The organism is Parcubacteria group bacterium, assembly GCA_016181765.1.
Taxonomy (GTDB): domain Bacteria; phylum Patescibacteriota; class Patescibacteriia; order UBA2169; family UBA2169; genus CG10-46-32.
This window is the reverse complement of record JACOYR010000004.1, coordinates 170,059-281,315: the sequence shown is the minus strand read 5'-3', so window position 1 is coordinate 281,315 and position 111,257 is coordinate 170,059. Positions and strand designations below refer to the sequence as shown.

Annotated in this window: 116 protein-coding genes, 3 tRNA genes, 1 other RNA gene and 2 pseudogenes (1 of these 122 running past the window's edge); 81 read left to right on the top strand and 41 right to left on the bottom strand. The window is 55.0% G+C overall.

Features of this window, described 5'->3' with window-relative positions; genetic code table 11:
- From HYT31_03955 to HYT31_03935, 5 genes are all read right to left on the bottom strand, one after another.
- On the bottom strand, positions 1-406 hold a 406-nt coding region (locus tag HYT31_03955), incomplete at its 3' end, for a PIN domain-containing protein (protein MBI2050934.1).
- Positions 394-642, bottom strand: coding sequence for an AbrB/MazE/SpoVT family DNA-binding domain-containing protein (locus HYT31_03950; GenBank protein MBI2050933.1), 249 nt, complete (start codon positions 640-642; stop codon positions 394-396). The genes HYT31_03955 and HYT31_03950, both read right to left, overlap by 13 nt.
- Positions 643-711: 69 nt before the next feature.
- Positions 712-1,176, bottom strand: coding sequence for a DUF5069 domain-containing protein (locus HYT31_03945; GenBank protein MBI2050932.1), 465 nt, complete (start codon positions 1,174-1,176; stop codon positions 712-714).
- A 121-nt stretch (positions 1,177-1,297) separates the two neighbouring features.
- The gene (locus HYT31_03940) at positions 1,298-1,549 is read right to left on the bottom strand and encodes a YdeI/OmpD-associated family protein (GenBank protein ID MBI2050931.1); all 252 of its coding nucleotides are present in this window, start codon (positions 1,547-1,549) and stop codon (positions 1,298-1,300) included.
- A 14-nt stretch (positions 1,550-1,563) separates the two neighbouring features.
- Positions 1,564-1,653, bottom strand: a tRNA-Ser gene (locus HYT31_03935).
- Positions 1,654-1,851: 198 nt separating this feature from the next.
- Here HYT31_03935 and HYT31_03930 point away from each other — a divergent pair.
- From HYT31_03930 to HYT31_03915, 4 genes are all read left to right on the top strand, one after another.
- Positions 1,852-1,928 (top strand) — tRNA-Asp (locus HYT31_03930).
- A gap of 18 nt (positions 1,929-1,946) precedes the next feature.
- Complete coding sequence (locus tag HYT31_03925) at positions 1,947-2,951, top strand: hypothetical protein (GenBank protein ID MBI2050930.1); 1,005 nt, start codon at positions 1,947-1,949, stop codon at positions 2,949-2,951.
- A gap of 136 nt (positions 2,952-3,087) precedes the next feature.
- Positions 3,088-3,354 carry a hypothetical protein gene (locus HYT31_03920; GenBank protein MBI2050929.1) on the top strand — a complete coding sequence of 89 codons (267 nt, stop codon included), beginning with the start codon at positions 3,088-3,090 and terminating at the stop codon, positions 3,352-3,354.
- Positions 3,355-3,359: 5 nt separating this feature from the next.
- Entirely contained in the window at positions 3,360-5,003 is a 1,644-nt protein-coding gene (locus tag HYT31_03915; GenBank protein MBI2050928.1) for a hypothetical protein, read from the top strand.
- A gap of 53 nt (positions 5,004-5,056) precedes the next feature.
- On the opposite strand, the gene rplT is transcribed toward HYT31_03915, so the two are convergent.
- The 5 genes from rplT to smpB form a co-directional block, all read right to left on the bottom strand.
- Positions 5,057-5,404: a 50S ribosomal protein L20 gene (gene rplT / locus HYT31_03910; protein ID MBI2050927.1), complete on the bottom strand. Its 348-nt coding sequence runs from the start codon at positions 5,402-5,404 to the stop codon at positions 5,057-5,059.
- Complete coding sequence (locus tag HYT31_03905; GenBank protein ID MBI2050926.1) at positions 5,397-5,594, bottom strand: 50S ribosomal protein L35; 198 nt, start codon at positions 5,592-5,594, stop codon at positions 5,397-5,399. Before HYT31_03905 ends, rplT begins: the two co-directional genes overlap by 8 nt.
- Before the next feature lie 183 nt (positions 5,595-5,777).
- Complete coding sequence (locus HYT31_03900) at positions 5,778-6,335, bottom strand: translation initiation factor IF-3 (protein ID MBI2050925.1); 558 nt, start codon at positions 6,333-6,335, stop codon at positions 5,778-5,780.
- 10 nt (positions 6,336-6,345) lie between these two features.
- Positions 6,346-6,742, bottom strand: a transfer-messenger RNA (tmRNA) gene (gene ssrA, locus HYT31_03895).
- 44 nt (positions 6,743-6,786) lie between these two features.
- Positions 6,787-7,245 carry an SsrA-binding protein SmpB gene (gene smpB / locus HYT31_03890; protein MBI2050924.1) on the bottom strand — a complete coding sequence of 153 codons (459 nt, stop codon included), beginning with the start codon at positions 7,243-7,245 and terminating at the stop codon, positions 6,787-6,789.
- A gap of 94 nt (positions 7,246-7,339) precedes the next feature.
- Here smpB and HYT31_03885 point away from each other — a divergent pair, with 94 nt between their 5' ends.
- The 29 genes and pseudogenes from HYT31_03885 to HYT31_03745 all read left to right on the top strand — a co-directional run bounded on the left by HYT31_03885 (position 7,340) and on the right by HYT31_03745 (position 34,817).
- Positions 7,340-7,831 (top strand): hypothetical protein, encoded by a 492-nt coding sequence (locus tag HYT31_03885; GenBank protein ID MBI2050923.1) that lies wholly within the window; start codon positions 7,340-7,342, stop codon positions 7,829-7,831.
- A 35-nt stretch (positions 7,832-7,866) separates the two neighbouring features.
- On the top strand, positions 7,867-10,188 hold the full coding sequence (locus HYT31_03880; GenBank protein ID MBI2050922.1) for a tetratricopeptide repeat protein: 2,322 nt from the start codon (positions 7,867-7,869) through the stop codon (positions 10,186-10,188).
- A 58-nt stretch (positions 10,189-10,246) separates the two neighbouring features.
- Entirely contained in the window at positions 10,247-13,675 is a 3,429-nt protein-coding gene (locus HYT31_03875) for a class I tRNA ligase family protein (GenBank protein MBI2050921.1), read from the top strand.
- A gap of 1 nt (position 13,676) precedes the next feature.
- Positions 13,677-14,384 (top strand): DNA repair protein RecO, encoded by a 708-nt coding sequence (recO, locus tag HYT31_03870; GenBank protein ID MBI2050920.1) that lies wholly within the window; start codon positions 13,677-13,679, stop codon positions 14,382-14,384.
- 1 nt (position 14,385) lies between these two features.
- Positions 14,386-16,179, top strand: a complete 1,794-nt coding sequence (locus HYT31_03865; GenBank protein MBI2050919.1) for a hypothetical protein — start codon at positions 14,386-14,388, stop codon at positions 16,177-16,179.
- Positions 16,179-17,270, top strand: coding sequence for a tRNA guanosine(34) transglycosylase Tgt (tgt, locus tag HYT31_03860; protein ID MBI2050918.1), 1,092 nt, complete (start codon positions 16,179-16,181; stop codon positions 17,268-17,270). Before HYT31_03865 ends, tgt begins: the two co-directional genes overlap by 1 nt.
- Before the next feature lie 637 nt (positions 17,271-17,907).
- Positions 17,908-19,209, top strand: a complete 1,302-nt coding sequence (locus HYT31_03855; protein ID MBI2050917.1) for a glycine--tRNA ligase — start codon at positions 17,908-17,910, stop codon at positions 19,207-19,209.
- Between the two features lie 130 nt (positions 19,210-19,339).
- Complete coding sequence (locus HYT31_03850; GenBank protein ID MBI2050916.1) at positions 19,340-19,846, top strand: SocA family protein; 507 nt, start codon at positions 19,340-19,342, stop codon at positions 19,844-19,846.
- 2 nt (positions 19,847-19,848) lie between these two features.
- Positions 19,849-20,187, top strand: a complete 339-nt coding sequence (locus tag HYT31_03845; GenBank protein ID MBI2050915.1) for a hypothetical protein — start codon at positions 19,849-19,851, stop codon at positions 20,185-20,187.
- 20 nt (positions 20,188-20,207) lie between these two features.
- Positions 20,208-20,726: a DNA-3-methyladenine glycosylase gene (locus HYT31_03840; GenBank protein MBI2050914.1), complete on the top strand. Its 519-nt coding sequence runs from the start codon at positions 20,208-20,210 to the stop codon at positions 20,724-20,726.
- A 40-nt stretch (positions 20,727-20,766) separates the two neighbouring features.
- On the top strand, positions 20,767-21,138 hold the full coding sequence (locus tag HYT31_03835; protein ID MBI2050913.1) for an insulinase family protein: 372 nt from the start codon (positions 20,767-20,769) through the stop codon (positions 21,136-21,138).
- Complete coding sequence (locus HYT31_03830; protein ID MBI2050912.1) at positions 21,069-21,932, top strand: insulinase family protein; 864 nt, start codon at positions 21,069-21,071, stop codon at positions 21,930-21,932. Before HYT31_03835 ends, HYT31_03830 begins: the two co-directional genes overlap by 70 nt.
- A gap of 12 nt (positions 21,933-21,944) precedes the next feature.
- A complete protein-coding gene (locus tag HYT31_03825; protein ID MBI2050911.1) occupies positions 21,945-23,006 on the top strand; it encodes an AI-2E family transporter in 1,062 nt (353 codons plus the stop codon).
- A pseudogene (locus HYT31_03820) lies at positions 23,006-24,344 on the top strand (methionine--tRNA ligase). The gene HYT31_03825 and the pseudogene HYT31_03820 overlap by 1 nt, the downstream one beginning before the upstream one ends.
- Before the next feature lie 20 nt (positions 24,345-24,364).
- Positions 24,365-24,883 (top strand): CvpA family protein, encoded by a 519-nt coding sequence (locus HYT31_03815; GenBank protein ID MBI2050910.1) that lies wholly within the window; start codon positions 24,365-24,367, stop codon positions 24,881-24,883.
- Between the two features lie 60 nt (positions 24,884-24,943).
- Positions 24,944-25,120: a hypothetical protein gene (locus HYT31_03810; protein MBI2050909.1), complete on the top strand. Its 177-nt coding sequence runs from the start codon at positions 24,944-24,946 to the stop codon at positions 25,118-25,120.
- Positions 25,121-25,217: 97 nt separating this feature from the next.
- Positions 25,218-26,402 (top strand): TatD family hydrolase, encoded by a 1,185-nt coding sequence (locus HYT31_03805; protein MBI2050908.1) that lies wholly within the window; start codon positions 25,218-25,220, stop codon positions 26,400-26,402.
- Between the two features lie 82 nt (positions 26,403-26,484).
- Positions 26,485-27,448, top strand: a pseudogene (locus HYT31_03800) (DNA recombination protein RmuC).
- A gap of 79 nt (positions 27,449-27,527) precedes the next feature.
- The gene (locus HYT31_03795; GenBank protein ID MBI2050907.1) at positions 27,528-27,707 is read left to right on the top strand and encodes a hypothetical protein; all 180 of its coding nucleotides are present in this window, start codon (positions 27,528-27,530) and stop codon (positions 27,705-27,707) included.
- An 86-nt stretch (positions 27,708-27,793) separates the two neighbouring features.
- Positions 27,794-28,252, top strand: a complete 459-nt coding sequence (locus HYT31_03790; protein MBI2050906.1) for a small multi-drug export protein — start codon at positions 27,794-27,796, stop codon at positions 28,250-28,252.
- 100 nt (positions 28,253-28,352) lie between these two features.
- On the top strand, positions 28,353-28,616 hold the full coding sequence (locus HYT31_03785; GenBank protein ID MBI2050905.1) for an AtpZ/AtpI family protein: 264 nt from the start codon (positions 28,353-28,355) through the stop codon (positions 28,614-28,616).
- Between the two features lie 6 nt (positions 28,617-28,622).
- On the top strand, positions 28,623-29,405 hold the full coding sequence (locus HYT31_03780) for a F0F1 ATP synthase subunit A (protein ID MBI2050904.1): 783 nt from the start codon (positions 28,623-28,625) through the stop codon (positions 29,403-29,405).
- Positions 29,406-29,486: 81 nt separating this feature from the next.
- On the top strand, positions 29,487-29,708 hold the full coding sequence (gene atpE, locus HYT31_03775) for an ATP synthase F0 subunit C (protein ID MBI2050903.1): 222 nt from the start codon (positions 29,487-29,489) through the stop codon (positions 29,706-29,708).
- A gap of 50 nt (positions 29,709-29,758) precedes the next feature.
- Complete coding sequence (locus HYT31_03770; protein MBI2050902.1) at positions 29,759-30,256, top strand: ATP synthase F0 subunit B; 498 nt, start codon at positions 29,759-29,761, stop codon at positions 30,254-30,256.
- A 1-nt stretch (position 30,257) separates the two neighbouring features.
- On the top strand, positions 30,258-30,647 hold the full coding sequence (locus HYT31_03765; GenBank protein ID MBI2050901.1) for a F0F1 ATP synthase subunit delta: 390 nt from the start codon (positions 30,258-30,260) through the stop codon (positions 30,645-30,647).
- A gap of 4 nt (positions 30,648-30,651) precedes the next feature.
- Positions 30,652-32,139 (top strand): F0F1 ATP synthase subunit alpha, encoded by a 1,488-nt coding sequence (locus HYT31_03760; protein MBI2050900.1) that lies wholly within the window; start codon positions 30,652-30,654, stop codon positions 32,137-32,139.
- Positions 32,129-33,013 carry an ATP synthase F1 subunit gamma gene (gene atpG, locus HYT31_03755; protein ID MBI2050899.1) on the top strand — a complete coding sequence of 295 codons (885 nt, stop codon included), beginning with the start codon at positions 32,129-32,131 and terminating at the stop codon, positions 33,011-33,013. Before HYT31_03760 ends, atpG begins: the two co-directional genes overlap by 11 nt.
- A gap of 5 nt (positions 33,014-33,018) precedes the next feature.
- On the top strand, positions 33,019-34,386 hold the full coding sequence (gene atpD / locus HYT31_03750; protein MBI2050898.1) for a F0F1 ATP synthase subunit beta: 1,368 nt from the start codon (positions 33,019-33,021) through the stop codon (positions 34,384-34,386).
- Positions 34,387-34,388: 2 nt separating this feature from the next.
- Positions 34,389-34,817 carry a F0F1 ATP synthase subunit epsilon gene (locus HYT31_03745; GenBank protein ID MBI2050897.1) on the top strand — a complete coding sequence of 143 codons (429 nt, stop codon included), beginning with the start codon at positions 34,389-34,391 and terminating at the stop codon, positions 34,815-34,817.
- Between the two features lie 102 nt (positions 34,818-34,919).
- On the opposite strand, the gene HYT31_03740 is transcribed toward HYT31_03745, so the two are convergent.
- The 3 genes from HYT31_03740 to HYT31_03730 form a co-directional block, all read right to left on the bottom strand.
- Positions 34,920-35,288, bottom strand: coding sequence for a hypothetical protein (locus tag HYT31_03740; GenBank protein ID MBI2050896.1), 369 nt, complete (start codon positions 35,286-35,288; stop codon positions 34,920-34,922).
- A gap of 8 nt (positions 35,289-35,296) precedes the next feature.
- Complete coding sequence (locus HYT31_03735; GenBank protein ID MBI2050895.1) at positions 35,297-35,578, bottom strand: hypothetical protein; 282 nt, start codon at positions 35,576-35,578, stop codon at positions 35,297-35,299.
- 247 nt (positions 35,579-35,825) lie between these two features.
- Positions 35,826-36,161 carry a hypothetical protein gene (locus tag HYT31_03730; protein ID MBI2050894.1) on the bottom strand — a complete coding sequence of 112 codons (336 nt, stop codon included), beginning with the start codon at positions 36,159-36,161 and terminating at the stop codon, positions 35,826-35,828.
- 211 nt (positions 36,162-36,372) lie between these two features.
- Between HYT31_03730 and HYT31_03725 the strand changes: the two genes are divergently transcribed.
- From HYT31_03725 to HYT31_03700, 6 genes are read left to right on the top strand one after another with little or no spacing between them, the layout of a single operon-like run.
- On the top strand, positions 36,373-39,435 hold the full coding sequence (locus tag HYT31_03725; GenBank protein ID MBI2050893.1) for an ATP-dependent helicase: 3,063 nt from the start codon (positions 36,373-36,375) through the stop codon (positions 39,433-39,435).
- Positions 39,436-39,484: 49 nt separating this feature from the next.
- Entirely contained in the window at positions 39,485-39,859 is a 375-nt protein-coding gene (locus tag HYT31_03720) for a hypothetical protein (GenBank protein MBI2050892.1), read from the top strand.
- On the top strand, positions 39,856-40,881 hold the full coding sequence (pheS, locus tag HYT31_03715) for a phenylalanine--tRNA ligase subunit alpha (protein MBI2050891.1): 1,026 nt from the start codon (positions 39,856-39,858) through the stop codon (positions 40,879-40,881). Before HYT31_03720 ends, pheS begins: the two co-directional genes overlap by 4 nt.
- 1 nt (position 40,882) lies before the next feature.
- Positions 40,883-43,252 (top strand): phenylalanine--tRNA ligase subunit beta, encoded by a 2,370-nt coding sequence (locus HYT31_03710; protein MBI2050890.1) that lies wholly within the window; start codon positions 40,883-40,885, stop codon positions 43,250-43,252.
- A 9-nt stretch (positions 43,253-43,261) separates the two neighbouring features.
- The gene (locus tag HYT31_03705; protein ID MBI2050889.1) at positions 43,262-43,573 is read left to right on the top strand and encodes a hypothetical protein; all 312 of its coding nucleotides are present in this window, start codon (positions 43,262-43,264) and stop codon (positions 43,571-43,573) included.
- Positions 43,574-43,617: 44 nt separating this feature from the next.
- Entirely contained in the window at positions 43,618-44,577 is a 960-nt protein-coding gene (locus HYT31_03700) for a calcium/sodium antiporter (protein MBI2050888.1), read from the top strand.
- 77 nt (positions 44,578-44,654) lie between these two features.
- On the opposite strand, the gene HYT31_03695 is transcribed toward HYT31_03700, so the two are convergent.
- Together HYT31_03695 and HYT31_03690 are read right to left on the bottom strand one after the other, a co-directional pair.
- Positions 44,655-45,653, bottom strand: a complete 999-nt coding sequence (locus tag HYT31_03695) for a hypothetical protein (GenBank protein MBI2050887.1) — start codon at positions 45,651-45,653, stop codon at positions 44,655-44,657.
- Between the two features lie 33 nt (positions 45,654-45,686).
- Positions 45,687-46,046 (bottom strand): STAS domain-containing protein, encoded by a 360-nt coding sequence (locus tag HYT31_03690; GenBank protein MBI2050886.1) that lies wholly within the window; start codon positions 46,044-46,046, stop codon positions 45,687-45,689.
- Positions 46,047-46,072: 26 nt separating this feature from the next.
- On the opposite strand from HYT31_03690, the gene HYT31_03685 reads away from it, so the two are divergent.
- Positions 46,073-46,459 (top strand): hypothetical protein, encoded by a 387-nt coding sequence (locus HYT31_03685; GenBank protein ID MBI2050885.1) that lies wholly within the window; start codon positions 46,073-46,075, stop codon positions 46,457-46,459.
- Between the two features lie 48 nt (positions 46,460-46,507).
- On the opposite strand, the gene HYT31_03680 is transcribed toward HYT31_03685, so the two are convergent.
- A complete protein-coding gene (locus HYT31_03680) occupies positions 46,508-46,777 on the bottom strand; it encodes a type II toxin-antitoxin system RelE/ParE family toxin (protein MBI2050884.1) in 270 nt (89 codons plus the stop codon).
- A gap of 6 nt (positions 46,778-46,783) precedes the next feature.
- On the bottom strand, positions 46,784-46,990 hold the full coding sequence (locus HYT31_03675; protein ID MBI2050883.1) for a hypothetical protein: 207 nt from the start codon (positions 46,988-46,990) through the stop codon (positions 46,784-46,786).
- Positions 46,991-47,161: 171 nt separating this feature from the next.
- Between HYT31_03675 and HYT31_03670 the strand changes: the two genes are divergently transcribed.
- A complete protein-coding gene (locus HYT31_03670; protein MBI2050882.1) occupies positions 47,162-48,217 on the top strand; it encodes a Fic family protein in 1,056 nt (351 codons plus the stop codon).
- 88 nt (positions 48,218-48,305) lie between these two features.
- Here the strand turns inward: HYT31_03670 and HYT31_03665 are convergent, their stop codons facing one another.
- Positions 48,306-48,860, bottom strand: coding sequence for a hypothetical protein (locus tag HYT31_03665; protein MBI2050881.1), 555 nt, complete (start codon positions 48,858-48,860; stop codon positions 48,306-48,308).
- Positions 48,861-49,148: 288 nt separating this feature from the next.
- Entirely contained in the window at positions 49,149-50,102 is a 954-nt protein-coding gene (locus HYT31_03660; GenBank protein ID MBI2050880.1) for a hypothetical protein, read from the bottom strand.
- 834 nt (positions 50,103-50,936) lie between these two features.
- On the opposite strand from HYT31_03660, the gene HYT31_03655 reads away from it, so the two are divergent.
- The 12 genes from HYT31_03655 (at position 50,937) to gatB (ending at position 61,233) form a co-directional block, all read left to right on the top strand.
- Positions 50,937-51,395 carry a nucleotidyltransferase domain-containing protein gene (locus HYT31_03655; protein MBI2050879.1) on the top strand — a complete coding sequence of 153 codons (459 nt, stop codon included), beginning with the start codon at positions 50,937-50,939 and terminating at the stop codon, positions 51,393-51,395.
- Entirely contained in the window at positions 51,379-51,816 is a 438-nt protein-coding gene (locus HYT31_03650) for a DUF86 domain-containing protein (protein MBI2050878.1), read from the top strand. The genes HYT31_03655 and HYT31_03650 overlap by 17 nt, the downstream gene beginning before the upstream one ends.
- A 3-nt stretch (positions 51,817-51,819) precedes the next feature.
- On the top strand, positions 51,820-53,826 hold the full coding sequence (gene gyrB, locus HYT31_03645) for a DNA topoisomerase (ATP-hydrolyzing) subunit B (GenBank protein ID MBI2050877.1): 2,007 nt from the start codon (positions 51,820-51,822) through the stop codon (positions 53,824-53,826).
- Positions 53,827-53,908: 82 nt separating this feature from the next.
- Positions 53,909-54,097, top strand: coding sequence for a preprotein translocase subunit SecE (secE, locus tag HYT31_03640; GenBank protein MBI2050876.1), 189 nt, complete (start codon positions 53,909-53,911; stop codon positions 54,095-54,097).
- Positions 54,098-54,099: 2 nt separating this feature from the next.
- Positions 54,100-54,645, top strand: a complete 546-nt coding sequence (gene nusG, locus HYT31_03635; protein MBI2050875.1) for a transcription termination/antitermination protein NusG — start codon at positions 54,100-54,102, stop codon at positions 54,643-54,645.
- 13 nt (positions 54,646-54,658) lie between these two features.
- Complete coding sequence (gene rplK / locus HYT31_03630; GenBank protein ID MBI2050874.1) at positions 54,659-55,087, top strand: 50S ribosomal protein L11; 429 nt, start codon at positions 54,659-54,661, stop codon at positions 55,085-55,087.
- 87 nt (positions 55,088-55,174) lie between these two features.
- Entirely contained in the window at positions 55,175-55,849 is a 675-nt protein-coding gene (locus tag HYT31_03625; GenBank protein MBI2050873.1) for a 50S ribosomal protein L1, read from the top strand.
- Between the two features lie 141 nt (positions 55,850-55,990).
- Positions 55,991-57,109, top strand: a complete 1,119-nt coding sequence (locus HYT31_03620; protein MBI2050872.1) for a 2'-deoxycytidine 5'-triphosphate deaminase — start codon at positions 55,991-55,993, stop codon at positions 57,107-57,109.
- 2 nt (positions 57,110-57,111) lie between these two features.
- Complete coding sequence (locus tag HYT31_03615; GenBank protein ID MBI2050871.1) at positions 57,112-58,257, top strand: hypothetical protein; 1,146 nt, start codon at positions 57,112-57,114, stop codon at positions 58,255-58,257.
- A gap of 6 nt (positions 58,258-58,263) precedes the next feature.
- Complete coding sequence (gene thyA, locus HYT31_03610) at positions 58,264-59,193, top strand: thymidylate synthase (GenBank protein MBI2050870.1); 930 nt, start codon at positions 58,264-58,266, stop codon at positions 59,191-59,193.
- Between the two features lie 7 nt (positions 59,194-59,200).
- Positions 59,201-59,692 (top strand): dihydrofolate reductase, encoded by a 492-nt coding sequence (locus tag HYT31_03605; protein MBI2050869.1) that lies wholly within the window; start codon positions 59,201-59,203, stop codon positions 59,690-59,692.
- Positions 59,689-61,233, top strand: coding sequence for an Asp-tRNA(Asn)/Glu-tRNA(Gln) amidotransferase subunit GatB (gene gatB, locus HYT31_03600; GenBank protein MBI2050868.1), 1,545 nt, complete (start codon positions 59,689-59,691; stop codon positions 61,231-61,233). Before HYT31_03605 ends, gatB begins: the two co-directional genes overlap by 4 nt.
- A gap of 635 nt (positions 61,234-61,868) precedes the next feature.
- Here the strand turns inward: gatB and miaA are convergent.
- Together miaA and HYT31_03590 are read right to left on the bottom strand one after the other, a co-directional pair.
- Positions 61,869-62,744: a tRNA (adenosine(37)-N6)-dimethylallyltransferase MiaA gene (gene miaA / locus HYT31_03595; protein ID MBI2050867.1), complete on the bottom strand. Its 876-nt coding sequence runs from the start codon at positions 62,742-62,744 to the stop codon at positions 61,869-61,871.
- A 7-nt stretch (positions 62,745-62,751) separates the two neighbouring features.
- Positions 62,752-65,481 carry a hypothetical protein gene (locus tag HYT31_03590; protein ID MBI2050866.1) on the bottom strand — a complete coding sequence of 910 codons (2,730 nt, stop codon included), beginning with the start codon at positions 65,479-65,481 and terminating at the stop codon, positions 62,752-62,754.
- Positions 65,482-65,671: 190 nt separating this feature from the next.
- Here HYT31_03590 and HYT31_03585 point away from each other — a divergent pair, with 190 nt between their 5' ends.
- Complete coding sequence (locus tag HYT31_03585; protein ID MBI2050865.1) at positions 65,672-66,250, top strand: MFS transporter; 579 nt, start codon at positions 65,672-65,674, stop codon at positions 66,248-66,250.
- A gap of 30 nt (positions 66,251-66,280) precedes the next feature.
- Here HYT31_03585 and HYT31_03580 read toward each other — a convergent pair whose 3' ends face one another.
- The 8 genes from HYT31_03580 to HYT31_03545 form a co-directional block, all read right to left on the bottom strand.
- The gene (locus HYT31_03580) at positions 66,281-66,436 is read right to left on the bottom strand and encodes a hypothetical protein (protein ID MBI2050864.1); all 156 of its coding nucleotides are present in this window, start codon (positions 66,434-66,436) and stop codon (positions 66,281-66,283) included.
- 464 nt (positions 66,437-66,900) lie between these two features.
- On the bottom strand, positions 66,901-67,431 hold the full coding sequence (locus tag HYT31_03575) for an NYN domain-containing protein (GenBank protein MBI2050863.1): 531 nt from the start codon (positions 67,429-67,431) through the stop codon (positions 66,901-66,903).
- An 89-nt stretch (positions 67,432-67,520) separates the two neighbouring features.
- A complete protein-coding gene (locus tag HYT31_03570; protein MBI2050862.1) occupies positions 67,521-67,787 on the bottom strand; it encodes a PD40 domain-containing protein in 267 nt (88 codons plus the stop codon).
- A gap of 316 nt (positions 67,788-68,103) precedes the next feature.
- On the bottom strand, positions 68,104-69,204 hold the full coding sequence (locus HYT31_03565) for a Fic family protein (GenBank protein ID MBI2050861.1): 1,101 nt from the start codon (positions 69,202-69,204) through the stop codon (positions 68,104-68,106).
- A 123-nt stretch (positions 69,205-69,327) separates the two neighbouring features.
- Complete coding sequence (locus HYT31_03560; protein MBI2050860.1) at positions 69,328-71,808, bottom strand: trypsin-like peptidase domain-containing protein; 2,481 nt, start codon at positions 71,806-71,808, stop codon at positions 69,328-69,330.
- A 4-nt stretch (positions 71,809-71,812) separates the two neighbouring features.
- Positions 71,813-72,019, bottom strand: a complete 207-nt coding sequence (locus HYT31_03555; GenBank protein ID MBI2050859.1) for a hypothetical protein — start codon at positions 72,017-72,019, stop codon at positions 71,813-71,815.
- Between the two features lie 5 nt (positions 72,020-72,024).
- Positions 72,025-72,483, bottom strand: coding sequence for a hypothetical protein (locus tag HYT31_03550; protein ID MBI2050858.1), 459 nt, complete (start codon positions 72,481-72,483; stop codon positions 72,025-72,027).
- Positions 72,484-72,833: 350 nt separating this feature from the next.
- Positions 72,834-73,226, bottom strand: coding sequence for a hypothetical protein (locus HYT31_03545; protein ID MBI2050857.1), 393 nt, complete (start codon positions 73,224-73,226; stop codon positions 72,834-72,836).
- A gap of 105 nt (positions 73,227-73,331) precedes the next feature.
- Here HYT31_03545 and HYT31_03540 point away from each other — a divergent pair, with 105 nt between their 5' ends.
- Positions 73,332-74,120: a tyrosine-type recombinase/integrase gene (locus tag HYT31_03540; protein MBI2050856.1), complete on the top strand. Its 789-nt coding sequence runs from the start codon at positions 73,332-73,334 to the stop codon at positions 74,118-74,120.
- A 48-nt stretch (positions 74,121-74,168) separates the two neighbouring features.
- Here HYT31_03540 and HYT31_03535 read toward each other — a convergent pair whose 3' ends face one another.
- Positions 74,169-74,531: a cupin domain-containing protein gene (locus HYT31_03535; GenBank protein MBI2050855.1), complete on the bottom strand. Its 363-nt coding sequence runs from the start codon at positions 74,529-74,531 to the stop codon at positions 74,169-74,171.
- Between the two features lie 176 nt (positions 74,532-74,707).
- On the opposite strand from HYT31_03535, the gene HYT31_03530 reads away from it, so the two are divergent.
- On the top strand, positions 74,708-75,022 hold the full coding sequence (locus HYT31_03530; GenBank protein MBI2050854.1) for a hypothetical protein: 315 nt from the start codon (positions 74,708-74,710) through the stop codon (positions 75,020-75,022).
- 84 nt (positions 75,023-75,106) lie between these two features.
- Here HYT31_03530 and thrS read toward each other — a convergent pair whose 3' ends face one another.
- Positions 75,107-76,342: a threonine--tRNA ligase gene (gene thrS / locus HYT31_03525; GenBank protein MBI2050853.1), complete on the bottom strand. Its 1,236-nt coding sequence runs from the start codon at positions 76,340-76,342 to the stop codon at positions 75,107-75,109.
- A 207-nt stretch (positions 76,343-76,549) separates the two neighbouring features.
- On the opposite strand from thrS, the gene HYT31_03520 reads away from it, so the two are divergent.
- Positions 76,550-76,951, top strand: a complete 402-nt coding sequence (locus tag HYT31_03520; GenBank protein MBI2050852.1) for a hypothetical protein — start codon at positions 76,550-76,552, stop codon at positions 76,949-76,951.
- Positions 76,952-77,033: 82 nt separating this feature from the next.
- Here HYT31_03520 and HYT31_03515 read toward each other — a convergent pair whose 3' ends face one another.
- Both HYT31_03515 and dnaE read right to left on the bottom strand, forming a co-directional pair.
- Positions 77,034-78,206: a hypothetical protein gene (locus HYT31_03515; protein ID MBI2050851.1), complete on the bottom strand. Its 1,173-nt coding sequence runs from the start codon at positions 78,204-78,206 to the stop codon at positions 77,034-77,036.
- An 11-nt stretch (positions 78,207-78,217) separates the two neighbouring features.
- On the bottom strand, positions 78,218-81,523 hold the full coding sequence (gene dnaE, locus HYT31_03510) for a DNA polymerase III subunit alpha (protein MBI2050850.1): 3,306 nt from the start codon (positions 81,521-81,523) through the stop codon (positions 78,218-78,220).
- A gap of 66 nt (positions 81,524-81,589) precedes the next feature.
- Here dnaE and HYT31_03505 point away from each other — a divergent pair, with 66 nt between their 5' ends.
- Complete coding sequence (locus HYT31_03505; protein ID MBI2050849.1) at positions 81,590-81,937, top strand: nucleotide pyrophosphohydrolase; 348 nt, start codon at positions 81,590-81,592, stop codon at positions 81,935-81,937.
- 357 nt (positions 81,938-82,294) lie between these two features.
- Positions 82,295-82,777, top strand: coding sequence for a hypothetical protein (locus HYT31_03500; protein MBI2050848.1), 483 nt, complete (start codon positions 82,295-82,297; stop codon positions 82,775-82,777).
- Between the two features lie 152 nt (positions 82,778-82,929).
- On the opposite strand, the gene HYT31_03495 is transcribed toward HYT31_03500, so the two are convergent.
- Together HYT31_03495 and HYT31_03490 are read right to left on the bottom strand one after the other, a co-directional pair.
- On the bottom strand, positions 82,930-84,279 hold the full coding sequence (locus HYT31_03495) for a sodium:solute symporter family protein (GenBank protein ID MBI2050847.1): 1,350 nt from the start codon (positions 84,277-84,279) through the stop codon (positions 82,930-82,932).
- A gap of 3 nt (positions 84,280-84,282) precedes the next feature.
- On the bottom strand, positions 84,283-84,609 hold the full coding sequence (locus tag HYT31_03490; GenBank protein ID MBI2050846.1) for a hypothetical protein: 327 nt from the start codon (positions 84,607-84,609) through the stop codon (positions 84,283-84,285).
- A 126-nt stretch (positions 84,610-84,735) separates the two neighbouring features.
- Between HYT31_03490 and HYT31_03485 the strand changes: the two genes are divergently transcribed.
- The 5 genes from HYT31_03485 to HYT31_03465 are packed head-to-tail and all read left to right on the top strand — an operon-like array spanning position 84,736 to position 88,964.
- Positions 84,736-85,623 (top strand): hypothetical protein, encoded by an 888-nt coding sequence (locus tag HYT31_03485; GenBank protein MBI2050845.1) that lies wholly within the window; start codon positions 84,736-84,738, stop codon positions 85,621-85,623.
- Between the two features lie 11 nt (positions 85,624-85,634).
- Positions 85,635-86,723 carry a rod shape-determining protein RodA gene (gene rodA, locus HYT31_03480; protein ID MBI2050844.1) on the top strand — a complete coding sequence of 363 codons (1,089 nt, stop codon included), beginning with the start codon at positions 85,635-85,637 and terminating at the stop codon, positions 86,721-86,723.
- Between the two features lie 52 nt (positions 86,724-86,775).
- Positions 86,776-87,126, top strand: coding sequence for a hypothetical protein (locus tag HYT31_03475; GenBank protein ID MBI2050843.1), 351 nt, complete (start codon positions 86,776-86,778; stop codon positions 87,124-87,126).
- A gap of 14 nt (positions 87,127-87,140) precedes the next feature.
- Positions 87,141-87,854: a 50S ribosomal protein L25 gene (locus HYT31_03470; GenBank protein MBI2050842.1), complete on the top strand. Its 714-nt coding sequence runs from the start codon at positions 87,141-87,143 to the stop codon at positions 87,852-87,854.
- Between the two features lie 21 nt (positions 87,855-87,875).
- A complete protein-coding gene (locus HYT31_03465; GenBank protein MBI2050841.1) occupies positions 87,876-88,964 on the top strand; it encodes a DUF3048 domain-containing protein in 1,089 nt (362 codons plus the stop codon).
- A gap of 86 nt (positions 88,965-89,050) precedes the next feature.
- Here the strand turns inward: HYT31_03465 and HYT31_03460 are convergent, their stop codons facing one another.
- From HYT31_03460 to rpmE, 4 genes are all read right to left on the bottom strand, one after another.
- A complete protein-coding gene (locus HYT31_03460) occupies positions 89,051-89,413 on the bottom strand; it encodes a hypothetical protein (GenBank protein ID MBI2050840.1) in 363 nt (120 codons plus the stop codon).
- Positions 89,414-89,476: 63 nt separating this feature from the next.
- Complete coding sequence (prmC, locus tag HYT31_03455; protein ID MBI2050839.1) at positions 89,477-90,343, bottom strand: peptide chain release factor N(5)-glutamine methyltransferase; 867 nt, start codon at positions 90,341-90,343, stop codon at positions 89,477-89,479.
- On the bottom strand, positions 90,340-91,401 hold the full coding sequence (prfA, locus tag HYT31_03450; protein ID MBI2050838.1) for a peptide chain release factor 1: 1,062 nt from the start codon (positions 91,399-91,401) through the stop codon (positions 90,340-90,342). The genes prmC and prfA overlap by 4 nt, the downstream gene beginning before the upstream one ends.
- A 50-nt stretch (positions 91,402-91,451) precedes the next feature.
- The gene (gene rpmE, locus HYT31_03445) at positions 91,452-91,766 is read right to left on the bottom strand and encodes a 50S ribosomal protein L31 (GenBank protein ID MBI2050837.1); all 315 of its coding nucleotides are present in this window, start codon (positions 91,764-91,766) and stop codon (positions 91,452-91,454) included.
- Between the two features lie 152 nt (positions 91,767-91,918).
- On the opposite strand from rpmE, the gene HYT31_03440 reads away from it, so the two are divergent.
- From HYT31_03440 to HYT31_03430, 3 genes are all read left to right on the top strand, one after another.
- Entirely contained in the window at positions 91,919-92,854 is a 936-nt protein-coding gene (locus HYT31_03440; protein MBI2050836.1) for a hypothetical protein, read from the top strand.
- A gap of 180 nt (positions 92,855-93,034) precedes the next feature.
- Positions 93,035-93,433, top strand: a complete 399-nt coding sequence (locus HYT31_03435; GenBank protein ID MBI2050835.1) for a type II toxin-antitoxin system PemK/MazF family toxin — start codon at positions 93,035-93,037, stop codon at positions 93,431-93,433.
- Between the two features lie 358 nt (positions 93,434-93,791).
- Positions 93,792-94,286: a hypothetical protein gene (locus HYT31_03430; protein MBI2050834.1), complete on the top strand. Its 495-nt coding sequence runs from the start codon at positions 93,792-93,794 to the stop codon at positions 94,284-94,286.
- A 266-nt stretch (positions 94,287-94,552) separates the two neighbouring features.
- Here the strand turns inward: HYT31_03430 and HYT31_03425 are convergent, their stop codons facing one another.
- Positions 94,553-94,753: a hypothetical protein gene (locus HYT31_03425; GenBank protein ID MBI2050833.1), complete on the bottom strand. Its 201-nt coding sequence runs from the start codon at positions 94,751-94,753 to the stop codon at positions 94,553-94,555.
- A 173-nt stretch (positions 94,754-94,926) separates the two neighbouring features.
- On the opposite strand from HYT31_03425, the gene purL reads away from it, so the two are divergent.
- The 12 genes from purL (at position 94,927) to HYT31_03365 (ending at position 109,391) form a co-directional block, all read left to right on the top strand.
- A complete protein-coding gene (gene purL / locus HYT31_03420; protein ID MBI2050832.1) occupies positions 94,927-98,763 on the top strand; it encodes a phosphoribosylformylglycinamidine synthase in 3,837 nt (1,278 codons plus the stop codon).
- 253 nt (positions 98,764-99,016) lie between these two features.
- The gene (rpsB, locus tag HYT31_03415) at positions 99,017-99,727 is read left to right on the top strand and encodes a 30S ribosomal protein S2 (protein MBI2050831.1); all 711 of its coding nucleotides are present in this window, start codon (positions 99,017-99,019) and stop codon (positions 99,725-99,727) included.
- A gap of 4 nt (positions 99,728-99,731) precedes the next feature.
- Complete coding sequence (locus HYT31_03410) at positions 99,732-100,217, top strand: elongation factor Ts (GenBank protein MBI2050830.1); 486 nt, start codon at positions 99,732-99,734, stop codon at positions 100,215-100,217.
- A gap of 67 nt (positions 100,218-100,284) precedes the next feature.
- A complete protein-coding gene (locus HYT31_03405; GenBank protein MBI2050829.1) occupies positions 100,285-101,001 on the top strand; it encodes a UMP kinase in 717 nt (238 codons plus the stop codon).
- 24 nt (positions 101,002-101,025) lie between these two features.
- Positions 101,026-102,075 carry a type I glyceraldehyde-3-phosphate dehydrogenase gene (gene gap / locus HYT31_03400; GenBank protein MBI2050828.1) on the top strand — a complete coding sequence of 350 codons (1,050 nt, stop codon included), beginning with the start codon at positions 101,026-101,028 and terminating at the stop codon, positions 102,073-102,075.
- 38 nt (positions 102,076-102,113) lie between these two features.
- Positions 102,114-102,935: a hypothetical protein gene (locus HYT31_03395; GenBank protein MBI2050827.1), complete on the top strand. Its 822-nt coding sequence runs from the start codon at positions 102,114-102,116 to the stop codon at positions 102,933-102,935.
- Between the two features lie 36 nt (positions 102,936-102,971).
- Entirely contained in the window at positions 102,972-104,219 is a 1,248-nt protein-coding gene (locus HYT31_03390; GenBank protein MBI2050826.1) for a hypothetical protein, read from the top strand.
- A gap of 1 nt (position 104,220) precedes the next feature.
- Positions 104,221-105,435, top strand: coding sequence for a serine--tRNA ligase (gene serS / locus HYT31_03385; GenBank protein MBI2050825.1), 1,215 nt, complete (start codon positions 104,221-104,223; stop codon positions 105,433-105,435).
- A gap of 36 nt (positions 105,436-105,471) precedes the next feature.
- Positions 105,472-106,047 carry a peptide-methionine (S)-S-oxide reductase MsrA gene (gene msrA, locus HYT31_03380; GenBank protein MBI2050824.1) on the top strand — a complete coding sequence of 192 codons (576 nt, stop codon included), beginning with the start codon at positions 105,472-105,474 and terminating at the stop codon, positions 106,045-106,047.
- A 585-nt stretch (positions 106,048-106,632) separates the two neighbouring features.
- Positions 106,633-106,710 (top strand) — tRNA-Trp (locus HYT31_03375).
- Positions 106,711-106,975: 265 nt separating this feature from the next.
- On the top strand, positions 106,976-107,920 hold the full coding sequence (locus tag HYT31_03370; GenBank protein ID MBI2050823.1) for a succinylglutamate desuccinylase/aspartoacylase family protein: 945 nt from the start codon (positions 106,976-106,978) through the stop codon (positions 107,918-107,920).
- A gap of 136 nt (positions 107,921-108,056) precedes the next feature.
- Entirely contained in the window at positions 108,057-109,391 is a 1,335-nt protein-coding gene (locus HYT31_03365) for a hypothetical protein (GenBank protein ID MBI2050822.1), read from the top strand.
- A 188-nt stretch (positions 109,392-109,579) separates the two neighbouring features.
- On the opposite strand, the gene HYT31_03360 is transcribed toward HYT31_03365, so the two are convergent.
- The gene (locus HYT31_03360) at positions 109,580-110,041 is read right to left on the bottom strand and encodes an HIT domain-containing protein (protein MBI2050821.1); all 462 of its coding nucleotides are present in this window, start codon (positions 110,039-110,041) and stop codon (positions 109,580-109,582) included.
- A 240-nt stretch (positions 110,042-110,281) separates the two neighbouring features.
- Between HYT31_03360 and HYT31_03355 the strand changes: the two genes are divergently transcribed.
- Both HYT31_03355 and HYT31_03350 read left to right on the top strand, forming a co-directional pair.
- Positions 110,282-111,121, top strand: coding sequence for a hypothetical protein (locus HYT31_03355; protein MBI2050820.1), 840 nt, complete (start codon positions 110,282-110,284; stop codon positions 111,119-111,121).
- Positions 111,122-111,209: 88 nt separating this feature from the next.
- Positions 111,210-111,257: the start of a nucleotidyltransferase domain-containing protein gene (locus HYT31_03350; protein MBI2050819.1), read on the top strand. 363 nt of this gene lie beyond the right edge of the window; 48 of the gene's 411 nt are visible here — the first part of the coding sequence; its start codon is at positions 111,210-111,212; its stop codon lies beyond the right edge, outside the window.

Genomic DNA, 111,257 nt, shown 5'->3' with positions numbered 1-111,257 from the left:
ATAAGAGCGACACGTTGATTTCTTTTATTTTTTTCAATCCCTTATCATTGGTGATAAATTTCTCGGCCCCGAAATCAATAGCCGTGGCCACGTGAATGGCATCCACAGTCCTTATGTTGTGCCGTGCGCACAAATCCGACGCCAATTCAACCACTGATTCATTCATATTCTTGATGACCAAGTTGGGAAAACTCCCCAGATACTCACGATATTGGCGGGCCAAATCAAAACGCCCTTGTTTTTTTGGGCCGGTCAACAGTTCAACCATGCCAATACTCGCGATGACGGCTGGCACGCTTCCTTGTTCCACGGCTTCCAGAGCGCGTTTTGCTCTTGACCAATACTCTCGATTGCCTTCCAAAAGGTAAATAAAAACAACCGAATCAATGCCGATTATTTCTTCCATAGCGTGCGGTCGGCCCGCATGTCTTTGATATATTTGTCCGCGCCGCCGAGCGATTCCCACACCTCCTTGCCAAGTCCGGATAAGGCTTCCACATAGCTCTTTGGCTGTTTAACCAACACAGCCCGATTGTCATCAAGCGGGTAGAGCGCCACAGACGCGCCTGCCTTGAGTTTCATGCGTTCGCGTATTGCCTTGGGTATCACAATTTGGTGCTTGCTGGAGAGTGTGGTTGCCATAGAGTTGTTGTTAGTTATTTTTCTTTACTTTATAGCAAAAGTAAAGGGGCGTCAAGCGTTTATTTTTTCTCATATTTGGCAGGCTTCTTCAGTATTAAAGCTGGCCTTATCATCTATCTCAAGATATTCAAACAGCGTGGTCTTGGCTGGATCCAGGCCGTGCTTCGCGCAGACGCCGTTGAACCAGTCCTTTTTTTCAGGGTTAGTGGAATAGGAATAGTCAGTATTGAAGGCCTCGGACCAGGCTTGAATCTCTTCATCAGTTTTGGGAAGGCCATGGCTTTTTACCCAGTCCACAATCTCATCATCAGTATGGCCTTGGGCGATGTAGTCTTTTAATTCCGCGCCAATAATGCCCTTGAATTTAAACAAGACGTTATCGTTAGAGCAATCAAATTTATATTCGCCGTTTGTGCCAGCTAACAGGGCGCGGCACTTATCAATGGCGCGGGGGAGAATGGCAAATCCGCCGAGCCGCTCTTTGGGACTGCGCGGCGGACATTTGGTCAGGTCTTTGGCAATAATACTAGTCATAGATTATTTTAATTACGTGTCCACGATAACTTTAAACCCGCCGCAGGCCACACGCTTCATATCAAACGGCATGTTCTTAATGTGTATGTGTTTTTAGGCATACACTTTACAAAACTTGGCCTTAACGATGGGGGCAACCTGCCCAGCAGCACGGACGGCGCATGCCGCTTGCAAGCTTTGAGAGCGCCTTGTTGATTCTGATGTTTCTTGTTTCCGCTTTTTTTCCTGAAGTAACCCAGCAGATCCATTTGTTGCGGGCGAGCGGCGTAATATCCTCCCATGCCGTTTTTGCCGCAGGGGAAGAAGTAATGGCTTTTCGCACATCCGCGGGCACGGTGTGCACCATCCCGGCTGAAATTACTTTTTTAGGCATACGTATTTCCTAACTGGCGGAGAGGGTGGGATTCGAACCCACGGAGACCTTGCGGCCTCTCTGGTTTTCAAGACCAGCTCCTTAAACCACTCAGACACCTCTCCTGATTATATTATTTTTAGTTTTTCGGCCAGAGGCCGACCAGCCTTTGGCTGGCAAGGCTGCCGCATTAGACTACTCTGCCATCTCTCCGCGTATATAGTAAAATATCACTTTAGAGCGCTTTTGTCCATTTTGGTATTGATTTTTTCAGTGATTCTGGTATGCTTTTTCTGTTAGTCGTTTTACGCGGTTTTCGCCGCGGGGACGTAGCTCAGTTGGTTAGAGCGCTGCCCTGTCACGGCAGAAGTCGCCGGTTCGAGTCCGGTCGTCCCCGCCATCAATAACAAAAAACAATATGGATTTTCTCAAACAGTTTGACGTTAAAACATCCACCATCTTCAAGGTGGCGGGTTTGGCGCTGGTGCTTTTGATTCTACTAGCACTCATGTTCCGCGTGGTTGGTTCCTCGTTTACCGCGCTGAACCGCGGCGGAGTCCCGCAGGAAGCGTACTATGGAACCGGGGGCGTTGATTTTGACAGGGCCATATCCAAAGAGAGCCTCTCGGCGCGCAACGGCATTGTGCCTCCTCCGCTACCCGAGTCTCCGGCAGGGGATGATGCCGAAGCGTTTGAGGTGACGGACTACTATGCCACGGTCCAGACCCGCAAGCTGGATGAAACGTGCTCCGCGGTTTCCGATCTCAAAGAGTTTGACTACGTCATTTTTGAGAACTCAAATGAGTATGACCAGGGGTGCTCCTACTCGTTCAAGGTCAAAAACGACCATGTGGAAGAAATCCTTGGGCTCATCAACAACCTGAATCCGGAAAACCTGACCCAGAACACGTACACCATCAAGCGCCAGATAGACGATTACACGAGCGAGGTGGAGGTGCTGGAAAAGAAGCGCGATTCCATTGACGAGACGCTCGCGAACGCGGTGTCCGCGTACGATGAAATTTCCGCGCTTGCAACGGCAGCGCGCGACGTTGAGAGTTTGGCAAAAATTATTGATTCAAAAATCAATCTCATTGAGCGTTTGACCCAGGAGCGCATTAACATCAACGAGCAGCTGGACCGCTTGGAGCGCTCCAAGGAAGAGCAGTTGGACAGGCTTGCGTACACGTTTTTCAATATAAGCATCTACGAGAGCAAGTACGTGGACGGAAAAGAGATCAAGGATTCCTGGAAACAGGCTGTCCAGCAGTTTGTGCGCGACCTCAACGACATCCTACAGGACGTTACCATCAATCTGGTGAACATTGGATTGCGGGTTGCCCAGTTCGTGATTTACTTCTTCATCCTTTTGCTTGCGGCCAAGTACGGCTTTAGAGCGGCCAAGTACCTCTGGATGAGGTAGGAGCATCGTCTGCCAGTCCGGAAAAAATACCGCCCCAAAGGGCGGTATTTTTGCACAGGCGTGTCTACGCCAACATAGACCGGACTTAATCTTTGTGGTATAATAGCCGTGATTATATCAAAATAGAGTAACAGATATGAGTAAAAAAACGCTTACCACACTGGGCGCTCTGGCCGTTCTTCTTGTTGTGGCCGGATTTGGCTACTGGTATTACCTAAAACCAGAAGCAGCAAGCCCGGTAGAACAGGCCGGCAGTGCAGTGGAAAATTTAAGTGAACAGGCAAGCCAGGGGGTGCTGCCGACCATTGATCCCGGGTCCAACCCCATGGAAGACGCACCCGACGTCAATCCCGTTTCTAAAACCAACCCGTTTTCCAACATAAAAACTAATCCATTCAACTAGCTCGTATGAAAAGGTACCTTTTTACCCTTGCCTTTGTTGGCGCGCTCGGCGCGTTGAGTGTCGGGGCTGCGGTCGTCTTTGCCGCAGACGTCAGCTATCCCGTGCGCGAACTCGGCAACTGCGCGAGCCAGGCAGGGTGCAAGACGTACTGCGACAGCCCGTCGCACGCCGAGGCCTGCCTGGATTTTGCCGAGGCGAACAGCATGATGTCAATCGCGGAGATCCAGACGGCGCGCAAATTTTTGAAGGCCGACTCCGGGCCCGGCGGGTGCACCGGCAAAGATTCCTGCGAATCCTACTGCGATTCGGTTGACCATATTGACGAGTGCGTGTCGTTCGCCGAAGAGAACGACTTGATGCCTCCAAAAGAGCTCGCTGAAGCCAAAAAAATCCAGGCCGCGCGTGCGCGCGGGGTAAAGATGCCCGCGTGCGGCAGCAAGAAGCAGTGCGATTCGTACTGCTCGCAAGCTGACCACATGGAGGAGTGCATCTCCTTTGCCCAAGAGGCCGGTTTTTTGCCGGAGGATGAGCTGGAAGAAGCAAAAAAGGTGCTCGCCGCCATAAAAGCGGGAGCCAAACCCCCGCCCTGCAACGGCAGAGAGGCGTGCGATGCTTACTGTTCAGAGGAAGAGCACTTTGATTCGTGCCTTGACTTTGCGCTGGCTGCCGGGTTCATGGATCCCAAAGACGCGGAGATGGCCAAGAAAACGCGCGGCAAGGGGCCGGGCGGGTGCCGCGGCAAGGAGCAGTGCGAAGCATTCTGCCAGCAAGACGGAAACATGGCCGCGTGCGCAGAGTTCGCATACGAGAACGGCATGATGACTAAAGAGGAGTTTGAAATGATGAAGAAGACCGGGGGCAAGGGCCCGGGCGATTGCCGCGGCAAGGATGAGTGCGAAAATTTCTGCAAGAATCCGGCTAACCAGGAAACCTGCATGCAATTCGCCAGAGAGAACGGCATGATGTCGGAAGAGGATGCGCAGCGCATGGAAGAGGGGAAGCAGCAGTTCAGGAGCGCCATGCAGAGCATGCCGCCGGAAGTATACTCTTGTTTGGAGTCTTTAATCGGCGCAGACACCGTGGCCAAGTTCAAGAGCGGGGAAGCGATGCCGCCTCAAGAAATAGGTGATGTGATGCGCGAGTGCTTTGGAAAGAATATGCAAGCCAACATGCCGCCAGATAGCGGAGAGCAGGGAATGCCGCAAGGAGCAGGGGGCCCGGGCGGGTGCAGAAGCCCGGAAGAGTGCCAGGCGTATTGCCAGTCAAATCCCGAAGCGTGCGCAGGTTTTGGGCCTCCCCAGGATTCACCCATGGGCGAACCAATGAGTACGCCTCCCGAGGGCATGCCGCGCGGTCCCGGGCCAGAGGCGTACGGGATGCCGCCTGAAGGGATGCGTGATGCGCTGCCCCCCGAAGGAATGATGCCTCCCGGCAGCGAGTCATTCGGGCCGCCGAGCGGAGCGTGGGGGCCGCCAGAAGGCCAATCATTCGGACCGCCGCCTGGAACATCAGGACCGCCGGAAGGCGAGTCTTTTGGTCCGCCAAGCGGAGAGTCAGGGCCGCCTCCGGAAGCATTGGCTCCGCCGCAGTCAGCCGAGCCTTCTGAACCAGCGCCCTCTGAACCGGCAGCGCCGCCTTCAGGGGAGTGATCGTTGAATACCAAAACACCCTGCAGATTCCTGCGGGGTGTTGTTAATCTCGTTTACTTTGATGCAGCTTTCACGATTTCAGCGAACAGCGCTGGCTCGTGCTCTGCGATGCCAGCCAGTATCTTGCGGTCAACCTCAATCTTATTCTTCTTGAGGGAGCCTGCGAGCGTGCTGTAGATGGTGTTGTTCGCGCGCGCTGCGGCATTGATCTTGATGTGCCACAGGGCGCGGGCAGTGCGCTTTTTGACCCGGCGGTCGCGGTGGCTGTGGGCGCCTGCCTTAGTGACTGCGGTCTTGGCAATCTTAATCAGTTTTTTGCGGCCCCACTTAAAACCCTTGGTCTTCTCAAGGATGTTCCGGCGGCGCTTGGAATGCATCATGCCGCGTTTGACTCTAGGCATATGGCATCAGAGTTTTAATCATCTTGGAGCTTGCCGTAGTAAGGACTATGTCCCTGCGCTTGTTCATTTTGGTGTTGCCGCGTTCGCGCGCGTTAAAGTGGTCCTGGCCCGCGGCCCGCTTGAGCTGCTTGCCGGTCTTGGTGGTGAGGATGCGCTTGGACGCTGATTTTCGGGTTTTGAGCTTTGGCATGCGTCAGCCGCGCGCTTCAGCTTTCGTATTCGGCCTGTGCCCGAATACTCCAGCTTACGCCCGCGTCTTCCTTATCAGTTTTGCTCTTAACCCTCGCTTCGCTCGGGCCCAAGCGCAAAACTGCAAATACATCAAATATAAATACCACCCCATGCTACCAGAAAGAGAGGGGAGTGTCAATGGTTATGATTTTTTAGCGACCACCATGTTCAGCCGGCCGCCCTGCTTGGTGAACGGCTGCTCAATCACCACGCCTTCTCCAAGGCTCCGGGCGAAGGTTTCCATGGTGGTTTTTGCCTCTTCCACGTACGCTTTTTCGCGGCCGCGCAAGACCACGTCAATTTTTACCTTGTTGCCCTGGTTCAGGAATTTTTCGGCCTGGCGGTACTTGGTTTCCAGGTCATGGTCGCTGATGCGGAACGAGATGCGGACCGCCTTGATCCCCACCTTTTTTTGGCGAGCCTTTTGCTTGGAGCGGGTTTTTTCCTGCTCGTACTGGAACTGGCCGAAGTTGAGGATTTTGCAGATGGGCGGCTCTGCCTTGGGTTGGACCTCCACCAGGTCAAATCCGCGCTCCCGCGCGGTTTCAAGCGCGGCGCGCGTATCCATTTCGCCAAGATTCTTTCCATTCTCGTCAATAACTAGTATCCTTAGCGCGCGGATGCGTTCGTTCGCGCGAAAACGCGCAGGCGCCTGGCGGGCCATTCGTTTCCGGTAGAATGATGGTGATCGTCTTTGCATGGTACAATGATGGTGGAGGTGGCGGGCTATTCTCCCGCGTGAAAATGCGCTTCTTGCATTCGTCTACAATCGTAGCCTGTTTAGCGTATTCGCCGCGCGCACTCTAAACGGGCAAAACATGCGCGCGACTATCCTCTAAGGCTTTACCGGAGCTTGAGGCGCGCTCCGGCTGCGTCCTGAAGTATGGCGCCGTGATCACTCCATTCAGGCCTAGAGCGGCGGCGGTTGCAAGCGTTAGGCTACAACTGGCGCAAAGCTCGGAACTGCGAACGCTCGCGCGAGCGCAGTCGTTACTCTGCTGACAATGCTGTTTGCATTTGTGTGGTTGCTTGAGGTATTTGCGTCACATCAAGCAGTGACGGATTGCGAAATGGCAATGGGCGCATCTTGCGACTTTTAACACCCCCTTGGTGCGAGGCAAGGTTAAAAATACCGCATTTGGAACAAAATGTCAAGATTTGAGCTTTCTGCCAATGTCCCGTTCTATGTCCCGTTTTTTTATCTGCTCCCGCTTTTCGTACTGCTTTTTGCCGCGCGCCAGGCCAAGCTCAAGCTTAATGAGCCCTGATTTTGAGTATATTGACAGAGGCACCAAGGATAGGCGCTTTTCTTTGAGCTTGCCGATAAGGGTTGCGATCTCTTTTTTATTCAGCAAAAGCGGCCGGGAGCGCGCCGGGTCATAGCCAGCCTGGACGCTTGCCGCCGGCTTATAGGCTTGAATGTGCGCCCCAACCAAGGAAAGCCGCCCGCTTGCGGGATTCAGGGACGCGTATGAGCCCTGGAGCTTGATGTGCCCCGCTTTTATTGACTTGACTTCCGGACCCGTAAGTTTCATACCAGCCTCATAGGTGTCCAAAATTTCGTATTCCGCGTATGTTTGCCTGTTTTTTGCGAGTAGTTTTCCAACCATGTACCACCAGTATAACCCAGATTGTTGACATTTCAAAAGGCGGGGCTGTACAATGAATCAATCAACAAGCATTAATTCTTAAGGAGAGCATCACATGGCAGAACCAACAGCACCATCCACAGAGGAAACAAAATCGCGCTCAACGCCCAAGGCGGCATTCCCGCGAGAGCCGCGGCCGGGCGGGGGATCTCAGTCGTTCGGCATTTTTCTATTAGCCATCGTTGTAGTCGCGGCCGGGTTCTTTTGGATGAAGCAGACCAACCAGAGCTCGTACGGCGAAGAGTGGCAGGCCGTGTTCCTTACGAACGGCCAGGTGTACTTCGGCCAGGTCAAAAAGCAGAACAGAGTTGAGCTGGTGCTCAAAGAGATTTACTACCTTCAAGTAACGCGCCCCTTGCAGCAGACCGCGGAAGGGGAGGAGCAGGCAAACCCCCAGGGCGAACTCTCGCTCGTGAAACTCGGCAACGAGCTGCACGGGCCGACTGACGCCATGGTCATCAACCGCGACCACGTGCTGTTCGTAGAAGACCTCAAAGAAGATTCCAACGTGGCGCAGGCTATTGCCAACTACAAGGCGGGGCAGTAGGCGTTTTTTGGGAGGATGTGCCAATAGGTACTCATATGGCGCTTGATATTGCGAAATTCGGCAGAAAACCGTACCAGAAACTTGAGCAACCGGAGGCACGAGATGCCTCCGGTGTTCATATCCGCCGCTATTTCAGCGGTTTGTTTGGGCGCCTTTTGGCGGTGTTCTCTTCGGGCGGCGCGTTTTTGACGCTTGCGTGGGTATGGGATGCGGGTGCGGCTCCGGGATTTGGGAGGAGCGCCGCGTGGCTCATCTTCTCGGGCGCGATTTTTGTCGTGTTTTGTTGGCGCGCACTCCTCTCGCGTGAACTTGCGGAACGCGCCGTGAGCCCCGCGCAGTACCGCACGGTTGCGTTGCTTGCTGTTTCCGCGGTTGGGGTTTTCGGCATTGGCTCGTTCGCGAGGCTCGGTCTTTGGGGAGCTTTGGGATTTTCTACGGCTTCTCCGCAGCTTTCTTTCCTTGGTGCGGCTCTGGGCCTATCCTGGCTTTTTGCCATTCTATACGGCCTGGCCACGGTGCGGGCGATAAAGCAGCTCCTGGTGAGCATATTTTTGGGTTCAACCGTGCTTGCCGGTTACCTTATGTACACGCTCGTGTTTGCCGGAGGGTACTCGGCCGTCCCCTGGGTGCAGCCGCAGGGAGTACTCCTCGTCTTTGCGGCGGCGGTGTTTCTGATGGTTGCGTTTGCCATATTCCAGAAGCGTTCTGTCAAGCTCCTGTGGAGCGCAAGCATTGTGCTCCACCTTGCGGTGCTCTTTGCCTGGGACGCGCCAAGCGCGTGGCTCGTGCTCATTGCCGGCATTTCAGCGCTCCTCGCGTTCCAGATGCTCTACTCAAAAAAACTCTGGCAGCGCAACTTCATCTACCCTTTGCAGGTGTGGGCGCTTTCGGCATTCTTTCTCATCATTCCGGTCAAAACCTTTACTTCCGTTAATGTGCCGCGCGATTCAGTGCTTACCTTTGCAGCTTCCCGCGGAGCAGTTTCAGAGCAGGGATTCAGCTGGTTCGGGCAGGGGCTCGGCAGATCGGATGAGTACGCGCTTGTCTCCAATGTTTCATTTGATGATTTCGGGACCCTGGATGGCGGGAATATTCCGGTTGTCGGGCATGGGTATGTGCAGGCGTACCTTGAATCCGGCATCCTCGGCGTTCTCGCGCTCGTGGCGCTCCTTGCGGCTCCGCTCCTGTTCGGGATCCGGTTTTGGCGCGCCAATATGCGGGCGTTCAAAGAGGGAACCATGTCCGAGGGCGCGTACCTGGGAGCCATTGCGCTTCTTGCGCTCGCGCTCCTTGCGGTTGGGCTCTGGTTTTTCCCATTTTCGTTTTTAACGAACTGGATGGGCATGCTGCTTGCGGGCTCTGCCATGGTGCTTATGCACGCCGGCAGCCGGGGGCCGGAAGAAGCCAAACAGCCCGCACCCGCGGCAAGCCGCAGTACCCGCGGGCTGCAGTATCCGTTGCGGTTGGCAGTTGCGCTTATTACAGTTGCCTACGTTGTGTTTTTCGTTTTCCAGGTGCGTGCCGTGGCTGCCGCGGGCGCTGCCCGCGCCGCGGCGAACCAGGCGGATGCGCAAGCGCGCGCGGGCGAGTGGCAGCGCATCGTGGACCGTGCGCCCTGGAATCCCGACTACCGGCTCGCGGAGGCGGCAACACTTGTTGACCTGCTCGCGGCTCCGCTTTCCATAGACGCCCAGCGCGCGGCCCTTGAGCGCATCACCTCCGTATTGAGCAGCCAGACGCGCGAGTCAGGCGATCCCATCGCGCACTGGCGCGCCGCTCGGCTGTACGGCCGGCTTGAGGCGTACGCAGAAGGTTCGGCTTTGCTCGGCCGCGAAGAGTACCAGAAAGCCCAGGCCCTCTGGCCCGAGAACGTTGCCCTGCCGGTCGCTTTGTCCGAATTTTACCGGAATTCAATTGACGCGCTCTCTTCCGGCCGCATATCAGCGGCCCAGCTGCGCGTGGAAGCGCGCGACGGCCTTGTGCGCTCGCTTGAGATTGCTCCGGACTATCTGCCCGCGCGCCTTGAGCACGCATTTCTTGTGGAGCAAGAGGAAGGCATTGCCGCAGCGCTTACGGAGCTTGAGCCGTGGGAAGACGCGAGCCCGCAGATCGCGTACCACGTGGCGAGGCTTTACCTCAACGACGGCAGCCTGGAGCAGGCCGTTGATAAGCTGGTTGTGGTCATCAACCAAGTCCCCAACCACTCAAACGCGCACTATTCACTGGGGGTTGCGTACTTTCGGCTCGGCAGGTACCAGGAGTCTTTGGACGAGTTTAGCGCTGTTTTGGAGCTGAACCCGGAAAGCTCCGACGTGCAGGCCAAGATAGAGCAGGTGCGGGAAAAATTGGGGGAGTGACATTATGCGGGACCCTGGTTTTGGTTGAAAAAATCGGTTTTTTTGGTATACTTAAGATATGCAGCAGCCGGACATAGAGAAGAAAATTTTGGAGTTTTGGCGCAAAGACGGTACGTTCAGAAAATCCGTTGAGCGGAAAGCCCCGAAAGGGGACTACGTTTTTTATGACGGCCCGCCGTTTGCCACGGGCACCCCGCACTACGGCCATATCGTGGCAAGCCTCATGAAAGACATGGTGCCCCGCTACGTTACCATGCAGGGGTACCGCGTTCCGCGGAGGTGGGGCTGGGACTGCCACGGCTTGCCCATAGAGAACATCGTGGAGCAGTCGCACGGCTTTAAGCACAAAAAAGACATTCTGGAGTACGGGGTGGACAAGTTCAACGAGGACGCCCGCTCCAAAGTTTTAACGTACGTCCGCGAGTGGCGCGAGGTCATCAACCGCTTGGGCCGGTGGGTTGATTTTGACAATGACTACAAAACCATGGACCTGGAATTCATGGAGAGCGTGTGGTGGGTGTTCAAGGAATTGCATGATAAGGGATTGCTGTACGAAGCGTACCGCTCCATGCACATTTGCCCGCGGTGCGAAACCACGCTTGCCCAGTCCGAGGTCGCGCAAGGGTACCAGGAGGTGACTGATGTGTCGGTCACCGCCAAGTTTGAGTTAGTTGATGAGCCGGGAACGTTTTTGCTCGCGTGGACCACGACCCCCTGGACCTTGCCCGGGAACATGGCGCTTGCAATAGGCACGGACATTGAGTACATCAAAGTTGAACACGAAGGGTCGCGGTATGTCCTTGCCAAGGAAAGGCTTGCGGACGTGTTTGGCGAGAAAGAGCACGGCAAGCCCGCGAGCATTGCTATTGCGTCACTGCTGGGAAAAGCGTACAAGCCTCTGTTTCCGTACTACGACAACAGTAGTTTGGAAAACCGCGAAAACGCGTTCAAGGTGTATGCCGCGGATTTTGTGAATACCGAAGAGGGGACCGGAATCGTGCACATTGCGCCTGCGTTCGGGGAGGATGACTACGAACTTTCCAAAAAAGAGAATCTTCCCTTTGTGCAGCATGTGGCCATGGACGGCACGTTCGTTAGTGAGGTGACGGATTTTGCGGGGGGCTTCGTCAAGCATCAGGACAAACCCAATACCCCGGACCATCCGGAATCCGAGAGCGCCGAGAGCACTGACGTCAAAATTATAAAATATCTTGCCGCGCATGGCTCGCTCTTTGGCAAGGAAAAGTACAAGCACGATTACCCGCACTGCTGGCGGTGCGATTCGCCGCTGTTGAATTACGCCACTTCATCCTGGTTTGTGGCGGTTGAAAAAATCAAATCCAAGCTCCTCAAGAATGCCGAAAAAATCCACTGGAGCCCCGGGCACATCAAAGAGGGCAGGTTCGGGCAGTGGCTTGCCGGTGCGCGGGACTGGTCCATTTCGCGGCAACGGTTTTGGGGAAGCGTTCTGCCCGTGTGGAAATCCGAGGACAACCAAGAAATAAAAGTCATCGGCTCCATTGATGAGCTGTACCACGCAGGAGCTCCGGGCATCACCAAAATCATATTTATCCGGCACGCAGAGAGCGAAAAGAACATCGCGGGCATCCACTCGTCAGCCCTTGATAAGCATCCGCTCACCAAAGCTGGGGAGCGCGCGGCGCGCGCGTTGGCGGCGCAGCTAAAAGGCGAACGCATTGACGCCATCATCAGCTCCCCGATTTTGCGCGCCCGGCAGACCGCTGAATCCCTGGCCGGGAAGCTCGGCCTTGAGGCGGAGTTTGACGACCGGCTCAAAGAAGACAACAACGGAACATGGGAGGAGCGTCCCTCGGACGACTTGGCCGAAGATGCATCCTACCAAACGTATGCGTCCCTTCCCCTTGACGAGCGTTTTGGCTTTCGCATGGGCGGCGCCGAATCAGGGCGCGGCGTGTGCGAGCGCGTGCGCGCGTTTTTTGCTGATGCCGCAAAAACGCACAAAGGGGGGACCGTCGTAGTCGTATCGCACGGCATTATCAGCGCGGCGTGCGACTACCTGCTCCGCCAGGGGAGCCTCGGGAAGTTTTATTACTTGTGCGATGCCACGCCGTTTGCATCCCCGATCCCTTTTTACCTCAATGCGGACGGGTCGGGTTTTGATCTGCACAAGCACCACATGGACCGCATAACGCTCAAAGGGAAAGACGGCGCCGTCTTGCGCCGCGTTCCGGACGTGCTGGATTGCTGGTTTGAGGCGGGCTCCATGCCGTACGGGCAGGAGCACTACCCGTTTGAAAACGGGCAAAAATTTAAGGACAATTTCCCCGCGGAGTTCATCGCCGAGGGCGTGGACCAGACGCGCGCGTGGTTCTACTATTTGCACGTGCTCGCGGGCGCGCTTAAAGGCAAGCCCGCGTTCAAAAATGTGGCCGTGAACGGCATTGTGCTCGCGGAGGACGGAAAAAAAATGAGCAAGCGCCTCAAGAACTACCCTGACCCCATGGCCTTGTTTGAAAAGTACGGGGCAGACGCGGTGCGCTACTACCTGGCAACCTCCCCGGTGTTCTCTGCCGAGGATTTCAATTTTTCGGAAAAAGGCGTTGATGAAGTCGTGAAAAAAGTTCTCTTGATCTGGTATAATGTGCTCTCGTTCTACCGCATGCATGCGGACGATTCAATCAAGCCGAAACCCGGCACCACGCACCTGCTGGACCAGTGGATTGTTGCAAAGACGAACCAGCTCATCACCAATGTCACTGATGCGTATGACGCATACGATTTGAATAAGGCAGCGCGCCCTATTGCGGGGTACCTGAACGACCTTTCTACGTGGTACGTGCGCCGCTCGCGCGAGCGCATCAAAGCTCTGGACACGGAGGCCTTGGGAACGCTCAAATGGGCGCTGGAGCAGCTCTCGCTCGTCGCGAGCCCGGTGGTGCCGTTTGCGAGCGAGCACGTGTGGCAGGAGCTGGGGTACTGCGAGTCAATCCATTTGCAGGCGTGGCCAAAGGCGGGCGCGGTTGACGAAAAAGTTTTGTCGGCAATGGATAGGGTGCGCCAGATCGCAGAGCAGGGATTGGCGGCCCGCGCTGCAGCCGGAATTAAAATCCGGCAGCCGCTCTCGTCCGCGCGCGTTACCGGAGAAGCGCTCCCGAATGATGCCACGGAACTCATTGCGGATGAGCTCAACGTCAAAAACATCACCTACATCGCGGGTGATGCGCTTGCGGTTGCGCTTGATACAGAAATCACCTCCGAACTTGCCGCTCTCGGGCGCCTGCGCGAACTGGTGCGCGCCATAAACAGCATGCGCAAGGAGAAAGGCTTAACCCCGGGAGACGCCATTACGCTCGCCTACCACACCGAATCAAAGGAGCTTTTGAACGTGTTTGAGCAGTACGGCGATGAGCTTAAAAAATCAGTCATCGCCCGCGAGCTTGCCAACAAGAAAAACAGCGGCAAGGCAGTGGAGATAAACGGCGAAACCGTCAACATCAAATTTTAGCATGGCAACGTATAAAACCCAGGCAATCATCTTATCGGCCTATCCCTACCGCGAGCACGACCGGATCATCTCGTTTTTCTCGGATGACTTTGGGAGGATTGAGGCGCGGGCGCGCGGGGTGCGCAAACTCCAGTCAAAGCTCGCGGGGCACCTGGAGCCCTTCATCAAGACCGAGCTCTTGCTTGCAAACGGCAGAAAATGGGATATACTGGCAGGAAGCAGGACTTACGATCCCAGGGCTCTGATCCGTTCCGACATCGCCAAAATAGCGGCGGCAAGCGTGTGCGTTGAGGCCGTGAAAAGGGCCACCCGGCCGCTGTCGCGCGAATGCGGGGTGTACCATTTGTTGGATGAAACGCTCACCCGGATTTCCTATGCGCCGAGCGGGCAGGAATCCACGGCCACGGGGCAGTTCGTGTGGCACGTGCTCGCCTCAACCGGGTTTGCGCCGGAGCTTGCGGCGTGCATCAACTGCAAGAAGAAACTTTCATCCGGCGCGTTCAGCTGCGAGGGAGGCGGCATGCTCTGCAGCGCGTGCGCTTCCTGCGATTTATTCGCGGATGCGGCGGACGAGAGCGTGCTTGCGGAACTGCGGGGAGCAAGCCAAACGTTCGGCAGCGCTACACAGTCAATCGCAAAACGGTTCTGGAACTACGTGTTTGAGGAACCGCTTGAAAGCTGGAATTTCTATCATATGGTAGCGGCATAGTATGGCATCACGCAACATTTCAAGCGCCATGAAGAGCATTTACGGAACCGGCAATTTTAACCCGCGTTCCTTTGAGCACAAGCCCAAGAAGAGCGGAAAAGCGCTCTACCTCTGGGGCTTGGTTTTGTTCCTGTTTGCCATGGTTGCCGTGGTGCTCGGGGGCATGTACCTTTTTGGCAGGACGCCGGAGAGCTTTACGGGCCAACGCGTCAGTTTTGAGCTCATTGGCAAGAAGAGCCCGGAGACCGCAAACAGCGTACCCTACACCCTGCGCATCACCAACAACGAAGAGGTTGCCCTGGAGGCGCTTGAGCTCTACATTGACTGGCCGGACGAGGGGAGCGGACGGGAGGCAGGCATCGCGCACTTCATTTCCGCGGACCGGCAAGCCGAGAGCGAAGCCAACAACACCTGGAAGCTCGGCGGGCTTGGCGCCGGAGCATCAATTGACTTTCAGTTTACCGCGCGGTTCGGGGGCAGGGCAGGTACTGCGGTGGTGATCCCGTTTTCGCTTTCGTTCCAGCCGGAGTCGTTTACGAGCACGTACACGGCAACGTATGAGGAGGCCGTGACTCTGGGGGACCCGACCATCAGTTTGGACATCAGCGGGCCCGGGGTTGCCGCCGAGGGATCTGAAGTTTTATTTGTGGTGCGCGCCTCCGGAGAAACGCTCGCGCAGGAAAACGCGGCTGAAGTGTTTTTGGACCTGGATATCCCGGCAGCGCTCTCCATCATAACCCTCTCTCCCGCGCCCGCGGAGGAGGGAGGGCGGCGCTGGCCTTTGTCATCACTTGCCAAAAACGGAGACGCCTACGAGCTCTCCATTACCGGGGGCGTGGGAGCACCGTCGGGCTCAAGCGCCGTTATCTCGGCATCGCTCGGGCGCGGCGATTCCTCCGAGCCGCTCCTTACCGCATCCAAAGAAATCAGCATCCAGAACGCGTCCGTATCTGTCATTGTTTCAGGAACACCGGCAAGCGGGCAGAAACTGCAGTGGGGCGAGCGCATTGATTACGAAGCCACGCTCAAGAATACGGGCGAGTACGTGATGCGCGGCGTGTTGGTGAGGCTGAAGATGCCCAGCGAGAGCCTGTGGGACTCCGCATCCCTCAACATTCAGAACGGGGGGTTCTACGAATCCGGCAGCGTGTTCTGGGACACCGCCACAACGCCGGCTCTGGATTCGTTGCGCCCGGACGCAAGTGCCGCGCTGCGCTTGAGCCTCACCACAGCCAAGCGGCCGCCGCGCGGATTTGCCGGAGTGCCTCGCTTGGTTGCCGGGGCAGAGGTTAAAGCCAAGCTCGGGGACCAGGAGGTTTCTGTCGTAAGCGAAGAGCATCTCATCAACATTCTCGCGGATATTGATTTTGACATCATGGGCTTGTATACGAGCCCTGAAGGCGCGGTTCTGGGATCGGGCCCGCACCCGCCGCTCCCGGGCCAGGAGACGGTGTACGTCATGCAGTGGAACATTGGGCCAACCACGTCCGGCTTGCGCGACCTTACGCTCGCAGTACGGCTGCCGAGCCCTGTTTCGTGGAAAGACGATACAAGCCTCGCGGTCGGCGAAATCAGCTTTGACCCAGGCACGCGGAACGTTGTGTGGAAGGCATCACGCGTGCCAGCGCTTGAGCTGCCCATTGAGGTGCGCTTCAAGATCGGCGTTACTCCAACGTCCGCGCTTTCGGATTCCGCGGCCCTCCTTGAGCGCAGTGAATTCAAAGTGGTTGATGATGCGGCCGGGGAGGCAATGGAGCTGTTTCTGAACGGCGTGACATTGGGAAACATTGAGTAATGTTCGCTATCCGCAAACAATCCAGGCGCTCACTGGCGCGGCTCGGCACGCTCAAGACGCCGCACGGCTCTATCCAGACGCCGTTTTTTTGCCCCATCGCAACCAAGGGCGCGGTCAAATCTTTGACCGGAGATGATATGCGCAATCTCAAAGCGCAGATCATCCTCTCAAATACGTATCACCAGCTGTTGCAGCCCGGGCTGTTAATTTTGAAAAAGGCAGGAGGCTTGCACAAGTTCATGGATTGGCACGGCCCGTTGCTTACGGACTCGGGCGGGTTCCAGGTTTTTTCACTGGCAAAGATCCGCAAGATTCTCCCGGAAGGCGTCCGGTTTCGGTCGCACAGAGACGGCAGAGAGTTTTTGCTGACTCCGAAAAAAGCCCTGGAGATCCAGGAAGTGATCGGTTCGGACATCCGCATGGTCCTTGACGTGTGCCCGGCGTACCCCTGCTCCCGCAAAGAAGCGGAACGCGCAGTAGAGTTGACGACGAAGTGGGCTACTATGTCATTGCGAGGAGCGAAGCGACGCGGCAATCTTAATAACGCACTGTTGTTTGCAATTGTACAGGGTTCAATCCATCCGGACTTGCGCCTTAAATCAGCGCGCGAATTGGTCAATCTGGATTTTGACGGGTATGCCATCGGCGGTTTGGCGGTCGGCGAGCCGGCAAGCGACATGTTCAAAGTCCTTGAGTACACGGTCCCCGAACTTCCGGCCGAAAAGCCGCGCTACCTTATGGGCGTGGGCAAGCCGGAACAGATTGTTGCGGCCGTAAAACGCGGCATTGATTTGTTTGACTGCGTGATTCCCACGCGCGAAGCCAGGCACGCTCGGCTGTACTTTTGGAAAGGCGCGGGATTCGGGTACGAAGCCGCATCCATCACCAACGCGCGATTCGCAAAGTCCTTTGTTCCCATCAACGCGCAATCACACATCAAAGAGCTGCAAACGTATTCGCGCGCGTACCTGCACCACCTTTTCAAAACACAAGAGCCGCTCGCAGTGCGGCTCGCCACGCTCAATAACGTGGATTTTTACCTTGAATTGATGCGCCGCATCCGCACTGCCGTCAGCAAGGGAAAACTGTAAGTAAAAAAAGACCCGGGGGTGATGCAATGCGACCGAAGCCGCAAAGCACCACCCGCCGGGCTTGCCATGCCAGGATGAAGGCCTGCCATGGCGGCCGACCCATTCTTTTCCCGCCGTTTTGCGGCTGGGGCCCGAGGAGCGGGTCGGCGGAAGGTGCCGGCGGGCGACGAGATGAGAAACGCCCGCCGGCGTGTCGGCTGCCAAGGGAGAAAGCAGATGGCGATCTGCTCGCGCGGCGGCAACCGACGTGGGTTTTTTAAGAAGAGCAGATGAGCGCGGAGGGTGCGTCTAGCGCCGCACCCTCCGCGCAGCGCCAGCTTCTTGTCGCCGTGCTCGCGGAGGGGTGTTGCGAGCAAAGAAGCTGGGCTTCCGGCCTCAATCAGCGGACAAAGCACTGGCTGGGGGGCAGCCAAGGCAGCTGATTGCAACGAGGCCGAAGTACAGTGGCCCGGACAGGCACGGACGTGCGTCCGCAGGGCGAGGCCTGCCGGGCCGGCCAGGCTCTCTGAAGAGAGGGGGCTAGCCTGGCGTGTTAAGGAGCGGGGAATCGCGAAAGTACGTGTATACTTGCACATTGATTGATTTTTGTCAAGCTTTCGTGCTATCATAGAGCTATTGTATGCAAAAACAAGACCTCATGGAAAAAATTATTTCTCTGGCCAAGCAGCGGGGATTTATCTACCCGGGAAGCGAAATTTACGGGGGCCTTGCCAACTCCTGGGACTATGGCCCCTTGGGGGTTGAGCTCAAAAACAACATCAAAGCGCTCTGGTGGGACCTGTTTGTGCGCAGGCGGGATGACATGGTGGGCTTGGACGCGGCATTGATTATGAACCCAAAAGTGTGGGAGGCGAGCGGCCATGTTTCCGAGTTCAATGACCCCATGGTTGAGTGCAAAAAGTGCCACTCGCGTTTCCGCGCCGATAAACTTCCCCCTCCTCAAACGAGGAGGGGGTCAGGGGGTGGTTCTTGTCCGGAGTGCGCGGGGGAACTCACTGCGCCAGCGCAGTTTAACATGATGTTCCGCACGCACTTGGGGCCGGTTGAGGATGAGAGCAATGTTGTGTACCTGCGCCCGGAAACCGCGCAGGCGATTTTTGTTGATTTTAAAAACGTACTGCAAACTTCGCGCAAGACATTGCCGTTCGGCATTGCGCAAATCGGAAAAGCGTTCCGCAACGAAATCACTCCAGGCAACTTCATTTTCCGCACGCGCGAGTTTGAGCAGATGGAGATTGAGTACTTTATTCCCGCGCCAAAAGACGACAAGGATTGGGAGGAGCCGTTTGCAATGTGGGTAAAAGAAATGCATGAATGGATCAAAGCTTGCGGCATCAATTCCGGCAAGGTGCATGAGTTTGACGTGCCCAAGGATGAGTTGGCGCACTACTCAAAAAAGACTGTTGATTTCCAGTTTGATTTTCCGTTCGGAAAAGACGAGTTGTACGGGCTTGCGTACCGCACGGACTTTGACCTCAAAAACCACTTTAAGGAAGCTCCGTACAAAGACCCTGCATCAGGCGAAGATTTTTGGCCGCACGTGATAGAGCCATCATTGGGCGTTGACCGCACCTTGCTTGCTATCCTCGCAAGCAGCTACAGCCAAGAGGGTGATAGGGAAGTGCTCAAACTCGCTCCAAAGCTCGCGCCCTACAAAGTTGCGGTGTTTCCGCTCATGCGCAACAAGCCCGAGCTCGTTGCAAAAGCGCAAAGTATCTACCAGGACCTGCGCCAGAAGTTCATGGCTGTCTGGGATGATAGGGGCAATGTGGGCAAGCGCTACTACTCCCAGGACCAGATCGGCACGCCCTACTGCATCACCATAGACTTTACCACGCTTGAGGACGACACAGCCACCATCCGGGACCGCGACACTATGCAGCAAGTGCGCGTCAAGGTTGGGGAACTTGCGGGGTATGTGCGGGAGAAACTTAATTGACATGCCAAAAAAATACATCATTGCTATTGGCGGTTCCAGCCGGGCGTGGGCGAGCGTGAGTAGGTGGCGCTTAGCAGCGGAATAGGGCTGTGTTGCGGCCATGCCGTTTTTGTTATATACTGTAAGCGCTATGACCGCACGATTCCGAATCAATGAGAAAAAGTACCGCAACGCAGTACTTTTTTTTGCTAATAAAGTTCGCAACGGGACACTAGGGAAGCTCAAACTCATGAAGCTGCTCTACTTTTTGGATTTTGATTTTTTTGAGAAATACGGTAGGTCAGTTACCGGCGACCAGTACCTGCGGTTTGAGAACGGGCCGGTGCCGCGCATGGCGGAAAAGATGCTCAAGAAGATGGATGGCCGGGACATCAAAATCAGCAGGCGCGCTGTTGTGGACGGATACCGGGAGCAGCAGCTCATAGAACCCCTCAAGCCGTTTGACGTTTCCGCGTTCAGCAGAGAAGAACTCTTGATGCTTGAGGAGATTGCTGGCAAATGGGAAAAGTTTTCCGGCGCCGAAATGAAGAACGCGAGCCACGGCGAGGCGCCCTGGATTGCCACCAAGCCGGACGGCGTGATTGATTACAATTTGTCCTACTATCGCAATACGTATGGAGAGATGGCGAAGGTGTGAGTATGGAGGTGGAGCGGCACGATGGCATCAAGAAAGATTTTAAAAAACTCAAGCGCTACCCAGCTCCGGAAGAATCGCTCCAGGCGTGGGTGCGCTTGTTTTGCGTTAAGGGTTTAGCCGAGACACCCGGCATTGAGCAGTTCAACGAGTTCGGCAATGAGCGCGTGTACAAAGCGCGGGTCGTGCCGCTCGGGGAGAACGTGGGCAAGTCGCACGGCTACCGCCTTGCGTTTCAAATGGCGTCACCTCAAGCGGCCACACTGCTGGTCTTTTCGCGGCATGGAATTTACAAGCATGAGAAAGAGTTGATTGCCATAATAAAAGAGCGTTTGTTACTATAGTTTGAATTCTGATTGTTTCTATGGGAGCGATAGTGAAGCAAGTATTTTTCAACCGCCCCACGCTCAAAGTTGCAGAAGAGCTTTTGGGCATGTTTCTTGTCCGCAGAATCGGGAGCAGGGAAATCAGCCTGCCTATTACGGAAGTGGAGGCATATGATGGTTTTAACGACAAAGCGTCCCACGCGAGCAGGGGGAATACCCTCCGGAACGCGCCCATGTTCGGGGATGCCGGGTTTTGGTATGTGTATTTGGTGTATGGCATGCACTGGATGCTGAATATCGTCACTGGCGCTCGCGAGTATCCAGCCGCAATACTCATCCGTGGCGCAGGTAGTATCAATGGCCCGGCTAAACTCACCAAGGCGCTCTCCATCACCAAAACATTCAACGCAAAGCCCGCGAGCCGCATTACTGGATTATGGATTGAGGACAGGGGAGTTGTCGTCAAAAAAAGCGATATCAAGCGCCTTCCGCGCATTGGCGTGGACTATGCGGGACCTGTGTGGGCGAAAAGGAAGTATCGGTTTGTTGTTGTTTGAGGGCATTGCAATTTTACCCCAAAAACGATACTATTTCAGCATGGCATTTCATCAAACCAAACTCAAGAACGGCATTAAGGTAATTCTTTCGCCGAATACCGCCACCCGGGCGGTTTCCATTTTGGTGTTGATTAAAGTGGGTTCGCGGTTTGAGGCCAATCCCATCAACGGCATTTCGCACTTTGTGGAGCACCTCTTGTTCAAGGGCACTGCCAAGCGGCCGAGCACGCTCATCATCTCCAAGGAGCTGGATTCAATCGGCGCGGACTACAATGCCTGGACCGGCAAGGAGAGCACCGGGTACTACATCAAGGCCGAGAATACCCATCTTCCCATAATCCCATGGCAAAGGTTGAGGACCTGTTTGAAGAGGATTTGTTCGGCAGCGGTTCAAAACTTGGCCAGCACGTGATTGGCACGCCGCACACCATCACGCAGATGAAGCGTTCGCAACTCGTCAATTACTGGCAGAAGCACTACCACGCCAACAATATCGCCATAAGCATTGCCGGCAACTTCCAAAAGGCCCGCGTTTTATCACTCCTGCAAAAGCAGTTCGGCTCAATCAGACGCGGCAGCCGCAACCGCGTTGCTCCGCTCTCGCGCGAAATCAACAAGCAATCATTTAGCGCGCACCGCAAAGAGACGAGCCAGGCTCATGCCGTGCTCGGGTTTCCGGGGGTCGCGGGCGAGCACAAGGACAAGTACGCCCTGGGATTGCTTTCCATAATCCTCGGCGGCAACATGAGCTCAAGGCTCTTCATCCAGGTGCGCGAGCGCTTGGGGCTGTGCTACTTCATCCGCTCCTCATCCGATACACTGGAGGACACGGGCACGTTCACCATCCAGGCGGGCTTGGACCTCAAAAAATTTGATAAGGCGCTTGAGGCAATCAGCATTGAGCTTGCGGACATCAAAGCCAATGGGGTCAAGGGAGACGAGCTTGCGAGCGCAAAGGAGTACATCAAAGGCAAGATGGCTTTGAGCCAGGAAGATTCTCTGGACGTGGCGTCATTCTACGGGTCCCAAGCGCTGTTTGCCAAAAAAATTAAAACTCCGGAGGAGGTGTTTCGCAGAATTGACAAGGTCAAGCTTGCCGACGTCAAAGCAGTTGCGAACAAAATTATCCAGCGCAAAAAACTGCACCTCACCACCTTAAGCCCGTTCAAGTCCGTAAAGCAGTTTGCTCGTTTTTTGCAATTCTAGTATAATCAGCGTATGGCAAATCCGTTTTCAGACCCAAAAGACTCAACCACCATACACCTCTCAACGTTGAGCATCGTCAAAATCCTGGCGGTGCTCGCGGTGCTTACGTTTTTTTACCTGGTGTGGGACATTGTGGTGCTCTTGTTCGTGTCGCTCGTGTTTGCCGCATCACTCGGCCCGTCCATTGACTGGCTGGAGAAGAAGCGCGTTCCGCGGGGAGCCGGTATCCTCCTCATCTACGTGGCTCTGGTGTTCGTGTTGAGCCTGGTGATTGTGCTCCTCATCCCCCCAATCACGGAGCAGATTGACCAGCTGGCTGCCACGTTCCCGTTCTACTACGAGCGGCTGATAAACCTGTTCGGGAATTTGCAGATCCAGAGCGATTTCGGCGAGGCGTTCCAGAGCAACTTGCGCTCCATTGGCCAGACCCTGTCCTCGTACACCGGTTCGGTGGTGGCAACCCTCTCCGGCATCTTCGGTGGGCTCACCACCCTCATCCTAGTGCTGGTGCTTACGTTTTACTTTTCCGCCCGCCGCGACGGCCTCAAGTATTTCATCCGCTCCGTGACGCCCGCGAGCCACCAGAAGTATGTGGAAAGCATGTTTGTCCGCATCCAGGACAAGCTCGGGCTGTGGCTGCGCGGCCAGCTCCTGCTTTCCGGAATTATTTTTGCGGTCACCTGGATCGGGCTCTTGGCGCTCGGGGTCAAGTACTCGCTGGTGCTTGCCTTGATTGCGGGCATCACCGAGGTCATTCCGTTTTTGGGCCCTATTATCGGCGCCATACCCGCCGTGCTCCTCGCGTTTTTGCAGTCCCCGATTAAAGCGCTCTTGGTCGTCATTCTGTACCTCGTGATCCAGCAGCTTGAAGGCAACATCATTGTGCCCAAGGTCATGCAGCGCGCCGTGGGCATGAACCCGATTGTGGTGATTGTCGTCATTCTGCTCGGCGCGAAACTTGCCGGGATTTTGGGCGCCATCCTCTCCATTCCGGTTGCGGTTGCGGTGATGACCATTGCAGGCGACTGGTTTGGGGTGATGGTTGAGGAGATTAGGGGCGAAAAATCTTCTTGATGGCAAAGCCATTCTACATCACCACCACCCTTCCGTACGTAAACGCGAGCCCGCACATCGGGTTTGCGCTGGAAATCGCGCAGGCGGACGCCATTGCGCGCTACCGCCGCTTGCAGGGGGATGAGGTGTTTTTCAACACGGGCACGGACGAGCATGGCCTCAAAATCTACCGCAAGGCCCAGGAGGCCCACGAGGATCCGCAGGCGTACACAGACAAGCACGCGCAACGGTTTGATGATCTTAAGGCTGCTCTGAACTTGAGCTATAACGCGTTCATCCGCACCACTGATCCGGCCCACAAAGCCGCGGCCCAGGAGTTCTGGAAGCGGTGCGAGGCGGCAGGGGACATCTACAAGAAAAATTACAAGGTCAAATACTGCGTTGGGTGCGAACTGGAAAAGACTGAATCAGAACTTGCGGATGGGAAGTGCCCTCTGCACCCGGATACAGCCCTTGAAACTATAGACGAGGAAAATTATTTTTTCCGTTTTTCAAAGTACCAGGAGCCGCTTTTGAAGCTGTATGAATCGCAGAGCGATTTTGTGCTGCCCCCGCACCGGCTAAAAGAGATTACGGAGTTCGTGAAATCCGGGCTGGAAGATTTCAGCGTCTCGCGGTTGCGGGAGAAAATGCCCTGGGGCGTTCCGGTTCCCGGGGATGAGCGCCAGGTGATGTACGTGTGGTTTGATGCCTTGGTCAACTATATTTCCACGCTCGGCTGGCCAAGCGATGAGGCAATGTTCAAAAAGTTCTGGCCGGGCGTGCAAATCGCGGGCAAGGACAATTTGCGCCAGCAGGCATCCATGTGGCAGGCAATGCTCTTGTCCGCCGGGCTGCCGAATTCCAAACAGATCCTGATCCACGGATTCATCACGAGCGAAGGCAAAAAGATGTCCAAGTCAAGCGGTGCGGTCATAGACCACCATTGAAAAATTTGAACAGCGCTACAACGGAGACCTCGCCAATGGCCTGGGGAATGTTATCTCCCGCGTTTCAACGCTTTTGGAAAAAGACGCAATCACGGTTTCCATCGCGCCGGGCAGCGACAAGAAGCTCGCTACGGCCGTCTCATCCGCAATGGAGCGCTACCAGTTCAACGAAGCGCTCGCCGTGCTCTGGCGGGAGCTCTCAAGGGTTGATGAAACGCTTGCCGAATCAAAGCCCTGGGAGATGGAATCAGCAGGCGAGAAAAAGCAAGTGCTTGAGCCGGTGAGCCAGCAGATTCTGAATATTGCCGTTCTCCTGCAGCCGTTCTTGCCTGAAACCGCGGAATATATTATGGAGCAGTTCAGCAGTTCGCCGGTCAAAAAGGCAAAACCATTGTTCCCCCGGAAGTAAATATTTGGTACACTATTCCCATGCTTGTCGTTGACTACATTTTACTCGCCATGGTGGGTTGGTCCACGGTCTGGGGGTTTCGGAAAGGCCTTATCCGGTCCGTGGGGGGCATTGTGGGTTTGGTCGGCGCCGTGGCGCTCGCGAGCCGGTACTATGAGCCAGCTGCGGAGTTCATCGCGCCGATTATCGGGTTTGACCACAACCTCAACCTGGCGCGCATGATCGCGTTTGTGGCGCTTTTGATCGCGGTCAACTACCTTGTGGGCTTCATCGTTTCGCTCGCGGAGCGCGTGTACACGTCAGTCGCGGTGCTGCCGTTCATGCAGTTCGGCAACCGCTTGCTCGGCGCGGCCTTAGGGCTCTTGCAGTCCTCCATCCTCCTTGGCTTGGTGCTCTATTTTGCGGCGCGGTTTCCGTTCGGGGGCTTGGTGGAAAATTTTTTTGACGGTTCCCGGGTTGCGCCCATTCTTCTCGGGATTGCGGGAATCGTCCAGCCGCTTCTGCCGGACGCCATCAAGCAGATCCAGTCTTTGATATAGTGTGAGCGGCTTGTTGCGGGGTTGTTTTTTGCGCGGCCGCGTGGTATGATAGGCGAGTCTATGGAAGATATCAGTAAAAAACAAATGACCTTGGATAGTTTGGATATTTCATACCTTTCCGATAAACGGTATTTTGAGCTCAAACACCGTGATGCGCTGATCGCCCAGTGGGTTAAGGCCATAGCTGAAAAAACCGGCGTGCCCGTGGATTTTGGGCAGTTGGAAAAGATTAATTAGCTTCGGATGACCAGTTTCCAAGCCCGTCGCTTGTTGCGCAAAGTCGCCAAGGCGTTGGACGGCAAACTTAAGATTTCTATTACCTAAAACCGACCGTATGAACAAGAAGTTAGCTCCAACCGTTGATTGGGAGGTAACTGGTTCGTCCGATGAGTCTAGAGGGGTAACATATACAGGTCTAAGAGAAGAGAAGTTATATACAGCAAGTTTTGGAATATCAGTAGGGAATGTTAAGCTTGACGACTTTATTCAGAAATACAATAAAGACGGAATTATCGGCGGCCAACAAGTCAGTTCCATTTATCAGTCAGAGAAGTACGACCTCAATGGCATTGTAGCAACAAAATTAACTGGTTCAACGGAATTAGGACTCCCTGTTCACTTTCCTCAATTAATTATGCTCATCGACACCCATTGCCATTTAGCGTTTAAAGCTTTTGACGATTCCTGGCCCGAGGTGGTCAAACGCGCCCGGGAGAAAGATATTCAGATGATTGCCGTGGGCGCGGCTAAGGCCACGAGTGAAAAATCCATCGCCATCGCGGAATCCAGCGATGGCGTTTTTGCCGCCTTGGGCGTGCATCCGACGCACACGGATGAGGAGTTCGATTTTGACTGGTTTAACAAAGCGGCTGATCATCCAAAAGTTGTGGCAATCGGGGAGACCGGGATTGACCATTTCCATATTGACGAGAATCAGCGCGAAGTTATCTTAAAAAAACAGGAAGATTTATTGCGGGCGCATTTAACCATTGCGCGGGATAAAAAACTGCCTGTCATACTGCATTCGCGTGATAGTAAAACAGAATCCAAAGCACCACCCCCTAACCCCCTCCTGGTTACAGGAGGGGGAATGGTATCAGAGGAGATTCCCATTCCGGCACGACAGAGGGGACTGGGGGGTGGTCTTACGGCTTACGAACATCTCTATAATATCATCAAAGACTTCGGGTATTTCAAGTGCGTTCTGCACTGCTATGGCGGGGACTGGGCGATGGCTAAAAAGTTTTTGGATTTGGGGCTGATGCTTTCCTTTACCGGCATTGTGACATTCAAAAACGCCAGCGAAACATTAAAGGAGGTAGTACGCAATATTCCCATGGATCGGATGATGATTGAGACTGATTCACCTTATTTGGCGCCCGAGCCCTACCGCGGAAAGCAAAATGAACCGTCATATGTTGAATATGTGGCCAGGGGTATTGCGTTCATTCGGGGGCAGGACTATGATACAGTGGCTTCCCAAACTACGGAGAACGCTAGACGCTTTTTTGGAATCTAGAGCCTTAGCGCGTTGATGATCCCCACGCTTCGCTCGGGACCAAGGATTGCCGCGGGAGCTATCGCTCCCTCGCAATGACATTATGGATGTAACATTTTTAATCATTATCATCATCCTTTTGGCGGGCTTTAGCGCGCTTGTATTTGTGCTGATCGGGCGCATCCGCGAAATGCAAAAGCCGCCGGACACACAAGGCCTGCAATTGCTGCAGAACCAGCTTAATGAGCTTACGCGCACCCTGGATTCCAAGCTCGGGGAATCAACCAAGATGATGCAAGCGCAATTCGGGCAGTCCTCAAAAATCATCCAGGGGATCACGGGCCAGTCCCACCAGATCCTGAAAGACGTGACCGAGCGCCTCACCAAGTTGGACGAGACCAACAGGCAGCTACCAGATGCAGTACAAATTCAAGGACGGGGAAATCGTTGACGCGGCCGTGTTCATTGACGAGAAGATCGTGCCTGTTGATTCAAAATTTTCCCTGGAAAACTACAACCGCGTGATTGCCGCGGACACAGAAGAGGACCGGAACCGGCACGAGAAGGTGTTCAAGAACGACCTCAAGAACAGGATTGACGAGACCGCAAAGTACATCCGCCCGAGCGAGGGGACCATGGATTTTGCGTTCATGTTCATCCCGAGCGAGGGCATTTACTATGACCTGCTCATCAACAAAGTTGGGGCCGTAAAAATCTCAACCGAAGATTTGATTGAGTACGCGTTCAAGCGGAAGCACGTCATCATTGTGTCCCCCACGTCGTTTCTCGCGTACCTGCAGACCGTGCTCCAGGGCTTGAAAGCCTTGCAGATAGAAAAGGACGCCCAGGCGATCCGCACGCAGGTGGAGGCTTTGGGAAAGCACATCGTGAATTACGAGGAGTACGTCCGCAAGCTCGGCGGGCACCTCGCAACCACGGTCAATGCGTACAATACGTCGTTCCGGGAGCTCGGGAAGATAGATAAGGACGTGATGAAAATCACGGGCCGCACTGAATCCGGGGTTATGCCTGAACTGATTGAGGGGCCGGAAAAAGTTGATGAGTAGCCGGATGGCGCAAAATGTGCTATACTATAACCGCCTGTGGAAAAGTCGTACCCGGGCACTAAAAAAATAAAATAAAACTATGGCAAAAAAGTTGATGGCACACTCCGCGCAGATCACGTTCGGCGTATTTTTGATCATCCTCGGGATTCTGCTCTACGCGCGCCAGATGGGATTTGTGGATATTGACTTTCCGGTGTGGCCCGTGGTCTTGGTCGCGTTTGGCGTGGTCTTGGTCGCCGGCGAGATGAGCAAGGGATAGCGCGCCGAGAAAAGATTTTTCATGCAAGGAAAAATGGGTCCTGGCCCCATTTTTCTGGCTTTGCAGCCGCGGAAGCAGAGTACACCATGGATCCATACCTACAAACAGCGCTCGCGGCTATGACCCCAATCGGGGAACTGCGTTTGGCTATTCCCCTGGCATTGGGATCGCTCGGCCTCTCCATAGCCGAAGCCTACGCGCTCTCGGTACTGGGAAACATGGTGCCGGTCGTTTTTTTACTGCTTTTTTTGGATGCGGTGTCCACGTTCCTCGCGAGCCGCTCCCGGCTCTGGGAGCGTTTTTTTGCGTGGGTGTTCAGCCGCACGCGCCGCAAAATTACCGGGAAGTGGGAAGTGTACGGCTCCATTGCGCTTGTGGTGTTTGTGGCGATTCCGCTGCCCCTGACCGGAGCCTGGAGCGGCTCTGTTGCGGCCTATTTGCTCGGGTTGCCGTTCTGGCGTTCGCTCGGGCTCATTTTTTCGGGAGTGCTCCTTGCCGGTTTGGCGGTGGCGCTCGCGAGCCTGGGGGTGCTCCATATACTATAGTTTCGGAAAAAAATCAAGGGCTAAGGAGCATTGACACAGCCGCGGAAAGGGTTCTTAATGTGGTTAGGGCACCGTACACAGTTACCTACTTTTTTTAGTTATGAACGAGCCGAAACTCTCTTCATCGCCCGACCGGAGCTACCACCTGCTCGCGTTCCGCATCATAGGCGATTTTGGCGCCGCCATTGCCGTGCCCGTGGTCCTGTTCGTGCTCGCAGGCAGATGGCTTGATGAGCGGTACCAGGGGGGCTGGCTTTTTACGGTTCTGGCTTTCATCCTGGCGGCTTTCTTGTCCGGCACGGTTATCTACCGCAAAGCCAAGCGCTACGGCGCGGAGTACCAGAAGTTAGGCACGAGCAAGTAATTACCCATGGAATTCCATATCCCCACATTGGCTCCTGATGTTGTTTTCCACCTCGGCAGTTTTGGCATTACCAACACCATCATCAACGCGTGGCTCGCGATCGTGATTTTTTTGGCGCTCGGCATCGCGGTCCGCGTGCGCCTCTCCCTGCGGCCGGCTGGATTGCAGAACGCCCTGGAGTTTTTTTTGGAGACCATGCTTGGGTATTTTGACCAGGTGACGGGCGACCGGAAGAAAACGCTCACCTTCTTGCCTATCGCGGGCAGCGTGTTTTTTTTCATCCTGCTCTCCAATTGGCTCGGCCTTTTGCCCGGCACCGGCAGCTTAACCTGGAACCACGAGTTTGTCCTGCGCCCGGCCAATACGGACTTGAATTTAACGGCTGCCATGGCCATTTCGGCGGTGGCGCTGTCGCACGCGTACGGATTCATCACAGTTGGCGTGTTCACCCATCTGAACAAATTTATCCAAATCGGCAGCTTCATCAAGAGCTTAAGAAAAGGGCCGGTGGCTATTTTTACGGCCATCATTGAGCTGGGCGTGGGCCTGATTGAGATAGTGAGCGAGCTTGCCAAGGTGCTCTCCTTGTCCTTGCGGCTCTTTGGCAACGTGTTCGCGGGCGAGGTGCTGCTCTCGGTGATGGCGAGTTTGGTTGGTGTGGCGGTGCCGGCGCCGTTTATGCTGCTGGAGCTTTTGGTGGGCGTGGTCCAGGCCGGAGTATTCGCGATGCTCGCGTTGATGTACCTGACGGTTGCAACCACCGCGCCGGTCCACGAAGAGGCGCATTAGCATTACTTATCAGAGTGGGCGCCGCGGCGAGGTTAAACATACTTCCCCTCGGCCGGACGCGCCCGTAAGAAAGGAAATGATATGGAACATGAATCAGTCGTGGTCCTGGCCAAGGCCTTTGCCATAGCGATCGGCGGCCTGGGGCCCGCGCTCGCCATCGGCCGCCTGGTGGCCAAAGCCCTGGAGTCAATCGGCCGCAACCCCGAGGCATCGGGCAAGGTGTTTGTGCCCATGCTCTTGGGCGCGGCGTTTGCCGAGTCCATCGCCATTTACGCGTTGGTGGTGGTGTTCACTTTGAAGTAGTTTTATTGGGCCGTTCACTTGCTGGACAGCCCGAATAAGATTATTTTTTTATGGATATTTTAGCCTCGTTCGGGCTTGATGTGCGCCTGTTTTTATTCCAGCTTGGGAACTTCGTTTTGGTGGCGGCCATACTGTGGTGGCTGATTTTAAAGCCGCTCGCAAAAAAACTTGAGGAACGGAAAAACGTCATTGACCAGAGCCTGGACAACGCCGAGAAGATCCAGGGCCGCCTGGCCGCGTCCGAGGCTGACTACAAAAAACGCATGCACGCGGCCAGAGTGGAAGCGGAAAAAGTGCTGATTGCTGCGGCGAACGAGGCCGGGGCAGTATCCGAGGAGCTGAAAGCCAAGGCGCGCGTGGAGATAGAGCGCCTGGTTGCGCAAGCCAAGCGCACGGTCCAGGCGGAAAAAGAAGAGATGATGGCGGCTTTCAAGGAAGAGGCGGCAGGGGTGGTGGGCGCGGCTTTAGAGAAGCTCATTGGCGAAAAGATGACCGCAGAAAAAGACAAGAAGCTGATCGCGGGCATCATCAGCAAGCTCAAAGCGTAGTATGGATACCAGAACTCCCCAAACCTATGCGCGCGCCCTGTACGAAATCACGGCCAATAAGCGCGGCGCGGCCTTGGAAAAAGCCATTCGGCATTTTGCGGCGCTCCTGGCGCGCGAGCGCGCGCTCCGGCGCGCGGACAGGATCATCGGCGCATTCATCCATTACGCCAAGGCCCAAGAAGGGATTGCGGAGATTCACATAGAGAGCGCCTTTCTGCTGGATGGGGCAACAGTGGGCCGCATAAAAAAAATTTTCGGCGAAAAAGCGGAGGCCACAACCACGCGCAACGCGCGCCTCCTGGGCGGTGTGGTGGTGCGGAGCCGGGATACCATTTTTGACGCCAGTGCGGCCACCCAATTACGCAACTTAACGATGAAGCTAGCTTCTTAAACCTATGTCAATCAATGCCATTGTTGAACAACTAAAAAAACAGATAGAGGGCTTTGAGAGCGCGGTCCACGTTGAGGAGGTGGGCGCGGTGATTGAAGTCGGGGACGGCATTGCCCGCTTGTCAGGCTTAACGCGCTGCCAGTTTAATGAAATGTTGGAGTTTCCCGGCGCTACCTTTGGCGTGGCTCTGAACCTGGAAGAAGAAACCATCGGCGCCGTGCTCTTGGGCGAATATGCCCATATTAAAGAAGGGGATACGGTTAAGCGCACGGGCCGCATCTTGTCCGTGCCCGTGGGCGAAGAGCTGATCGGCCGCGTCGTCAATCCCCTGGGCGCGCCCATTGACGGGGGATCTCCCATCAAATCAAAAAAATTCTATCCTATTGAACGGATCGCGCCCGGAGTTGCGACCCGCCAGGGCGTGTCGCAACCGGTTCAGACCGGCATCAAGGCCATTGACGCCATGATTCCGATCGGCCGCGGCCAGCGCGAGCTCATCATCGGCGACAGGCAGACCGGCAAAACCGCGGTGGCGATTGACACGATCATCAACCAAAAAGGCCAGGACATGGTGTGCGTGTACGTGGCCATCGGGCAGAAAGAATCCAAGGTGGCGCGCTTGGTGGCGAAACTTAAAGAAACCGGGGCCATGGATTATACGATTGTGGTTTCGGCCGGCGCTTCGGATCCGGCCTCGCTCCTCTATATTGCGCCGTACGCGGGCGTGGCTATGGCCGAATATTTTATGGATCAAGGGAAAGACGTGCTGGTGATTTACGACGATTTATCCAAGCAGGCCTGGGCCTATCGCGAAATTTCGCTCTTGCTGCGCCGCCCGCCGGGCCGCGAGGCTTATCCGGGGGATGTATTTTATTTACATTCCCGCCTGCTGGAGCGGGCTTGTCGTCGTAATAAGGAGTCGGGCGGCGGCTCCATCACGGCTTTGCCGATTATTGAAACCCAAGCCGGGGACGTGACCGCCTACATCCCGACCAACGTCATTTCCATTACGGACGGCCAGATTTTCCTGGAAACCGATTTGTTCTACCGCGGCATCCGACCGGCTCTTAATATCGGCATTTCCGTGTCCCGCGTGGGCGCGGCCGCGCAGATTAAACCCATGAAGAAAGTGGCCGGCAAGATGAAGCTTGCCATGGCCCAGTTCCGCGAGCTGGAAGCCTTTGCCCAGTTCTCAAGCGATTTGGATCCGGAAACCAAAAAGCAGATTGATTTGGGTCAGCGCCTGGTTGAAATTCTAAAACAGCCGCAGTTTGCGCCCCTGCCCGCGGCCAACCAAGTGGCCGTGATTTACGCCATCTCCAACGGCTTTGCCAATAACGTAGGGGTGCCGGATATCCGCGTTTGGGAAGAAAAGTTTCACAGCCACATGAATAAAACCCATAAGCATTTGCTTGATAAGATTGGGAAAGGCGAGTGGGACGATTCCATAGAAGGCGAATTAAAGACTGCGTGCGAGGACTATGCCGCTTAACACCAAGGCAATCAAGCGGCGCATCAAGTCCGTCGGCTCCACCAAGAAGATCACCAAAGCCATGGAAATGATTTCCGCGGTAAAGATGCGCAAGGCCGTGGCCAACGTGCTCGCAAGCCGCTCGTACGCGGCCCTGGCCTGGCAGATGCTCTCGGACATTGCGGCCAAAACTGCCATCGCGCATCATCCGCTCCTGGCGCGCCGGCCGATTAACACCATTGGCTTGATCCTGATTACCTCCAACCGCGGATTGGCGGGCGGATTTGCGAGCCGCCTGCTCGCCCGGGTGCACGAGTACATCGCAGAAGCAGAGGCAGGGGGTGCAACAAAGGTGGAGGTGATGCTCGCGGGCACGCGCGGGCAAAAAATTTACCAGCGCTACGGGCATGCGGTTGCGGCGGAATTCCCGAAGATTGATTTGACCACCCGGCCGGAAGAGGCCCTGCCGCTTTCACAGACGGCGGTGGCCGAGTACATCAGCAAAAAGTACGACAAAGTTGTGCTGGCCTATACGGATTTTATTTCGCCGTTAAAACAGACGCCGCAGTTGAAAGAGCTCCTGCCCCTGGCCAGGCCGGAGGAGGCAGCTGTCCCCACGCAAGGATCCGGCCCGCATTGGCAATTCCTCTTTGAGCCGAATCCGCGCGACACCTTAACCGCGCTCGTGCCGCGGCTCGTGGAAATGCAGATCTACCAGGCGATTCTGGAATCCGACGCCTCGGAGCACAGCGCCCGCATGCTGGCCATGCGGAACGCCACGGACGCGGCGGCTGACATGATCACCGAATTAAACTATATTTATAACAAAGCCCGCCAGGCCGCGATTACGCAAGAAATTTCGGAAATCGTCGGTGGAGCAGCGGCTCTAGCATAATCGTTATGAACAAGGGCATTATCACACAAATCATCGGCGTGGTCGTTGACGTACATTTTCCCGAAAAGCTGCCGGAGCTCTACCATGCCTTGGAAACCAAACTGCCGGATGGCTCTACTTTGGTTTTGGAAGTGCAAAAACATCTGGGCGGGAATGTGGTGCGCACCGTGGCCATGTCCACCACCGACGGCCTGGAGCGGGGCCAGGAAGTAATTGACCGCGGCGAGCCGATCAGCGTGCCCGTGGGCGCGGTGACGTTGGGCCGCATGTTCAATGTGACCGGCGATCCGATTGACAACCTGCCTGCGCCCAAAGCCGCAAAGAAGTATCCCATCCACCGCCGCGCGCCGGAGTTCACCAAGCAGTCCACTAAATACGAAATTTTGGAAACCGGCATCAAAGTGGTTGATTTAATCTGTCCGTTCTTGAAGGGCGGCAAAGTGGGCCTGTTCGGCGGCGCCGGGGTGGGCAAGACCGTGGTCATCCAGGAGCTGATCCGCAACATCGCGCAGGAGCACGGCGGCTATTCCATGTTCGCGGGCGTGGGCGAGCGATCCCGGGAAGGCAATGATTTGTACCGCGAAATGAAAGAGAGCGGCGTGTTGGATAAAACCGCGCTGGTGTTCGGCCAGATGAATGAACCCCCGGGCGCGCGGGCGCGCGTGGCTCTGACCGCGCTGGCTATGGCCGAGTATTTCCGCGATGAAGAGGGCCGGGACTTACTGCTCTTCATTGACAACATATTCCGCTTTACGCAGGCCGGCTCCGAGGTTTCGGCGCTTCTCGGCCGCATGCCTTCGGCCGTGGGCTACCAGCCGACCTTGGCCACGGAAATGGGCTTGTTGCAGGAGCGCATCACCTCCACGGACAAGGGCTCCATCACCTCGGTGCAGGCCGTGTACGTGCCGGCTGACGACTTGACGGACCCGGCGCCGGCCACCACGTTCGCGCATTTGGATTCCACGGTGGTGTTGAACCGGTCATTGACGGAATTGGGTATTTATCCGGCCGTTGATCCGCTTGATTCCAATTCCACGATGTTAGACCCGAATATTGTGGGTGTTGAGCATTACCGCACGGCCCGGGACGTGCAGAAGGTGCTGCAGCGCTACAAAGATTTGCAGGACATCATTGCCATTTTGGGCATGGAAGAATTGTCCGATGAAGATAAAATTGCCGTGGCCCGCGCCCGTAAGATCCAAAAGTTCCTGTCCCAGCCGTTCTTTGTGGCCGAGGCGTTCACCGGCACCGAGGGCAAGTACGTGACTTTGGCGGAAACCATCCGCGGCTTCCGCGAGATTCTGGACGGGAAGCATGATGAGCGGGGGGAGCAGGCGTTCTACATGAAGGGCGGGATTGATGAGGTCAAGTAACCATGGGCACGATTAACTTCAAAATTATCACTCCGGAGCGCGTGGTTTTTGAAGACCAGATTGACCAAGTTACCATGATGACCACGTCCGGCGAAATTACTGTTTTACCCGGGCATATACCGTTGGTTACGGTTTTGCAAAGCGGTGAATTGCGCTGCAAGAAAGGGGAGGAAGAATACGCCCTGGCCGTCTCCGGCGGATTTTGCGAGGTGCGGCCGGACAATTCTTTGGTGGTGCTGGCGGACACGGCCGAGCGCGCCGAAGAAATTGACGTGGCGCGCGCCAAGGAAGCGCATGAGCGCGCCGAGAAACTGATGTCCGAGGCGCGCCACCACGAAGACGTTGATTACGCGGCCTTGCAAGCAAAGCTGGAAAAGGAATTTGCCCGCGTGCGCGTGGCTAACAAGTACCGCAAGCTGCCGAAGCCGTAGGCGCTCTCTAGTTATGGGGAACCGCCACTGCTCATGATTAGTGTTCCGGTGCATGGATTTTTGCATCACGTCCTCGGCAACTTAAACCCACCGCACTAGTCACTATATCATTCTCTCCAATGCCACAGTTCTGTATTTACAATCTATACTTGCCTTATAGCCAAATTTAGACAAAAAGCTGATACCAGCTAACGGCATACTTTCAGATATTAAAACTTGAATGTAATTTACCGCCCCTTCCATCGCCGCAACTGCGAGAGCTACGGGAACTTCAATAACATCGCCATTGGCAATTTGTGTTTTTGTAACACCAGCAACTTGGAGACCGAGTTCTCCTGCTATCTTGGGTGTTACTTGAAAATCACCAGTAAAACCAGTGTCCAAAATAACAAAAGGGGCTTGCACTGATTGCCCCCAAGCCACTACAACTTTTATTAAGGGTATGTTTTCTACAAATACGCCGCTAATCATTTTACAAATTACTTAAAGCTGTCAGTAAATGTTTTCGCCATTGTTTCGGCAACATCAAATCCTATCTTCACAACATAAAAGACCTTATTGGGATGATTTTGTCTTGCCAGCTCCAACGCTTCAGCACTTGTGTTGCCGAGATATGCCTTTTTGCTATCAATATCAATAGCCAAAAACTTGCCCCTTTCTTTGGGGTCATAATTGACCTTAATCTGGTCGTAAATCTTCGCCCCTTCTTCTGCTATCCTCTGAATATCGGCTTTTTTAATTAGTTCTTCATCGTTATTCATAGGTTTGAAAGGTAAGGAGTTATCAATAATTGCATTATAGCAATAATGTACGAAGAATACAACAATACACCCTACCTTGTTGCAAGCGCGAGTGAGAGCCCTACAACTGTTGTTGCGCCCGAGGAGTTTATAAGGAAGATTAAGCAATAGGGCCATTCACACAAAAATAAAGAAGCCCGGCGGACGTGAGTCCAGTCGGGCTTCGGGGGAGGGGGGTCAGTCCAGTGTTGGCGCGGCGCCCGCGGTGTTACTCGTTGCCGAGCGTGACCTCGCCCCCTGCGGCTGGCGATGCCGCGAGCCGCTCGTCTTCCAGCCAGCAGTAGGCCTCCCACAGCATATCCAGGCGGCTCTGGACGGCCTGAAACGAGTCTGCGGACGCAATGCCATCCGCGATGATGGTGTCCTTGTGCCGCTCTATGCGGCACAGGAGGGTTTGCGCTGTGGCGCTCGGCCGGTTGAGTGTCGCGGCTTCCTCCCACGCCGCGCGGGCCGCCATGACCTCGTACTGGCGGTCCACGTGCATGCTGTACATCACAACGCCCGCCACGATGGCGAGCAACACCGCTCCTGCAAGACGTTGCATATCACACCTCCCCAAATGTGTCCGCCTTTCTGGCGGAATATGGAACAAGAATCTCTATTTGTTCTCTCAAGCCCTCAATTCACTATATAATTATACCATACCCATAGAAAATAGTCAAATACCGGTAGTAAAATAGGGCTTTAATTAGCCTAAAATAATGATTTTTCGCTAATATGGCTGTAAATTCGCAAGGTTGTGATACAATAGAGCTATGGAAACAGAAATCACCTCCTCGCCCCCTCCTCAGCGAGTAGGGGAGATATTAGAAGGGCTCAATCCGGAACAGAAAAAGGCGGTTGAGCACAAAGGCAAGCCACTTTTGATTGTGGCCGGAGCCGGCACCGGCAAAACCACGGTTATCACCCGTAGGATTGCCTGGTTGATTATGGAGCAAGGCATCAAGCCGGACGAGATATTGGCCTTGACCTTCACCAACAAGGCGGCTGATGAAATGATTGAGCGCTGCGATAAGCTTCTGCCGTACGGGTACGTGGATTTGTGGGTGTCCACGTTCCACACGTTCTGCCAGCGTATTTTGGACAGCCATGCCCTGGACATTGGCTTGCCCGGGGATGTTGAGCTCTTGGATGGCACGGGCCAGTGGCTCTTGGTGCGCGCGCACTTGCAGAAATTTAATTTGGACTACTACCAGCCCACGAACAATCCCACCAAGTTCATCCGCTCCATGCTCTCGCACTTTTCGCGTTTGAAAGATGAAGAGATAACGCCGGAGGCGTATTTAGAATATGCGGAATCTTTGCGGGCATCATCTGATGACATGGAGGCGAGCGGCGGCAAAAGTTCAAAGTTCAAAGCTCAAAGTTCAAAGACAGAGAAGAGGGATTCGGAGGAGGCGTGTCGCGTCGTGGAAATGGCGAATGCGTATCACGCCTACCAGCAGCTCTTGCTGGATAATAACAAGATGGATTTCGGGGATCTCATCAACTATACCTTGAAGCTGTTCCGCGAGCGCCCGGGCGTGCTCAAAAAGTACCAGGAGCAGTTCAAGCACGTGCTGGTTGACGAGTTCCAGGACACGAACTGGGCGCAGTATGAATTGGTGAAAATGCTGGCCAAGCCCCAGGACAATCTTACGGTGGTGGCGGATGATGACCAGTCCATTTACCGGTTCCGCGGGGCAAGCATGTCCAATGTCATTCAATTTTCAAAAGACTATAAGGATGTGGCCACGGTGGCGCTCGTAAAAAATTACCGCAGCGGCCAGGCCATTCTGGACGCGGCGTACGACTTTATCCAGCTCAACAACCCGAACCGCCTGGAGGCTGCCAAGCAGTTTGATCTAAATAAAAAGCTTGTATCACAGACCAAGGAAATTGCGAAAGTTGAGCACTTGCACTGCGCGTCAGCGCCGGACGAGGCGCGCGTTGTGGCGGAAACAATCGCCGAATTAAAAAAGCGGGACAAGGATGCTACCTGGAACGATTTTGCGGTTTTGGTCCGCGCAAACAGTCAAGCCGCGATTTTTGAAGATGCGCTCGCATCAATCAACATCCCGCACCAAAATTATGCGGCATCCGGGCTGTACAAAACCACCATTGTGGCGAACATTCTCGCGTTTTTTGACGTGTTGGACGATTACCACGAGTCGCGCGCCATATTCCGCTTGCTGAATCTTCTGTTTTTAACTATCCCGATTGAGGATATCATCAAGCTTACGCACTACGCATCAAAAAAGAATGTTGCCTTGTACGAGCTTTTGCGCGCGCCCCAGCGGGCCGGTATTTCGGACAGTGACGCGCTGCTTGAGATGCAACGCGTGCGGTCCTGGATTGAAAAGTACGGGGATGCAGCCAAGACCCAAAAGCCAACCTCACTATTATTTGATTGGATGCAGGATGAGGGGTACTTTGATTATCTGAACGCTATGCCGGATGCGGATTCAATGCGCGAATACCGGTACTTGCGCTACTTTTGGGAGCATCTCAAGGAAATTGAGGCCGCGATCGGGGACGGCCGCGTCAAAGATATCGTCAGCATCATCAAACAGGAACGCGATTCCGGGGATTCCGGGTCCCTGCCGCCGGATGCGGAAAGCGGGCCGGAAATGGTGCGGGTCATGACCATACACAGCGCCAAAGGCTTGGAATTCAAATATGTATTCGTCACCAACCTGGTGGACCGGAGGTTTCCGACCATTGAACGCCGCGAGGCTATTGAGATTCCGGATGCGCTCATCAAAGAAGTGATTCCCGAGGGGGACCACCACCTGGAGGAAGAGCGACGGTTGTTTTACGTGGCCATGACGCGCGCGAAGAGTGGGCTCTTTTTTACCTCTGCCGAGAGCTACGGCGGAACGCAGAAGAAAAAATTATCGCGTTTTTTGGTTGAACTTGGAGAAGCGCACAAGCCGTTTGCGCCGAGCGTTAAGGCCCTGGCCGGAGACCACACGAGCTTTTTGCCCCGCGCCCGCCGCGGCCCGACAGCGCCGTTCAAGCTCCCGATTCCCACGCGCTTTTCGTTCACCCAGCTTAAAATTTTTGACGCTGACCCGTTTGAGTACAAACTGCAGTTCATCTACAAGGTGCCTATGAAAGGGAAGTACGTGTTCAGCTACGGCTCCACCATGCACGCCGCCTTGCAGCAGTTTTTCCAGCTGGTTTCGCAGAAGCAGCGGGCAGGGCAGACTGATTTGTTCGGCAACCGCACTGAATCGCCAAAAAACGGATTAAGCGTGGCGCTTGATGAGCTGTTGGACATCTATGAAAAGAGCTGGATTGATGACTGGTACGAGGACGCGGAGCAGAAAGAAAAATACCGCAAGCAAGGCGCAAGCCGGCTCAAGGATTTTTACGAACACCTCTCTCAATCCGGCGTTGTCCCGCAGGTAAAAGCGCTTGAGCGCGGATTCAGCATCAAAGTCGGGGAGTATACCATTGTGGGCAGGATGGACCGCTGCGACCAGCTGGCTGACGGCTCCATTAGGATCGTTGACTACAAGACCGGCACGCCCAAAAAAGCGCTCTCCAAAGAGGACAAGTTCCAGCTCCTCATCTACCAGATTGCGGCGGAAGAGGTGTTCAGGGAAAAAATTGGCGAGCTGGCGTACCACTATATTGATGCCGAGAACATTAAGTCTGGAGAAAATCTCGTGCCATTCATCGGGACGGACAAAGACAAGCAGGAAGTGAAAGACTGGATATTAGGCGTGATCAAGCGCATCCATGAGAGCGACTTTAGCCCTTCCGAGGACCGGTTTTTCCCGTCCGAAGACGTGGAGTACCTCCGTGATTTGGGGGAGGCGGGCATCATCTAGGGCGCCCCGTATTGTCAAAAGGGCGTGTTTCTATTACAATACAGGCTGTATGGAACACAAAAACGCCATCATCGGCATGTTGGTTACGACCCTCGTTTTTGCGGGGCTCTTGTTTTTCGGCCTCACCAATGTTGATCCGAGGTCAGCGGCGTGGACCGGGTTTGTGTTTGTGACCGCATCTCTGTTTTTGTTTTTATGGGGCTTGCTCGGCACGCTCATGCTCGCAACACGCCGCTTGCGCAAGAAAGATCGGCCAGTCGCCGTAAGCCTGCGCCAAGCGTCATTTTTGTCAATCGTGGTGGTGCTGGCTTTGTATCTCTCGCGCTTTGAACTGCTCACCTGGTGGAACGCAGGGATCCTCATTATTGCGGTGGTGCTGATTGAGGTGTTCTTCATCGGCAAGGAGGAGGCGCAGGGGCTATGAAGAAGCGCCTGGAACAACTGCGGAAGGACGCAATGGCTGCGTTTGAGAAAGCAACTGACGCGGCAGCCATTGAAAAGCTGTACACGCAGTTTTTGGGGCGCAAAGCAGAGCTCGCGCGCATCTCCAAGGAAATGAAATCTTTGGCTGACGCGGAACGCCCGGCAGTCGGGAAGCTCATCAATGACGTCAAAAAAGACATTTTGGACATCATCCAAAAAAAGAAATCTGTTTCGCCAGCAGGCACATCAACGTCACGTAAGTTTGACCACACGCTTCCGGGAATTGCGCCCGCAGTCGGGCATGTGCACCCCATCACCCTTTTTTTGGAAAAGATAGAAGCTATTTTCGTTCCGATGGGGTATGAGGTGGTGGAGGGCCCGGAGATGGAGACCCAGGAGTATAATTTTGATTTGCTGAACGTGCCGCGCGACCACCCCTCGCGCGACATCCAGGACACGTTTTACGTTGGCAAGGCTGACAAGCGCGGCCGCCCCTTAGTGCTGCGCACACACACGTCTCCCGTGCAAATCCGCGCCATGAAGACGCGTAAGCCGCCGGTGCGATTACTGGTTCCGGGGCGCGTGTTCCGCAACGAGCGAACGGATGCGGGGCACGAAACCACGTTCTACCAAGTGGAGGGCCTGGTGATTGACCGCGCCATCAGCGTGACCGACCTCATGGGAACCCTGGAACTCTTCCTCAAACGCTTGTACGGAGATGCGGTCAAAATCCGTGTGCGCCCGCACTTTTACCCGTTTACGGAGCCGTCCATGGACATTGATATGAGCTGTTTACTGTGCAGGGGAAAGGGCTGTTCGTTCTGCAAGCAGTCAGGCTGGATAGAGACGCTCGGCTCGGGCATGGTGCACCCGAATGTATTGGCTAATATGGGGGTTGACCCCGCACAGTGGTCCGGCTTTGCGTTCGGCCTGGGCATTGACCGCTTGATGATGCTGTATTACGGGGTTGATGACATCCGCCTCTCATACGGCGGGGATTTGCGGTTTATTGAGCAGTTTTAATATGAATCTACCAATCAGTTGGCTGAAAGAATTTGTGAACGTGAAAGCGAAACCGCACGAGATTGCGGAGCGCTTAACGCTGTCCGGTTCAGAAGTTGAGAAGATTACGGACAATGCCAATGGTTTGTCAAAAATCGTGGTGGGCCAGATCAAAAACATTAAGCCGCACCCGAACGCGGACAAGTTGCAGATCGCGTACGTTGATGTGGGCAACAAGTCATTGCTGGAAATTGTGTGCGGCGCCCCGAACATTGCGGTCGGCCAAAAGGTTCCCTGCGTTTTGGTTGGCGGAAGCGTTCCGGGCTTGAAGATAGAGGCTAGATCCGTGCGCGGCATCAAATCACACGGCATGTTGGCCTCACCAAGAGAACTGGGCATAAACGATGACCACTCCGGCATTTTTATTCTTCCCAAAGACGCGAAAATAGGGGCTGACGCGGTCAAATTTCTTGGATTAGATGAGGCTGTGCTGGAGCTTGCCATTACCCCGAACCGCAGCGACTGTTTTTCCATACGCGGGCTTGCGAGGGAGGTTGCGGCGCTGTATGGGCTCAAGCTCAAACCACCCCCTCGCCCCCTCCTTAATAAAGGAGGGGGAATAAAGGAAAGCGGCACCAGCGCATCATCATCTCTCACCGTTAAAATCGCGGACAAGAAGCTCTGCCCGCTCTATTGCGCCCGCGTGATCCAGGGCGTTTCAGTCGCGCCGTCTCCGCTGTGGCTTTCCAACCGGCTCGCCCAGGCTGGCATTGCATCCATCAACAACGTGGTTGACGCGACAAACTACGTGATGTACGAGTTGGGCCACCCCTTGCACGCATTTGACGCGAACAAGATGGCAGGGGACACGATAACTGTTAGGCGCGCAAAGCGCGGGGAAAAAATCATTGCCTTGGACGATGCAACCTACACGCTCACGGAAAGCATGCTCGTGGTGGCTGATGAGAAGCGCGCCGCGGCAATTGCCGGGGTTATGGGGGGTAAAGAATCCGGCATCAATAACGGCACCCAGAACATCATCCTGGAGGCTGCGGTGTTCAATAGCGCATCTGTGCGCGCAACGTCAAAAGCTCTTGGATTGCGCAGTGAATCATCCAGCAGATTTGAAAAAGGCGTGGACCCAAGTATCGTAGAAGAGGCGATTGACCGCGCCGCCGCCTCTATCCGCGACCTGGCAGGCGGCGTGGTGCTCAAAGGCATTGTGTCATCCGGAAGCGCGGAAGTTCCCAAGCGCTCCATCAAATTGTCAGTGGCTGAAGCGCATCGCTTGCTCGGAGTTGCGGTTCCGGCATCAAAAATCAAGTCAATCCTGCAATCACTGGGATTTGTCGTGGCTGGCACGTCAAGACCCCCCCTTCGTCCCCCCCTTGGCAAAGGGGGGAAATTAGAGGTCAAGATTCCGTCATGGCGGATGCATGACACACGTGAGGAAGCTGACCTCATAGAAGAAATCGGCAGGATGCTTGATTACAACAAGCTCCCCAAGACCTTGCCCATGGCAACGCTTGCAAGCCCGAGGGTTCTACCCTTGCACGAGCTGCGGCATGCGTTGCGCCACTTTTTGGCGGGCCTCGGATTCACGGAGCTTTTGACGTACTCGTTCTACCAGGAAAGCGCCATCAAACTTTCGGGCCACGCAAAGGCGGAGCACATCAAGCTTACCAACCCGGTCAACGATGAATTTCCGTACCTGCGAACTTCGCTTGGGCCGTGGATGCTGGAAAAACTTTCCAAGAATTCATCACTGCTCTCGCGCGATGCGTTCCGCTTGTTTGAGATCGGCAAGGTGTTCCGCAAAACAAAAGGCGAGTCCTGGAAAGCGGCCATTGGGCTCATCAACACGAAACAGTCAGACGAGGAACTGTTCCGCACCTTAGTCGGAATCATCGCGTCATTCACGGGTGAGCAGCTGACCATGGAAAAGGAGCGCGGCACGTACCGCATAGGCGTCCGCAAGCGTCCCATTGGATTCATCACCATCCATCCCAGAGGAACGGTTCCGGGACTGCGGTTTCGGAGCTCGTGCGCAATCTCATTCCTTGACGTGGAGGCGCTCTCCGGTGCCCGCGCAAAGGGAAAAGCAGTATACGCCCCTATTCCGTTTTACCCGGTTGTGGAGCGCGACCTTTCGCTTTCCGTGCCTTCTGTGGTAGAATACAGGGAGCTTGAGGCTACGATTTCCCATTTTAATCCGCTCATAAAAAAGGTTGAGTTGTTTGATTCCTACCACGGCCTGGAAACAAGCGCGAGCCTGACCGTGCGCCTCACCTGTTTCTCCACGGACCGGACGTTAGAATCAAAAGAAGTTGATGTGATTATGGAAAAACTGCGGTCAGTACTCGCAAAAAAATACAACGTTTCGTTTAGGTAAGTAAAACATATGTATGAACTAAAAACAGTTTCCCTAAAATCATCAGCCCGCGTGGCTGGCTTTCTCGCGGTGGTGGTGTACGTGATCTTTGCGATCATTTCCCTGGCAACCGGAACCACGGCGTTCGGCACGGGCGCGGTGTCGCTCGTTATCGGCATTGTGCTCTTCGGGATCATCGGGGCCGTTGTGGGCGCCGTTGTGGCGTGGGCGTACAACTTTTCGTCCAAGCGCTGGGGCGGATTCCACCTGGATTTCCGCTTGCTGGAAGACGCAGAGCCCGCGGAAAAGAAAGAAAAAGAAGCGCCACCGGCCGCATCATAGCCGCAGTTCCGCAAAACCAAAACAGAAACTAACCTACGTTTGCAATGATGTTTTTCGTAATCCTGTTTTTTGGCATCGGCATACTTGCCCTGTACAAGGGCGCTGACTTGCTCGTGTCGCACGCGTCCGCGCTTGCCGCGAAAATGGGCGTCTCAACCGCGGTGGTGGGATTGTCCGTGGTCACGCTCGGGGGCATCATGCCCGAGACGTCCATCGCTATCACGGCCTCGCTCTCCGGGGCGAATGACCTCATCATCGGCAATGCCATCGGCTCCTCGGTGCTCAAGCTCGCGCTCGTGTTCGGCTTGGCCGCGGTGATAGCCCCTTTGCGCATCCACGCAAGCACCCTCAAGCACGAGTTTCCCTGGGTCATGCTTGCCGCAGTGCTCATCTACTTTCTGGCGTTTGACCTTACGGTCAGCCGCGGGGACGCCATCATCCTCATACTCCTCGGCATTGCGTTCCAGTGGTACTCCATCCGCACGTCCCACGCGGAGATGCGCAAGGAACTGGGCGCGCACAAGCACCGGCGCCGCAAGAAGGAAGCGCTCAAAACCGGCAGGGCCTGGGTGCGGATTGTACTCGGGCTTGTCCTCATCATCCTCGGCGCAAAATTGTTTGTTGATTCAAGCCTTGCGCTTGCCGTGCAGTTTAACGTGTCCGAGCTCTTGGTGGGCATTCTCGTGATCGCAATCGGCGCGTCCATCCCCGAGCTCGTGGTAACCCTGGTGTCCGCTGCCAAGCACCAGCCCGGCATCGGCATCGGCAATGTGATCGGCTCCAACGTGATGAACATCCATTTGGTGGTGGGCGTTGCCGCGCTCATTTCGCCCATTGCCATCAACCCGGACCTTTTGATTTTTGACTTTCCGGCGTTCATCTTTGCCGCGATCCTGGTTGCCGCACTCTTCAAGTCCCACCACACGCTGACGCGGTTTGAGGGCGCGGTCTTGGTGATGGGGTACCTCTTGTACGCGGTGTACAGCGTCAAGTTTTGGGGATAACCTCGCCCTTAAAAAAAATTGGACTCCCGGCCAGAGCGGCAGGGAGTCCGTTTGTTGTACTGCGAGCGCGGCGCGCGTTACGCCATGCTCGCCTTGATCTGGCCCCAGCTCATGCTTTGCAGCACGGCGAGGCCCGGGTCCTTGGCAAGGCGCATGCCCTGGGTGATGGCGCGGCTCACGTCCCGGTCCGGGTCGTCCCAGAGGTGCAGCTGGCCTTTTCCCGCCTCGGCGTCGCAGCTTCCGAACCCGTCTCCCGGGCGGTTTGCCATCAGCCCGAGCCTGTCCGCGACCTGGCCGCGGTGGCCCTCCGGGGTGTTTAAGGGATGCGGCAGTTGGGTGTTGTGCAGGACCTTGAGCCCGTTCTCGGGCAGGCTCGCAAGCCAGTTCCGGTACTCGGGAGAGAGCTTTACCCCGCCGAAGTAGGCGCAGTGGGCGTAGTCAATGAGCGGCAAGGCCTCTGCGCCCAGCTTGAGGAACGGGTTTGAGAGCTGGTTCCAGTCACAGCCGTACCGTTCGCGCGCCCCCTCCCCGTACTCGGAGTAGATGATGACCGTAAACTCGCCCCAGTGCGCGGCGCCCAGCTTTTTCATGAGCCGGGCGATGATTGTAAACTGCTGGCACCGGAACGCGACGTACTGGGCAGGAACCGCGAGGTTGAACTTCCAGAGCCTGGCGAGATGCATGTCCGCCGCGGTGATGGGGTACAGGCTCGCGTCCGTGATGTCGTGCTCCAGATTCCAGGCAAACCCGTGGCACGGCTCCTGAATGTTGATGAGCCAGGTAGAGAGGAACGGGCCCGGCTGGTGCACATCAACAAAGTCCAGGATGATGCGGCCGAGGTCTCTCTTGTTCAGGCCCGGGTTCCACTGCGCTTCCATGGTGCGGATGACTCTCACTCCGGCAACACTGATGAGTGTTTGGACGTAGGAATCCGCGTGGTCCATGGGAACGCCCACATGCGTGTACGCGCTCTTGCGGAGGTCATCCAGGCCAACCGGCGGCCCGGCAGTTCCTCCGGCCGCGTCCAAGCCTGCCCGGCCCGCGTGGTACCCGAACACCGTGCGACCCATGTTCATGCCTTTTCTCTCCTTGTGCGTGATGGAAAAACACTACTCTGTGTCTGCGCCTTTTTTTTGGCGCCTCTGAAGTGCATCTTCGCGGGTGTTATGGATCTCAAAAATGCGGTGTATGCGCACCATCTCAAAGAGCGTGCGCACTGGCCTCGTGAGGCTGCAGAGATCAAATCTGCCGTCGCGGTCAGTAGTGAGCTTGCGCAGGCAGTCCAAGAGGCTGCCCAGACCCGAGGAGTCCACGAATGTAATCTCGGACATGTCCAGGATCATGGTGTCGTGCTGCTCAAGGATGGGGTCCATGGCCTGGCGGAATTCCTTGACGTTGCGCGCATCCAGTACATCGCCGTGGAACGTGACCACAACCACATTTCCGTGCTGTTCCTGGGTGAGGTTCATGCCTTGCCTCCTTAGGGTTTTGGGGTTTGGGGGCGGAACAGGTAAAGCTCGGTGCACTGTTCACCCCGGCGGTTTTTGTACTGCCGCACCTCATCCACATCCACACAACAGTCGGCCGGGTCTGCATCGGGCGCGGATATCCCGCGCACGAATTTCCGTACGCACTCCAAGTCGTTGTTGCTGTCGCTGACCGTAACGACAACTACGGCACTTGCCCAAGGGACCTCTTCGGTGCCTGCGCCGCTCATGAGCCTATGCTCTTTCTCCCTTTCGGGGAAGGGTTTGATGAATCGTTCTACACTTTGTGGTTATGTAAAGGTCAATTTTTGTTGCGTTGCGCTGTTTTTGCGGGCAGCGTGTTTCTTTGTATTACTACAAAAACACGGAATTGTCAAAAAAACGGCGGCGAATAAAAAAACGGCATAAAAATATGGCGTTGTTTTCCGCGTGCGCATCACTCGCTATCTTTTCCTGTACGCTTTGTCTCTCGGGTCAATATAGTGGACCGTGATTGTCTTTTGTTGCCAGTTGACCTTATAGAATATTCTCCACTGGCCCGCTCTCAATTTATAAAATTCCCTGTACTCGCCGGTTAATGATTCAGGAGAAAGCGAATCAAAATTTTCCAAAAACCAATCAAGCTTATTGATGATTCTCTGCCGCAGTTCGTTATCAAGCGCGGCGAGGTCATCCTCGGCCGCAACGGAAAATTCCAACTCCCATTCCCCCATATGGGTTTAATGATACTTTCTTTTGACATCATTGAACGAGATTGTTTTATCCGAAGATTCTCTGGATTGCCGCAGCCTTGCCTGCGCCCGATCGCTTAGCTCTAAACCAAAATCAGGGTCGTTCAAGACTTCGGAAATTGTCTGCACAATAAACGGTTTAAGCTCGTGTAATGATGCGGAGCTTATTTTTTTAGGCATTGTTGCTGTTTCCATATGTATTGGATTCTCTATACTACTAGATTAACACTACAAGCTATTTTAGTCAAAAAAAATGGCCCGCTACCTTGCTATAACTTCTAGCTTACCATTGTGAGTGGTTACGGGCGATATGTTTGACATAATCGTATCATTTTGATACGATTAATTAGTATAAATGATACGATTATGACCATAATCAGTTCAAAGCAGCAAAAAATACTGGATTTATTTCTACGCCAAGATTTCATAAGTTCTTCAGAGGTTCACAGCCGCCTGGCCAGAGAAGGCCAAGAAACCTCGCTGGTAACCATTAAGCGAGAACTATCCCGCATGGCCGCGGCGGGGCTTTTGGCCGCTTTTGGCCGCGGCCGGTCGCGCGCGTACGGCATCAGCGTTTTAGGGCGCATCTGGAGCGAGGTGGACGCGAACCGTTACTGCGCCACGGAACCGGACGAGCGCTTTGGGCTCGCGCGTTTTAATTTTGATCTGCTGCCGTCGTTCCTCTCCGATATCTTCACTCCGGCCGAACAAGCCGCTCTTGAAAAGGCAACCGACGAATATCATGCGCGGACGGCGCGGTTACCGCGGGCCATTCAAAAGAAAGAATTAGAACGGCTCATCATAGAACTGTCCTGGAAATCATCAAAGATTGAGGGGAATACGTATACGCTTCTTGACACGGAGAAGCTTATTTTAGAGCGCAAGGAAGCTCTTGGGCATGATAAAAAAGAAGCCCGCATGATTCTCAATCACAAGGACGCGTTTGAGTTTGTGTACGAACATAAGAAAGAGTTTCGCGTTCTGACGCGCCCTAATCTTGAACAACTGCATGGCATGGTAGTGAAAGATTTAAGCGTGGGCGCGGGATTGCGCCAAAAACCGGTCGGCGTAACCGGTTCCAAGTATCGGCCGCTGGACAACGCGCATCAGATTAGAGAGGCGGTAGAGGCGCTGGCGGCCGCCATGGCAAGGGCGAAAACCCCCTATGCCAAAGCCCTCTTGGCCTTGCTCGGCATCAGCTACATTCAGCCGTTTAATGACGGCAATAAGCGCACCGCGCGCATTATGGCAAACGCGATATTGCTGGCGCACAACTGCGCGCCTCTATCCTATCGGAGCGTAAAGGAGAAAGACTACCGCGAAGCGACCCTCGTGTTTTACGAGGTTAATTCAATTATTCCATTTAAGGCTATCTTCATAGAGCAGTACGTGTTTGCCGCGAAAAATTATGCGGTGAAATAAGCCCGCGCATAAAAAAAGACCCGCTGCCTTGCTATAACTTCTAGCTTGGCAGCGGGCCGATGATGCGGCCGCCGTTGGGGGCGGGCGACTACAGTGAACTGGCGAGATCTGCGATGACCTCGCCCCAGGCAACGACTAGGGCGTCGCCGCCTTCGGTTCGCCGACGTTCGGCCCACTCCTTGGCTCCGTGGTCGCCGTGGGGGTCGGTGAGCTCTTCGCCGCCCGGCGGCGAGAAGTAGGGCAGGGCGGCGGTTGAGTATCTGACGACATCGTCCTGGATGCCGTGCTTTCGGATCTCGGCGATGACCTTCGCCTTGTGGCGAAGGTACGCGGCCCACAGCTCCTCGGGCGTGTCCAGGGATTCGCGGGCGATGCGCATAGCCCGCTCCCGGTAGTCGGTCTTGTTGTCGTACACGAGGTCGAACCAATCCTCACCGAGGTGATCGGCGAAGATTGCGTGCCGGGCCTTTGTGTTCGCGGTCCAGGTCGGGCCGTACGAGTCGGCGTACGACCAGTTTCCCGCGTCTCCCGCCTTGATGTCCTGGGCGAGGGAGGCAACGGCGACCTCAATCACCGTGTCGGTGACGATGTCGTTGAGCGTGGTCACGGCCTTGTCTCTGCAGGCCACGACTGCGATGGCCATGGCGGCCACGAGCGCGAGGATGAAGCGGAATCGGTACATCTGTTTTCTCCTTGTGGGAGGGTGGGGTGAATACTACGAAGGTGTTGCTATAATCTCTCAAACAATTTGTTAAGTCATTATAGCAACACCTTCGGATAAAAGAGCGGTTTTAATCTTTTCTCTAACCTCAACTTTCGTTGAGGGCAGGGAATAGTGGCAGTCGGACGAAACTCGTTGGTTTGAGTTCGTCCGACTGCCGGTGCGCTACTGCTGCGCGGTCGCGGGAGCGGGGGGGGGGTGGTGGTTCGGCTATCCCTTCAGCCGTTCCACCAGGGCGAGGAGCCGCTCTTTCTCGGCGGCGAACGCCTGCTCATCGTGGTACTTGATGAGCTTGCGCCAGGCATCGGCGCCCCACTGCTCTTCCGCCACGCTGATGACGTTGAGCTCCTCCAGGTCATGGGAGAGCTCGCTGACGTGGGACGGAAGCACGAGCCGCGTGCCGTCGCGCGAGAGCTCGTTCACCACGCGATAGAACACGCTGTCGCGGCGGACCGAGGTGTGCCAGTTGCGCGCCACGCGCGTGACTGCCTGACGGAGTTCGTTCTCCTCGGTGAACCGGACACTGACGTTTTCCGCGGCCGGCATGCCGTCGCGGAGCCAAGACGCGATGGTGTGGATGTTGGCTTCCGCCATATCCACATAGCTGCTTGAGTAACCGACGAACCCCTTGAGGAGCTTTGCGAGCTCCTGTTTGGATTCGCGCGGCTCGCAGCCGATCCGGCTGGCCCACACGGATATGATGACCGTGCGACTGCTCCGTCCGCTGCCGTCCAAGAGGGTGGTCCGCATCTCTTTGATCTGCACCGAGGTGAACACGCTATCGCGCTCATCGTTTGCCGTGTCCGTGTTGCTGCTGATGAGCATCCTTCCGGTGAGCTCCGCATCGCCGCCGGTATCCAGATCCCATGCGAACGTGGCAATGGCGCCGGTTGAGAACCGCGCCGTCTTGGTGTGGCTCGTCACTATTGTGGTGGGGTCCTGCTTGAGCGACGCTTCGGCTTCGCGGGCGAGCTCCGTGATGCGTGCCAGCTCTTTGTGCGAGGGCGCGATGCCCGCACCAACCCCCTGCATCTCTTCGATGAGCGGGTGGTTGAAGTCGCCGTCGTCGGTAGCGACGTGTGAGGGCGCGAGGGTCCGAGGACCCGCGCACCCTGTGATGGCCGCGAGCGCGGCTACTGCGAGCACTGCGAAACGGGTGAACACTGTCTTATCTCCTTGTGTACGAGGGTGGGTGAAAACTACGGAAGATGTTGCTATAATCTCTCAAATGACTTTAAGCCATTATAGCAACACCTTCCAATTAAAGAGCGGTTTTAATCTTTTCTCTAACCTCAACTTTGGTTGAGGGCAGGGAAAGGTGGCAGTCGGACGAAACTCGTTGCATTGGTTGCATTGAGTTCGTCCGACTGCCGATGTGACGGGTCACCAGTCGGGCACGCCGTCACCGCAGGGCCAGGTAGCCCCGCGGTACCAGCCTTCGTACCTCACCCCGCCGGGTACGAGGGCCAGTGCCTCGTCCATGGTCCGGACGAAGCGGCTGGAGGATTTCCCGATCCTCCGGAGGAAGTACCCCCGAATGCAAACTTCTTGGTGTCGTCCCTCTGGCGGGACGATGTGGGTGTCTTCCTGGCAGTACGCCAGGGGCCGGCCGTCTTCATTCATGATTGCCCAATGGTACCGCATTGTTTTTTCTCCTGCCCTGTCGGGCGTTATTGAGTGGGACCATCTCCGCGGAATTGCGGAAATGTGTCCATACGCCCTCTGCGGGCAGTCCTTATTTTGCGAGGTGTTGCGATAATGGCTCAAGGGCTTAAGCAATCATCGCAACACCTCTATCAAAGAACGGTTTTTTTGGCTTTTGATTATGTATCTATTATACCACACCTACAAAATAATGTCAATAGCACAAGATAGGCTAAAATTAGCCATATTTCATCATTTATTTTTCCCCAACATTAGCGCAAAAACTGCATCATCAACCCTTTATTTCATCAAAAATATCTGTTATACTGACATCATCATCCAAACTTGGATTATATGACCAAAACCATTGAAGAAATCAAGCAAAAACTGGCCCCGATTTTTGAAAAGCGCAAGGTTGCGCTGGCGTATTTGTTTGGCTCGCGCGCCAGGGGTAATGTCGGTCCTTTGTCGGATGTGGACATTGCCGTGGTTTTTTCCAAGAAAGTACCAAAAGACAAGCAGTTTGATTTGGAGTTGAGCATGATGTCCGATATTGGGAGTGTGTTTAAGATTGACCGCGTTGATGTGGTTAATTTGGAAACATGCAAGAGCCCGCTGTTGAAACATCGCGCCGTGTTTTACGCAAAGCCGCTGTATGTTACTGATGAGGAACAGCGATTTATGATTGAGCAAAAAATCAGGAGAGAATACGAAGACACAAACCACATCCGCGAAACACAGTATCAAATCATGCGCCGACATTTGGTTCATAAAACATTTGGCAAACCGGAAATATATGTCCCCACTAGATAGAAAATCAATTCAAAAAAAATTGATGAAATTGCAAGATCTCATCAGTGATTTGCGGGAATATGCCGAAGAGGCGCAAACTCAAGAGGATTTTATCGCTGACAAAAAGTTGAACGGGGCGGCTATGTTTGATTTAGCGATTGGGATTGCGATTATAACTGATGCGGGAAATCATATTTTGAGTACTGTTTTTCAAAAATCAGCCGAAGATTACTCTGATATTGTGCGCCTTTTGGGAGAAGTCGGAGTTGTTCCGCAACAAATAATCAATGAGAATAAGGATATGACAAAATTCAGAAATTTGCTTATTCATGAGTATGCAGATGTTGATTTTAAAAAAGTGTATGCGTATTTGCAGAAAGCCCCTGATGTTTTTCAGCAGTTTGCCGATTCTTACAGCACATTTTTAGACAAGCACGCCTAGCGTATGCCCAAGAAAACAGTAAAACCAGCATCAAAGCCAAAAAAAGACCCCGCCTCATCGGCGGGCAAGGAGAAAAAGGCAGCATACGGCGCGGCCCAGATTACTGTTTTGGAAGGATTGGACCCGGTGCGCAAGCGGCCGGGCATGTACATCGGCAACACGGCGCGCGAAGGATTGCATCACCTCGTTTGGGAAGTGGTTGACAACTCCATTGACGAGGCCATGGCCGGGCACGCGGACGAAATCACGGTGGTGCTCTTGCCGGATTCCACGGTATCAGTCACGGACAATGGGCGCGGCATTCCGGTTGACAAGCACCCCGGGGTAAAAGTGTCCGCGCTTGAGGTGGTCTTGACCAAACTGCACGCGGGCGGCAAGTTCGGGCAGGGCGGGTACAAGGTGTCCGGCGGATTGCACGGGGTGGGCGTTTCTGTGGTCAACGCACTGTCCGAGACCGTGCGCGCGGAGGTGAAGCGCGAGGGCAAGCTGTGGGTGCAGGAGTACAAGCGCGGCAAGCCCCTGAAGGCCGTGAAAGCCGTGGGCAATGCGCGCGGAACCGGGACCACCATCACGTTTAAGCCGGATGACCAGATTTTTTCCACTCTGGAATTTGATTGGAACTACATTTTGGACCACTTGCGCCAGCAGGCGTATTTGACCAAGGGCGTGAAAATCACCATCCGCGACGAGCGGGATGACGCGGAGCAGGAGTACAGCTTTTACTTTGAGGGCGGGATCGCCTCCTACGTCAAACACATCAATCGCAACCACGAGCCCAAGCATGAACACGTGTTTTACGTGGAAAAGGAGCTGGATAACGTGAACGTGGAGGTTGCGTTCCAGTACGTGGATGACTACAACGAGAACGTGTTCAGCTTTGCCAACAACATCCACACCATTGAGGGCGGTTCGCACCTAGTGGGGTTCCGCACGGCCCTGACGCGCACGTTGAACGCGTACGCCCGGAACAAGGGGTTTGTGAAGGAAAAGGATGATAATCTGCAGGGCGAAGACACGAGAGAAGGCCTGACCGGAATCGTGAGCGTGAAAGTCATGGACCCGCAGTTTGAGGGCCAGACCAAGGCAAAGCTTGGCAACGAAGAGGTGCGGCCTGCGGTTGATACGGTATTTTCCGATGCCCTCGCGATTTGGCTGGAGGAGCATCCGCGCGAGGCAGAAGCCATCATCGGCAAGGCGCTTTTAGCGGCACAGGCACGGAAGGCGGCGCGCGCGGCGCGCGATACCGTGCTGCGCAAGGGAGCCTTAGACGGGTTTGCGCTACCTGGAAAGCTTGCGGACTGCTCATCCAAAGACCCGTCCGAGTGCGAGCTGTACATCGTTGAGGGGGATTCAGCCGGCGGTTCGGCCAAACAAGGCAGGGACCGCAGATTCCAAGCCATCCTGCCCTTGCGCGGAAAAATTCTGAACGTGGAGCGCGCCCGGATTGACAAGATGCTCGCGAACAACGAAATCAAATCCCTGGTGATTGCCATGGGCACGAACATCGGGGACATGCTCAACATGGACGACCTGCGCTACCACCGCGTCATCATCATGACGGATGCGGACGTTGACGGCGCGCACATCCGCACGCTGTTGCTCACCCTGTTCTTCCGGTACTTCCCGGAGGTGATTACGCGCGGGCACCTCTACATCGCCCAGCCGCCCCTGTACCGCGTGGACAAGGGGCGCCAGTTCCACTACGCGTACTCGGATGCTGAATTGGATACATTAAAGGCTAGATATTTGGGTGAGGAAGAAGGGGAGACGATTGTGACGGAAGCGCGCGGCTCCATCAACATCCAGCGCTACAAAGGTTTGGGCGAGATGAACCCTTCCCAACTATGGGAAACCACCATGGATCCGGCAACGCGGCTCATGAAGCAGGTGACTATGGATGACGCTGAAAAGGCGAATGAGATTTTTGACATCTTGATGGGCAGCGAGGTTCCGGCGCGCAAGAAGTTCATCCAGACGCACGCGAAAGACGTGCAGAATTTGGATATTTAGCGTGGCACTTGCATTATTTTCCCATTATGGTATAATGGGTGCAGTAATTGGTGCCCCTGGGGGGCATTTTTAGATAGAAAACATGAACGCAATCATCCAATACCTCAAGAATTCGCGCCAGGAACTGCGCAAAGTCACGTGGCCCGGAAGCCAGCAGACCATGAATGCCACGATCCTCGTGATAGCAGTTTCCGTTGGCATTGCCGCATTTTTGGGCGGGGCAGACTATGGCTTGAGCTGGCTTCTGGAGTACGCGCTCGCGGCCTTTTAAGTATGGCGAAGCAGACCGGCAATTTAGGGCGGAGGTGGTACGTGCTGCACACGTACTCGGGCTATGAGGAGAACGTGGCGCGCAACCTGAAGCAGCGCATTGAATCCCTGGACATGGGGGACAAAATTTTTGACGTGATGGTGCCGACCGAGACCAAGATCAAGATCAAGAACGGCAAGCGCACCCAGGTGACGGAAAAGGTGTACCCCGGCTACGTGCTGGTGGAGATGGTCGTGACCGACGACTCCTGGTACGTGGTGCGCAACACCCCGAACGTGACCGGGTTCATTGGCACCGGCACCACGCCGACTCCCATTGCCGAGGCTGAAGTCGCATCCATGCAGAAGCGCATGGGCCTGAAAGAGCCCGAGTTCAAAGTTGACCTTTCGGCCGGCGAGCCGGTGAAGATCGTGGACGGGCCGTTCAAGGAATTTGAGGGCAAGGTGAGCGACGTTGACAAATCCCGCGGAAAAGTTAAAGTACTGGTCTCCATGTTCGGCAGGGAAACCCCGGTTGAACTGGACTTTTTACAGGTAGAAAAGATTTAAAAGATTTAATCGTATGGCGAAAAAGAAAGAAGTGAAAGCAGTGGTCAAGCTGCAGCTCCAGGCCGGAGCCGCAAACCCGGCGCCTCCGGTGGGAACTGCGCTCGGGCCGCATGGCGTGAACATGGGCGAGTTCTGCGCCCAGTACAACGACAAGACCAAGGACCAGAGAGGCGAGGTGATTCCGGCGGTGATTACCATTTACACGGACCGCAGCTTTTCGTTCATCCTCAAAACGTCGCCCGCGTCCGAATTATTGAAGAAAGCCGCGAAGATCAAGAGCGGGTCCGGCACGCCGAACACAAAAAAGGTGGGCACCGTGACCCGGGCGCAGATCAGAGAGATCGCGGAGGTGAAGATGCCTGACCTGAACGCCAACGGCATTGAGGCCGCCATGAAGACCATTGAGGGCACGGCCAAGCAGATGGGGCTGGAGGTAAAATAAGTTGATTTAATTCATTCGCATGTGGGAGAGCGGATTCGTCTCCGTTCGTTCGCACCACTCCGGCCGTTGTAAGCGGCTGAAGAACCTATGGCAAAACATTCAAAGCGCTACCGGGCGCTCAAAGAAAAAGTTGAGGCTGGCAAAACATACAGCCTGGACGAGGCGTTGGCGCGGCTTGAAGATGCGGGCAACACTAAGTTTGACGCGGGCGTGGAGCTCCACGTGCGCACGGGCATAGACGTGAAGCAGTCGGACGAGCAGGTGCGCGGAACCGCGAGCCTGCCGCACGGCACGGGCAAGAAGCAGAAGATCGCTGCTATCACCGCAAACCCTGCCGCAGCCAAAGCCGCAGGTGCGCACATTGCGGGCGGGGAAGAGCTCATCAAAGAGATCCAGGTCGGGAAGATGGATTTTGACGTCTTGGTTGCGGAGCCCGCATTCATGCCAAAGCTTGCTCCGGTTGCGAAAATCCTGGGGCCGCGCGGCTTGATGCCTTCTCCCAAGAACGGCACTGTTTCCCCGGATATTGCAAAAGCCATTGACGAGCTCTCCCGCGGAAAAATTTCCTTTAAGAACGACAACACGGGCAACATCCACATCCTGGTGGGGCGTGCTTCGTTTGACGCAGGCAAGCTCAAAGAGAACATCCAGACCGCGTATGACGCGGTGAAAGCCGCAAAACCCGCAGCAGCCAAAGGCACGTTCATCAAGAGTGTGACCCTTGCCACGACTATGGGTCCAGGCATTCCGGTTCAGATGTAAGCACTGGTTTTTAGGTTCCTGGGGAGAAGTGGTGGAGAACATCACGGATTAGCCAACAGCCGTGCGGTTTTGTCTAGTGTCTTATCACAATGTATTTTGGTACACTAAAGGGCCAGGGAGGGGGAGAGCCCCCTTTTTTGTATGACACTGCCGTACCAAAAAATCAAAGACCTCATTTTTGGGGCAAACCCCATGATTTTTTCCAAAGGGGCGATTGCGGAAAAACAGATCCAGCCCGCGTCCTTGGACCTGACGCTCTCTGACCGCGTGTACCGCACCAGCTCCAGCTTTCTGCCCAAGCCCAATGAGACCATCTGGGAGATTTTGAAGGCGCGCACGCTTTATGATTTTGAGCTCAAGCCCGGCACCATTCTTGAGCCGAACTCATCCTACATCATCCCGTTGAACGAGTACGTGGATTTGGCGCCGGGCATGTACGCGTATGCGAACCCCAAGAGCTCCATCGGGCGCGTGGGCTTGTTTGTCAGATTATTGTGCGACCACACGCCGCGGTTTGACTACATTCCCCCCGGGTACAAAGGCCAGCTCTATTTAGAGGTGATCCCTTTGGATTTTGTGGTGAAGATCCACCCCGGGCTTGCCGCAAACCAGGTGCGGTTCCGCACCGCGGGGCCCTACCTCGCGCGGGAGAGCGATTTGCGGCTCGCGCACGCGAAGCACGGGATTTTGTTTAACCAGAGCGGCACGCCCGTGATGCAGAACATGCTGCTCGTCAATGGCGGGGGCTTGATGCTGACCGTTGACCTTGAGACCCGGGAGGTGATCGGATTCCGCGCCAAGCACGATACCACCAAGGCCATTGACCTGGGCTTGGTGGGCGAGTATGAGCCCAGTGATTTTTGGGAGCCCATCCTGCGCCCCAAGAACGGGGAGCTGATTCTGGTGCCCAACAACTTCTATTTGCTCGCGAGCATTGAGCGCATCACGTTCCCCCCGGCGTTTGCCGGGGAAATGGCGTCCTACGACACCGCAAGCGGGGAGATGCGTTCCCACTATGCGGGATTCTTTGATCCGGGCTGGGGGTTCGGCGAGGCCGGCGCGGGCGCGGGCACGCCTGCGGTGCTTGAGGTGCGCGCGCACAACGTGCCGTTCCGCTTAACGCGGGGGCAGATTATCTGCAAGATGGTGTACGAGCACATGCTGGAAGTCCCGGAGGTTTTGTACAGTTCCGGAATCGGGTCATCCTACACCGGCACAGGTCCCAAGCTCTCCAAGCACTTTAAGCAGACCTGGCAGTAGGTATGCGGGTGCGCATCAAACGGATTGATCCATCGCTCCCGCTCCCGCAGTACGAGACCTCGGGCGCGGTTGCGTTTGATTTTGTGGTGCGGACGGATACCGTGATTCCCGCCCGCGGCATGGGACGCGCGCCATCCAATGTGGCGGTGGAGATTCCTGCGGGGTACATGCTCTGGGTCACGGACCGCTCCAGCACTTTGAAAAAGACCGGACTGCTTATCACCGAGGGAGTGATTGACCGCGATTTTTGCGGGGACAATGACGAGATTCTTTTGCAGTTCTACAACCCTACCGATTCGCCCGTCATCATCAAGCGCGGGGACCGCGTTGCCCAGGCCGTGTTTCTGCCGGTCGGCCGGGCGGAGTGGGAGGAGGTTTTGGCCACGGGCAATGCGGGCAGGGGAGGGTTTGGGTCAACCGACAATCGGGCGCCTGTTTCGTCAATTCCGCAATCAGCGGCCTCGCCGCAGGAAAGTGGAAAATTTATTGTCATAGATGGCATAGATGGGAGCGGCAAGGGGACGCAGACTGATCTGCTTATTGAGCGCTTGCGCGCGGAAGGGCACGCTGCCGTTAAAGCTGATTTTCCGCAGTACGGAAAAAAGTCCGCGGGCTTGGTTGAAAACTATTTGAACGGCGCGTACGGGACCGGAGGCGAGGTCAGCCCGTATGTTGCGTCATTCTTTTTTATGCTGGACCGGTATGATGCGAGCTTCGGGCTGGCCGAACAACTTGAGCAGGGGAAGGTGGTGGTCGCGAACCGGTACGTGTCCGCGAACATGGGCCACCAGGGCGCGAAGTTCCGAACGCGCGAGGCGCGCCAGCAGTACTTTGAGTGGTTGGACCAATACGAGTATGGGGTGTTCGGCATCCCGCGGCCCGACCTCACGGTGGTCCTGCACGTTCCGGCCCAGATCGGCCAGCTCAACATTGACCAAAAGGCGATGCGCGCGTATTTGTCCGGGGCCACGCGCGACGTGCACGAGGATGATGTTTCCCACCTTGAGGCTGCGTCCCAGACCTACCGCGAAATGTGCGCCCTGTTTCCGGGTTTCAAGCTCATTGAGTGCGCGCCGGACGGCCGCCTGCTCTCCATACCGGAGGTGCATGGGCTCATTTGGGAACAGGTGCGCCGCGTGCTACAATAATGGCGTATGAAGCAGTATTTAGAACTTCTTCGCGACATCAAGGAAAACGGGATTGATAAGAGCGACCGCACCGGCATTGGCACGCGCAGCGTGTTTGGCCGGCAGATTCGGTTTGACCTGTCCAAAGGATTCCCCCTGGTGACCACAAAGAAAGTGCCGATTCGCCTGATTCTGCACGAGCTCTTGTGGTTTTTGAAGGGCGATACCAACATCAAGTACCTCGTGGACAATAGCGTGAATATCTGGAACGAGTGGCCATTCCAGGCGTGGTTGAAAGCCCAGGGGCTCACTGAACAGTTTCCCATGTACACGGAGGGGTGGCACGAGAAAATGAAAGAGTTCGTGGAGCGCATCAAAGAGGATGCGGCGTTCGCCGAGGAGTGGGGTGATCTGGGGCCGGTGTACGGCAAGCAGTGGGTCCGTTGGGAAGCAAAGGACGGCTCAACCATTAACCAAGTTGCGCAGGCACAGGAGATGATCCGCAACAACCCTGATTCGCGGCGCATTATCGTAAATGCGTGGAACGTGGCTGATATCCAGGAGCTCGTCAAAAGCAAAACCAATTCCCCGCCCGCGTGCCACACCATGTTCCAGTTTTACGTCAACCGCGGAATACTCTCGTGCCAGATGTACCAGCGCACTGCGGATATGTTTCTTGGGGTGCCGTTCAACATTGCGTCCTACGCGCTTTTGACCATGATGATGGCCCAGACCACGGGCCTCAAGCTGGGTGATTTTGTGCACACGTTCGGGGACGCGCACATCTACAAGAACCATCTTGAGCAGGCAGGGGAACAGCTTTCCCGCGAGCCGCGCTTATTGCCGCAGGTGAAGCTGAATCCAGAAGTCAAAGACGTGTTTGATTTTGAGTTTGATGATTTTGAGCTGGTTGGCTATGACCCGCACCCTGCCATAAAAGCGCCGATTGCGGTATAATACAGGCATGCAAAAGCCAGTCATCAGCGCAATCGCGGCCATCGGCAAAAACCGCGAGCTCGGGGCCAACGGCACCATCCCCTGGCACGTCCCGGAGGATTTGAAGCACTTCAAACAGACCACCCTGGGGCACCCGGTGATCATGGGGCGCAAGACCTTTGAGTCGCTCGGCATCCACAAGCCTTTGCCCGGGCGTTTGAACATTGTCATCACCCGAAATCCGGACTACAAAGCCGAGGGCGCTCTTGTCGTATCATCCGTTGAAGACGCGATTGAAGAAGCGAGCAAACATGATCAACAAGAAATTTTTATCATCGGCGGAGCAGAGATTTTCAAGCTCGCCATGCACCTCATCAACCGGCTGTATTTGACCGTCATAGACGGCAATTTTGAAGCTGATACATTCTTCCCAGAATACGGAGAATTTGGTAGAGTGATAAGCAGGAAAGAACTTGATACGGATGAGTACCACGTAACGTTTTTGGAGTTAGATAAATGAAGCTTGAACCGGTCATTGGCCTGGAAATCCACGTGCAGCTCAAAACCAAGAGCAAGATGTTTTGCGGTTGCTCAAATGAGGGCGAAAACGAGGCCCCGAACACCACTATCTGCCCGGTGTGCCTGGGGCACCCGGGAACCTTGCCGGTTCCCAACAAGCAGGCCATTGAGTGGGCCGTGTTGGCCGCGCTTGCTTTGGGGTGCGAGATTCCCCCCCATTCCAAGTTTGACAGGAAGCACTACTTTTACCCGGACCTGCCCAAAGGCTACCAGATTTCCCAGTTTGACGAGCCCATCGGCGTGAAAGGCTCCATGAGCATCGTCATAGGCGGGGAGGAGCGCGCGATCCGCATCCACCGCCTGCATTTAGAAGAGGACGCGGCAAAACTTTTGCATAACGAAAAAGGCGATTCATTCGTGGACTACAACCGCGGGGGCACGCCCCTGATGGAAATCGTGACCGAAGCAGACATCCGGTCTCCGGAAGAAGCGGGCGCGTTTTTGCGCGAACTCCGCTTGATTATGCGCTACCTCGGGGTGTCGGACGCGGACATGGAAAAGGGGCATCTGCGGTGCGATGCCAATGTTTCTTTGCGGCCTATGCACTCCAAGAACCACCCCCCGACCCCCTCCTTGGTAAAGGAGGGGGAAGTTCTGTATCCCAAGACTGAGATCAAAAATTTGAATTCATTCAAGGCCGTTGAGCGCGCTCTTGTCTACGAGATCAAGCGCCAAACCGCAGTGTGGGAGGAGACCGGCAACGCGCCGGGCGAGCAGGGCACGCGTGGCTGGGACGAGGACAGCGCCAAAACCGTGGTCCAGCGCGGCAAGGAGGGGTCTGCTGATTACCGGTACTTTCCTGACCCGGACATTCCGGAGCTGGATTTTGATGAGTCTTGGGTTGCCCGCATCAAAAAAGGCATTCCTGAATTGCCGCGTGATTTGCGCCAACGGTTTGTCCAAGAGTATGGATTCAGCGCGGCTGATGCCAAGACGTTTGCGTCTGATCGCGCGCTCGCACGCTTCGGCGAGGAGGTGATTTCCGAGCTCAAGGTGTGGCTTACCTTGCTTGACCCGGACCAAAGCAGCGAAGAAGCATGGGAACAGGACAAGAAAAAACTCGCGCGATTAGTTTCAAGCTGGCTCTTGTCCAAACTGCTCGGCGTTTTGCGCACGGCCGGTTCATCAATCGCGGACATCAAGATCACGCCCGAGAATATGGCTGAACTCATCACCCTGGTGCACCAGTCGCGCGTCAATGCAGCGAACGCGCAGGTCATACTTTCGGAGATGGTTAAAACCGGCGGGGACCCGACGGATATTTTGGAGTCAAAGGATTTGGGCGCCATGGGAGATTCGGGTGCGCTTCCCGGCATTGTCGCAGGGGTCGTCAAAAATAACCCCTTGCAGGCGGCAGAGTATGGCTCCGGCAAAAAGGCGGTGTTCCAGTATTTTGTGGGCCAGGTGATGAAGGAGGCCCGCGGCAAGGCTGATCCGGTTCTCGCGGCAAAACTGCTCAAAAAAGCGCTCAAGCGGCAGTGACGGGATCGCGAAGATGCTCCGCGTCAAAGTTGTCCACAAGCGGGATTTGCGCGGCAGTGGGGCAGGGAGTATACTGGTAGAAATGCCCCGGAACAACAAGACAAAGCATAAGACGAACAAGCCGGGTTTCTGCTCCGGCAACACCGGCATTTCATTATTTCACGAACATCGGCTTCCCTGACGGGAAGCCGTTTTTTGTCCTTTCAAAACGGAGAACGCACGCCAAGCAGAGTACGCAGTACGAAGCCCTGGCCGCCCAATACTCATGCGGCCAGTCGTTCACCATACGAATTCGGGGAGATTCGTAGAATGCCGGGACGCAGTAGTCTCAACGGGGAGCTTACGCACGGACAGAGAGTAGAACTTCTGACCGCGTGTTTGCGCATGTGGCAGCATGCATCGCCTGCGATGCATGCGTACGATTACCTTGCCGCTTGCGGCAGTTTTGACGCAGAGACCTGCGAGAGGATTCAGTGGTTGTTGAAGCATCAGGATGTGCCACTGAATAAGCTGCCCCCTTCCGTGGCGCCGCTCGCGCACGCGCTCAAAGCCGCTTTCCGAAACTTGTGCGCCTGCTAGGCGCGCCTGGTTTCGCGGCGCGGCCTGACTCAATGTTCCGAGTCAGGCCTCTTTTTTTACGCAAGAAATTCGCGCACCGCGCTTCGGGCTTCTTCTGTACTTTGCACCCAGTGGATGCGCTGGTCGCGGTTGAACCACGCCATCTGGCGGCGCGCAAAGGCGTGGATGGCGCCTTTCAAGCGCTCAATCATTTTGTCTTTTGGCCAGGCGCCCTGCAGATGCTCGGTAATCCACGCATACTCAAGGCCGAGATTAACCAGCCATTCGTCACTCACGCCATTTTGCCGCAGCCGCTCAACCTCCTCAATCATGCCCTGTTCAATGCGCTCATCAACGCGCTGGTCAATTTTTTTGTAGAGCTCTTCTCGCGGCACATCAATTCCAAGAATCAGCGCATCATACCGCGGAGGCAATTTGTCCGAACCGAGTGATGCGCCGGCGCGCAGCTTTTCTATGGCGCGGATGAGGCGGCGCGGGTTTTGATAGTCATCTTCATTCAGTATGCCTGGCGGAACCATTGCCTGGAGCTCTGCCAGGGATTTTGCTGCGAGCTCGTTCCGGAGTTTTGGATTCGGTGGCACGTCCGCCAGTTGGTAGTTATCAATCACCGCGTACGCGTACAAGGCAGTGCCGCCCGCCAGAAAGGGGATCTTGTTGCGTTCCAAAATATCGCCAATCGCGGCACACGCGAGGCGCTGGAAGCCGGCAACGCTAAAGTCATCACCCGGTTCAACGATATCAAGCAAGTGGTGCGGAACCGCAGCCTGCTCGCCAATAGTCACTTTGCCGGCGCCAATGTCCAAGCCGCGGTACACCTGGCGCGAGTCAGCGCTTATGATTTCGCCGCCAAATTTTTGCGCAAGCCCAATAGCGAGCGTTGATTTTCCGCTCGCGGTCGGGCCTAAGATAGCTATCAGCTTTGGCTTGGCCACGAAAGGGTTACTGCGGCGGGGGAGGAGGCGGAGTGCCGCCGCCGGACGAGGGGCCGGGCCCGCTTGAGGATCCGCCGCCGGAAGGCGGGGGAGGAGGCGGCGTGTTGCCGCCACCGCCGCCCGAAGAGAAGTTGCCGCCGGACGGAGGGGGAGAAAAGCTCCCGGAACCTCCAGATGAGGGGCCGCTATTGAATGATGGTCCGCTGTTCTCCGGCTGTTTGAACTCTTGCGGCTGGGTGAAGCTCTGGGGCTGTTGTTGCTGCTCTGTTCGGGGCGGCTGGAAAGAATTTTGAGAAGGCGGCTGGAATTGCTGTTCCTGCTTCTGGCTTTCGCGTTGGTTTTCCTGCTGCTGTTTTAGGAATTCGGCCTGGCGCTCCACCGCGCGTTTGGCATCCTCAAACGGCTGCTCGTTAATCTTGGTTCCGGAAGGGCTGTTCTGCTTGAGGTCTTCCCGCAGCTGCTCCAGGGAGCGCCCGGACTCTTGGCGCTGGTTTTCTATGGCGCGGCCGCTGTTTTCGGTCCTGGCCTCATTAGGCTGGCCGCCTTGCTCTCGGTTGTTTTGTCCTTGGTTCTGCTCTCGGAACTGCTGGAATTGCTGCTGTTGCTGGACCCTCTGCAGAATTTCCTGGGGAACCGCGCCCTGGCGCTGGATCTGCTGTTTGAGGTCCTGCTCGCGGTTCTGGAACTGCTCCTGGAGCTTTTGCTGGATGTCGCTCGGCACATTCTGAAACTCGCGGAACTGCTGGCCGCCCTGCGGGGGGCCCTGCTCAAACGAGCGCTGTTCGTCTTCGCTGATGCCCTGCTGTTTCAGGAAATTATTCAGCTGGTCTCCCTGCAAGCCCTGCTGTACCGCTTGCTCGCGGAATTGGTTTTGGAACTCCCTCTGGACCTGTTGTTCCTGCACTTGGCGGAACTGGTCGGCCACGCCCTGTTCAATGCCGAGCTGGGGCCGCAGGAAGAAGCGCTCTTTGATGTTTGTAAGCTCCTCTTGCGAAAAGTCAGGCAAGCCCTGCTCGGTTCTCATCTGGCGTTCCTGTTCAATCCGCTGGCTGAAGCCCTGTTCAATCTGCTGCTTGATGCCCTCTATTTCCTGGCCCTTGTTCTGCAATTGGCTCCCGAAATCAGCGTACCGCGCCTCAATCTGCTGACGGATGCCCGCGTTCTGGTCAATCTGCTGTTTGAACCGCTCAAACCTTGCAGGATCGTCAAACTGCTGGAGCCGCTGGCGCGTAAAATCAATTTGCCCGTTTACAGCCTGGCTGATGATCCCCTGGAACTCTGCCGGAGCGTCTCCGCCAAACTGTTGCAGTTGCTGGATGGCGTTCGGGTCAAAGCTCTGGATGCGCTTGAGGAACGTGCCCTGGTCTTGCCGGAACTGTTCTTGGAACCCGGCCTGGGCTTCCTGCTTGAGGCCTTCTACGAACGCGCGCTGTTCCGGGGGCAGGTTCTGCTCAATCTGCTGGATGGCGGCGAAAGTTGCGGGGTCCGGGTTTTCGCGCATTTTTTTGGCGAGCTCCTGGAACTTGCCGGCGCGGGACTGCGCATCCGGATCATCCACAAACCGCTCCTTGAACCGCTGGATTGATTGGGTTTCTTTGCGCTCTATTTCCTGCTTGATTTCCGGGGGCACGTTTTCCTGGATTTGCTGCATGGCGCGCAAATTTTCCGGGCTGCCGTTTGAGAACTCGTTCAGGAACGCTTCGCGGTTTGCGGGATCCGCAAACCTCCGGAAGCGCTCTTCAAACTTATTGATGGTTTTTTCCTTTGCGGCCTCCATGCTTGCGAAAAATTCGTCCGGAAGGTCGGCTTGGGATTTTATGTTGTCCAGGGCGCGCATCTGGCTGACCGGATCTCCACTAATGTTTTCCACGTACCGCTTGAACCCCTGGTTGCGCGCATCTCCAGAAAGGGACTGGATCTGCGTTTCAAACCGGGCGCGGGCCTCTGTTTTTGCCTGCTCAATGGCGGTTTTCATTTCGTCCGGAATGAACTCGGACATCTGTTCCATCATTTCAATGTTTTTGAAGTCCCGGAATTCACTGCCGCGCTGCTTCTCAAACGCCGCGCTGAAGCGTTCTGCGATCTGCTGTTGGTTTTCGGCCACCTGGGCCATGACCTGGGACTGGTTCGCTATGGACCGCTGGCGCGCTTCCTGCACTTTTGCAAAGGCCTGCTCCGGAAGCTTCTCCTCCAAATTATCAAGCATTTTTTGCTGCTTGATCTGGAAGTCCGCTATTTTTTCCAAGAACGCGCCGGCCTGGTCCGCCTTTTTCTCTTTGATGTCCGCTGCCTGGTCTTTTACCTTTTCTATATTGCGCTCAAAATCACCGAGCGCTTCCTGGGCGCGCTCCTGCGCTCCCTCGTCATCCGGGTTCTCTTCCACGAGCTTTTTGGCGCGCAACAGTTCCTCGTGCGCCTCCTCAATGCGGTACTCGGCTTTTTTGATGGGATCGCGCGTGATGGTGCGCTGGACCGTGCGCTTGATTTTCGTCAGGAAATGGAACCTGCCCGGGGTCTCGGCTTCCAGATCCTGTTCGGTGACGACTTCGTCTTCCAGCGCTTCCGGAGAGAGCCCGACTTCCTCAATGACCGCGTCCACGGCTTCTTCAGCAGCTGCTTCCTGCACGGCCGCGTCCACCGCAGCCTCCTCGGTTGTGGCTTCATCCTGCGCGAGGGCAGGGGATGCGAGCGCGAGCGCGAGCGCCATGATCAAGCCCAGGTATGGTTTGTGTTGCATATCTGTTTTTTAAGTGATGAAAAATGCGGTGTTATTATATCACATTTTTTCGGAAAGAGCACAAGCTTGTATTTTTTTATTAGCTGTGGTATAGTATATATGCCCCGACAAAACATCATTTTCTACCTTTCCGGGGCCTCATTATTATCAAGCTCGCGCTAGTCAGCGTGTGGGTTTTTTGTATCGTGATATGGCACCAAAGAAGCACAACAAAATCCGCCAGTTTTTGCTCATCACCAATGGGCTGATTTTCCTTGCCGAAGCAATGCTTGGGCCCATTTACGCGCTGTTTATCGCTGATGTGGGCGGCTCTATTTTGAATGCGGGCATTGCCGGAGGGGTGTTCGCCGTGGTCGCGGGCACCCTTACCTTGGTTGTGGGGAAGGCGAGCGACTGGTCTGGTTCGCGCAGGGTGTTCGTGGGCATCGGGTACGCGATCATCGGACTTGGGTTTGCTTTGTACACGTTGGTTGATTCGTTCGCAACCCTGCTTATCGTTGAGGCGGTGATCGGAGCCGGGCAGGCAGTGTACGCGCCCCCGTTTTCCGCGTTGTATTCCCAGCACCTGGATTTCCGGCATCCGGCGCGCCAGTGGGGCGTGTGGGAGGCCATGACCTACTACACCACTGCAGTCGGGTCCGTGGCCGGCGCCGTGATTGCGTCAAAGTATGGCTTTGACGCGCTGTTTGTGTTGATGTCCGGCCTCGCGTTCGCGAGCGCCATCACCGTGCTCTGGAAGCCGCAGCGCGCGAACGTGCTTATGGCGTAGCATACATACCGCGCGCCTTAAACACCCTTATTATTTATTGGCGATATAGGCGGTGGATTTGCCTTTGCCGGTGGCTTTAATCATTTTAATCTTTTTTAATTTTTGCAAGTGCAATTGCGCCGTGCGCCGCGGGCAGGACAATATCTCTTCCGCGTCTTTAACGACAATGCGCCCCATCTGGTCCAAGAAATCAATGATTTTTAATTGTTCCGGCGACAGGTATATTCTTCCTTTAAAAAAATTTCCCGAAGCTGTTCTTGTATGTTTTCAGGTCTTTCTATACTCATAAAAAATTGAATAAAATTATTTTATTTCGCAGAACGTTCGCGCATATGAGAAGCCCGCCTCCTTGGCGGGTTTGGGAGAGGGGAAAGGCGACACCTTGATTATATCAAATTATCGCTTTTTCCCGAACCTCATATGCGCTGTTGCGCGATGTAATTTTTTTTCTTTGAATTTTTCTTCAATCGGCTTTTTCTTAAATTTTAAAATAAGTTTTTTCCGTTTTAGGCAAAGGGCAGAGGGGTTAGGGGTGAATGCCCTTTGCCCAAAACTCTTTGTCTGTTTTTGGGCTGTTTATAAGTTATATTGACTTTTTGCCTCAAACTGCTATACTGTATTTATCACTACGAAAAAGACCCTTGCCGGGGTTAGTCCCGGCCGGGGGCTTTTTCTTTTTGGCCGCCTTTTGTAATTTCCAATATGGACCTCTGGTCATTGATGTACGCTATGCGCGCGCCGGTCCGTTTCAATAGCACCGAACATTTGGCCGAAACTGACGGGGAAATAATGCCCATGAACTTGTTTCTTTCCAGCAAAAATTTAACCAAGCCGGCGTAATCGCCGTCGCTGGAAACCAAAATCGCTTGCGCAAACGAGTTTTCGTAAGCGTCGCGGGTGGTTTTAAGCACCAAATCAGCGTCGCAATTTCCTTTGACCTTGCCCTCGCCGTCATAGGTTATTTCTTTATAGACAAGGGTAAAGCCGGCTTCCTGCAAGCTGGTGTATAAATCTTTGTGCTTGGGCACCAGACCGATGAAAAGATAGGCCTGGCTAACGCCGTATTTCTCTTTCAGCCAGATCCGGAATTTCTTGTAATCCAATTGCCAGCCAAGCTGAATAACGCCCCGGTGCAAGTTGGCGGCGTCAATGTAGGCGAAGTTGTTTGGTGTTGGTTTCATGAATTGATAGGTAAAGGGCGGAGGGGAACTAATGGGGTGTCTGCCCGCCTCATGGGCAGGTTCAAGGGAAATATATGTATTTGATAGAATCAAAATGTCAGTTTAATTAATCTTACTTCTTCACCCGTAGTATAGATAATTTTATTTCCGTCCGTAGACCAACGAGGTTCGCGGTACTCTCTCAACTCGGTTGTAAGCTGTGTTTTTTCTCCAGTTTCAGCGTCAAGAATCCAGAGCTGCTTGTTTAGATTGTATACGCCGTATTTGCTGTCAGGACTAAAGCTTGCACTAACCCATCCCGTTTCTCTTACATCTCCTTGGGTGGACAGGATTTGCACCTCATTGCCGTCACTCAAATTTTTTACGAATATGTTTATTTGCTGATGGAAATAATCGTTTTGGTCTCTACGGTCTTGTTGAGCGGTTACAACGTTCCTGAATATGCGATGTTTGCCAAAGCGTAGCGGAGGCAAATATGGGTGAAAAAACATTGCGACCGATCATATCTAAGGGGCAATGTTTTTGAACCGCATATTCAGTGTTATACGCTGTTCTAAAAATATTTTTTTTGATGTCTTTTGGTAGGCTTTTTTTTCTTAAATCTTAAATTTATTTTTTGTTTTGGGCAAGGGGCAGAGGGGTTAGGGGTGAATGCCCTTTGCCCAAAACTCTTTATTTATTCAAAAGCTTCATTAATTCCGTGAAGACATAAACTTTATTGCGTCTTTTTTTGGGGTTGGCTTCTTCTAAAATTCCGGCGGCGGCGAATTTTGCCACTAAGCTGAAAAATGTCTGGGTATTTTTCATTTTAACGTGCGGCCGCAGGCTGGCAGTGGTAAAAATCGGCCGAATAAAAATCGCGTCCAATAAGTTATTGGCATACATGGAGTTGATGGCTATAATTTTTTCTTTATAGCCGCTGTGGAGTTTCAGAATTTCCTTGCCAATGGCTTCGGCTTTTTGGGCTTGGGTGGCCAGGGCGTTCAAGAAAAATTTTATCCAGCTTTCCCAATCCTGCTTGGCGCTCACATTGCTCAATAATTCGTAATAATCCCGGCGGTGCTCCTCAAAAAATTCGCTCAAATACAGAAACGGGTGCGATAATAATTTTTTCTCGTACAAAAACAGAGAGATAATCAGCCGGCCGACCCGGCCGTTGCCGTCCAAAAAAGGGTGGATAGCTTCAAATTGATAATGGGCCACCGCGATTTGCACTAATTTGTCTTTTTCATCGCCGCTATTAAGGTATTTTTCCAAATTGCTGAATAAGGAGATTATGCCGTTAGCAGCCGGGGGAATATATGACGCTTCGGAAATAGTGGCTCCGGGCTTGCCGATGTACACCTGTATTTTTCTAAATTCACCCGGCGCTTTATTGGCGCCCCGGCCGGATTTAAGCAGGGTGGCATGCAGTTTTTTAATCAAGTTTTCGGACAACGGCAGTGTGGTTAAACTTTTTACTCCCAAGTCCAAAGCCTGGCGGTAATTTATAATCTCGTTTATGTCTTGTTTTTTCTTGGCATCTTCCTTTTTCCCCGGTTCCGCTTCATACGCCAAGACTTCGTTGATCGTGGCTTGGGTACCCTCTATTTTTGAACTTTCCACCGCTTCTTTGGTTTGCATGGTTCGGCCCAATAGGTTCGGGTTGGGTAAAGCGCCAAGCAGGGAATCAAGCCCGGCCAGGGCGCGGTGGGCCCTGATAATATGGTCAATCAGTGGCTCATAGTTGATTTTTGGCGGTAAGGCGGGCGGATTAAAGGGTTGGTTAGCCATATTTTGCGGTTAGAATAAGGAGTTTCGTTATTCTAACGGTTATAATAAAGAATTAGCTTATTCTAATAATAGCATATATATTAGAATAAGACAAGAAAGATGTCTACAAATAATTGGATATTTTTATTCTGTCTCACCAACGTCAATTTTCCTTATGTCATCATTAGTGATTCCCAGCCCGAGTTCTCGCATAATTCTGAATGCGTCTGCTGGCTTGCTAAGGTAGTAGCCCTTTAAGTCGTTTGGATTGATATAATACGCTTCGCCTTTTTGCTCAACATCCAATAATATTTTCCCGGATAATCTGCTGGGAAATTTTGAATTGAGATAAATGCTAAGTTCGCTGTGTTTGATTCCCAATCCCAAATTCCGCATAATGCTAAAAGCGTCTGCCGGACGGCCTAAATAATACTTCTTTTTATTATCCGGATATACATACCACCCTTCGCCTTTCTTTTCCACCTGCAACAGAATATTTCCACTCACTCTTCTTGATAAACTGCTGTCAATTTTGGTGGTCAACAATTTTTCTTCGGCTATTACGCTTTGGCTTTCTGTTTGGGTTTTAAGATTTTTCTCATCTCCAGGCAAGAACAGGCCCAAAGAATCAAGAGTGTTCAAATTTATATCTTCTAACAAAGCCGAAACCCGCGAATAATTATTGTCATTATTATTGTAGTTATATGCTATAGAATTATTAAGCCAGCTGTTTACTTTATTGATTGACAGTAAATAGCCCAAGGAGTTTAAACTGCCTTTTACTACGGCGGTTGGAATGCCGATAAACGCGCCATTTTTTAAATACGCGCCTCCGCCGGAATTGCCGTGCTCAATAATAGCGGTTGTTTTCAGATAATTGCCGTCCACGCCGCTAAAATCGCCGCTGGTGTAGGTTATTTTTGTGCCGAATTTTGCCGGATAGCCGTAGGTAGTAAGTATTTCTCCCAATTTGATGTTGTTGCTGTTGCTTTGAGAAATACTGATCGAGGTTAGCGGCTTGTTGCTTGGATTTCTCAATTTCAAAACAGCAACATCAGCATCGCTGGATATTTTGTAAATATCAGCGATCTGCCTGTCGCCAAAATACGGTTCATCGCCATAATCATCAATAAACCCGACTAGACATCCGGCTGTATCGTCAATGACGTGTTTATTGGTCAAAATTAAGCCGGTTGAATTGATAACTGTGCCCGAACCTTGGCTTGCGGTGGTGCTATTTACGGGACAAACAAGCTTAACTGTGGATTTTATAATTGTGCTTTGGTTTACTATGCCCAAATCCTCGGTCGGTGATTGTTGTTTGGGCTGGTTTGGGGCTACGCAATATTGCGATGTCGCCGGGGCCGCTGTTTCAGCGGACGGGCAGTCATAGGTTCTGGTACAGCTTCTTGCCTGTATTCCTTGTGGCGAGCAAGACCCCCAATTTTCACACTGCCAAGTGTCTGCCGAACAAGTCGGAGTGTAGGTACAGGATTGAGAGGTGGTCGGGGCGGAAATTCCACCCTCGCAATTTGAAATTTTATTACAGGATCTGGTTTGAGTTCCACCAGAAGAACAACCCGACCAATTATCACACGACCAATTATTGACTGTACAAACAGGAGTATAATTACAACTTTGATTTAAAATTGGCTTTCCATCAACACAGCCACTTGGCGAAGATGAAATAATAGTTCTTATTTGTTGGCCACTATTCGAACACTGCGACCAGTTTGAGTATTGCCAAGAAGTACAAGTAGGCGGAATATAGCTACAACTTGTTGTTGCATTTTCTGGTTCATTATTTGTATAAGGACAGTTAAACGTTTTGGTCGCAGTTCTGGTTTTTGTGCCGTCAGGCTGACATGAGCCCCACTCACCATATTGGTAAATATCTGCTTTACACCTTATTTCGTTGTAATTATTTTCTTCTAAAATTTGATCTGAGGTAAGTGCTGTGTCATATATTTTTATTTCATCAAGTTGGATAATATTTGCACTCGCATCGCCCTGGACACCACCACCATACCCAAAGGACCAGATCCCACTGCTTATCTTATTGCCTGATGTCGTAGAGTATTCAGCTAAATTTCCATTTTTATAAAAATAATAACCATCGGCATTGTCGTAAACAACTGCGAAATGATACCAATTTTCGCTGACACTGATTGGTTCATCAATACTATTTTTCATGCCGTTTCCTGAAATCATGATTGAGTTTCCGTCAAAATATGTATGAAATCCTCCCGTTGAATCAACGATGCGGCGAAGAGTATTGTTAATAGGACCTTTTAATTTTACTCTGTATAATATAGTAAACTTGCTCAATTCTGGCAGGGCGTTACTGATTTTTGCCCCGCAAGCATTATAATCAGTTTTCATGCAACTAAAAACAACAGAACCGCCATCATATGCATTACTATCCCAAGTACCGTCAACTATTTGCATATTATAGTTACCCATTTGATCGGATGCTAAGCCAGCATTTATAGCATCCTGGTCGTTAAGGTTCCAGTAGGCAATAGGCACAGGAATATCTGACGCTTTTACTTTTTGAATAAAATTAAGCGAAGTTAATCCTAGAATAAAAATAAGAATAAAATAGATTGTGAACTGTTTTTGCATAGATTTAATTTTGATTATTAAAAAATATCATTGCTTCCTCTTCATTAGAAAAATTATTTTCTTCTAATTTACCGGCACCCGCAATGACCCCTTCGCCATGGTTTACGTTAATAACAGAATAATTTACAATTTTCCCAAAATCATCTTTATACTCAATTATCTCCACTATGCGATCCTTTAGTCGTTTGCTTTTAATTATTTTTGACTTCATAAATTTTAATTATCCAAGTAGTTATTAAGTTTTTCATCTGTATATTTATCATCACCGCTCTCAAACTGTTTTTTAATTTCCTCGAAATTAGCCGTGATTTTAGAAATAAGAATTTTGTTGCCGGGATTAACATTTGATACTACGACAGAACTAGTTTCTTTTCTTATAACCAAAGTCGTGTATCTGGGTCTTGATTTATTATCCATTATTTTTTTAGTATTTCTGCTAAATAATTTTTTAACCAATACGGCAATTAAACGCGCAAATTCTGTGCCGTGTAGTAAGGCTGTTATGGTGGGGTCATTCAAGGCGTCTATTATTATTTGAATGTCAAATGCGCCCCATGTTATTCCTTTAATTTTATATTCCCCAAATACTACTTTATTTTTTCCGAATACTTCTTCAAATATTCTTTTTTCTTCTTCATCAATTTTGGGCGTATAAACTACATTAATTTTTGACATACATAAATTAATTAATGAATCGTTTTCGGAGCGAAGCGGAGAAAACCACCTTGGCTTTACCCCTCCTAAAATCCTAATTCTTAAAAAACTTATTTTATTCCTTTTCTTAAAAAGCCGATTGAGAAAAACTTATAAAAAAAATTATTTCGTCGCAACGTTCCTGAATATGCGAAGTGGCGCCGTCTTAATCAGTAGGAGTGTGGTCATCAGATGCACAGTATAGACAACATCAATCGCGGATATCAGAAGCGCCATTTGGGTGAAAAAACATTGCGACCAATCGTATCTAATGGGCAATGTTTTTGAACCGCATATTCAGTGTTATAAGATGTTTAATTTGAAAGCCCTTGTCATTTATTGGAATTAACAATTTTAACGAATTCATCAATGTCATTAACCACGAAGTCAAAGAGTACATTCCTGCAAACCTCGTCTTTATCTTCATTCAGAGCGTATATTGGAATACCGCAGGCGACCACAAAACCAAGCTCCAAAGTACCACTGTTGCCAAGATAACCATCTTTGTTGTACATGAAGCAGATGTCGGCTTTGCGGATAAATTCAAAATGGTGAAGCGTCAATCCTAAAAAAGCGTATGTTTTAAGATCACTCGGCAGGTCGCTGATAGATTTATTTCTGTTGAGTATGGGTCCCAAGACAATATGACCGTTCTCGCGCAACTTGCGTTCCAAGTCGCGAATGTCGTCAAAGAAACGTCTAGAACCGCAGATGACTATTTTCATATTTCATGCATTTACTTGTTAATTCCTCTTAGGGCTTTCAAATTAAATTTCTTATAACTAGTTATATACGAACTGGTTGTTTTTACGGAAGGCTTTGAGAAATTCGTGCAGGAGATGAAACTGCGGGGGTTTAGCCCAATGACCCAAAGTTCGTATATAACGAACGTCAAAGGCTTTTTGCGCTCGGCGGGCAAAGGCCCCCGGGCAACCACTACGGCTGATGTCCGAAAGTATCTGGAAGCGCTCGCGGACGCGGGAAAGTCCGCGTCAACACTCAATACCGTGTACAGCGCCCTTAAGTTTTACTTTGGCTCCGTGCTCAAGCGGAGATTTTTTGTTTCCATTCCGCGCGCCAAATCATCAAAAAAACTTCCGGTGGTGCTCTCCAAACAAGAAGTGCGGTTATTGCTCGGAACCATCAAAAGCGCCAAGCACAAGCTCCTGCTCGGGATGATGTACTCGGCCGGGTTGCGGGTTTCCGAAGCCGTGAATCTCAAGGTGGGGGATTTGGATTTTGATAACCAAGCCGTGATGGTTCGCGGCGGCAAAGGAGGGAAAGACCGGGTTACCTTGTTTTCTGAAAAAGTCAGCGCGCCGCTTGCGCGGTATGTTGCAAAAAAAGACGCACGCGATTTTGTGTTTGAAAGCAGCCGCGGCGGGAAGCTGACTGAACGGTCGGCTCAAAAGATATTTGCCCACGCGCTCAAAGATTCGGGCATCAAAAAACAGGCAAGCTGCCACAGCTTGCGCCATTCGTTTGCCACGCACTTGCTGGAGAACGGCACCGACATTCGGTACATCCAGGAGCTCTTGGGCCACGCGCGGCTTACCACCACGCAGGTGTACACCAAGGTGGCGCGATCTGCTCTGGCCGCGATTCAGAGCCCGCTGTGATCGGCCCCTCGTATTACGTATGGGGCAGGCTCTAGCCGCTGGTTTTGCCTATTCCGTTTCGGCTTCGTCTTCTGGCCGCCAGGCCGGGTCAACAATGCACAAAAATTTCAAATCCGCATTGCCGGTGTTTTCAATGTATTGCGTTGCGTTCGGGGGAATGTACACAACGTGGCCCGCGCGAACGTTTGCAGCCTCGCCATTGACATGCATGGTGCCTTCGCCTTCCAGAATGTAGTACACCTCTGATGTTTTTAGTTTGTGCGATTTAGATGACAGGCCGTTCTTAACCATCGCGTGCGCCAAACTATACCGGAATGCTACGTCCGCTTTGTTTGGGTGCAAAAGTTCGCGGAGGACGGAATCGTCACCCGCGATAATTTCGTCGCATTTTTGCAGGTCTTGGATATACATATCATTGGGAATTTACGCTAGTCAAAACGTCAATTCGGCACTTTTAATCATTTCACTTTTTTGGCTAATGTTAGATATAGTTGACAAGAAATAGGAAGTATGCTATAATTATATTGTTAGGTACAAAGCGTGCCTAGCGTAAAAAACCCGCATGATGCCTTCAAAGGAGGCGCGCGATGGGTAAGCTCTCTCACAGGCTGTTGGACCTCGGGCTCTTCTGTGCGCTCGGCACATCCGAGCACCCGGGACACTCCGAGGAGGAACAGCACGTCAAACACGGAACACCAAACACCTTTGACTGCAACAATGGGGTTGTGGTGATCTACGATGAAGAGGGGCGGCCGTGGATCAAGTCGGTGAGGGACGTCACCGACGAGGTCCGCAGAGCTCTCTGGACACTGAACTATACGTTCAACGTCCAGCATGGTGCGTACGTGCCGCACAGCAACGACGGCGGGCACTTCGTCCGCACCGTGCTCCCGACGCTGTAGATAGCGTCAGACACGTTCACCGAGGCCCAACGAGCGCAAGCTCCGCGGGCCTCTTTCTTTTGTTAAAAAAATAACAAAAAACTATTATCGCTTGAGTTTTGCAACCAACTCGTCCGGCGTCATTTCAACCGTGTCTCGTTCGCCGTGAGCGCGGACCGCGAGTTTTTTGCCAGCCATTTCCTTGTCCCCGATCACGAGCGTGTAGGGGATTTTCTGCTGCTCGCTCGCTCGCACCTTTTTGCCGACTGACTCATCTGAATCATCAACCCAAACGCGCGCTCCGGCGGCCGAAAGTTCATTCGCAAGCTTTTGCGCGTACACCAGGTGCTTTTCGTTGGAAACCGTGGCAACGCTAATTTGGATGGGCGCGAGCCACGCCGGGAACACGCCAGCCGTGTGTTCCAGTAAAATGGCGAGGAACCGCTCAATGGCGCCCATCACCGCGTAGTGGATCATCACAATGCGCTCTGGTTCGCCTTTCTCATTCACGCACGCCAAGTTAAAGCGCTCGGGCATGTTCATATCCAGCTGGATGGTTGCCACCTGCCAGTCCCGGCCCAGCGAATCCTTTGCCGCAAAATCAATCTTCGGTCCGTAGAACGCGGCCTCGCCGAGGACTTCCGGAGCTTGCACGTTGCGCTTCTTTGCCACGCTGCGCAATGCATCCTCTGCCTGCTTCCAAAGCTTTTCATCACCCAGATACGCGCCCATGTTGTTAGGGTCGGACAACGAGAGCGTGGGTGAGAGCTTAAACCCGAACGCGGAATAGAACTCATCAACAATGTCCCAGATTTTCAAAAATTCTTCTTCCACCTGGCTAGTGCGGCAGAACACGTGCGAATCATCCTGCGTGAACGCGCGCAAGCGCGCGAGCCCGTTGAGCTCGCCGGTCTGCTCGTCGCGGTAGCACATGGTGGTGTTGCAGTAGCGCACCGGCAGGTTGCGGTAGCTCTGGGGATGGCGGCTGTAGATCTGCGTGTGGTGCGGGCAGTTCATGGGCTTGATGGCGAACTCGTGGCCCTCGCGCGTTTTGACGCGGAACAAATCATCCTTGAACTTTGCCCAGTGCCCGCTGGTTTCGTACAAATCTTTTTTGGCCAGGTGCGGAATTTCCACCTTCTGGTACCCGTGCTTCTTGCGCAGGCTCCACACGAAATTATCCAGCTCCTCGCGCAGGATGGTTCCCTTGGGCGTCCATAGCGGCAGCCCGGGCCCCACCAGATCATTGAACACGAACAAATCAAGCTGCGTGCCCAAGGACTTGTGGTCGCGGCCCTGTTCCTCCTGATTGGATTGTGCGTGCGGCGCGCCGTGTGCCATAGGAATGATACGCATATCGTAGCACAGTGAGCTGTTCGCGCGCAATACAAGCGCTCGCGCGGCGCGGCCGCATATTGACAGCGCGCCCGTTGTCTGGTAGTTTGGTTAGTATTGCTACTATAGTTTGTGCAGTTCTTTCGGCGCCACAATCGTGGCGTTCATCGGTAGTTTTCCCTCACCACGCAACCAGGAGGATGTGGGTTGGCAATGCCGATGATGCAGGAAGCCAGCGAGACGCGCGAGTGCTGCGGCGGGAGCATTCCATCGCGCGTGCAGCGCACTGTTTGGGTACCGGGCCCAGGGGGCGTCCAGTGCGAGGTTCAGGTGAGCGTGTGCCGAGTCTCGGACAGGATGGCGCAATGTGCGGTTCAGTCGGACCACAGGGGTACGGGTGCGGTGAGCCAGGTTGCGGATGCCATCTGCACCGGGTTGCGGCAGCGTACCGGCAACACGGTGCAGTCCTGGGAGACCACAGTCGGGGAGCGCACCTTTGCAGGCGCGATACAGGTGACCCTGGCGGGAGGAGACGCGTCTCTGCAGGAGTGGCTGGACGCGTTGCTCAATGAGCTTGGGCTTTTGCCGGACACCGGAGCTGCGTCAGAGTCCTAACCCCCTCGGGGTCGGATTGCGCAGCAGAGGCCATCACGAAAAGGGGCGACTCTCACGAGCCGCCCCTTCATCTTTTTATAACTTACCGCTTTATCTCAATATTCACGTGGTCTTTGAGATTCGGCACGCTCCGCACCCAGAACGGCCAGAACTCAACCTGCACGTCCCGGATCCCGGTGATCTTGGTGAAGCGCAATCTGACTTCCTCCTCGTTCAAGCCGATGATGTCCTCCTGCGCGAGGACGGTGTCCGGAATCTTGGGGGCGATCTCGGCTTTGATGGAGACGGTTACCGAGGCGCCGTCCTCGGACAAGGCCGCGGCATAGGAGCTCTCATCAAATTCAAGCAAAAGCTTGTCCGGGGGCACCTGCTTCGCGAGCTCCTGCTTTATGATTTCCCGGGCCCGCGCCTCGTCATAAGTAAATGCGCTTACCGTACCCTTTGCGGTTAAGGAAAATGTTTTGATGTTCCGGTCGCCCACTTTGGCGCTTGCGGTGATCTCGTCCACCGCGAGCGCGACCTTGTCCGGATCAACGCCCGTGGTTTCGGAGAGCAGGGCGCTCCCTTTTTCCCGCAGGGCTTTTTCCATATCAGCGCGCGCGCTGTCGTAGGCGCCCTGGGTGAGGGATGGGGCCGCAACCGTGCCGCCTCCGAACTCCCGGGACACTTCCGCGTAAATTTTGTCCTTGAGGTGGGGCAGGGCCACGATCTGGAACCGCCCCGCGGAGGTACCCACGTTCCCCGCGGCTCCGGGCTTATCCGCGTACGCGGCTACTGCTTGCTCCTTGCCGCGCGGGACCGTGATTTGCTCGCGCGTCTTTAACAGTATGCCGGCCTCGTTTTGGAACCGCGTGTTCGCGACCAGGAGCTGGTCCCGGTCCGCGGTCGTATTAAAAACAGTGATCATGCCCTGGGCCTGCGCATCAACGGTCGCGGACTCATCAACCGCAAACTCCTGGGTGTGCGAAACCGGAACCGAGGTGGCGCTGCCCGCAATGACGAGTGGAGCCTCGCTCGCTGCCGGGTCCGGGGCAATGGCAATGGCCACGGAGTGCGATACCACGTCCCGCGCCGGCACCACCACCACCTTTGCCTGGGAGAGGGAGAAGTACAGGATGATGATGATCAAATTTACGGTGAGAATCAAAAAGTTAACCGCGAGCTTGCGGTAGGATTTGAGTTCCATGGTCTTGGCGAGCTTCTTTTTGGTTGTTTCCACCTTTTTCTTGGTGTTCTTGACGATGTCCATGGCCATATGAGTACTGGTTACCTAATGCTGATGCGGCTGTCTCCGACGAGCGTCGCGAGCTCCTCCAAGAGCGCGTGCGCGTTCAGGTCCACCCCGCGGGGGAGCTTGAGCGCGGCAGTTCCGTTGACATGGAGAATGACCGGCGTGGCGCCACTCTTAAGGTACAATATTTTTTTGATTTTATCAAGCTGGGCGCGGTCCGCGGGCTCATTGAGGCTGATGTGCACGCTGACGCGCTCTTCGGCGCGCCGGCCTGCGGTTGCCGCGGATTCTGCCAAGGCTTCCACGCGGTCCACAATGAGTTGCTGTTTGCCCTGGCGGTTTTCCGGTTTTCCGGTGACCGCGACCAGGGAATCCGCCTGCCAGAGCAAGCGGTGCTCCTGGTACAGCCGCGGGAACACGATGAGCTCAAGGCTGCCCGTCAAATCCTCCAGCGTGACAAAGGCCATGGGGTCTCCCTTTTTGGTGATGATTTCTTTGGCGCCCGTGATGTACCCGAAGCACGTGGCGCTTGTTGTAGATTCGGGCTGGATGGTTGCAACAGGGTTCGGGCTCTTGGCGAGGAGGGCGCGGTGCTTTTCCAGGGGGTGGCTTGAGAGGTACAAGCCCAGGAGCTCTTTTTCCCAGGCAAGCTCCTGGTCCTGGTTCTCTTGGGCCTCCGCGAGCGCGAGGCCGCGCCCTTTTGTTTCCGCGCCGCCGAACAAGCTCTCCTGGCTGCGGGCCGCTGCCTCGTGGCTGTCCCGCGCAAAATCCAGGAGCTTGTCAATGTTCGCAAAGAGCGTGGCCCGGCTTTCCAGGCTTGAGAGGGCGCCGGCTTTAATGAAGCTCTCCAGGGACTTGCGGTTTAAGTCCCGGTCTTTTACGCGGCTTAAAAAACTGGAAACATCCGCGTACGCGCCGTTCTGCTTGCGCTCGGCAATGATCACGTCAACAATATGGCTGCCGATGTTCTTGATGGCCGAGAGCCCGAAGCGGATGGTCTTGTCGTCAATCACCGTAAAGTCCGCAAAGCTTTCATTCACGTCCGGGGGGAGCACGGTGATGGCCATGGCCTTGCACTCCGCGACCGCTTCCGCGACTTTCTCAATGTCATCGGACTCGGCGCTCATGAGGGCCGCCATGAACTCGGCCGGGTAGTGGGCTTTCATATACGCGGTCTGGTACGCGACCACGCCATAGGAGCAGGCGTGCGCCTTGTTGAACCCGTAGGCCGCGAACGGCTCAATGAGCTTCCAGAGCGCGCCGCTCTTCTCCCTGGTGAGGCCCCCGTGCGCCTCGCAGCCCTTGGTGAACTTGTCTTTTTGCGCGGCCATTTCCTCGGGGATTTTTTTGCCCATGGCCTTGCGGAGCTTGTCCGCCTCCTCCCAGTTGTAGCCCGCGATTTCAATGGCAATGTACAGCACATCGTCCTGGTAGGTGATGATGCCGTAGGAATCTTTCAAGATGGCCTCAAGCCGCGGATCCAGGTGCGTAATCAAATTGGGGTTGTGCTTGCGCTCAATGAACGCGGGGATGGACTCCATGGGCCCGGGCCGGAACAGCGCGACCATGGCCATGATGTCCGTGATCTTGCTCGGCTTCAACTCAACCAGGTAGCGCGTCATGCCGCCCCCGCCGAGCTGGAACATGCCCATGGTGCGGCCGCGTGCCAAGAGCGCAAAGGTCTTGGGGTCGTCAAACGGGATTTTTTCCAGCTTAATATCAACCTGTTTTGTCTTTTTTACGAGTGTGATGGCGTTGCCCAAAATGGAGAGATTGCGGATGCCAAGGAAATCCATCTTCACCAAACCCGCTTTTTCCACGGCGTGCATTTCGTACTGGGTGATGACGTTGTCCCCGCCGGTTTCCCTTTGCAGGGGCGTGAAGTCAGTGAGTTCCGTTGGGGAGATGACCACGCCTGCCGCGTGCACGGACGGGTGTCGCGCGCACCCCTCAATGCGCTTTGCCACGTCAATCAGGCGCTTTGCCTGGGGGTTGTTCTGGTATATGTTGCCGAACTCCGGGGATTCGCGGATGGCGCGCTCAATGGTCATGGCAAACCCCTGGCGGCCGAAGGGGATCATTTTGGCAACGCGGTCGCAGAACTCGTAGGGGTACCCAAGGGCGCGGCCGCAGTCCCGCACCGCGCCCCGCGCCATCATGGTGCCGAAGGTGCAGATCTGCGCCACCTTGTCTTCCCCGTATTTTTGCCGGACATAATCAAGCACTTCGCTCCGGCGGTTGTCCGCGAAGTCCATGTCAATGTCCGGCGCTGATGGCCGGAACGGATTTAAAAACCGCTCAAACGGCAGTCGGAACACCATGGGGTCCACGGTGGTGATGCCGATCACGTACGAAACCAAGGAGCCTGCGGCTGATCCCCGCACGGTCGCGATAATCCCGCTTGAGCGCGCCCAGTTGGTGAAGTCCGCGAAAATCAGAAAGTAGGTTGCATAGCCTTTTTGTTTGATGATTCCGAGCTCATACTCCGCGCGCTTCTGGTGGCCCTCGGGAAGCACTGTCCCGTACTTTTCGGCGAGGCCCGCCCGCGTGAGTTGCTGGAGGTACTCATCCGCGGACAGGCCCTCGGGCGGGTCAAACCTGGGGAAATGGAAGCGGTCCAGCTCAAGCTCCAGGTTGCACTGTTCCGCGAGCCGGCCCGTCTCTTCAATCACCTCCGGGTTGTCCGGAAACTCCGCGGCCATCTCATCAACGCTCTTCATGGAAAGGTCCACGTTCGTCATCTTGAGGCGGTTTTCTTCTTGCACGGTTTTGCCGGTCTGCACGCACACCAGAATGTCCTGGGCTTCGGCATCAGCCTTTTTGACGTAGTGCGAGTCATTGGTCGCGATGGTCGGTATGGCGTACTCTTTCGCGAGCTCAAGCAGGGTAAGGTTGACGCTCGTCTGCTCCGGAATTTCGGGGTGGGGCTGGACTTCCAGATAGAAATTGCGCACCCCGAACAAGGACTGGTACTCTTTGATGAGCCCAAGCGCCCGGTCCACCTTGCCCGCGAGGATCATCTGTGGAATTTCTCCCTGCAGACAGCTTGAGGTGGCGATGAGCCCTTCCGCGTACTCGGCGAGCAGCTCCTTATCAAACCGCGGCTTGTAGTAGAAGCCTTCCAAATGCGCCCGGCTTGAGAGCTTGAGCAAATTTTTGTAGCCGGTTAAATTTTTCGCGTAGAGAATTTGGTGGTACGGCTTTTCGCCCTGCCTGCGGTCGCGCCTTGAGTTGGGGGCCAGGTACCCCTCCATGCCGATGATGGGCTTGATGCCGGCCTTGCGCGCTTTCTCGTAGAACTCAATAGCCCCGTAGAGCACCCCGTGGTCCGTGAGCGCCAAAGCAGGGGAGCCAAGCTCCTTTGCTATAATGCCCGTGTATCTTATCAGATTGCTGGTTGTGCGTCTATGTCCGATTTCAAGCCCATTTTAGATGCCCTGCTCTCGTTCCGCAAAGAGCGGAACTGGGAGCAATTCCACAACCCCAAGGACCTGGCGTTGTCCTTGGTGCTGGAAGCCGCAGAGGTGTTGGAGCACTTCCAGTGGAAGAGTGCCGCGGAGATAGAGGAGTACATTGCCGCGCACAAGGATGATGTCGCCGAGGAGCTCGCGGACGTGTTCAACTGGGTGATTTTATTAAGTCATGACTTGGGGATTGATGTGATCGCGGCGGCGCGCGAGAAGATTGCCAAGAACGCGCAAAAGTACCCGGTTGATAAGGCGCTGGGGACGCACGCGAAGTACACGGAGCTATAGGGGTTTGATTGTGGGTGCGGCCGTCTTCCCCCTCCTGTATTCAGGAGGGGGCGAGGAGGTGGTAAATTATGTTGGCCGCAAGTATCTTAATTTTGATAATCGACGCTATTAGGACTTACGCGTTTGACGTCATTCTGGAGCGAAAGTACTCTTGAGCGATAGAATCTATGCGTTTTTCACGGAGATTCTATGGGCTTTGAGTACAAAGCCTCCAGAATGACGACTATTTCTGTCAAACGCGTAAGTCCTATTTTTAAATAAGGTACCAAATCGGCCAAAAGCCGATTTTTTGGTATACTGAAATCATAAGCCATTCCGGCGGCGGTAATTTAACAAATGTAGAGCAATCAACAGAGCATGGGCGTCTTTAATTTCAGCGAAGAAGATTTTGAGAATGTTCGGGAGCAGGCCGAGGCGCTCTATAAAACTATTGGCAAGATATATTGCCCGTATTTTGGGGAGGATGTGGCATTTAATGCCAAGGGGCTTAGGCACCTCAAGTTTAAGTCCGACCAGCAGGCGCGGGCGCGAGCAGACCAATATCCCCGTTTAAAATTTTTGCGCTATGCTCCCGAATTGTTGCGCCAGTCGCGGACGGTGCAAGGAATTTGGAAAACAAGGCGGTTTGAGGAGCAGAAAACAAACAGCAGGTGGAAGCGCGTGGTAAAGGATGTTACTTTTTTTGAATTTACGGCGGTTTTGGATTACGTGCGGTTGAAAGTTATTGTGAAGGAGATGTTGGGAGGAGAAAAATTTTTCTGGAGCGTTATTCCTTTTTGGGGGATTGATAAAGAAAACAGCCGCAGAGTCCTGCACAGCGGCAATCCGGAGAATGATTAATTTCCGGGCACTAAAAAACGCCGCTTGGGCGACGTTCTCTAGTGGTACTTGGCTACAGCTTGGATAGCCGTGACAGGGCCAAGGCCCTCCAAGCACCAACCAAAACATATCATAGATTATATGTAATGTCAACGGTTTTATCCACCAGTCCGCTATGTCACAACTTTTTGCCGCACCCAAAGCTCGGTTGCGCCGAGCGCCGCCGCGGACACAAGCACAACTGCCACCATAGACTCGGGCGTCACCACGCCCGCCAGCACAAACCCTGCGGTGGCGGCGAGTCCCGCGGCAATGCTCGCAACCACGGAGGCCTGGGCCGGCTTTGCGCGCAAAGAGGCAGCAATGGAGGGCACCACGGACATGCCAAGCCCCACAGTGATGAGGGCCACGTCAATGATGTCGCGGAACACGTAGGCAAGGCCTGTTGCCGCGAAGATGATTATGATGATGCTCGCGCGGGTCCAGCGCACCAGGTCGCGCTCCGAGAGGCGCTTGCCCCGCAAGTTGACGGCCCCGTCCTTGACGATGTTGGTGGCGAGCATAAAAATGAACGTGTCCATGGTGGACATGATGGCCGCGAACAACAGGACAATGCCGAACGCGAGGAGCTGGGGCGGCACGAGGCTCGTCATGCCGTACACAATGGTCTGGCTCGGGTCAAGCCCCGGGGTCGTGGCGCGCACCGAGAGCGCAATGAGCGTAATGCCCACGCCGATCGCGAGCATGAATGCGCCGGATATCAGAAGCCCGCGCCGCACCACGGCATCGCTTGCTGCCGCGTACATGCGCTGCCAGATTTCGTTCAAAAACCAGATGCTCAAGAACCCGTACACAAAAAACGAGAGCGCGAGTGTGGGGCTGCCCTCGGCGGCCGTGATGTCCGCAAACGAGAGATGGGATTCAGTCACCGCGCCGGTTGCGATCACGGCCATGAACAGGATGAGGATGAGATACTGGAAGATGTCGGTCTTCACCACGCTCGCAAACCCGCCGAGCACCAAATACACGAGCACCACCGCGGCGCTTATGAGGAGCGAGAGCTCGTAGCCCCAGCCGCTTACGGCCGAGAGGATGACCGTGCCCGCGATGAACTGCTTGAGGATGGCGCTTATGATCATCACACTGATGACCGCGCCCACCAATAAGCCCGCGCCTCGCCCGATTTTGTGGATGAAAAAATCAGCCATGGTGTGGAAGTTCATCTCGTGCGCTTTTTTCCGCAGCTCTTTTGCGGTTATCATGAACGCGACCATGCCCGCGCCAAACCCCGCAAACCCCGCGAGCGCGGACACCCCGAACTCGTAGATGTATGCGGAGTACACCACCAGAATGGTGCCGCCGATTGATGAGGCAACCACCGTGGACACGAACGCGAACAGCCCGAGCTTGCGCTCGGCAATCATAAAATCGCCGCTCGTCTGCTTGCGGCCGCTTACGTACCCTATCACAAGCACCACCACAAGGTAGCCCGCGATGAGGGAAGAATCAACGAGCGTCACCATAGGCTACTCGCGGCTTTCGGATTTTTTTGCGCGCTTTTTTGGCGCGGCCGCGCGTTCCGTATACTGCCGCACGTACTCCGCGAGCTCTTTTATGCCGCCTGCCGCGAGCTTAAACACGGCTGATCCCACCTGCAGCTTTTCGCGCGCGAGCTCAATCAATTCCCAGAGCGCCTCCACGCGGGCCCGGACGTCCCGCGTCACGCGGCGCGCGTCCCGCAGCGAAAGCGCGAGGTAGTACAAGGACCAGGCAAGGAAAAACCCAACCACGAGCGCCACTGCGGCGAGTACGTAGAAGAGTATGTCCTGGGTTGATTGGATCGGCGGTACCATGGCGTTAGTATACTTCGTGAAATTACGTCGCTCGGTCGAAATGAGAGCAAGCTCTCATTTCTTCCTTGCTAGTAATTATAGCACAATAGTCCGGTTTTGAAAAATGTGGTATGATAGGGGACACGTATGGTCATCCAACAGTATCAAGATCCTTCAGTAAGCCGCTGGCTCAAATTCGGTTTTTGGTACCAGGAGCGCAAGCCGCTCCTCGCGAAAACCCTCATCGGCCTGCTTTTGTCCATCAACGCCCTGTTTTGGGCATACACGCTGTACGGGGCGGCCACGCTGGTGGCAGGCATGCGCTCGGACGAACGCTTGTACGCGGAACTTGCGGCGAAAGGCGCGGATGTTGATGTTGCGGCCCTGCACCAGGCCCAAGGTCCGGAGGGCTTGGTGATAGACGGCGTGTTTGCCCTGCCGAGCGCCGGGGAGGCGCACACCGGTCCCGTAGGGCGCGCGGATTTTTTAGCGCTCGTTTCCAATCCCAACCCGGGCTGGATCATGCGCGTTTCGTACTCATTCCAGTGGGAGGGAACCCAGAGCGGGTTTTCGGAAAAGATCGTGCTTCCGGAATCGCAGACCTTTCTCGCGCGCCTGGGTGAGGCAGTATCCGGAGTGCCGGATAGCCCAGAGCTCATCACAACCATCGCGTGGCAGCGCGTCCGGGACCCCAGCATCCTGGTGCGCCCGGCCGGGGTGCTTGCGAGCATTCGCGTGGAAACGAGCGAGGTTGCGTCCCGCGGCACGGCAACCGATATCAGCGCCATCATCGCAAACGAGAGCCCGTACACGGTCATCACACCCTCCCTGCTTATGGTGGCAACGCGCTTTTCCGGGGAGCCTGCCGGAGCGTGGGTTTCCACCCAGACCATCGGGTCCGGGGAGCGCATACAAGCCCAGCGCAGGTTTGCGCGGCCGCTGCCGGCAGGGCTTGAGGTTTCCGTGTATCCGGATTTTGACCTGTTTGACGAGGGCGCCTACCGCTTGCGCGGCGCGGGCAACATCCCGTTTTAACGGGCACTCATATGCGCCTTTCGGTCCGCGAAGCACTTCATCGCATTGACGGGCGGCTCGTTGCCGCCGCATTCGGGCTCTCGGCATTCGGGCTCGTTTTAATCTACAGCCTTAGCTGGCCCGAAGACACGCGGTTTTTGAAGCAGCTCGCTTTTCTCGCCGCGGGCAGCGTGCTCCTCATCGCGTTCCAATTTTTGGACGCGCATTTTTGGCGGAACGCCTCTGTGGCGCTGTACCTCGCCGCGGTAGCCATTCTTGCGGGCCTGCTCCTCTTCGGCGAGGAGACGCGCGGCGTGCGCGGGTGGATTACGGCGGGCTCAATCGGGTTCCAGCCCGCGGAATTCGCAAAGCTTGCGGTGATTTTGTTTTTGGCGGCCACGCTTGAGCGCTTGCGCTTTGACCTGGCGCGGTTCTCGGACGCGGCGGCCGTGCTTGTGGTCGCGGGGCTCCCCACGCTCCTCGTTGCCTTGCAGCCGGACCTGGGCAGCGCATTCATCCTGTTCGCGGTGAGCGCGGGCATGGTGCTGTACACCGGGCTGGACCGGAAGAAGCTTGCCGTCCTTGCCCTGGCCGGCGCTATAGCTCTCGGCATTGCGTGGTTTCTCGTGCTCGCTCCCTACCAAAAGGCGCGCATCAGCACGTTCTTTTCTCCGCAGTCAGACCCCTTGGGAGCCGGGTACAACGTGGCGCAGTCTATGGTTGCCATCGGGTCCGGCGGATGGTTCGGCCGTGGCTTGGGGCTCGGCACCCAGAGCCAGCTGGACTTTTTGCCGGAGCAGGAGACTGATTTCATTTTCGCTTCAACAGCCGAGGAGTTCGGGTTCTTCGGCGCGTCCCTCCTCATGCTCTTGTACGTGTTTTTGCTCGGCCGGCTTTTCCGCATCATGGTGTCCGAGCGAAGCGCGTACGCAAGCTTTGTGGCGCTCGGCGTGCTGCTTTTGTTTTTTTCCCAGGCAGCCATCAACATCGCTATGAACATGGGCCTGTTCCCGGTGACCGGGGTCACGCTCCCTCTGGTGAGCTACGGGGGCAGCTCGCTGGTGGTGAGTTTTGCCTCGCTCGGGGCAGCGCTCTCGGCCCGGTCCCAAAGGTCCTCTTGACTGGCGTTCTGTTTTAGGATATACTGCGTTTGTCAAAGAATATAAAAATCGTATGCTCCGCGAGCCCAACTACCAGCACTCATCCTCATCACTGGAAAATTTGCGCCTCATTTCGTACTGCCCCTTGTGCAGCACTCACTATAATCCGAGCGAGGCCAAGGTGCTTGAGGAGAAGAGCGGCGCGCACCTCATCCACGTGTCGTGCCAAAAGTGCTCAAGCTCCATTGTTGCCGTGATTTTGACGGGCGGCATCGGGGTTTCCAGCGTGGGATTGATCACCGACTTGACCGGAGAGGACGTGCTCCGCTTCAAGAACGCAAAACCCGTGTCCAGTGATGACGTGCTTGAGGCGTACGAACTCACTCGGCAGCGCCCAGGCGTCCGAGAGCTTCTAGATTTTTAAGTAAGATAGATACCATGGCGAGAGCCATCGCACTTAAACAGCGCACCCCCAAAAACACCACTACCGCGCGCGCGTTGCGCAATAATTTGCAAATTCCCGGTGTTTTGTACGGCGACCACATAGCGAGCCGCCATTTTAGCATACCCGTTGGCGAGGTTGCCAAATTGCGCAAGGCCGGCGGCGCCACCGGGCTCGTTGACGTGCACCTTGAGGGCGAGGACAGAGCAGTCAAGGCCATTGTGCAGGACATCCAGGCTGACCCGGTATCCGGCAAGTTTTTGAACGTTGATTTGTACCAGGTGCGCATGGACCGCAAGGTGCACACCGAGGCGCACTTGGCGTTTGTGGGCGAATCCGTTGCCGTTAAAGATTTTGGCGGCATCCTGGTCAAACAGCATGCCGAGCTTCCCATTGAGTGTTTGCCCGGCGATTTAGTGAGCCACCTTGAAGTTCCCATTGATTCGCTCAAGACGTTTGAAGACGTTATCCGCGTCAAGGATTTGGCCTTGCCCGCGGGCGTGGCGACAAGCCTGCCCCCGGATGAAATCATTGCCGCTATCGCCGAGCCCCGCAGTGAAGAAGACCTGAAAGCCGAGCTCTCCTCCGAAATCAAAGAGGGAGAACCCGAGGTGCTCACCGAGAAGAAGAAAGAAGAAGCAGCTGCCGCGGGCGCCGATTCGGCGGGTGATGCTGCGGCGCCCGGCAAAGCCGCGCCCAAAAAAGAGTAATGTTCAGCACCGCAGAGCAGCATGGAAAAACAAAAAGACCCTTTTGTTCGCGTTGGCAATAAAAAGCACCCCCTGGCAAGCACTGGTGTTTTTTTGTTGGCTATCGGGCTCATTTGGCTGGTTAGCTTCAAGCTCATTGGCGGCACCAAGGGGAGCGGGGGCGGCTTGTTTGATTTTGCGGGCGGCCGCGGCACAGCGGCTCCGCAGGGTGCGCCTTTCGGCGCGGACGATGACTACCCGGTGATGGTGATGTTTGACAACCACCCGGACGCGATTCCCTACCTTTCGGGAATCTCGGACGCAGCAGTGGTGTATGAGGTGCTCGCCGAGGGCGGGTCAACGCGCTTTGCGGGATTGTTTGCGGGTCCGCCCGAAAACAATCCCAAGATCGGGCCGGTGAGGAGCGCGCGGCCGTACGTGGTTGAAATTGCGGCTGGGTGGAGCGCGTTTTTCTGGCACGGCGGCGGGAGCCCGGAAGCGCTTGCGCTCATTAAGGAGTCAGACGTCATAGACCTGAACGAGATTTCGGGCCTGGGCATTAGGTACTTCTGGCGGGATGAGGAAATCCCGCGGCCGCACAATTTGTTTACGTCCGGAGATTTGATTGCCCTGGGCATTGCGGATTTTGAGCTCCTGGGAAGGCTGCCGCAGGAAAAATTGTTATGGCAGTGGAGTGATGATCCACCCGAGCCCAAGCGCGGTGAGCGCGTGGATGCGACCCGCGTATACATTGATTTTTCCGAGAGCACGGAGTTTGATGCCTCGTACGAGTATGACCCGGGCTTTGAGCGGTACAGCCGCTTCCTGAATGGCGCGGCGCACCGCGACAGCGCGACTGGTTCACAGATTGCCGCGGCGAACGTCATTATCCAGCGCGTACCCGAGGAAGGGTACTACCCGAGCGGGGAGGGCCGCATTTCCATTGACATGGAAGGAAAAGGGGATATGCTCCTGTTCCAGCGCGGGTATATTATCAAAGGTTCGTGGCGCAAAGACACGGCCGATAGCCAGACCGAGTGGCTTGATGCGGAGGGCGAGCCCATTGTGCTCGCAACGGGCCAGACCTGGGTTGAGGTGGTGCCGGGCGAGCGAGCAGTGACCTACGAGTAGGCCGCGCGCAAAAATTGAGCCCTGCGAAGTAGTTCTCCGCAGGGCATTGAGCGCCGTTTCGTGAATGGTGTGCATTCCCCCTCCCCCTAGTTGTCGTATATCTGCCGTGTTTCCCGCGGCACGATTTCCGAGATGATCTTGGTGATGCCGTAGTACCCTTGCTTCGTGTTCGGAGGGTGCTCCTTGGCTGTTCCGACAATCCAGACCGCACCCCGAATCGTGGGTGTGAATGTCGTAAGGCTCGTGAACGTGAAGAGGATGGATCTGTCCTCCTCAAAGATGGATCTGTCCTCCTCAAAGTAGAGGATGATTACGAGCAAGTGGCTCTGCCACATGTCCTTGTCCGCCATTTCCGCCCGCAGGGTCTGGACGCGCTTGATCTGGTCATCCAAGCACTCGGGCCCCGTACATCCGCACTGCGGGCGCGACCGGCACTCAATGGTGTCCATAGGGACCGCCTTTCTTGCAAACAACAGCGCTCACCTGCAGTAAGCGCCTGTTTTTCTGTTTTGTCAAGATGCGGCGAGCCTCACTATGCGCTCAAATCCTGCCATATCCCTGGTGATGGTAGCCGCGTACCCGGCGCGGCCTGCGAGTTTTTTGATTGCCGCGGTTTGGCGCGGGTCAAACTCAAGGTACGCGCGGCCGTTTTTCGTCAACAGGCGCGGGAGTTGTTGGATGAGTTTGCTGATATCGCGGAGCCCGTCATTGCCTGACAGGTATGATGTGTCAGGCTGGAAAAGCACTTCCGCATCACGAGTCCACCCATCTTGCCAGCCATAAGGCAGGTTTGCAACGAGCACGTCAACCGGCGTTGTTAATGGCTCGCCCAATGAGCCGTGCAAAAAAGTGATGCGTTCCATAAGCGGCAGGGACGCCCCAAGCGGCGGGGTCGCTTCAATGCGGGCGTGGTGCTCTGCGTTCTGCCGCGCCACCGCAAGCGCATCTTCGTTCATGTCAGTTACAAAAACGCGCGCGGCCGGAAATTCAAGCGCCAATGTCACGGCAATGCAGCCCGAGCCAGTCCCAATGTCCGCAATAGTGCCGCCAAAGTCCGGCGGCAGTTCGCGCTTCACCGCATCAACCAAATCCTCGGTTGCGGGACGGGGGATGTGCACGCGCTGGTCCACGTAAAAATTGCGGCCATAGAATTCCTTGCGGCGCACCAAGTAGGCGACGGGCTCATGGTTGGCACGGCGCGCGATGAGCGCGCCAAATTCACCCGCTTGTTCATCATCCAAAACTTCTTCGGGATGCAAAAGCGCGTGCTCGCGCGGTTTTGCAAGCACGTGCGCCAAGAGCACCTCGCTGTCCAGTCCCGGGGCTTCCAGGTGCATCAATTTTTGGCGCGCGCCCAAGAGCGCTTCCCGGATCATCATTGCGCCAGCTTCTTTTTGGCGTCCTCGCTCTGCAGGGCTTCCACGATGCCGTCCAGCTTGCCGTCCAGAATCGCGGCAATGCCGTGCCAGCTCTGCTTGATGCGGTGGTCTGTGATGCGGTCCTGCGGAAAGTTGTAGGTGCGCACCTTTTCACTGCGGTCGCCCGAACCGATCTGCAGCGTCCGCGCGCTCCGCTCGGCGGCCGCGCGCTCGGCCTCATAGTGCGCCGCCACGCGCGAGCGCAGAATCATCATGCCTTTTTCGCGGTTCTGGGTTTGCGAGCGTTCATCCTGGCAGGAAACCGTAATGCCGGTGGGAATATGCAAAAGCCGCACCGCCGAATACGTGGTGTTAACCGACTGGCCGCCGTGGCCGCGGGCCGTGGTCACCTCCATTTTTATTTCCGCCGGATCAATTTCAATGTCAATCTCGTCCGCTTCCGGCAAGACCGCCACCGTGGCCGTGGAAGTGTGGACCCGGCCGCTCTTTTCCGTTTCCGGCACTCTTTGCACGCGGTGCACGCCGGACTCGTACTTCAGTTTTGAGTACGCGCCACTGCCCTTGATTTCAAAAATCACTTCCTTAAATCCGCCGATGCCGATCCTGCTCTCCGAGATGACGCTCGTCTTCCAGCCCTCTCCCTCGGCAAAGCGGCCGTACATGCGGAAGAGCTCTGCGGCAAACAGCGCAGACTCGTCGCCGCCTGCGGCTGCCCGGATTTCGCAGATGATATTCTTGGAATCGTTCGGGTCCTGCGGCAGGAGCGCGGCCTGGAGCGCGCTCTCTAATTCATCGCGCTCTTTGGCTAAGTGCGCGATTTCTTCGTCCGCGAGCTTAATCATGTCCGGGTCTTGCGATTCTTTTTTTGCGGCTGTTGCTTCTTCCAGGGATTGCATCACGCGCTCGTACCGTTCGCCGAGCCCCACTTTTTCCTTGAGGCCTGCATACTCCTGTGACAGGGATTTCAATGCCCGCGGATCAGAAGCCACGCCAGCAGACTGGAGTTTTTGCTCCAGCTCTTTAAAGCGCGCTTTGAGTTGGCTGATTTGATCAATCATATGCATGCAAAAACCGCCCATCAAAAAGCGAGGCGGTCTTTGTGAGTTTGTTACTTTGCGTCCAGATGTGCTTTGATCTGTTCCAGTTTTTTCCGGTTGTCAAGCGGAGCTGCCGCGGCTTTCTCATCACCCTTTTTCTTTCTGCCGCGGGTTTTGATGCCCTCGGTTTTTTTGACCATGGCATGGAAGCGCTCCACCCGGCCTGCCGTATCAATCAAATTCTGCTTGCCGGTATAAAATGGGTGGCAGTTGGAGCAGATTTCCGTGTGGATGTCTTTCTGGGTCGCGCCCACGCTAAAGCTCGCGCCGCATGCGCAGGCAACTTTCGCGTCCGAGTAGTAGGTTGGGTGCACGTCCTTTTTCATACCAGAGTAGTGTACCAGAAACGCGGGAATAATGCAAGCCCCGGGCTTCGGCTTTACATGCGGCTGGAAATGTTGGTATGATGTTGAGCCAGCCATGAGGAGAGGTTGCGATCTTTTAACAGCATGATTCCAAATAGAAAGCGAGGTGCGCTGTGCAGATGTTCGCCATAGCCCTAGCGTTTGTGATGTCTGTTTCCGCAGCCCGCGCCGCAGCTCCACCCATGTCCGTGAGCTTGTTCGGCTCCTACGTGAATGAGGACACATACGGGGAAGAGAGCGAGTTCGGAGATCTTCAGCCGCTCGCCGCCTGGACAATCCTTGATTCGCGGATCAACAAGCGGGCGCATCTGGTGGTCGTGTTCGCGGTGAAAGACCGCGATAAGGCCGTGCGTGTGCATGACTGCCGCTTCCACTGGAAGCCCAAACAGAAGACACGCTGGCTCGCGCCCTGGCTTTCGGAGATTGCGGGCGGGTACTTTATTCCGCCGTTCGGGCGAGAGTGGTCTACGCTGAACCCGTTCCAGGTCGGTCCGGTCCGGTACGCGGGCATGGCTGACTCACTTGTTGCCCGTGATGCGGGCGCACGGCTGGACTTTGTGCCGATTGGTTCAGTTGCCGGCACGTTCGGTTTTTTCTTTGGCGACCGCACCGGTGGATATGCAGGAGAGGCCGGCAATACGCACCGGCACGCATACTTCCAGGTGAGGCGGCCGCTTTTCCATGGCGTTGTTGCGGGCGCGAGTTACCGCTGGACCACGCGGGATCGCAATCCCTGGGCCGTGGAGCTTACGCGGGAATCCGAGCGGGGCTTGTACGCGTTTGAGCTCTTGCGCGTGGAGCGCTTAAGCCAGTGGTACGCGCTCGCGGAGCGCGACATCCGGCATCGGACACCCGAACAAGGCGGAGGCATCCGGCTTATGGCCAGGTTTGAGGAGCTGCGGTACGGAGAGCGGCTGGCGCTCGGGTGCGCCTTTTTCCCGGACCAAGGCCTCACCTTCAAGGTCAACTATGTGCATGATAGCTTCCCGGAGTCAGGGAACCACAAGCTGCTCCTGCAGGGAATCGCGCACCACGGCTTTTCCCTTTGAGCCTGCGGCATGCGGCTCATCCAGCATCGGTTCATTCAGTAACGGAGGCAGCAGCCATCACGGACGATGGCTGCTTTTTTTGAGAAGAAGGGAGCCACAGGATGGCAGTGCAAGGTTTGACCTACGCGCAGGCCGGGGTCAGCATCACCCGCCTTGCCCTGATCTATGTAAAATAAATACATGCTTGATTTTATAAAATCCATTCAAGAGTGGTGCGCTCTAAAAATTGCTTTGTGGGGCAGACAAAGCCAAGTGGTTTTCAAGCAGGGCGATATTTGGTGGTGCAGTTTGGGCATGAACCTCGGGGAGGAAATTTTTGGTAAGGGCCTAAAATTCACGAGGCCGGTTTTGGTGTTTAGAAAATTCACGAGTAATTCTTTTTTGGGCTTGCCTTTGACCACTCAAGAAAAACAAGGTAGTTGGTATGTAGAAATTACTATGCACGGCAAAAAGAATTGGGCTATGCTAAATCAAGCGCGGGTGCTCGATAAAAAACGCCTAACCAACAGGATTGGCACGCTTGATGATAATGATTTTAATAAAACAAGAGCCAGATTCCTAGAATTTTATGGCTCTTAAAAATAGTCACCCCGCCTTTGCGGGGCGGGGATCAGTGGGAAATCCCAAATTGTAATTACATTATACACCCCTGCAGCATTTTGTCAATAGTTACTATCCATCCAGCGAGGTGGCTGCTTTCTTTTTGACAAATTTTTTGGGTATGATACACTGTGGATATGACTTCCAGCCGAATCATTGCTATCGCAATTATTATCGGCCGCTCTCCGAGTGGAAGTCTTTAGGTTGATGCCATAGTTGGCAGCCAAAGAGACCCTCCACTCGGAGGGCCTTTTCGATTTTCGCTCATTCAACAAGGCCAACAAGGCCAATCAGAGTTTTTCGCACGCCACGCCGCACAACCAAGGAGGATGGCGGTATGACCACGCAGAGCGATACATTGCGCGATGTGACGGTTGAGGAGTTTGAGAAGCATCCGAAAGAAGCCATCCGAACGCTCAAGTTCCGTTGGCCGCCACGGGATGTCTGGGAGCACAATGAGGAGTTCAGGCTTGCTGATCTTCCCGAAACCCCGGTCTATACTGTGGAGGACGTCTGTGTGGCATTCCGAGACGCGTTAGCGCGCATGGGCGCGGTGAACCCCAAGAAAGCCCGTGAGCGTCTGGAGTTTGAGGTGGTGACTATATCCGGGATGCGGCTGGTGGTCGCGTATGTCAGCCAGTTGCTATACCTTTGTAGGCGCTCCCCCTGGAGAACGAACAGCAGCGGCTTTCGCGTCCGGCCGAGCCTCGGAGAGCGCCTTCCGGGGCTCATGCTTTCCGGCCCTGACGATCCTGCGGCGCCCGCGATTCCGATCCAGCGCGCGGCGGAAGAACTGGCGCCGGACATGGTGGAGTGCTGGCGGTCGGCCTGACCGATCGGCGCGCGCGTTTCGCGCATCACGGGGCCCGCATCACTCAATACGGTGCGGGCTCTCTTTTTTTTCGGGGCCGGAATCTCTCGTCATGAGCCAGACCACGAGCCAGTTGAGGCCCATGAGTACGAAAAATGCGATGGTTAATGTCGTGTTATTGATCATACAGTCATTTTTTCATGCTTTTTACCGTATACCAACCTATGAGGTTTACTATGAGTCCTACCAATGCCGCCAGTACGTAGGTAAGTATGAATGGGTCTATGTTAGTTTCTGACATATATTTTTTTGATAACTTGCATGCTCCACGCCCAGAACCCGATTGAGCCGAAAAGACCGAAGAGCGCGAGATCATACCGTATTTCTTCGGTCACCAGTGGTTGAATAACGAAAACGGCAAACAGTATTTGCGCAATGTCGCGGTTTATTTCCGAAAACGTTTCGTTAATTTTTTCCTGTCCGGGCATAGCGTATCTGTATTATACGTGCGGCACAGTGTTGCTGTCAAGTTCAACAGCTTGATTTATTGCCCTGAATTGTGGTTATATGAGGGCGGGAGGATCTGCTCTTTGACAGGTCTATTTTTATTGGCTTCAACACAGCATCGCACTGAAACTCCACACCTCCAAGGAGGTATCCCATGAGTTCCATTGTTCGGCTGTTCCGCACGATGTCCGGAGTTCCGGACTTTGAAGAGTGCTTCTGCATCGGCATCGCCACGGCTGGGCTGGATGTCCGGCGCCTGCTGGGCCTGGAAGAATTTCTTCAGGAGCTTCCGGGCCACTGCGTGCACCCGGAGAGTGTGTTCAAGCCCGGGGAGCGGGTCGGCATGGTGGGCCCCAAGCCCATGTTCCAGACCGCTTTGAGTTCAAGCAGGGTCAGCGCTCTGCGGGAGTGCGGATATGGCGAAGTATTCCGCGTGGAATGCTTCCGCCGCTACCGCGCGCCGCAGGACTGTGATCCGCAGGAGTTTCTGGCCGCGCGCTTTGACCGCATGACCGAGTGCATCTACCCGGACTACATCACTGCGCTTGAGTCCGGCGCCGCACCCGAGCCCGTGCAGGTTGTCCCAGTGCTATCGGAAGGGGTAGCAGCCATTGAGCGCGTGAGCACCAAGCTGGGGCTGGGCATGGATGCCCGAGACCTTCAGCATGTGTGCGAACTCTTCAGGCGCACCCTCAAGCGGAATCCCACGGACGTAGAGCTCTTCCAGATCGCGCAGCTTGCAAGCGACCACTCGCGGCACCGCAGGTGGGGCGCGAAGGTCATACTGGACGGCCAGGAGATGCCCTACACCCTTATGGGCCTGGTGCGCGAGCCATACCGGCTCAAGCCGGGCTCAAGCAGGATCGGATTCAAGGACAACGCCAGCGCCATTGTGATTGGCGAGGTCACCTGGTTCGTGCCGGCCCGGCCCGGGCATCCCTCGCACTATGCGACTGTTCACGTGTACGCGAACGGCACCTGTACCGTGGAGACCCACAACCATCCCACCATGTTCTGCCCATACCCCGGTGCCGCAACAGGCATCGGGGGCTGCTATAGAGACGGATTTGCCGTGGGCAGAGGCGGCTTAATTCTGTTCTCGTCAGCAGGGTTCAGCACGCAAGACCTGTGCATTCCGGGGCATACACTGCCCTGGGAAAATCCGGGAGCCGCTCCCATTGCCGGAGCTGCGCAGGCTCTGCAGATCATGCGCGAGGCCCCGGCAGGAACATGGGACTATGGCAACAGGACCGGGATTCCGGTACTCTATGGGTTTACGCGCACCGTGCAGCTTGACCTCGGGGGCCAGCGCTGGGGCTACGGAAAAACCCTGATGCTGGCCGGCAACGTGGGCCAGATGAACGACATCCATGTGGATAAGCAGCGCGCGGAGCGCGGCATGAAGATCATCCAGATCGGCGGGCCTGCGTACCGCATTGGCTTTGGCGGCGGAACCGCATCAAGCCAGGGCGGGGGCGAGCTCTCTCGCGATGTGGCATTCAGCTCCGTACAGCGGGGCGATGCCATGATGGGCCTGGTGACGCGCGCGGCCATTGAGACGTGCGTTGCCCTGGGCGACCGCAATCCCATTGCTTCTATTCATGACCAGGGGGCAGCGGGACCGGCAAATGTGAACACCGAACTGGTTGAGCAAGCAGGCGGGCGCATTAACATCCGCAAGATACGGCTGGGAGATGCCTCTCTTTCTGTGCTCGTCATTTGGGGGGCCGAGTACCAGGAGCGGTACGGCATCCTCATTTGGGAGGACCGTTTGGACGAGTTCTGCGCGATCTGCGAGCGGGAAGAATGCCCGGTTGAGATCTTGGGCGAGGTAACCGGAGACGGCAGGATTGTGGTGGAGGATTCCAGCGACAACACCACGCCGGTTGATCTGCCCATCAAAGAAGTACTCTCCGGATTGCCGCAGTGGGTGATTGAGGATACAACACCCCGTTCACTCGGTTCTCCGCTGGTTCTGCCCGAGATGTTGACCATTCAGCAGGCCGCGGAACGCGTGCTCCGGCTGCCTGCGGTTGGTTCCAAGGGTTTCCAGGTGCATCGCGTGGACCGCAGTGTCGGAGGCAGGGTCGTGCTGCAGCAGGCTATTGGCCCGTACCAGCTTCCGATTGGCGACTGCGCGGTTTCCGCCTTGAGCTTTTTCGACAGGGTAGGCATTGCATCCAGCATCGGCGAACAGCCGACGAAGACCATGCTCAATTCCCCCGCAGGCGTACGCATGGCAATTGCCGAGGCCCTGCTCAATATAGCCGGGGTCGCGGTTTCGCGGTTTGAGGACATCAAGATGCAGGGCAATGTGATGTGGCCCGGCACCACGGACGGGGACATGGTGCGCCTGTATCGCGCCCTGGACGGCGGTGTGCGGCAATTCCTCACAGCGCTCGGCATTGTAGAAGACGGCGGCAAGGACTCCATGTCCATGCGCGCCAAAGATGCCAAGGGGCGTACGGTAAAGTCGCCGCATACATTTGTGGCAACTCTGTATGCGCCGGTTCCGGATGTCGCGTGCGTGGTAACACCGGATCTCAAACTCCGATCCGGCAGCACACTACTGCTCTTGGGGCTTGATCTGGACGCGCACCGCTTGGGCGGGTCTGTGCTGGCGCAGGTGTACAACCAGCTTGGGGACGAATGTCCGGACGTTGACGCCGAACCCCTCCGTGCCTTGTTCTGCGCGGTGCAAGAGCTGGTCCGCGTAGGGATCGCCGAAAGCTGGCACGATCGCAGCGACGGCGGGCTGTTTACGACACTGGTAGAGATGGCTTTGGCGGGCGGGATTGGCCTGGATGTGGCTATTCCAGGTGATGTTGACCCAATCCCGTTCCTGTTTGCCGAGGAAGCGGGTGGTGTAGTCGAGGTTCGGAATGAGCGCCTCAACCGCGCGCTTGAAATTCTCGCACGTCTTGGGGTTGCACATAGTACGGTTGCGGCCTCCACAGAGTTTTTGGACGTGGTCATTACCCAAGAGAGGCGGCCGCTCTTCCTGATGTCGTTGGACAAACTGCGGAAACTTTGGGAGGAGACCAGTTTCCACATGAACGAGTTGAACGTCAATCCAGACTGTGCGGAAGAGGAATACCGGAATCCGGACTGCTGGACGGTGCCGCGCTATTTGGTTGGGTTTGAGCCCAAGCCAACCGCTCCGGCGGTGCTTGGGGCGGCAGAGAAGCCCCAAGTTGCCATTCTTCGGACCACAGGCACCAACGGCCAGTTGGAAATGGCCGCGTACTTCCACCTTGCGGGATTTGAGGCAGTGGATGTGGCCATGTCTGATCTGGCTCAAGGCCGCGTGGCGACGCTGGACGGATTCCACGGAGTCGTGTTTCCGGGTGGTTTCGCGGATTCGGACGTCTTCGGCGCCGGGCGCGGATGGGCACTGCGCATCCAGCGCAATACCCGTCTGCACGATCTGTTTGCCGCATTCCTTGAATCGGAGGATATGTTCTCGCTCGGGGTGTGCAATGGCTGCCAGGTCATGGCTGCCCTGGGCTGGGTGCCGTTCGGCACTATGTCCCCGGATCCCGAGACCCAGCCGCTCTTCATCCGCAATACATCGGAAGCCTTTGAGTCACGCTGGTCCCAGGTGCGCATACTCAACAGCCGGGCGATCATGTTCCGTGGCATGGAGGATTCGGTGCTGGGCATTCCTTCGGCGCACGGCGAGGGCAGGCTCTGGCTGCCGAGCTCGGCGGTCGGTGAGCAGCTGTGGAGGCAGCAACAGGTCGCCATGTCCTATGTGACGCCGGACGGGCATGCCACAGAGCAGTATCCGTATAATCCCAATGGATCGCACAGAGGCTGGACCGCCCTGTGCGACGAGTCCGGAAGGCATGTTGCCATGATGCCGCACCCGGAGCGCGTGCCGCGTCTGTACAACTGGCAGTACATTCCGCCAGAGCTCAAGGAGAAGTTGGAGGCTTCTCCGTGGCTCCGTACTGCGCAGAATCTCTACAACTGGTGTTGCGGCAACTGACCGCAGCACTCAACATTTCCCCGTCGGGTGGGCTATCCACTCGGCGGGGACTTTTTTTGTATGACGCTTGCATCCTTTCCCGCCCTGTGCTATAGTATTGCCTATCACTAATCATACCGCGAAGAGGCGCGTTTTCCTCCCTGGTGCGTCAAAATACGCATAAGGGCCAACACGCCCGTGACGCGCGGTAGAAGTTCACCCGCCGCCTGTCCGCCGAAGAGGCGGAATGAGGCGGGCTAAAAGGAGCATATATATGTCAGACCAAGTTACCATCCCGTCCCTGGACGCCCTGCTTGCGGCAGGGTCGCACTACGGCCACACCACCGCGCGCTGGCACCCCAAGGCCAAGCCGTTTTTGTTTGGCAAGCGCGGCGAAATCCACGTGATTGACGTTGCCAAGACCCGCGAGAAGCTCGCGGAAGCCGCGGAGTTTGTCGCCAAGCTCTCACGCGAGGGCAAGCCCGTGCTGTTCGTGGGCGTAAAACCCATTGCGCGCAAAATCGCCAAAGCGCAGGCCGAACGCTGTGCGAGCCCGTACGTCGTAAACCGATGGATCGGCGGCATGCTCACCAACTGGGCAGCCATCTCCAACATGCAAAAGCGCATGAAGCGGTTTGAAGACGACAAGGCATCGGGCCGGCTTTCCAAGTATACCAAGTACGAGCAGCTGGAATTTACCCAGGAGTATGATAAACTGAACCAAGACATCGGCGGCATCCGCTCGCTTACGAGCGGCGTGCCCGGGGCCGTGTTCATCGTAGACCCCAAGTATGATAAGACCGCGCTCGCGGAAGCGCGCAAGCTCAAGGTTCCGGTCATTGCCCTGTCCGACTCAAACGTTGATCCCTCAAAAATTTCGCACCCCATCCCAGCAAACGACGACTCGCTCAAATCCATTGAGCTCATCACCGCAACCATCGCCGATGCCGTGCTTGCGGGAAAAGAGAACGTTAAAGCAGAATAATCCCATGAAAGATCTCATCCAAAAAATCAGGAACCAAACCGGCGCCGGCATCATGGACATCAAAGAGGCCCTGGAAGCCGCGGGGGGCGATGAAGAAGCCGCGAAGAAAGAGCTCGCGGATAAGGGCAAGGCAATGGTTGAAAAGCGCGCCGGGCGCGTTGCGGGCGAGGGCTGGATCGGCTCCTACGTGCACCAGAACGGGAAGATCGCGGCCCTGGTCAAGCTTGCCTGCGAGACGGATTTTGTGGCGCGCAACTCGGATTTCCGGGAGCTCGCGCACGACCTTGCCATGCACGTTGCCGCAAGCGACCCCTGGTACGTACGTTCGGACGAGGTGCCCGAGGGCGAGGAAGTCGGCGCGGAGCGCATCCTGCTCTCCCAGGCGTTCATCAAGGACAGCTCAAAGACTATCCAGGATCTCGTGGAAGCGGCCACCGCAAAAATCGGCGAGAAGATTGAGATTGCCGGATTTTCCCGAATGGAAATATAGCCTCCTGCCCTGCGGCACACTCCCGCAGGGCTTTTTGGAAGGCGCACTACGTTAAAGGCGCACTCTTATGAAGAAACCAAAATATCAGCGCATCCTACTCAAGCTCTCCGGAGAACTGCTCGCCGGTGAGCAGAAGTTCGGCATTGATTTCAATGCCGCGCGCGTGGTGGCGCGCGATCTTGCGGAGCTTGCGAAGCGCGGATGCGAACTTGCGGTGGTCATTGGCGGAGGAAACATCTTCCGCGGCCGCACTGTCCCCAAGGATTCCATTGACCGCGCCACGGCTGACTACATGGGCATGACCGCCACTATCATGAACGCCATTGCATTACAGGCCGAACTGGAGCAGGCAGGAGCGCACTGCCGCGTGCTTTCCGCGATTTCCATGAAAGAGGTTGCCGAGGACTACATCCGCCGCCAGGCCCGCAGCCATCTCACCGATGGCAAGATCGTCATTTTTGCGGCAGGCACCGGAAACCCGTACTTTACCACGGACACGGCAGCTGCCCTGCGCGCGCTGGAGGTGGGCGCCGCTGTCCTGCTCAAGGCAACCACGTCCGTGGATGGGGTGTACACCGGAGATCCGCGCCGCAACGGATCAAAATCAAAAAAACTCAAACAAGTGAGTTTCCGCACCGCGCTCACCAAGCGGTTGCGAGTCATGGATTCAACCGCCTTCAGCCTGTGCATGGATAACAAGCTGCCGGTCGTTGTATTCAAGTACAAGCCCGGGGCGCTTGCCAGGATTCTTTCCGGCGAAGCCATCGGCACTCTCGTCACGTAGCCCAAAAAGTGGTATACTAGCGCCATGGAGCACGAAAAAACAAAACCAAAACGCCGGGTCGCCATCAACGGCTTCGGCAGGATCGGCCGCGCAGCCGCAAAAATCGCGTTGGAGAAAAAGGACCTGGAACTGGTAGCGGTGAATGATTTGGTTGATCCAGAGATGCTTGCATACCTCTTGAAGTACGACACAGTCTACGGCAGGTACAAAAAAGAGGTGAGCGCGAGCCAGGATAAGCCAGTCAAATCAGGCGATTGCCGGGGAAGCCTCAAGATTGGCGATGTTGCGGTTCCGGTGTTCGCGCAGAAAGACCCGGGGAATCTGCCCTGGAAAGAGCTCAAGGTTGACGTGGTGATTGAATCAACCGGATTTTTTACGACCACCGAGAAAGCCAAAGCCCACCTCAAGGCAGGGGCCAAGCGCGTCATCATCTCGGCTCCGGCCAAAGACGAGGAAACGAGCACCCGCATCATCAGCGTAAACACCCTGGACGGGGTCAAGGACGCCATTGTCTCCAACGCGTCCTGCACCACGAACTCCGCGAGTCCGGTCGCCAAGATCATTGATGACGCATACGGAATAGAAAAAGGGATGATCACCACCATCCATTCCTATACCTCAACCCAGAACCTGGTGGATGGGCCGAGCAAGGACTTCCGCAGGGCCCGCGCCGCGAGCCACAACATCATTCCCACGTCAACGGGCGCGGCAATCGCCACCGCCAAAACCATTCCCGGCCTCAAAGGCAAGTTTGACGCCATTGCCCTGCGCGTGCCCACCATCAATGGCTCAATTTCGGATTTTACGTTCCTGCTCAAGAAAGACACGACCAAAGAGGAGGTCAACGCGCTCTTCCGAGAAAAGGCCAAAGCGTATCCCTACAAGAACATTGTTGAGGCGTCTGACGAGCCTCTGGTTTCTTCGGACATCATCGGCAACCCGCACTCCGCAATCGTAGACTTGGAATATACGCGCGTCGTTTCCGGCAACTTGCTCAAGGTGCTCGCGTGGTACGACAACGAGTGGGGGTATGCGAACCGGCTCGTGGACATGGTGTCCCATTTAATCATTTAATGTTGGGCGCTTTACGCGTGTGCGCGTTTTTTTGGATTATGCCGGTACAACAGAAAGGGAACGGAAAGATTGCGGTGGTGGCGAGCGGGGGCGGCATGTCCTGCGGCTACGCGGCAGGCGCCATGGTTGCCCTGGCGCGCGAATACGGATTCAAGGAGCCGGATTTTTTGATTGCGGGTTCCGGCTCAACCGGGACGTTCGCGTACTATGCGGCCAAGCAGTACGATGCCATCACGCGCGTGTGGACCGAGGCGCTCGCCGCGCGCAAGTTCATCAACCGCCTGCGCCTGTGGAAAATCATTGACGTGGACTATTTGATTGACGTGATCATGAAGCAGGACAATCCGCTTGTCCTGCGCAAGGTCAAAACTTCGCCCTCCGAGCTCTTGATTGCGGCCACGAACGCGGACACCGGCGGGATCGTGTACTTTTCGGATAAAGAACGGGAGGATGAAGAAGAAATTTTTGAGCTCTTGCGCGCGAGCAAGGCCATGCCCATTGCGTTCGGGAAGCTCATTGCCGTGGACGGGGGAAGGTACTGCGATTCCGAACTCTCCGCTGATCTGCGCGCGCACATCCGCGAGGCTGTGCGCCGCGGCGCCGAGCGCATCATTGCCATCAACAATTCCGTTCCCCGCCTGGAGGCGAGCCTTGCCATGGGAGCGTGGCTCCGGCTCCGCCCGGCCGCGTCTCGTGCACTACGAAGCTCCCAAGGGGGTCCGCATAGAGCGGCTTGCGCCTGTAAGCGGGATTCCGGTGTCCACGCTTCAGCGCACCAAAAAGAGCATGTTGGAAACCTACGAAATGGGGTACCGCGACATGGCGGCGCACAGAGGGATCCGGGATTTGTTAGGCATTGATTGATTTTTAGAGCGTGCGTGGTAGAATATCCCTATATGCGGCAGTCGCTTCTCTTCAGCAAAACAAGCAAAACCGGCGAGGGGAGCGCGCAGAGCGCAAACCACAATTTTTTAGTGCGCGCCGGGTTTGTTGACCAGTTGATGGCGGGCGTGTATTCATACCTGCCATTAGGCGTCCGGGTTCTGGAAAATATCAGCGCTATTGTGCGCGAGGAGATGGATGCAATCAACGGGCAGGAAGTTTCCCTGCCCGCCCTGCACCCCAAAGAGAACTGGCAGAAGACCGGGCGATGGGACAGCATGGACGTGCTGTTCAAAGTTCCCTCGCGCGCGGGATCCGAGTACGCCCTGGGCCCGACCCACGAAGAGGTGATTGTGCCTTTGGCCAAAAAGCACATTAATTCCTACCGCGATTTGCCGCGGGCCTGGTACCAGATTCAGACCAAGTTCAGGGATGAGCTGCGCGCCAAAGCCGGGTTGCTGCGCGGCCGCGAATTTTTGATGAAAGATTTGTACAGCTTCCACGCGTCTGCCGAAGATCTCAAGCTATACTACGAAAAGGCGAAAGGCGCGTACGCAAAAGTTTTCAAGCGCTGCGGCTTGGACGCGATCATCACCGAGGCATCGGGCGGGTCATTCACCAAAGAGTACTCGCACGAGTTCCAGGTTGCAACCGAGAACGGGGAAGATGTGATTTTTGCGTGCGATTGCGGGTTTGCGCAAAATAAGGAAATCGCAAATCTACCACCCCTCAATCCCCCCCTTGGTAAGGGGGGGAAGAAAGGGGGGGTGGCGTGCCCTGACTGCGGCACACCCGTCAAAGAGCTCAAGACTATTGAAGTCGGAAATATCTTTGATTTGGGAACCAAGTTTTCCAAAGATTTCGGCCTCAAGTTTACGGATGAAAGCGGGAAATCAAAAGAGGTCATCATCGGCTGCTATGGCATCGGCATCTCCCGTTTAATGGGCGCGATCGTGGAAGTGCACCATGACGAGCATGGCATCATCTGGCCCGAGGAAGTTGCGCCTTTTGCTTATCACCTGGTTAGCTTGGGCGATGATGATGCAGTATACCAGCAGTCCGAAAAAGTGTACGAGTCGCTGGCCGCGGGCGGAAAAGAAGTGTTATGGGATGATAGGCGTGAAGCGTCCAACGCGGAAAAGTTCGCAGATGCGGATTTAATCGGCATTCCAACCCGGCTCGTCATAAGCCCCAAGACCAAAGGCAAGATTGAAGCCAAAAAGCGCGGCGCAAAAGAAACAGAGCTGGTTTCAAATATATAGTATGCTGGACATGCAATTTATCCGGGAGCACCCGGACAAAGTCAAAGCAAACAACAAAATCCGCAAATGCGCCGCATCAGTGGATGAAATTTTGAAATTGGACGCCGAGCGGCGCAGCATTATCACCGAGATTGACGAGAAGCGCGCCGCGCTCAAAGCAGGCTCCAAGTCAAAACCCTCGCCCGGAGAAATCAAGAAGTTAAAGGCGCTCGGCGATGCCGTGAAAATTTTGGAGCAGAAGCTCGCACCTGTTGAATCATCATTGCGCGAGCTCTTGATCCAGCTTCCGAACATCACGCACGAGTCTGTTCCAGTCGGCACAGATGAAACCGGCAACCAGGAAGTCAAAACATGGGGCGAAAAACCAACGTTTGATTTTAAAGTGCGCGACCACGCGGAATTGGGAGCGTCCAAAGTGTCCGGCGCCCGGTTCTGGTACTTGAAAAACGATCTGGTCATGCTTGAGTTTGCGCTTATCCAGTACAGCGCTCACTTCATGCGGGCCAAAGGATTCACGCCCATACTGCCCCCCATGCTCGTGCGCGAGGCCGCCATGTTCGGCACCGGATTTTTCCCGGCGGACAAGAATGAAATCTACAAGGTCAACGCGGACGAGGATGATTTGTACCTCATCGGCACGGCCGAGGTGCCGCTTGCCTCGTACCACGCGGACGAAGTCATTGACCTTTCTGAAGGGCCGCTTAAGTACTTCGGCTTCTCCTCCTGCTTCCGCCGCGAGGCCGGCACCTATGGCAAGGACACAACTGGCATTATCCGCGGCCACCAGTTTGATAAAGTGGAGATGTTCGTATTCTGTAAAGAAGGCCAGTCATGGGACATGCACGAGGACCTGCTCGCCATCTCGGAAGAGTTCTGGCAATCACTAAAGATTCCGTACCACGTGCTCAACATGTGCTCCGGCGACATTGGCGCGCCGAACGCCAAGAAGTACGATATAGAGGGCTGGTTTCCGGGCCAGAATGCGTACCGTGAGCTCGCATCTTGCAGCAATGATACGGATTTTCAGGCCCGCCGCCTCAACATCAAGTACAAAGACGGCGGCACGCCAAAATTCGTCCATACCCTCAACAACACGGTATGCGCCCTGGGGCGCACCATGATTGCGATCATGGAAAATTACCAGCAAAAAGACGGGTCCATTGAAATCCCAAAAGTCCTGCGGGACTATATGGCAGGCCAGAAGAAAATCCAGTAGCAGCACCTTGACAATCCCTCGTTCAAAAAGCACTCTATGCAAACACAAACTATCATCTTAGGCGGGGGATGCTTCTGGTGCACCGAGGCAACATTCCAGATGCTCCGCGGCGTTACGTCAGTCACCCCAGGATACGCGGGCGGCACCGTCAAAAACCCAACCTATGATCAAGTTTGCAGTGGCTCAACTGGCCACGCGGAAGTGATCCGCGTGGAATACGACCCAAACCAAATAAAGTTCCAGGATTTATTGTCCATATTTTTCGGTGTGCATGACCCGACCACCTTAAATCGGCAAGGGAATGACGCGGGAACCCAGTACCGCTCCATCATCCTGTACACTCGGGACGACCAGCGCCAGGAGATTGAACGCTTCATCCGCGAGCTTGAGGATGCCAAGACGTTTGAGAGCCCGGTCATCACCGAAGTTGAGCCACTCGGTGAGTTTTACGAGGCAGAGGATTATCATCACGACTACTTCAAAAAAAATCCGGACCAGGCATACTGCCAGGCCATCATCAACCCCAAAGTCGCGAAGCTGCGGGAGAAGTTTGCAAAATTTTTGCGACCTCTTGACAAATTCCGCAGGCGTGCTATACTGGGGTTACATTAACAATTCTAAAATCCGTTGATCTCTGTCCCTGGCGCGAGCTGGGGGTTGGGCAGAGTGAGGAGGTTCGTGCGATAGTGCGAACCCGGCAGGATCCGTAACCTTATCCTAGCTGATGTCGTCCACCGATGAGGTGGAGCCAGAGTCGGTAAAGTGGCTTGAATCCGTTTTACTGACGGATTTTTTTGCAGGTTTTGAGGGCCAATATTCACATTTTTGCGCCTCCATCAATCCCTGCACATTGAATAAATCCGTCAAAAATCGGTTCAGCAACCAAGGTGGTACCGCGAGATTAAAGAATCCCGCCCTTGATGCGCAATTATTTGTTGTGCTTCGGGGACGGGATTTTTGTTTGTTCTTTCACTTGGGAAGGGGGCTGCGATGGCGCACTCTACACATCAAATGGAATTAGTTGTAGTACGGGCCGGATGGGGCAACTCACATACCGTGAGAGAGTGTTCCGCGTGTGGAGCACGTCATTCAGTGGCTCTCCAGAATGCGTGCTCTAAGTCAGTCAGTGAGCATCCACGAACGGCACTGTCCGTTCCAAAACAGTCCCCGCATAGGCACCAGGAGTAGCGTAGGAATAGGGAGGTAGCTCAAAAAGGCTAGAGCGCTGGCCTCCAAAGCCAGAGGATGAAGGTTCAAATCCTTCCCTCCCTGCCATCATATCGGCCATGGTTGCGATAAGCGATCATGGCCGAATTTTTTCTCATTCACTTGACAACTTTTTTCTTTCAGCTATACTTGAATCATTATGAATACCTTTTCGGCATATCGTTATTGGCACCGTACAAACCCCTCCGCCGGAAGGTTGTTTTCTATTTTTGTCTAACACTAGCGTTTACACACCATAAAAACGCTAAACACGTAAGGTAAAACATGATAACAAGTCCATCTGGCGGATGGACTTGTTTTGTGTTTATTTTATATGAAAATACAGTCAAAACAACTCACTATCGGCTCTTTGGGGGTCGTTGACTTATCTCTCCCGCTCATTGAGGTTTCTTCGGGCGTGCCTGGCCCTCGGATTGTCTTTATTGCCAATCAACACGGGAACGAGATAACGCCGCTCTTTGTGCTCAAGGAGCTGTTGGCGCTTCTTAAAAAATACCCCCTCAAAAAGGGCACAGTTGTCATTATCTCTACCGCAAATCCCTTAGGTCTTCTTTTTGACTCGCGGCAAGAGCCGCTTGATGGGGATAATTTGAACCGCTCGTTTCCCGGGTCTTCCCAAAAAGATTTAGGGAAACGCATTGCCTCTGCCGTGTTTGGAGAGGCGAGAAAGGCTGATTTGGTTGTGGATTTACACACCTTTTCACGGCAGTGCCCATTCTTGGGCATTCTGGTAAAAACAGGCGGCGAGATGGAACAGATATGTTCAAAGGCTTTGCGGGTAATTGCTCCGGAGTGTATCTGGCAGATTGATATGGAGCGAGATGCGGACAAACATTTTTCCGGAGCATTGGATCTCGCGCTGGTTCAGGAGGGCGTTCCCGCAATTGCGCTTGAGATGGAGCGCCACCTGACCATTTCTTCGGAAACAATCTCCCGGATTGCCAACTCTCTTTTCCGGCTCCTCTCCTCGTACGGCATGTCCGATGTTTCCTTGAGCGATGTTCCTCAAAAGGAAATCCCGGTGTTTGTCTCCCACTACCTCTATACGGACGGGGGCGGCATCTTTGTCCCTTCTAAAAATGTTTTTGATGAAGTGCGCAAAGGTGATGTGCTTGGGTCGGTGGCTGACATCCGGACATTCGCAGAAGAGCCGGTACGCGCTCCAGTTTCCGGAATACTCCTCACTGTTCGGTTTCGTGATTTTGTTCGCACCGGGAGCAGGTTGGGGAGCATAGGTGAACAAAAAGACGTTCTTTAACAATGTATGTAGTTTCGTCCCTGCTTCTCGTCGGGACGAAGCGGTCTACAGAAACGTTCTGCGGATCGCTAAGTCCCGATGAGGACATAACCTGCCACACTATGAAAAGGAGTACGCCGTGCTTACGCAGGCAGATATGCAGGAGCTCTTTGACGCCGGGCATGTGTACCGGCACAGCATGGAGCGGTGGAACGCACTCAAGGATCAGTCGGCAACCCTTTTTCCGTCTCCTCGGCGCAAAAGGTGGGCCGAAGGGGAATGCGTTGAGGAGCTGATTCAGCCCACGCTTGAGCCTTTTGTGCTTGAAGCCCAAGAGGTTGCGCAGTTGCGGAATCTCGCGCTCGCATGGGATCAGTTCACCCGCGTGCAGCTGGAACTTGTGCAGGAGGGGCTTTCCGGAGGCGATGCGCGATGCGCCGTTCTTGCGGATGCGGTGGTGCCGGCGCGTGAGCGCGCTGTTGCGCTGAACGATCCTGGGTATATGTCGCCGGTATCCCCGTTCATTCGGCTTGATATGATCCGGACGCAGGAGGGGTTCCGGGTCATTGACATCAACACCACGTGCCCGTTGGGCCTTGGGGATTACCTGTTGCTGGATAGGCAGTATCGGTTGCGCAATTCGCTTTTCAACGGTTTTGACGCTGGCGGCGTGTTCGCGGAAACCGTGTTGCAGTGTTTTCGCGGATGGCAAGCGCGGTACGGGTCCGCGGAGAGTGCAGCGCGCGTGGGCATCCTTATTGACGCTTACGCAGGAGAGTGGCACAACTTTCACGTCTTGGAAAAGGAACTCAATCGGCGCGGCGTCGCGGCGCGCATGATCGGAGACGTTCCTGACGACTCTTCCGGCATTAACTGCGTTCTGCGCAGCCAGGTGAAGTTCGGGCATCCGCAGTTCCAGCGGCTTGTGGAGGGAGCCCCTCATCGGTATGCGGTGATGAGCCCTCCCGGGCGCCGTTTCTTGGGCAGTAAGTTCTGGTTTGTGGCACTGCGTATGCCGGGGTTCAGAGAGGTTTTTAAGGATCGGCTCGGTCAGGACGCGTACCGCGTTCTGGATGAGGCGATTCCGAAGACCGGCATCCTGGAGCGTGGCGGCACGGTTTCTTTTCCGGATGGAGCCGTCTCCATTCAGGATTTGAACCGCAAGGGCTGGCTCTTAAAGCCGCCCTCCGGCGCGTGCGCGCGCGGCATTATGATCGGCCGTTCGTGTTCGCAGAGAAAGTGGGACGAGTTCTGCTGTTCTCCGCAGAGTGCGGGGACAGTGGTGCAGGAGTACTTTAACATCAAAGAAACCGCGTTGGTGCTTGGGCCGGATGGGTCTCCGCAGAAACTAGAAGGCCACACCAAGTATGGCGCCTTTCTTTACGGAGGGGAAGTGGCCGGGTGCGAGGTGATGCTGCGGCCCGGTTCTTCTCTGGTGCACGGCGCGCGCGACACGTACTTGAGCGCGTGCGTTTGGCAGGAGGCAACCTAAAAACAGGGCGGGAGCGTGAATCCAATTGGGGATTAGGCATTCACGCATCCGCATCCCTGCGATAGGTAGTATAGTAAAGTGCGCTGTTTATGCAAGCACGGGCATGCTCTTTTGAGTGCGCCCGTGCTTTCCTTTTTCATTTGATTGACTTCGGTTGCCCTGTTGGATGTGCCGCGGCTGGCGTAGCATTATGTTTCCGCGCGGATTTTTTTTGCAAGCTCCGCGAGCGCAGCATCATCCGCCCGCTTGTAGTCATGCGAAGAAATGTACCCCTCGTATTCCGTAAAGTACTTGTCCACGCTTGACGCGCGTTTTTGCCATTCCGTTTCCTTGGCCGTGCCGTGCATGGGAAAGAGCTTTGCGTGCGCGTGGTCCACGCCGTAGCCTTCCAGTATCATGCCGGTCCTGCCAACGCCATCCAAACGCCCATCAAGCAGCTTGCCCACGCGTTTTGCGGCGAGCGCCAAATTTGCCAATACCTCATCCGGCAGGTCAAACGCGTAGCTTGGGTAGTGCTCTTTGGTAACAACCACGGAAAATCCTTCGGTGTTCGGGTAAATGGAAAGGAAGGCGAGGTGCTTTTCGTCTTCCCAGATGGTGTGGCTTGGGGCTCGTCCGGCCACGATGTCGCAAAAAATGCAGTCAGGCATATAGGTATTGAGGTATATTCTATTATAGAGTACCGCTTCCATGTAAAAAAGCAAGGCTAATTAATTATGTGGTTTCTACTTGCAGCATAACCTCTTTACTGCTATACTTCCACCACCTATGGAATACACGATTATCACAACCCCGCCGCAGCCGAAACAACCCGACCGGAAGTTGGCATAATTTGTATTTCGTAACCCACGCACTACCTTGCAAACCAGCTTCCGGGCTGGTTTTTTGGTATGTGCGGAATCGTTCATTCATACGCAAGGGAGGCAAAAGTGATGCGCAAGCTCATCATAATCAAAATTGGTTCCAATGCGCTGGTTTTTCCGGCCGGTACCGTGCGCCGCAAGGTGATTGGCTGGATCGTGGATGAGGTCGCGCACGCGCACGCGCTCGGGTACCGGGTGATTATTATCACGTCCGGCGCCACACTCGCGGGCATGCGCGCCGAGGCGCACTTGGTACCTGCGGGAGGCGAGGTTTGGCGCAAGCAAATGGCGGCATCTGTCGGCCAGCCGACCATTGTGCAGGCATGGATTGAAGCATTCGCCAGGCGCGGAATTTTTGCGGGACAGGTGTTGCGCACGCACGCGGATTTCGGAAGGGGGTCAACCGCCGCAGAGTCCATTGCATTCTTGGAGCGGTTCGCGAGGTGCGGCGGCGTGCCCATCATCAACGAAGACGATACCCGTTCCGCGGAGGAGATGAAGGCATACATTAACGAGAAAGGCGACAATGACCAGCTCGCGTGCCGCGTTGCCCGGGCAATGAAGGCCAAACGCGTGTTTCTGTTCACGGACGTGCCCGGCGTGTGCGAAATGAGTCCCTCGGGCAAGCCGCTGGGCGACCCGATTCCGGTTATCCCGCGCGTTACCAAAGCCGTTTGGAGTATGGTGCGCGACCATGCGTCCGCCCGCCCGACCGGCATGAGTTCAAAACTTAAGGTTGCGGACCGCCTGCAGAAAGCGGGCATCACCGCGCATATCGCGCGCCCCGGCAAAGAGGTGATTATGCCTATTCTGCGGGGCAAGCAAATCGGCACAACATTCCCGGCCTGGAAACCGCGCCGCACATAGCCCGCAAAAGGTGACATTTCTATTCCCCGTTGACAAAGCCCGTTCAGAACCTTGAGCGGGCTTATTTTATATGTTATGATGAAAGCCTATGGAACAGAGCGATATCGCAACAATAACCGATGCCGCGGCACGGGTG

Bases quoted from the DNA above. Each gene is read 5' to 3' on its own strand.
- HYT31_03950 (MBI2050933.1), bottom strand. From the start codon at position 642: ATGGCAACCACACTCTCCAGCAAGCACCAAATTGTGATACCCAAGGCA.
- HYT31_03945 (MBI2050932.1), bottom strand. From the start codon at position 1,176: ATGACTAGTATTATTGCCAAAGACCTGACCAAATGTCCGCCGCGCAGT.
- HYT31_03940 (MBI2050931.1), bottom strand. From the start codon at position 1,549: ATGCCTAAAAAAGTAATTTCAGCCGGGATGGTGCACACCGTGCCCGCG.
- HYT31_03925 (MBI2050930.1), top strand. From the start codon at position 1,947: ATGGATTTTCTCAAACAGTTTGACGTTAAAACATCCACCATCTTCAAG.
- HYT31_03920 (MBI2050929.1), top strand. From the start codon at position 3,088: ATGAGTAAAAAAACGCTTACCACACTGGGCGCTCTGGCCGTTCTTCTT.
- HYT31_03915 (MBI2050928.1), top strand. From the start codon at position 3,360: ATGAAAAGGTACCTTTTTACCCTTGCCTTTGTTGGCGCGCTCGGCGCG.
- rplT (MBI2050927.1), bottom strand. From the start codon at position 5,404: ATGCCTAGAGTCAAACGCGGCATGATGCATTCCAAGCGCCGCCGGAAC.
- HYT31_03905 (MBI2050926.1), bottom strand. From the start codon at position 5,594: ATGCCAAAGCTCAAAACCCGAAAATCAGCGTCCAAGCGCATCCTCACC.
- HYT31_03900 (MBI2050925.1), bottom strand. From the start codon at position 6,335: ATGCAAAGACGATCACCATCATTCTACCGGAAACGAATGGCCCGCCAG.
- smpB (MBI2050924.1), bottom strand. From the start codon at position 7,245: ATGGTTGGAAAACTACTCGCAAAAAACAGGCAAACATACGCGGAATAC.
- HYT31_03885 (MBI2050923.1), top strand. From the start codon at position 7,340: ATGGCAGAACCAACAGCACCATCCACAGAGGAAACAAAATCGCGCTCA.
- HYT31_03880 (MBI2050922.1), top strand. From the start codon at position 7,867: ATGGCGCTTGATATTGCGAAATTCGGCAGAAAACCGTACCAGAAACTT.
- HYT31_03875 (MBI2050921.1), top strand. From the start codon at position 10,247: ATGCAGCAGCCGGACATAGAGAAGAAAATTTTGGAGTTTTGGCGCAAA.
- recO (MBI2050920.1), top strand. From the start codon at position 13,677: ATGGCAACGTATAAAACCCAGGCAATCATCTTATCGGCCTATCCCTAC.
- HYT31_03865 (MBI2050919.1), top strand. From the start codon at position 14,386: ATGGCATCACGCAACATTTCAAGCGCCATGAAGAGCATTTACGGAACC.
- tgt (MBI2050918.1), top strand. From the start codon at position 16,179: ATGTTCGCTATCCGCAAACAATCCAGGCGCTCACTGGCGCGGCTCGGC.
- HYT31_03855 (MBI2050917.1), top strand. From the start codon at position 17,908: ATGGAAAAAATTATTTCTCTGGCCAAGCAGCGGGGATTTATCTACCCG.
- HYT31_03850 (MBI2050916.1), top strand. From the start codon at position 19,340: ATGACCGCACGATTCCGAATCAATGAGAAAAAGTACCGCAACGCAGTA.
- HYT31_03845 (MBI2050915.1), top strand. From the start codon at position 19,849: ATGGAGGTGGAGCGGCACGATGGCATCAAGAAAGATTTTAAAAAACTC.
- HYT31_03840 (MBI2050914.1), top strand. From the start codon at position 20,208: ATGGGAGCGATAGTGAAGCAAGTATTTTTCAACCGCCCCACGCTCAAA.
- HYT31_03835 (MBI2050913.1), top strand. From the start codon at position 20,767: ATGGCATTTCATCAAACCAAACTCAAGAACGGCATTAAGGTAATTCTT.
- HYT31_03830 (MBI2050912.1), top strand. From the start codon at position 21,069: ATGGCAAAGGTTGAGGACCTGTTTGAAGAGGATTTGTTCGGCAGCGGT.
- HYT31_03825 (MBI2050911.1), top strand. From the start codon at position 21,945: ATGGCAAATCCGTTTTCAGACCCAAAAGACTCAACCACCATACACCTC.
- HYT31_03815 (MBI2050910.1), top strand. From the start codon at position 24,365: ATGCTTGTCGTTGACTACATTTTACTCGCCATGGTGGGTTGGTCCACG.
- HYT31_03810 (MBI2050909.1), top strand. From the start codon at position 24,944: ATGGAAGATATCAGTAAAAAACAAATGACCTTGGATAGTTTGGATATT.
- HYT31_03805 (MBI2050908.1), top strand. From the start codon at position 25,218: ATGAACAAGAAGTTAGCTCCAACCGTTGATTGGGAGGTAACTGGTTCG.
- HYT31_03795 (MBI2050907.1), top strand. From the start codon at position 27,528: ATGGCAAAAAAGTTGATGGCACACTCCGCGCAGATCACGTTCGGCGTA.
- HYT31_03790 (MBI2050906.1), top strand. From the start codon at position 27,794: ATGGATCCATACCTACAAACAGCGCTCGCGGCTATGACCCCAATCGGG.
- HYT31_03785 (MBI2050905.1), top strand. From the start codon at position 28,353: ATGAACGAGCCGAAACTCTCTTCATCGCCCGACCGGAGCTACCACCTG.
- HYT31_03780 (MBI2050904.1), top strand. From the start codon at position 28,623: ATGGAATTCCATATCCCCACATTGGCTCCTGATGTTGTTTTCCACCTC.
- atpE (MBI2050903.1), top strand. From the start codon at position 29,487: ATGGAACATGAATCAGTCGTGGTCCTGGCCAAGGCCTTTGCCATAGCG.
- HYT31_03770 (MBI2050902.1), top strand. From the start codon at position 29,759: ATGGATATTTTAGCCTCGTTCGGGCTTGATGTGCGCCTGTTTTTATTC.
- HYT31_03765 (MBI2050901.1), top strand. From the start codon at position 30,258: ATGGATACCAGAACTCCCCAAACCTATGCGCGCGCCCTGTACGAAATC.
- HYT31_03760 (MBI2050900.1), top strand. From the start codon at position 30,652: ATGTCAATCAATGCCATTGTTGAACAACTAAAAAAACAGATAGAGGGC.
- atpG (MBI2050899.1), top strand. From the start codon at position 32,129: ATGCCGCTTAACACCAAGGCAATCAAGCGGCGCATCAAGTCCGTCGGC.
- atpD (MBI2050898.1), top strand. From the start codon at position 33,019: ATGAACAAGGGCATTATCACACAAATCATCGGCGTGGTCGTTGACGTA.
- HYT31_03745 (MBI2050897.1), top strand. From the start codon at position 34,389: ATGGGCACGATTAACTTCAAAATTATCACTCCGGAGCGCGTGGTTTTT.
- HYT31_03740 (MBI2050896.1), bottom strand. From the start codon at position 35,288: ATGATTAGCGGCGTATTTGTAGAAAACATACCCTTAATAAAAGTTGTA.
- HYT31_03735 (MBI2050895.1), bottom strand. From the start codon at position 35,578: ATGAATAACGATGAAGAACTAATTAAAAAAGCCGATATTCAGAGGATA.
- HYT31_03730 (MBI2050894.1), bottom strand. From the start codon at position 36,161: ATGCAACGTCTTGCAGGAGCGGTGTTGCTCGCCATCGTGGCGGGCGTT.
- HYT31_03725 (MBI2050893.1), top strand. From the start codon at position 36,373: ATGGAAACAGAAATCACCTCCTCGCCCCCTCCTCAGCGAGTAGGGGAG.
- HYT31_03720 (MBI2050892.1), top strand. From the start codon at position 39,485: ATGGAACACAAAAACGCCATCATCGGCATGTTGGTTACGACCCTCGTT.
- pheS (MBI2050891.1), top strand. From the start codon at position 39,856: ATGAAGAAGCGCCTGGAACAACTGCGGAAGGACGCAATGGCTGCGTTT.
- HYT31_03710 (MBI2050890.1), top strand. From the start codon at position 40,883: ATGAATCTACCAATCAGTTGGCTGAAAGAATTTGTGAACGTGAAAGCG.
- HYT31_03705 (MBI2050889.1), top strand. From the start codon at position 43,262: ATGTATGAACTAAAAACAGTTTCCCTAAAATCATCAGCCCGCGTGGCT.
- HYT31_03700 (MBI2050888.1), top strand. From the start codon at position 43,618: ATGATGTTTTTCGTAATCCTGTTTTTTGGCATCGGCATACTTGCCCTG.
- HYT31_03695 (MBI2050887.1), bottom strand. From the start codon at position 45,653: ATGAACATGGGTCGCACGGTGTTCGGGTACCACGCGGGCCGGGCAGGC.
- HYT31_03690 (MBI2050886.1), bottom strand. From the start codon at position 46,046: ATGAACCTCACCCAGGAACAGCACGGAAATGTGGTTGTGGTCACGTTC.
- HYT31_03680 (MBI2050884.1), bottom strand. From the start codon at position 46,777: ATGGGGGAATGGGAGTTGGAATTTTCCGTTGCGGCCGAGGATGACCTC.
- HYT31_03675 (MBI2050883.1), bottom strand. From the start codon at position 46,990: ATGGAAACAGCAACAATGCCTAAAAAAATAAGCTCCGCATCATTACAC.
- HYT31_03670 (MBI2050882.1), top strand. From the start codon at position 47,162: ATGACCATAATCAGTTCAAAGCAGCAAAAAATACTGGATTTATTTCTA.
- HYT31_03665 (MBI2050881.1), bottom strand. From the start codon at position 48,860: ATGGCCATCGCAGTCGTGGCCTGCAGAGACAAGGCCGTGACCACGCTC.
- HYT31_03655 (MBI2050879.1), top strand. From the start codon at position 50,937: ATGACCAAAACCATTGAAGAAATCAAGCAAAAACTGGCCCCGATTTTT.
- HYT31_03650 (MBI2050878.1), top strand. From the start codon at position 51,379: ATGTCCCCACTAGATAGAAAATCAATTCAAAAAAAATTGATGAAATTG.
- gyrB (MBI2050877.1), top strand. From the start codon at position 51,820: ATGCCCAAGAAAACAGTAAAACCAGCATCAAAGCCAAAAAAAGACCCC.
- secE (MBI2050876.1), top strand. From the start codon at position 53,909: ATGAACGCAATCATCCAATACCTCAAGAATTCGCGCCAGGAACTGCGC.
- nusG (MBI2050875.1), top strand. From the start codon at position 54,100: ATGGCGAAGCAGACCGGCAATTTAGGGCGGAGGTGGTACGTGCTGCAC.
- rplK (MBI2050874.1), top strand. From the start codon at position 54,659: ATGGCGAAAAAGAAAGAAGTGAAAGCAGTGGTCAAGCTGCAGCTCCAG.
- HYT31_03625 (MBI2050873.1), top strand. From the start codon at position 55,175: ATGGCAAAACATTCAAAGCGCTACCGGGCGCTCAAAGAAAAAGTTGAG.
- HYT31_03620 (MBI2050872.1), top strand. From the start codon at position 55,991: ATGACACTGCCGTACCAAAAAATCAAAGACCTCATTTTTGGGGCAAAC.
- HYT31_03615 (MBI2050871.1), top strand. From the start codon at position 57,112: ATGCGGGTGCGCATCAAACGGATTGATCCATCGCTCCCGCTCCCGCAG.
- thyA (MBI2050870.1), top strand. From the start codon at position 58,264: ATGAAGCAGTATTTAGAACTTCTTCGCGACATCAAGGAAAACGGGATT.
- HYT31_03605 (MBI2050869.1), top strand. From the start codon at position 59,201: ATGCAAAAGCCAGTCATCAGCGCAATCGCGGCCATCGGCAAAAACCGC.
- gatB (MBI2050868.1), top strand. From the start codon at position 59,689: ATGAAGCTTGAACCGGTCATTGGCCTGGAAATCCACGTGCAGCTCAAA.
- HYT31_03590 (MBI2050866.1), bottom strand. From the start codon at position 65,481: ATGCAACACAAACCATACCTGGGCTTGATCATGGCGCTCGCGCTCGCG.
- HYT31_03585 (MBI2050865.1), top strand. From the start codon at position 65,672: ATGGCACCAAAGAAGCACAACAAAATCCGCCAGTTTTTGCTCATCACC.
- HYT31_03575 (MBI2050863.1), bottom strand. From the start codon at position 67,431: ATGAAACCAACACCAAACAACTTCGCCTACATTGACGCCGCCAACTTG.
- HYT31_03565 (MBI2050861.1), bottom strand. From the start codon at position 69,204: ATGGCTAACCAACCCTTTAATCCGCCCGCCTTACCGCCAAAAATCAAC.
- HYT31_03560 (MBI2050860.1), bottom strand. From the start codon at position 71,808: ATGCAAAAACAGTTCACAATCTATTTTATTCTTATTTTTATTCTAGGA.
- HYT31_03555 (MBI2050859.1), bottom strand. From the start codon at position 72,019: ATGAAGTCAAAAATAATTAAAAGCAAACGACTAAAGGATCGCATAGTG.
- HYT31_03550 (MBI2050858.1), bottom strand. From the start codon at position 72,483: ATGTCAAAAATTAATGTAGTTTATACGCCCAAAATTGATGAAGAAGAA.
- HYT31_03545 (MBI2050857.1), bottom strand. From the start codon at position 73,226: ATGAAAATAGTCATCTGCGGTTCTAGACGTTTCTTTGACGACATTCGC.
- HYT31_03535 (MBI2050855.1), bottom strand. From the start codon at position 74,531: ATGTATATCCAAGACCTGCAAAAATGCGACGAAATTATCGCGGGTGAC.
- HYT31_03530 (MBI2050854.1), top strand. From the start codon at position 74,708: ATGGGTAAGCTCTCTCACAGGCTGTTGGACCTCGGGCTCTTCTGTGCG.
- thrS (MBI2050853.1), bottom strand. From the start codon at position 76,342: ATGGCACACGGCGCGCCGCACGCACAATCCAATCAGGAGGAACAGGGC.
- HYT31_03520 (MBI2050852.1), top strand. From the start codon at position 76,550: ATGCCGATGATGCAGGAAGCCAGCGAGACGCGCGAGTGCTGCGGCGGG.
- HYT31_03515 (MBI2050851.1), bottom strand. From the start codon at position 78,206: ATGGCCATGGACATCGTCAAGAACACCAAGAAAAAGGTGGAAACAACC.
- HYT31_03505 (MBI2050849.1), top strand. From the start codon at position 81,590: ATGTCCGATTTCAAGCCCATTTTAGATGCCCTGCTCTCGTTCCGCAAA.
- HYT31_03500 (MBI2050848.1), top strand. From the start codon at position 82,295: ATGGGCGTCTTTAATTTCAGCGAAGAAGATTTTGAGAATGTTCGGGAG.
- HYT31_03495 (MBI2050847.1), bottom strand. From the start codon at position 84,279: ATGGTGACGCTCGTTGATTCTTCCCTCATCGCGGGCTACCTTGTGGTG.
- HYT31_03490 (MBI2050846.1), bottom strand. From the start codon at position 84,609: ATGGTACCGCCGATCCAATCAACCCAGGACATACTCTTCTACGTACTC.
- HYT31_03485 (MBI2050845.1), top strand. From the start codon at position 84,736: ATGGTCATCCAACAGTATCAAGATCCTTCAGTAAGCCGCTGGCTCAAA.
- rodA (MBI2050844.1), top strand. From the start codon at position 85,635: ATGCGCCTTTCGGTCCGCGAAGCACTTCATCGCATTGACGGGCGGCTC.
- HYT31_03475 (MBI2050843.1), top strand. From the start codon at position 86,776: ATGCTCCGCGAGCCCAACTACCAGCACTCATCCTCATCACTGGAAAAT.
- HYT31_03470 (MBI2050842.1), top strand. From the start codon at position 87,141: ATGGCGAGAGCCATCGCACTTAAACAGCGCACCCCCAAAAACACCACT.
- HYT31_03465 (MBI2050841.1), top strand. From the start codon at position 87,876: ATGGAAAAACAAAAAGACCCTTTTGTTCGCGTTGGCAATAAAAAGCAC.
- HYT31_03460 (MBI2050840.1), bottom strand. From the start codon at position 89,413: ATGGACACCATTGAGTGCCGGTCGCGCCCGCAGTGCGGATGTACGGGG.
- prmC (MBI2050839.1), bottom strand. From the start codon at position 90,343: ATGATGATCCGGGAAGCGCTCTTGGGCGCGCGCCAAAAATTGATGCAC.
- prfA (MBI2050838.1), bottom strand. From the start codon at position 91,401: ATGATTGATCAAATCAGCCAACTCAAAGCGCGCTTTAAAGAGCTGGAG.
- rpmE (MBI2050837.1), bottom strand. From the start codon at position 91,766: ATGAAAAAGGACGTGCACCCAACCTACTACTCGGACGCGAAAGTTGCC.
- HYT31_03435 (MBI2050835.1), top strand. From the start codon at position 93,035: ATGCTTGATTTTATAAAATCCATTCAAGAGTGGTGCGCTCTAAAAATT.
- HYT31_03430 (MBI2050834.1), top strand. From the start codon at position 93,792: ATGACCACGCAGAGCGATACATTGCGCGATGTGACGGTTGAGGAGTTT.
- HYT31_03425 (MBI2050833.1), bottom strand. From the start codon at position 94,753: ATGCCCGGACAGGAAAAAATTAACGAAACGTTTTCGGAAATAAACCGC.
- purL (MBI2050832.1), top strand. From the start codon at position 94,927: ATGAGTTCCATTGTTCGGCTGTTCCGCACGATGTCCGGAGTTCCGGAC.
- rpsB (MBI2050831.1), top strand. From the start codon at position 99,017: ATGTCAGACCAAGTTACCATCCCGTCCCTGGACGCCCTGCTTGCGGCA.
- HYT31_03410 (MBI2050830.1), top strand. From the start codon at position 99,732: ATGAAAGATCTCATCCAAAAAATCAGGAACCAAACCGGCGCCGGCATC.
- HYT31_03405 (MBI2050829.1), top strand. From the start codon at position 100,285: ATGAAGAAACCAAAATATCAGCGCATCCTACTCAAGCTCTCCGGAGAA.
- gap (MBI2050828.1), top strand. From the start codon at position 101,026: ATGGAGCACGAAAAAACAAAACCAAAACGCCGGGTCGCCATCAACGGC.
- HYT31_03395 (MBI2050827.1), top strand. From the start codon at position 102,114: ATGCCGGTACAACAGAAAGGGAACGGAAAGATTGCGGTGGTGGCGAGC.
- HYT31_03390 (MBI2050826.1), top strand. From the start codon at position 102,972: ATGCGGCAGTCGCTTCTCTTCAGCAAAACAAGCAAAACCGGCGAGGGG.
- serS (MBI2050825.1), top strand. From the start codon at position 104,221: ATGCTGGACATGCAATTTATCCGGGAGCACCCGGACAAAGTCAAAGCA.
- msrA (MBI2050824.1), top strand. From the start codon at position 105,472: ATGCAAACACAAACTATCATCTTAGGCGGGGGATGCTTCTGGTGCACC.
- HYT31_03370 (MBI2050823.1), top strand. From the start codon at position 106,976: ATGAAAATACAGTCAAAACAACTCACTATCGGCTCTTTGGGGGTCGTT.
- HYT31_03365 (MBI2050822.1), top strand. From the start codon at position 108,057: ATGCAGGAGCTCTTTGACGCCGGGCATGTGTACCGGCACAGCATGGAG.
- HYT31_03360 (MBI2050821.1), bottom strand. From the start codon at position 110,041: ATGCCTGACTGCATTTTTTGCGACATCGTGGCCGGACGAGCCCCAAGC.
- HYT31_03355 (MBI2050820.1), top strand. From the start codon at position 110,282: ATGTGCGGAATCGTTCATTCATACGCAAGGGAGGCAAAAGTGATGCGC.